At 59.3% G+C, this 111,682-nt stretch carries 109 protein-coding genes, 10 tRNA genes and 6 pseudogenes (1 of these 125 only partly in view); 48 read left to right on the top strand and 77 right to left on the bottom strand.

Features of this window, described 5'->3' with window-relative positions; genetic code table 11:
- Window positions 1-189: hypothetical protein (locus HXW87_RS24150; RefSeq protein WP_239777889.1), on the top strand; the 189-nt coding region annotated here is incomplete at its 5' end.
- 36 nt (window positions 190-225) lie between these two features.
- Entirely contained in the window at window positions 226-1,116 is an 891-nt protein-coding gene (locus HXW87_RS24155) for a LysR family transcriptional regulator (RefSeq protein WP_023103878.1), read from the top strand.
- Between the two features lie 22 nt (window positions 1,117-1,138).
- Here the strand turns inward: HXW87_RS24155 and HXW87_RS24160 are convergent, their stop codons facing one another.
- Complete coding sequence (locus HXW87_RS24160) at window positions 1,139-1,432, bottom strand: helix-turn-helix transcriptional regulator (RefSeq protein WP_009459591.1); 294 nt, start codon at window positions 1,430-1,432, stop codon at window positions 1,139-1,141.
- A gap of 119 nt (window positions 1,433-1,551) precedes the next feature.
- Here HXW87_RS24160 and HXW87_RS24165 point away from each other — a divergent pair, with 119 nt between their 5' ends.
- A complete protein-coding gene (locus HXW87_RS24165) occupies window positions 1,552-2,205 on the top strand; it encodes a substrate-binding domain-containing protein (protein ID WP_023106332.1) in 654 nt (217 codons plus the stop codon).
- Between the two features lie 202 nt (window positions 2,206-2,407).
- Window positions 2,408-3,292: a Dyp-type peroxidase gene (locus tag HXW87_RS24170; RefSeq protein ID WP_009876630.1), complete on the top strand. Its 885-nt coding sequence runs from the start codon at window positions 2,408-2,410 to the stop codon at window positions 3,290-3,292.
- Between the two features lie 37 nt (window positions 3,293-3,329).
- Here HXW87_RS24170 and HXW87_RS24175 read toward each other — a convergent pair whose 3' ends face one another.
- The 11 genes from HXW87_RS24175 to HXW87_RS24225 form a co-directional block, all read right to left on the bottom strand.
- A complete protein-coding gene (locus tag HXW87_RS24175) occupies window positions 3,330-5,273 on the bottom strand; it encodes an integrase arm-type DNA-binding domain-containing protein (protein ID WP_023103875.1) in 1,944 nt (647 codons plus the stop codon).
- 226 nt (window positions 5,274-5,499) lie between these two features.
- A tRNA-Gly gene (locus HXW87_RS24180) sits at window positions 5,500-5,575 on the bottom strand.
- 2 nt (window positions 5,576-5,577) lie between these two features.
- Window positions 5,578-5,653, bottom strand: a tRNA-Glu gene (locus HXW87_RS24185).
- A 55-nt stretch (window positions 5,654-5,708) separates the two neighbouring features.
- Window positions 5,709-5,784: transfer RNA gene (locus HXW87_RS24190), tRNA-Gly, on the bottom strand.
- 2 nt (window positions 5,785-5,786) lie between these two features.
- A tRNA-Glu gene (locus HXW87_RS24195) sits at window positions 5,787-5,862 on the bottom strand.
- Between the two features lie 104 nt (window positions 5,863-5,966).
- Window positions 5,967-6,042 (bottom strand) — tRNA-Gly (locus tag HXW87_RS24200).
- Window positions 6,043-6,044: 2 nt separating this feature from the next.
- A tRNA-Glu gene (locus HXW87_RS24205) sits at window positions 6,045-6,120 on the bottom strand.
- Between the two features lie 104 nt (window positions 6,121-6,224).
- Window positions 6,225-6,300: transfer RNA gene (locus HXW87_RS24210), tRNA-Gly, on the bottom strand.
- 2 nt (window positions 6,301-6,302) lie between these two features.
- Window positions 6,303-6,378, bottom strand: a tRNA-Glu gene (locus HXW87_RS24215).
- A gap of 104 nt (window positions 6,379-6,482) precedes the next feature.
- Window positions 6,483-6,558, bottom strand: a tRNA-Gly gene (locus HXW87_RS24220).
- Window positions 6,559-6,560: 2 nt separating this feature from the next.
- Window positions 6,561-6,636 (bottom strand) — tRNA-Glu (locus HXW87_RS24225).
- Window positions 6,637-7,020: 384 nt separating this feature from the next.
- Between HXW87_RS24225 and HXW87_RS24230 the strand changes: the two genes are divergently transcribed.
- Window positions 7,021-7,779: a hypothetical protein gene (locus HXW87_RS24230; protein WP_174377049.1), complete on the top strand. Its 759-nt coding sequence runs from the start codon at window positions 7,021-7,023 to the stop codon at window positions 7,777-7,779.
- Window positions 7,780-8,318: 539 nt separating this feature from the next.
- On the opposite strand, the gene HXW87_RS24235 is transcribed toward HXW87_RS24230, so the two are convergent.
- The 3 genes from HXW87_RS24235 to HXW87_RS24245 form a co-directional block, all read right to left on the bottom strand.
- A complete protein-coding gene (locus HXW87_RS24235; protein WP_182402025.1) occupies window positions 8,319-10,286 on the bottom strand; it encodes a methyl-accepting chemotaxis protein in 1,968 nt (655 codons plus the stop codon).
- A gap of 108 nt (window positions 10,287-10,394) precedes the next feature.
- Entirely contained in the window at window positions 10,395-11,747 is a 1,353-nt protein-coding gene (locus HXW87_RS24240) for a PLP-dependent aminotransferase family protein (protein WP_239777890.1), read from the bottom strand.
- Window positions 11,748-11,939: 192 nt separating this feature from the next.
- Window positions 11,940-12,701, bottom strand: coding sequence for an SDR family oxidoreductase (locus HXW87_RS24245; protein ID WP_041073750.1), 762 nt, complete (start codon window positions 12,699-12,701; stop codon window positions 11,940-11,942).
- 242 nt (window positions 12,702-12,943) lie between these two features.
- On the opposite strand from HXW87_RS24245, the gene HXW87_RS24250 reads away from it, so the two are divergent.
- Window positions 12,944-13,948: an NADP-dependent oxidoreductase gene (locus HXW87_RS24250; RefSeq protein ID WP_047295721.1), complete on the top strand. Its 1,005-nt coding sequence runs from the start codon at window positions 12,944-12,946 to the stop codon at window positions 13,946-13,948.
- A gap of 131 nt (window positions 13,949-14,079) precedes the next feature.
- Here the strand turns inward: HXW87_RS24250 and pyrF are convergent, their stop codons facing one another.
- Window positions 14,080-14,778 carry an orotidine-5'-phosphate decarboxylase gene (gene pyrF / locus HXW87_RS24255; protein ID WP_047295723.1) on the bottom strand — a complete coding sequence of 233 codons (699 nt, stop codon included), beginning with the start codon at window positions 14,776-14,778 and terminating at the stop codon, window positions 14,080-14,082.
- A gap of 295 nt (window positions 14,779-15,073) precedes the next feature.
- On the opposite strand from pyrF, the gene HXW87_RS24260 reads away from it, so the two are divergent.
- The 3 genes from HXW87_RS24260 (at window position 15,074) to HXW87_RS24270 (ending at window position 17,875) form a co-directional block, all read left to right on the top strand.
- Window positions 15,074-15,823, top strand: coding sequence for a response regulator (locus tag HXW87_RS24260; RefSeq protein WP_041073744.1), 750 nt, complete (start codon window positions 15,074-15,076; stop codon window positions 15,821-15,823).
- The gene (locus HXW87_RS24265) at window positions 15,823-16,872 is read left to right on the top strand and encodes an ATP-binding protein (RefSeq protein ID WP_131671690.1); all 1,050 of its coding nucleotides are present in this window, start codon (window positions 15,823-15,825) and stop codon (window positions 16,870-16,872) included. The genes HXW87_RS24260 and HXW87_RS24265 overlap by 1 nt, the downstream gene beginning before the upstream one ends.
- A gap of 145 nt (window positions 16,873-17,017) precedes the next feature.
- The gene (locus HXW87_RS24270; protein WP_239777891.1) at window positions 17,018-17,875 is read left to right on the top strand and encodes an EF-hand domain-containing protein; all 858 of its coding nucleotides are present in this window, start codon (window positions 17,018-17,020) and stop codon (window positions 17,873-17,875) included.
- Window positions 17,876-18,840: 965 nt separating this feature from the next.
- On the opposite strand, the gene HXW87_RS24275 is transcribed toward HXW87_RS24270, so the two are convergent.
- The 9 genes from HXW87_RS24275 to HXW87_RS24315 all read right to left on the bottom strand — a co-directional run bounded on the left by HXW87_RS24275 (window position 18,841) and on the right by HXW87_RS24315 (window position 26,768).
- Window positions 18,841-19,881, bottom strand: coding sequence for an AI-2E family transporter (locus tag HXW87_RS24275; protein WP_047295744.1), 1,041 nt, complete (start codon window positions 19,879-19,881; stop codon window positions 18,841-18,843).
- Between the two features lie 69 nt (window positions 19,882-19,950).
- Window positions 19,951-20,757 (bottom strand): DUF4892 domain-containing protein, encoded by an 807-nt coding sequence (locus tag HXW87_RS24280; RefSeq protein ID WP_095668573.1) that lies wholly within the window; start codon window positions 20,755-20,757, stop codon window positions 19,951-19,953.
- A gap of 115 nt (window positions 20,758-20,872) precedes the next feature.
- Complete coding sequence (locus HXW87_RS24285; protein WP_131671692.1) at window positions 20,873-21,727, bottom strand: alpha/beta hydrolase; 855 nt, start codon at window positions 21,725-21,727, stop codon at window positions 20,873-20,875.
- On the bottom strand, window positions 21,724-22,530 hold the full coding sequence (locus HXW87_RS24290) for an alpha/beta hydrolase (RefSeq protein WP_239777892.1): 807 nt from the start codon (window positions 22,528-22,530) through the stop codon (window positions 21,724-21,726). Before HXW87_RS24290 ends, HXW87_RS24285 begins: the two co-directional genes overlap by 4 nt.
- A gap of 118 nt (window positions 22,531-22,648) precedes the next feature.
- Complete coding sequence (locus HXW87_RS24295; RefSeq protein ID WP_047295752.1) at window positions 22,649-23,092, bottom strand: hotdog fold thioesterase; 444 nt, start codon at window positions 23,090-23,092, stop codon at window positions 22,649-22,651.
- A 31-nt stretch (window positions 23,093-23,123) separates the two neighbouring features.
- Window positions 23,124-24,779, bottom strand: a complete 1,656-nt coding sequence (locus HXW87_RS24300; protein WP_095668569.1) for an AMP-binding protein — start codon at window positions 24,777-24,779, stop codon at window positions 23,124-23,126.
- A gap of 148 nt (window positions 24,780-24,927) precedes the next feature.
- Entirely contained in the window at window positions 24,928-25,380 is a 453-nt protein-coding gene (gene sixA / locus HXW87_RS24305) for a phosphohistidine phosphatase SixA (protein ID WP_041067483.1), read from the bottom strand.
- The gene (locus HXW87_RS24310) at window positions 25,377-25,724 is read right to left on the bottom strand and encodes a DUF4389 domain-containing protein (protein ID WP_047295758.1); all 348 of its coding nucleotides are present in this window, start codon (window positions 25,722-25,724) and stop codon (window positions 25,377-25,379) included. Before HXW87_RS24310 ends, sixA begins: the two co-directional genes overlap by 4 nt.
- 18 nt (window positions 25,725-25,742) lie before the next feature.
- Window positions 25,743-26,768: an NAD(P)H-dependent glycerol-3-phosphate dehydrogenase gene (locus HXW87_RS24315; RefSeq protein ID WP_047295760.1), complete on the bottom strand. Its 1,026-nt coding sequence runs from the start codon at window positions 26,766-26,768 to the stop codon at window positions 25,743-25,745.
- A gap of 196 nt (window positions 26,769-26,964) precedes the next feature.
- Here HXW87_RS24315 and HXW87_RS24320 point away from each other — a divergent pair, with 196 nt between their 5' ends.
- The 6 genes from HXW87_RS24320 (at window position 26,965) to HXW87_RS24345 (ending at window position 34,492) form a co-directional block, all read left to right on the top strand.
- Window positions 26,965-29,088, top strand: coding sequence for a TonB-dependent receptor (locus HXW87_RS24320; protein WP_239777893.1), 2,124 nt, complete (start codon window positions 26,965-26,967; stop codon window positions 29,086-29,088).
- 1 nt (window position 29,089) lies between these two features.
- Complete coding sequence (locus HXW87_RS24325; RefSeq protein WP_239777894.1) at window positions 29,090-30,022, top strand: ABC transporter substrate-binding protein; 933 nt, start codon at window positions 29,090-29,092, stop codon at window positions 30,020-30,022.
- Window positions 30,019-31,923 carry a response regulator gene (locus HXW87_RS24330; RefSeq protein WP_239777895.1) on the top strand — a complete coding sequence of 635 codons (1,905 nt, stop codon included), beginning with the start codon at window positions 30,019-30,021 and terminating at the stop codon, window positions 31,921-31,923. Before HXW87_RS24325 ends, HXW87_RS24330 begins: the two co-directional genes overlap by 4 nt.
- Window positions 31,924-32,170: 247 nt before the next feature.
- Entirely contained in the window at window positions 32,171-32,686 is a 516-nt protein-coding gene (fabA, locus tag HXW87_RS24335; protein WP_003227150.1) for a 3-hydroxyacyl-[acyl-carrier-protein] dehydratase FabA, read from the top strand.
- Window positions 32,687-32,697: 11 nt separating this feature from the next.
- A complete protein-coding gene (fabB, locus tag HXW87_RS24340) occupies window positions 32,698-33,918 on the top strand; it encodes a beta-ketoacyl-ACP synthase I (RefSeq protein ID WP_003227152.1) in 1,221 nt (406 codons plus the stop codon).
- Window positions 33,919-34,303: 385 nt separating this feature from the next.
- On the top strand, window positions 34,304-34,492 hold the full coding sequence (locus HXW87_RS24345; protein WP_003227153.1) for a hypothetical protein: 189 nt from the start codon (window positions 34,304-34,306) through the stop codon (window positions 34,490-34,492).
- Window positions 34,493-34,630: 138 nt separating this feature from the next.
- On the opposite strand, the gene HXW87_RS24350 is transcribed toward HXW87_RS24345, so the two are convergent.
- The 8 genes from HXW87_RS24350 to HXW87_RS24385 form a co-directional block, all read right to left on the bottom strand.
- Window positions 34,631-35,173: a DUF2058 domain-containing protein gene (locus tag HXW87_RS24350; protein WP_007968960.1), complete on the bottom strand. Its 543-nt coding sequence runs from the start codon at window positions 35,171-35,173 to the stop codon at window positions 34,631-34,633.
- A 26-nt stretch (window positions 35,174-35,199) separates the two neighbouring features.
- A complete protein-coding gene (gene mazG, locus HXW87_RS24355) occupies window positions 35,200-36,033 on the bottom strand; it encodes a nucleoside triphosphate pyrophosphohydrolase (protein WP_239777896.1) in 834 nt (277 codons plus the stop codon).
- A gap of 108 nt (window positions 36,034-36,141) precedes the next feature.
- On the bottom strand, window positions 36,142-38,385 hold the full coding sequence (gene relA / locus HXW87_RS24360; RefSeq protein ID WP_041067509.1) for a GTP diphosphokinase: 2,244 nt from the start codon (window positions 38,383-38,385) through the stop codon (window positions 36,142-36,144).
- A 101-nt stretch (window positions 38,386-38,486) separates the two neighbouring features.
- Entirely contained in the window at window positions 38,487-39,863 is a 1,377-nt protein-coding gene (gene rlmD, locus HXW87_RS24365; RefSeq protein WP_239777897.1) for a 23S rRNA (uracil(1939)-C(5))-methyltransferase RlmD, read from the bottom strand.
- Window positions 39,863-40,765, bottom strand: coding sequence for a cysteine synthase CysM (gene cysM, locus HXW87_RS24370; RefSeq protein ID WP_041067515.1), 903 nt, complete (start codon window positions 40,763-40,765; stop codon window positions 39,863-39,865). Before cysM ends, rlmD begins: the two co-directional genes overlap by 1 nt.
- 109 nt (window positions 40,766-40,874) lie before the next feature.
- The gene (locus tag HXW87_RS24375) at window positions 40,875-41,897 is read right to left on the bottom strand and encodes a PDDEXK nuclease domain-containing protein (protein WP_239777898.1); all 1,023 of its coding nucleotides are present in this window, start codon (window positions 41,895-41,897) and stop codon (window positions 40,875-40,877) included.
- Between the two features lie 182 nt (window positions 41,898-42,079).
- Window positions 42,080-43,504: a sensor histidine kinase gene (locus tag HXW87_RS24380; RefSeq protein ID WP_239777899.1), complete on the bottom strand. Its 1,425-nt coding sequence runs from the start codon at window positions 43,502-43,504 to the stop codon at window positions 42,080-42,082.
- Window positions 43,491-44,213 (bottom strand): response regulator transcription factor, encoded by a 723-nt coding sequence (locus HXW87_RS24385; protein ID WP_041067521.1) that lies wholly within the window; start codon window positions 44,211-44,213, stop codon window positions 43,491-43,493. Before HXW87_RS24385 ends, HXW87_RS24380 begins: the two co-directional genes overlap by 14 nt.
- Before the next feature lie 217 nt (window positions 44,214-44,430).
- Here HXW87_RS24385 and HXW87_RS24390 point away from each other — a divergent pair, with 217 nt between their 5' ends.
- Both HXW87_RS24390 and HXW87_RS24395 read left to right on the top strand, forming a co-directional pair.
- A complete protein-coding gene (locus tag HXW87_RS24390; RefSeq protein ID WP_121187804.1) occupies window positions 44,431-47,184 on the top strand; it encodes a response regulator in 2,754 nt (917 codons plus the stop codon).
- An 83-nt stretch (window positions 47,185-47,267) separates the two neighbouring features.
- Complete coding sequence (locus HXW87_RS24395; RefSeq protein WP_121186698.1) at window positions 47,268-48,257, top strand: 2-hydroxyacid dehydrogenase; 990 nt, start codon at window positions 47,268-47,270, stop codon at window positions 48,255-48,257.
- A 33-nt stretch (window positions 48,258-48,290) separates the two neighbouring features.
- Here the strand turns inward: HXW87_RS24395 and HXW87_RS24400 are convergent, their stop codons facing one another.
- Window positions 48,291-48,734, bottom strand: coding sequence for a hypothetical protein (locus HXW87_RS24400; protein ID WP_239777900.1), 444 nt, complete (start codon window positions 48,732-48,734; stop codon window positions 48,291-48,293).
- A 133-nt stretch (window positions 48,735-48,867) separates the two neighbouring features.
- On the opposite strand from HXW87_RS24400, the gene HXW87_RS24405 reads away from it, so the two are divergent.
- Window positions 48,868-49,302 (top strand): hypothetical protein, encoded by a 435-nt coding sequence (locus tag HXW87_RS24405; RefSeq protein WP_041067531.1) that lies wholly within the window; start codon window positions 48,868-48,870, stop codon window positions 49,300-49,302.
- The gene (locus HXW87_RS24410) at window positions 49,302-49,706 is read left to right on the top strand and encodes an META domain-containing protein (RefSeq protein WP_108183526.1); all 405 of its coding nucleotides are present in this window, start codon (window positions 49,302-49,304) and stop codon (window positions 49,704-49,706) included. The genes HXW87_RS24405 and HXW87_RS24410 overlap by 1 nt, the downstream gene beginning before the upstream one ends.
- A 178-nt stretch (window positions 49,707-49,884) precedes the next feature.
- Here HXW87_RS24410 and HXW87_RS24415 read toward each other — a convergent pair whose 3' ends face one another.
- The gene (locus tag HXW87_RS24415) at window positions 49,885-50,352 is read right to left on the bottom strand and encodes a TlpA disulfide reductase family protein (RefSeq protein ID WP_239777901.1); all 468 of its coding nucleotides are present in this window, start codon (window positions 50,350-50,352) and stop codon (window positions 49,885-49,887) included.
- Window positions 50,353-50,466: 114 nt separating this feature from the next.
- Here HXW87_RS24415 and arsC point away from each other — a divergent pair, with 114 nt between their 5' ends.
- The 3 genes from arsC to HXW87_RS24430 are packed head-to-tail and all read left to right on the top strand — an operon-like array spanning window position 50,467 to window position 51,841.
- On the top strand, window positions 50,467-50,820 hold the full coding sequence (gene arsC, locus HXW87_RS24420; protein WP_047295787.1) for an arsenate reductase (glutaredoxin): 354 nt from the start codon (window positions 50,467-50,469) through the stop codon (window positions 50,818-50,820).
- Window positions 50,817-51,413: an NAD(P)H:quinone oxidoreductase gene (wrbA, locus tag HXW87_RS24425; protein WP_239777902.1), complete on the top strand. Its 597-nt coding sequence runs from the start codon at window positions 50,817-50,819 to the stop codon at window positions 51,411-51,413. The genes arsC and wrbA overlap by 4 nt, the downstream gene beginning before the upstream one ends.
- A 2-nt stretch (window positions 51,414-51,415) precedes the next feature.
- Entirely contained in the window at window positions 51,416-51,841 is a 426-nt protein-coding gene (locus tag HXW87_RS24430; protein WP_239777903.1) for a DUF2069 domain-containing protein, read from the top strand.
- An 87-nt stretch (window positions 51,842-51,928) separates the two neighbouring features.
- Here the strand turns inward: HXW87_RS24430 and HXW87_RS24435 are convergent, their stop codons facing one another.
- The 6 genes and pseudogenes from HXW87_RS24435 to HXW87_RS24460 form a co-directional block, all read right to left on the bottom strand.
- Window positions 51,929-52,603 (bottom strand): DNA-3-methyladenine glycosylase I, encoded by a 675-nt coding sequence (locus HXW87_RS24435; RefSeq protein ID WP_047295793.1) that lies wholly within the window; start codon window positions 52,601-52,603, stop codon window positions 51,929-51,931.
- A 168-nt stretch (window positions 52,604-52,771) separates the two neighbouring features.
- Window positions 52,772-53,473 (bottom strand): annotated as a pseudogene (gene ttcA / locus HXW87_RS24440) (tRNA 2-thiocytidine(32) synthetase TtcA); the annotation flags it as partial.
- A 168-nt stretch (window positions 53,474-53,641) separates the two neighbouring features.
- Window positions 53,642-54,535 carry a tRNA 2-thiocytidine(32) synthetase TtcA gene (gene ttcA, locus HXW87_RS24445; RefSeq protein ID WP_023082599.1) on the bottom strand — a complete coding sequence of 298 codons (894 nt, stop codon included), beginning with the start codon at window positions 54,533-54,535 and terminating at the stop codon, window positions 53,642-53,644.
- Between the two features lie 430 nt (window positions 54,536-54,965).
- Window positions 54,966-55,437, bottom strand: a pseudogene (locus HXW87_RS24450) (VOC family protein).
- A 185-nt stretch (window positions 55,438-55,622) separates the two neighbouring features.
- Window positions 55,623-57,260 carry a hypothetical protein gene (locus tag HXW87_RS24455; protein WP_023083077.1) on the bottom strand — a complete coding sequence of 546 codons (1,638 nt, stop codon included), beginning with the start codon at window positions 57,258-57,260 and terminating at the stop codon, window positions 55,623-55,625.
- A 632-nt stretch (window positions 57,261-57,892) separates the two neighbouring features.
- Complete coding sequence (locus HXW87_RS24460; protein WP_239777904.1) at window positions 57,893-58,663, bottom strand: hypothetical protein; 771 nt, start codon at window positions 58,661-58,663, stop codon at window positions 57,893-57,895.
- 291 nt (window positions 58,664-58,954) lie between these two features.
- Here HXW87_RS24460 and HXW87_RS24465 point away from each other — a divergent pair, with 291 nt between their 5' ends.
- Window positions 58,955-59,575 carry a tyrosine-type recombinase/integrase gene (locus HXW87_RS24465; RefSeq protein ID WP_031668117.1) on the top strand — a complete coding sequence of 207 codons (621 nt, stop codon included), beginning with the start codon at window positions 58,955-58,957 and terminating at the stop codon, window positions 59,573-59,575.
- A 196-nt stretch (window positions 59,576-59,771) separates the two neighbouring features.
- Here the strand turns inward: HXW87_RS24465 and HXW87_RS24470 are convergent, their stop codons facing one another.
- The 4 genes from HXW87_RS24470 to HXW87_RS24485 are packed head-to-tail and all read right to left on the bottom strand — an operon-like array spanning window position 59,772 to window position 63,717.
- Window positions 59,772-60,569 carry an ABC transporter permease gene (locus HXW87_RS24470; protein ID WP_023082602.1) on the bottom strand — a complete coding sequence of 266 codons (798 nt, stop codon included), beginning with the start codon at window positions 60,567-60,569 and terminating at the stop codon, window positions 59,772-59,774.
- A 1-nt stretch (window position 60,570) separates the two neighbouring features.
- On the bottom strand, window positions 60,571-61,437 hold the full coding sequence (locus tag HXW87_RS24475; RefSeq protein WP_023082603.1) for an ABC transporter permease: 867 nt from the start codon (window positions 61,435-61,437) through the stop codon (window positions 60,571-60,573).
- Between the two features lie 2 nt (window positions 61,438-61,439).
- Window positions 61,440-62,540 (bottom strand): ABC transporter ATP-binding protein, encoded by a 1,101-nt coding sequence (locus HXW87_RS24480; protein WP_023082604.1) that lies wholly within the window; start codon window positions 62,538-62,540, stop codon window positions 61,440-61,442.
- A 25-nt stretch (window positions 62,541-62,565) separates the two neighbouring features.
- Entirely contained in the window at window positions 62,566-63,717 is a 1,152-nt protein-coding gene (locus HXW87_RS24485) for a PotD/PotF family extracellular solute-binding protein (protein ID WP_023082605.1), read from the bottom strand.
- A 245-nt stretch (window positions 63,718-63,962) separates the two neighbouring features.
- Between HXW87_RS24485 and fabG the strand changes: the two genes are divergently transcribed.
- Complete coding sequence (gene fabG, locus HXW87_RS24490) at window positions 63,963-64,727, top strand: 3-oxoacyl-ACP reductase FabG (protein ID WP_023082606.1); 765 nt, start codon at window positions 63,963-63,965, stop codon at window positions 64,725-64,727.
- A gap of 123 nt (window positions 64,728-64,850) precedes the next feature.
- Here fabG and HXW87_RS24495 read toward each other — a convergent pair whose 3' ends face one another.
- Window positions 64,851-66,185 carry an aspartate aminotransferase family protein gene (locus HXW87_RS24495; RefSeq protein WP_023082607.1) on the bottom strand — a complete coding sequence of 445 codons (1,335 nt, stop codon included), beginning with the start codon at window positions 66,183-66,185 and terminating at the stop codon, window positions 64,851-64,853.
- Window positions 66,182-67,180: a phosphotransferase gene (locus tag HXW87_RS24500; protein WP_023082608.1), complete on the bottom strand. Its 999-nt coding sequence runs from the start codon at window positions 67,178-67,180 to the stop codon at window positions 66,182-66,184. Before HXW87_RS24500 ends, HXW87_RS24495 begins: the two co-directional genes overlap by 4 nt.
- A gap of 222 nt (window positions 67,181-67,402) precedes the next feature.
- Between HXW87_RS24500 and HXW87_RS24505 the strand changes: the two genes are divergently transcribed.
- Complete coding sequence (locus HXW87_RS24505) at window positions 67,403-68,164, top strand: DeoR/GlpR family DNA-binding transcription regulator (RefSeq protein WP_023082609.1); 762 nt, start codon at window positions 67,403-67,405, stop codon at window positions 68,162-68,164.
- A 111-nt stretch (window positions 68,165-68,275) separates the two neighbouring features.
- Window positions 68,276-69,178, top strand: a complete 903-nt coding sequence (locus tag HXW87_RS24510) for a proline iminopeptidase-family hydrolase (RefSeq protein ID WP_023082610.1) — start codon at window positions 68,276-68,278, stop codon at window positions 69,176-69,178.
- A gap of 130 nt (window positions 69,179-69,308) precedes the next feature.
- Here HXW87_RS24510 and HXW87_RS24515 read toward each other — a convergent pair whose 3' ends face one another.
- From HXW87_RS24515 to phnC, 5 genes are read right to left on the bottom strand one after another with little or no spacing between them, the layout of a single operon-like run.
- Window positions 69,309-70,175 carry a LysR family transcriptional regulator gene (locus HXW87_RS24515; RefSeq protein ID WP_023083078.1) on the bottom strand — a complete coding sequence of 289 codons (867 nt, stop codon included), beginning with the start codon at window positions 70,173-70,175 and terminating at the stop codon, window positions 69,309-69,311.
- A complete protein-coding gene (ptxD, locus tag HXW87_RS24520; protein WP_003152798.1) occupies window positions 70,169-71,179 on the bottom strand; it encodes a phosphonate dehydrogenase PtxD in 1,011 nt (336 codons plus the stop codon). The genes HXW87_RS24515 and ptxD overlap by 7 nt, the downstream gene beginning before the upstream one ends.
- A gap of 8 nt (window positions 71,180-71,187) precedes the next feature.
- Window positions 71,188-72,015: a phosphonate ABC transporter, permease protein PhnE gene (phnE, locus tag HXW87_RS24525; protein ID WP_003298907.1), complete on the bottom strand. Its 828-nt coding sequence runs from the start codon at window positions 72,013-72,015 to the stop codon at window positions 71,188-71,190.
- Between the two features lie 8 nt (window positions 72,016-72,023).
- On the bottom strand, window positions 72,024-72,887 hold the full coding sequence (phnD, locus tag HXW87_RS24530) for a phosphate/phosphite/phosphonate ABC transporter substrate-binding protein (protein ID WP_023083079.1): 864 nt from the start codon (window positions 72,885-72,887) through the stop codon (window positions 72,024-72,026).
- On the bottom strand, window positions 72,884-73,711 hold the full coding sequence (phnC, locus tag HXW87_RS24535; protein ID WP_003117867.1) for a phosphonate ABC transporter ATP-binding protein: 828 nt from the start codon (window positions 73,709-73,711) through the stop codon (window positions 72,884-72,886). The genes phnD and phnC overlap by 4 nt, the downstream gene beginning before the upstream one ends.
- Window positions 73,712-74,305: 594 nt before the next feature.
- Between phnC and HXW87_RS24540 the strand changes: the two genes are divergently transcribed.
- Window positions 74,306-74,689: a VOC family protein gene (locus HXW87_RS24540; RefSeq protein ID WP_228381280.1), complete on the top strand. Its 384-nt coding sequence runs from the start codon at window positions 74,306-74,308 to the stop codon at window positions 74,687-74,689.
- A 423-nt stretch (window positions 74,690-75,112) separates the two neighbouring features.
- Here the strand turns inward: HXW87_RS24540 and HXW87_RS29520 are convergent, their stop codons facing one another.
- The 3 genes from HXW87_RS29520 to HXW87_RS24550 form a co-directional block, all read right to left on the bottom strand.
- On the bottom strand, window positions 75,113-75,241 hold the full coding sequence (locus HXW87_RS29520; RefSeq protein ID WP_255342263.1) for a hypothetical protein: 129 nt from the start codon (window positions 75,239-75,241) through the stop codon (window positions 75,113-75,115).
- Window positions 75,242-75,309: 68 nt separating this feature from the next.
- A complete protein-coding gene (locus HXW87_RS24545; RefSeq protein ID WP_020309260.1) occupies window positions 75,310-75,972 on the bottom strand; it encodes a hypothetical protein in 663 nt (220 codons plus the stop codon).
- A 12-nt stretch (window positions 75,973-75,984) separates the two neighbouring features.
- On the bottom strand, window positions 75,985-76,722 hold the full coding sequence (locus HXW87_RS24550; protein WP_023083080.1) for a HupE/UreJ family protein: 738 nt from the start codon (window positions 76,720-76,722) through the stop codon (window positions 75,985-75,987).
- Between the two features lie 459 nt (window positions 76,723-77,181).
- Between HXW87_RS24550 and HXW87_RS24555 the strand changes: the two are divergent.
- A pseudogene (locus HXW87_RS24555) lies at window positions 77,182-77,616 on the top strand (recombinase family protein); the annotation flags it as partial.
- A gap of 52 nt (window positions 77,617-77,668) precedes the next feature.
- On the opposite strand, the gene merE reads toward HXW87_RS24555, so the two are convergent.
- Genes merE through merT form a run of 6 tightly spaced genes read right to left on the bottom strand, consistent with a single transcriptional unit; the run spans window position 77,669 to window position 80,816 of the window.
- Window positions 77,669-77,905: a broad-spectrum mercury transporter MerE gene (merE, locus tag HXW87_RS24560; protein ID WP_001087809.1), complete on the bottom strand. Its 237-nt coding sequence runs from the start codon at window positions 77,903-77,905 to the stop codon at window positions 77,669-77,671.
- Complete coding sequence (gene merD, locus HXW87_RS24565) at window positions 77,902-78,267, bottom strand: mercury resistance co-regulator MerD (RefSeq protein ID WP_003465059.1); 366 nt, start codon at window positions 78,265-78,267, stop codon at window positions 77,902-77,904. The genes merE and merD overlap by 4 nt, the downstream gene beginning before the upstream one ends.
- A 16-nt stretch (window positions 78,268-78,283) precedes the next feature.
- Window positions 78,284-79,930, bottom strand: coding sequence for a mercury(II) reductase (merA, locus tag HXW87_RS24570; protein WP_000136268.1), 1,647 nt, complete (start codon window positions 79,928-79,930; stop codon window positions 78,284-78,286).
- Complete coding sequence (merF, locus tag HXW87_RS24575; protein WP_023083081.1) at window positions 79,927-80,172, bottom strand: mercury resistance system transport protein MerF; 246 nt, start codon at window positions 80,170-80,172, stop codon at window positions 79,927-79,929. The genes merA and merF overlap by 4 nt, the downstream gene beginning before the upstream one ends.
- Window positions 80,173-80,174: 2 nt before the next feature.
- On the bottom strand, window positions 80,175-80,450 hold the full coding sequence (merP, locus tag HXW87_RS24580) for a mercury resistance system periplasmic binding protein MerP (protein ID WP_000735441.1): 276 nt from the start codon (window positions 80,448-80,450) through the stop codon (window positions 80,175-80,177).
- A gap of 15 nt (window positions 80,451-80,465) precedes the next feature.
- A complete protein-coding gene (gene merT / locus HXW87_RS24585) occupies window positions 80,466-80,816 on the bottom strand; it encodes a mercuric ion transporter MerT (protein ID WP_001294667.1) in 351 nt (116 codons plus the stop codon).
- A gap of 71 nt (window positions 80,817-80,887) precedes the next feature.
- On the opposite strand from merT, the gene merR reads away from it, so the two are divergent.
- From merR to HXW87_RS24620, 7 genes and pseudogenes are all read left to right on the top strand, one after another.
- The gene (gene merR, locus HXW87_RS24590) at window positions 80,888-81,322 is read left to right on the top strand and encodes an Hg(II)-responsive transcriptional regulator (RefSeq protein WP_000429838.1); all 435 of its coding nucleotides are present in this window, start codon (window positions 80,888-80,890) and stop codon (window positions 81,320-81,322) included.
- A gap of 117 nt (window positions 81,323-81,439) precedes the next feature.
- Window positions 81,440-81,658, top strand: a pseudogene (locus HXW87_RS24595) (recombinase family protein); the annotation flags it as partial.
- A gap of 163 nt (window positions 81,659-81,821) precedes the next feature.
- A complete protein-coding gene (locus HXW87_RS24600) occupies window positions 81,822-82,169 on the top strand; it encodes a DUF3703 domain-containing protein (RefSeq protein ID WP_044727165.1) in 348 nt (115 codons plus the stop codon).
- Entirely contained in the window at window positions 82,166-82,675 is a 510-nt protein-coding gene (gene lspA, locus HXW87_RS24605) for a signal peptidase II (protein ID WP_023083083.1), read from the top strand. The genes HXW87_RS24600 and lspA overlap by 4 nt, the downstream gene beginning before the upstream one ends.
- Window positions 82,672-83,418, top strand: coding sequence for an AraC family transcriptional regulator (locus HXW87_RS24610; protein WP_023083084.1), 747 nt, complete (start codon window positions 82,672-82,674; stop codon window positions 83,416-83,418). The genes lspA and HXW87_RS24610 overlap by 4 nt, the downstream gene beginning before the upstream one ends.
- Before the next feature lie 68 nt (window positions 83,419-83,486).
- Window positions 83,487-84,395: a sterol desaturase family protein gene (locus tag HXW87_RS24615; protein WP_023083085.1), complete on the top strand. Its 909-nt coding sequence runs from the start codon at window positions 83,487-83,489 to the stop codon at window positions 84,393-84,395.
- A 21-nt stretch (window positions 84,396-84,416) separates the two neighbouring features.
- Window positions 84,417-85,664, top strand: coding sequence for a cytochrome P450 (locus HXW87_RS24620; RefSeq protein ID WP_023083086.1), 1,248 nt, complete (start codon window positions 84,417-84,419; stop codon window positions 85,662-85,664).
- Window positions 85,665-85,821: 157 nt separating this feature from the next.
- On the opposite strand, the gene HXW87_RS24625 is transcribed toward HXW87_RS24620, so the two are convergent.
- From HXW87_RS24625 to HXW87_RS24655, 7 genes and pseudogenes are all read right to left on the bottom strand, one after another.
- On the bottom strand, window positions 85,822-86,406 hold the full coding sequence (locus tag HXW87_RS24625; RefSeq protein WP_017246245.1) for a protein-disulfide reductase DsbD domain-containing protein: 585 nt from the start codon (window positions 86,404-86,406) through the stop codon (window positions 85,822-85,824).
- Window positions 86,407-86,423: 17 nt separating this feature from the next.
- On the bottom strand, window positions 86,424-87,614 hold the full coding sequence (locus HXW87_RS24630) for a cytochrome c biogenesis protein CcdA (protein ID WP_017246246.1): 1,191 nt from the start codon (window positions 87,612-87,614) through the stop codon (window positions 86,424-86,426).
- A gap of 361 nt (window positions 87,615-87,975) precedes the next feature.
- Window positions 87,976-88,971 carry an IS5-like element ISPsp6 family transposase gene (locus HXW87_RS24635; protein ID WP_003282265.1) on the bottom strand — a complete coding sequence of 332 codons (996 nt, stop codon included), beginning with the start codon at window positions 88,969-88,971 and terminating at the stop codon, window positions 87,976-87,978.
- A gap of 425 nt (window positions 88,972-89,396) precedes the next feature.
- A pseudogene (locus HXW87_RS24640) lies at window positions 89,397-90,051 on the bottom strand (IS5 family transposase); the annotation flags it as partial.
- 100 nt (window positions 90,052-90,151) lie between these two features.
- Window positions 90,152-91,591: an apolipoprotein N-acyltransferase gene (gene lnt, locus HXW87_RS24645; protein ID WP_134438373.1), complete on the bottom strand. Its 1,440-nt coding sequence runs from the start codon at window positions 91,589-91,591 to the stop codon at window positions 90,152-90,154.
- Between the two features lie 294 nt (window positions 91,592-91,885).
- Entirely contained in the window at window positions 91,886-92,644 is a 759-nt protein-coding gene (locus HXW87_RS24650; protein WP_008928738.1) for a ZIP family metal transporter, read from the bottom strand.
- A 141-nt stretch (window positions 92,645-92,785) separates the two neighbouring features.
- Window positions 92,786-93,682 carry a cation transporter gene (locus tag HXW87_RS24655; RefSeq protein ID WP_008928737.1) on the bottom strand — a complete coding sequence of 299 codons (897 nt, stop codon included), beginning with the start codon at window positions 93,680-93,682 and terminating at the stop codon, window positions 92,786-92,788.
- A gap of 98 nt (window positions 93,683-93,780) precedes the next feature.
- Here HXW87_RS24655 and cadR point away from each other — a divergent pair, with 98 nt between their 5' ends.
- From cadR to HXW87_RS24675, 4 genes are all read left to right on the top strand, one after another.
- Window positions 93,781-94,215: a Cd(II)/Pb(II)-responsive transcriptional regulator gene (gene cadR / locus HXW87_RS24660; protein ID WP_008175821.1), complete on the top strand. Its 435-nt coding sequence runs from the start codon at window positions 93,781-93,783 to the stop codon at window positions 94,213-94,215.
- A gap of 262 nt (window positions 94,216-94,477) precedes the next feature.
- Entirely contained in the window at window positions 94,478-94,855 is a 378-nt protein-coding gene (locus tag HXW87_RS29620) for a hypothetical protein (protein WP_306464267.1), read from the top strand.
- Window positions 94,852-95,172 (top strand): hypothetical protein, encoded by a 321-nt coding sequence (locus tag HXW87_RS24670; protein WP_134438374.1) that lies wholly within the window; start codon window positions 94,852-94,854, stop codon window positions 95,170-95,172. The genes HXW87_RS29620 and HXW87_RS24670 overlap by 4 nt, the downstream gene beginning before the upstream one ends.
- Window positions 95,173-95,183: 11 nt before the next feature.
- Window positions 95,184-97,049: a TonB-dependent siderophore receptor gene (locus tag HXW87_RS24675; protein ID WP_239777905.1), complete on the top strand. Its 1,866-nt coding sequence runs from the start codon at window positions 95,184-95,186 to the stop codon at window positions 97,047-97,049.
- A gap of 45 nt (window positions 97,050-97,094) precedes the next feature.
- Here HXW87_RS24675 and HXW87_RS24680 read toward each other — a convergent pair whose 3' ends face one another.
- Both HXW87_RS24680 and HXW87_RS24685 read right to left on the bottom strand, forming a co-directional pair.
- Complete coding sequence (locus HXW87_RS24680; RefSeq protein WP_224742955.1) at window positions 97,095-97,361, bottom strand: hypothetical protein; 267 nt, start codon at window positions 97,359-97,361, stop codon at window positions 97,095-97,097.
- A 115-nt stretch (window positions 97,362-97,476) separates the two neighbouring features.
- Window positions 97,477-98,250 (bottom strand): SOS response-associated peptidase family protein, encoded by a 774-nt coding sequence (locus HXW87_RS24685; RefSeq protein ID WP_134438375.1) that lies wholly within the window; start codon window positions 98,248-98,250, stop codon window positions 97,477-97,479.
- 94 nt (window positions 98,251-98,344) lie between these two features.
- Between HXW87_RS24685 and umuD the strand changes: the two genes are divergently transcribed.
- The 6 genes from umuD to HXW87_RS24715 all read left to right on the top strand — a co-directional run bounded on the left by umuD (window position 98,345) and on the right by HXW87_RS24715 (window position 104,024).
- Window positions 98,345-98,776 carry a translesion error-prone DNA polymerase V autoproteolytic subunit gene (gene umuD, locus HXW87_RS24690; protein ID WP_023082840.1) on the top strand — a complete coding sequence of 144 codons (432 nt, stop codon included), beginning with the start codon at window positions 98,345-98,347 and terminating at the stop codon, window positions 98,774-98,776.
- The gene (locus tag HXW87_RS24695; RefSeq protein WP_071533902.1) at window positions 98,763-98,903 is read left to right on the top strand and encodes a DNA-directed DNA polymerase; all 141 of its coding nucleotides are present in this window, start codon (window positions 98,763-98,765) and stop codon (window positions 98,901-98,903) included. The genes umuD and HXW87_RS24695 overlap by 14 nt, the downstream gene beginning before the upstream one ends.
- Window positions 98,904-99,001: 98 nt before the next feature.
- Window positions 99,002-100,159, top strand: coding sequence for a tyrosine-type recombinase/integrase (locus HXW87_RS24700; RefSeq protein WP_028692960.1), 1,158 nt, complete (start codon window positions 99,002-99,004; stop codon window positions 100,157-100,159).
- A 10-nt stretch (window positions 100,160-100,169) separates the two neighbouring features.
- Window positions 100,170-101,777, top strand: coding sequence for a hypothetical protein (locus tag HXW87_RS24705; protein WP_032904191.1), 1,608 nt, complete (start codon window positions 100,170-100,172; stop codon window positions 101,775-101,777).
- A 98-nt stretch (window positions 101,778-101,875) separates the two neighbouring features.
- Window positions 101,876-103,615, top strand: a complete 1,740-nt coding sequence (locus tag HXW87_RS24710; protein WP_223271185.1) for a tyrosine-type recombinase/integrase — start codon at window positions 101,876-101,878, stop codon at window positions 103,613-103,615.
- Window positions 103,608-104,024 carry a TetR family transcriptional regulator gene (locus HXW87_RS24715; protein WP_079384160.1) on the top strand — a complete coding sequence of 139 codons (417 nt, stop codon included), beginning with the start codon at window positions 103,608-103,610 and terminating at the stop codon, window positions 104,022-104,024. Before HXW87_RS24710 ends, HXW87_RS24715 begins: the two co-directional genes overlap by 8 nt.
- Window positions 104,025-104,113: 89 nt before the next feature.
- Here the strand turns inward: HXW87_RS24715 and HXW87_RS24720 are convergent, their stop codons facing one another.
- The 4 genes from HXW87_RS24720 to HXW87_RS24735 are packed head-to-tail and all read right to left on the bottom strand — an operon-like array spanning window position 104,114 to window position 107,834.
- Entirely contained in the window at window positions 104,114-105,076 is a 963-nt protein-coding gene (locus tag HXW87_RS24720; protein WP_021264366.1) for an SdiA-regulated domain-containing protein, read from the bottom strand.
- Between the two features lie 45 nt (window positions 105,077-105,121).
- Window positions 105,122-105,481: a TraR/DksA C4-type zinc finger protein gene (locus HXW87_RS24725; protein ID WP_021264365.1), complete on the bottom strand. Its 360-nt coding sequence runs from the start codon at window positions 105,479-105,481 to the stop codon at window positions 105,122-105,124.
- Complete coding sequence (locus tag HXW87_RS24730; RefSeq protein WP_239777906.1) at window positions 105,481-106,332, bottom strand: universal stress protein; 852 nt, start codon at window positions 106,330-106,332, stop codon at window positions 105,481-105,483. The genes HXW87_RS24725 and HXW87_RS24730 overlap by 1 nt, the downstream gene beginning before the upstream one ends.
- Window positions 106,333-106,346: 14 nt before the next feature.
- Complete coding sequence (locus tag HXW87_RS24735; protein ID WP_239779184.1) at window positions 106,347-107,834, bottom strand: SulP family inorganic anion transporter; 1,488 nt, start codon at window positions 107,832-107,834, stop codon at window positions 106,347-106,349.
- Window positions 107,835-108,282: 448 nt separating this feature from the next.
- Between HXW87_RS24735 and umuC the strand changes: the two are divergent.
- Window positions 108,283-109,446 (top strand): annotated as a pseudogene (gene umuC / locus HXW87_RS24740) (translesion error-prone DNA polymerase V subunit UmuC); the annotation flags it as partial.
- 142 nt (window positions 109,447-109,588) lie between these two features.
- On the opposite strand, the gene HXW87_RS29625 reads toward umuC, so the two are convergent.
- From HXW87_RS29625 to HXW87_RS24750, 3 genes are all read right to left on the bottom strand, one after another.
- Window positions 109,589-109,831, bottom strand: coding sequence for a hypothetical protein (locus HXW87_RS29625; protein ID WP_041106950.1), 243 nt, complete (start codon window positions 109,829-109,831; stop codon window positions 109,589-109,591).
- A gap of 137 nt (window positions 109,832-109,968) precedes the next feature.
- The gene (locus HXW87_RS24745) at window positions 109,969-110,250 is read right to left on the bottom strand and encodes a hypothetical protein (RefSeq protein WP_041106953.1); all 282 of its coding nucleotides are present in this window, start codon (window positions 110,248-110,250) and stop codon (window positions 109,969-109,971) included.
- Window positions 110,251-110,416: 166 nt separating this feature from the next.
- Window positions 110,417-110,650 (bottom strand): hypothetical protein, encoded by a 234-nt coding sequence (locus tag HXW87_RS24750; protein WP_031653269.1) that lies wholly within the window; start codon window positions 110,648-110,650, stop codon window positions 110,417-110,419.
- Between the two features lie 333 nt (window positions 110,651-110,983).
- On the opposite strand from HXW87_RS24750, the gene HXW87_RS24755 reads away from it, so the two are divergent.
- On the top strand, window positions 110,984-111,634 hold the full coding sequence (locus HXW87_RS24755) for a hypothetical protein (RefSeq protein WP_045428535.1): 651 nt from the start codon (window positions 110,984-110,986) through the stop codon (window positions 111,632-111,634).
- Between the two features lie 6 nt (window positions 111,635-111,640).
- Window positions 111,641-111,682, top strand: the beginning of a protein-coding gene (locus HXW87_RS24760; RefSeq protein WP_031653271.1) for an XRE family transcriptional regulator. 1,113 nt of this gene lie beyond the right edge of the window; the window shows 42 of its 1,155 coding nt (coding positions 1-42); its start codon is at window positions 111,641-111,643; its stop codon lies off the right edge, out of view.

Here is a 111,682-nt window from a genome sequence, read left to right on the forward strand (position 1 = left end):
TTTGGCGACAAGAATCATAAGGCTTTCAGCCGTTTTTGTTTATGCGGTCATGAGAAATCCGGGCTAGTGTTGTGCCTGCCTCGGGCCATCGCACGGTCAACCCAGCCCTGGCTCATTCAGCCAGAAGTTTCCAATGATGTGGCCGAACTCGCCGCCGCCAGAATGGCAGTCACTTCTATAGGGAGATAGCACAGTGTTGGATAAGTCGGAACGGGAGGGTGGCCTATGGAGCTGCGCCATCTTCGCTGCTTCGTAGTTCTTGCTGAGGAGCTACATTTCACGCGGGCGGCTGAGCGCCTGCATATCGAACAACCACCGCTATCACGAGCCATCAAGGAACTTGAGGACGAGTTGGGCGTAGTGCTCTTCGACCGAAACCGACGAGGAACAGTTCTAACGGCGGCGGGCGCGGTCTTCTTGCAAGATGTTCGCCGTCTATTCACAGTGCTGGAACAGGCTCGTGAAAATGCCAAGGCTGTGGCATCGGGCTTGCGCGGTAGCCTGCGCATCGCTGTATCAGATGGGGCTATCGATCCACGGCTGTCGGCATTTCTGGCTCGTTGCCGCGCCGAGGAGCCGGAGATCGAAATACGCTTGTCAGAAGTGCCTCTGGCAGAGCAAGTGCGTGGCTTGCGTTCGGGCGACTTCATGATCGGGTTCGCGCACACGGGCGATGTCGGCGACGGTATCGCTGCCGAACCAATCTGGCACGACCCGCTGGTGATTGCGGTGCCAGCTCGTCACTCATTGCTCACCTACAAGGAGGTGCCACTTCAAGAACTTCAAGGCCATCCACTTGTCCTGTGCGACCCGCAGGTATGCGAGGGCTATTGCCGCGAACTCAAGCGGCTGCTCAACACGTTGGAGCACAAGCTGAATGTTGTCGAGGAAGTGTCCTCGCTGGACATGATGCTCACGTTGGTCGGCGCCGGCTACGGCATCGGCTTCATGACGGCGACCAAGATTCCCATCTCCCAACGGCCGGATGTGGTGATCCGCCCCTTGGCGATGGATTCTGCCGTGATCACCACCTACCTGCTTCGGCCGGACGGCGGCAATTTATCGGCTTCGGTGGAGCGATTTATCGTTCGCCTTCGCGACTCTTCGGACGGTTGACGGAGCCTGGCAGGCTAGACACTCAGGGATCAGTGTCGGCACGCAGATTGCGTTCGGTCGCCGTCATCAGGTCAGCCGCGCTTATTCCAAGTGCCGTAGAAATTTTCAGTATGAGCGGAAGCGTGGGCACGTGCTCACCACGCTCGATCTTACCCATGTGAGAACGCGAAATGCTTGCCCGAGATGCGAACTCGTCTTGCGCGACTCCTTGAGCGACGCGCGCAGCGCGCACGGCCTGTCCGAAGGCTAACGCCGACTCGGATTCATACGTCGATGTGCCAGAAGGACGGCCTGGCTGAATTGTTGATTTCTGCATTAGCAGAAGCGTCAAACAATCTGCCACAATTAACCACGTTAAAGATAACGACGTTAAACTTCACTCTTTCCTGAAACGCTGGTTTGCCTTTCTGGACAGATCGCTTATTGGGGGCCCTCATGCATGACGCCACCAGCCAGTTTTCCCATTTCAGGCTTGCTATCGCGCCCGGAGTGCCATCCTCTTGCCTCACAACGCTTCTTGCCCTACAGCGCGCGGAGGAACCAGAAGTCACCATCACGTTCTTTGAGACCTCAGCCGATGATCTGTTGACGGGCCTTGAGGAAGGCCGCTACGACGCTGGAATGACGCTTCGGAACGCTGGTGCTCCGGCTGTGAAAAGCCAACCGCTCTGGGTGGAGAACGTGGCTGTTGCAGTGCCGCTGGGGTCCCCCTTAGTTGCCCAGGCGAAGATCACGCTTGCCGAGCTTCTGGACTATCCGGTGTTTCGCTGGCCGGCGGAGGCTTGCCTACTGCTGGATCAGCGACTGTCCTTTCTTCCGTTGAGCCAGCAGAGCATTCAGCACGTGACTTCGTTCGAGATGATGGCGCTTTGGGTGACCGCTGGCTACGGAGTGGGGCTCTCCGCGCAATCGCGCATTGAGCGTGCCCATGCGTGGGGGATCACTATGCGACCGCTTTCAGACGGCCCCTACGAGATCGTGACATACCTGCAGCGACCCCACGGACGAGCCAATGTTGTTTCTGAGCGGTTCGAGCACAGGGCAATGCTGGTTGCCAGGGACAGGGCGGCTTGCTCGAATACCCCATAGCCCGCTCTCGCCGAGGCTGCGTGCGGGTAATTGCAGCGGCACGCGCCTGTTAGCGCGCCAGTGATAGCGCTTCCATCTCTGGCAATATGATGAATTAACATGGTCTTTGGAGGCACGAATGGTTGGAAGTGGTTGGGATCGAGTACCAATTGACTCGCAAAGCATCGATGCGCCGCTGTCGCGCGCGGCGGTGTTTCTCACGTTGACGGTCGCCGAGGGCCACGAGGCCCTTCAGGCGGTCGCCGGCGTCTTGGACGGGCTGGACGACCTGATCAAAACGGTGGGCTTCCGCGATCTCAACGGCCGGCTGTCGTGCATCACTGCACTGGGATCGGCGCTATGGGACCGTTTCCAGACCGGGAAGCGCCCGAAGGAACTACGGCCCTTCGTGCCCATCGAGGGTGCCAAGCACACCGCGCCTGCCACGCCCGGCGACCTGTTCTTTCACATCCGTGCCGAACGCGAGGACCTCTGTTTTGAATTCGAGCGCCTGCTGCTGGACCAACTGGGCAGCAGCGTGACGGTGGCCGACGAGGTGGTCGGTTTTCGCTACTTCGACTCCCGCGACCTGCTTGGCTTTGTCGATGGCACGGCCAACCCGACCGGGCACGACATCGGCGCCTCGACGCTGGTCGGCAGTGAAGATCAGGCGTTCGCCGGCGGCAGCTACTTGGTGGTGCAGAAGTATCTGCACCAAATGCAGCCGTGGGCTCGGCTCGCCAAGGACGAGCAAGAGCGGATCATCGGCCGGGAGATCGTCAGCAATGTCGAATTGCCCGACGCGACGAGCGGCCAGAAATCGCACAAGACCCTCGCCACGATCGTGGACGACGACGGCACCGAGCACGACATCCTGCGCGACAACATGCCCTTCGGCCGCCCCGGCCAGGGCGAATATGGCACCTACTTCATCGGCTACTCCAGGCATCTGTGGGTGACGCAGAAGATGCTGGAGCGCATGTTCCTCGGCGATCCGCCAGGCATGCACGACCGCCTGCTCGATTTCTCGACGGCGCACACCGGCGCCGTGTTCTTCGCTCCCGCACCGCGCACGCTGAGCGAACTCGTGGAGGCGGTGCAAGCGTAATGCAGGGGCCGCAAGGCCCCTGCAAGGTTTGAGAGCCCTATGCTCCGTCTAGAACTACTGCGCTATCCACCAGCCGACGAACGCTTTGCCGCACATCCTCGGGGATGGGGTACGGGGCAATGGCCTCGGGCATATCCGCATAGTGCTGGTAGTCGCCCATGATGACCTGGATGATCGCCGGTACGTTGGTCGGCGTGACCGCATCAATGGCCGCGCGGTCCCCCAGGTCAGGGTGCGGCTGGGTCAGCATGCGGTACAGATCCCACGAATCCGCGTGCGGGCACTGGTTCATGAGCACCTGGGCCAGCTTGTGCTTGAGCGGCACCAGTTGCCAATCGGGAACACGCTGCCCCCGATTGCCCAAACTGATGGACAGCAACTTGCCCGCTTTCAGTTCGCGGTTGATCTGGTCCTTGGACTTTCCGGCCAGCTTGCCGAACAGCGGGACCGGCAAGCTGCTTGGAGACTCGTAGATGGTCAGCATTTCCTCGCGCTCGCGCTGGATCGCGGACACTTCCGGCTCTGGGGCATGCGTCGGAGGCGGCGGTACCTGAGACAGCCGCTGGAACGTGATGCCGCCGCTGCTCGGGGTTACGACAATAGGCGTGGCCACGACGGGCGGGACGCCGGGAGGAGTGGGCTCGGCCATCGCGAGGGTCGCATCCACCGCTTCCTCCACTTCTGCCATCGCCGGCGCCCCGTCGATACGGATGGTCAGATGCGCGCTCGCGGCTTCCACTTCGCCCTGTTCGAGCAGGTCGAGCCGATCGGCCCAGTCCTGCATCATCCGACGGCGCGGCTCAACGTACTTGGCGTGGTTGTAGGACGAACTCACCTTGTTGGGGTCGGAATGGGAAAGCTGCGCGTCCACCCAAATCTTCGGGTAGCCAATCTCGTTGAGCGCCGTCGAGATAGTGCCGCGGATGCCGTGGCCGGTCAGGCGCCCCTCATAGCCCATGAGCTGCACGGCCTTGTTGAGGGTGTTCTCGCTGATGCGCTTCTTGAGTTCGCTGCGGTGTGACAGCAAGTACTTCTGCGCCGGCCGCATCACCCCCAGGAGATAGCGCACGATCTCGATGGCCTGCAGGGATAGCGGCACGATATAGGGGGGCACATCCTGCGGCCGCTTCCCTGCCTTGCGCATTTCATCCTGGAGCTGCTTGACGATCTGCGGTGGGATGATCCACAAGCCCCTGTCGAGGTCGAACTGTTCGGGTTCGGCCAATCGCAGTTCGCCGGTGCGCACCCCGGTCAGGAACAGCAGCCGGACGCCAAGCTGGGTCTGCCAGCCACGGGGGTTGTAGAGCCGGAGCTTCTGGAGGAACTCGGGCATCTCGGGCAGGTGCAGGTAGGGATTGTGGGCTACGGGGGGCTTGGGCTCTGCCACCACGTCCAGGTCGGCGGCCGGGTTGACTTCCAACCCCTCGGCAATGACCAGGGCATAGCGGAACAACTGGTTGAACCAGGTGCGGACCTTCTCGGCGGTGGTGAACGCCTTGCGTTTCTCGATCGCCGCCAAGACGCCCAGGAGTTGGGGGCGGCGAATGTCGTAGATCGACATTCTTCCCAGGGTGGGCAACACGTCCTTGTTGAAGATGCGCAGGATCTGCGACAGCGTGCTTTGACGGCCTTCCTTGAGTTCCTTGCGGCGATGCTCGACCCAGGCATCGAAGACGGTCTTGAAGGTGTATTCGCCCGCCAGCTTGGCCGCGTGCCGTTTCTGGTCGCGCTCGACCTGAGGATCGATCCCCCTGGCGAGCAGGGCCTGGGCCTTGTCTCGCTCGATCCGGGCCTCGCGCAGGCTGAGAGCAGGATAGCCGCCCAGGCACAGGCGCTTTTGCTTGCCCAGCCAGTAGTAGCGGAATTGCCATGACTTGCCGCCTGCGGCTGAGACCATCAGGCCCAGGCAGTCGTTGTCGGAGAGGGTGTAGCGTTTTCCGGTGGTCTTCGCCTGCCGGACGGTCAGATCAGAGAGCGCCATTTCGAGACTCCTAAGTAATGACTTAGGCCCTATGCTCGTCATGGTCCCCGCTCAGCCCCAGCAACTATCCGGTAGCCGACCCACCCGTATTCTTGTGCCTTATTTGGTCACTCAAAAACGGTAGCTGTGGGTGGATTTCCGTGGCACTCGCTGGAATGAAAAAAGGAGCCGAAGCTCCTTTTTTCAATGACCTACAGACCCCAGTAGAAGTCTGTGGATCAAAATTTGGAGCGGGAAACGAGACTCGAACTCGCGACCCCGACCTTGGCAAGGTCGTGCTCTACCAACTGAGCTATTCCCGCAATGGCGTCCCCTAGGGGACTCGAACCCCTGTTACCGCCGTGAAAGGGCGGTGTCCTAGGCCACTAGACGAAGGGGACAGGCTACAACTTTCACTAATAAAAACGCCGCTCACTGAGCGGCGCTTTTAGAATTTGGAGCGGGAAACGAGACTCGAACTCGCGACCCCGACCTTGGCAAGGTCGTGCTCTACCAACTGAGCTATTCCCGCAATGGCGTCCCCTAGGGGACTCGAACCCCTGTTACCGCCGTGAAAGGGCGGTGTCCTAGGCCACTAGACGAAGGGGACACGCTACCCGGAACACATGGTGTGTGTTTCGGTGTCCAGAGCCGTCTCCGAAGATCAGGTTCTGGTTTCACTCAGCCCTGCCCGAAAGCAGTGCTGTTTAAAATTGGAGCGGGAAACGAGACTCGAACTCGCGACCCCGACCTTGGCAAGGTCGTGCTCTACCAACTGAGCTATTCCCGCATTGGCGTCCCCTAGGGGACTCGAACCCCTGTTACCGCCGTGAAAGGGCGGTGTCCTAGGCCACTAGACGAAGGGGACACGCTACCCGGAACACATGGTGTGTGTTTCGGTGTCCAGAGCCGTCTCCGAAGATCAGGTTCTGGTTTCACTCAGCCCTGCCCGAAAGCAGTGCTGTTTAAAATTGGAGCGGGAAACGAGACTCGAACTCGCGACCCCGACCTTGGCAAGGTCGTGCTCTACCAACTGAGCTATTCCCGCATTGGCGTCCCCTAGGGGACTCGAACCCCTGTTACCGCCGTGAAAGGGCGGTGTCCTAGGCCACTAGACGAAGGGGACACGCTACCCGGAACACATGGTGTGTGTTTCGGTGTCCAGAGCCGTCTCCGAAGATCAGGTTCTGGTTTCACTCAGCCCTGCCCGAAAGCAGTGCTGTTTAAAATTGGAGCGGGAAACGAGACTCGAACTCGCGACCCCGACCTTGGCAAGGTCGTGCTCTACCAACTGAGCTATTCCCGCATTGGCGTCCCCTAGGGGACTCGAACCCCTGTTACCGCCGTGAAAGGGCGGTGTCCTAGGCCACTAGACGAAGGGGACACACTACAACATTCACTCCCTGCCGCGTTTCGCTGTGTGCTTTACGCTGCAAGTGGCGCGCATTCTATGGATGGTTTGAGAGGTCGTCAACCCCCGAATATAAATTTATTTAAATCAATGACTTCGACCTGCTTTACGAGAGCATTCGGGCTTTTCCGTCGCCCGACGATTGACGCCTATATTCCGCCACTCGCCAAGGCGTTATAGTCCGCAACACGATGATGGCAATCTGCGCACCTTGCGCCAGCATTCATATAAGCAGTGTGCAGCCGATATACACAGAAGCTGCTGAATCAACTCGTCGAGCGGCGCTGGGCGCCCAAGTGCCCAGCCACTACACTCGCATGCGAACCCTATAAAGAGGTCTTACCGGTGACACCACTCATGATCACCCTGCTAGTCGTAGCCGGGATCGCAATTCTGATCGCCATTGGCTACATGAACCATGTGGTGGAAAACAACAAACTGGAGAAGGCCCGCACCAAAGTCGAACTCAACGACCGCCTGCGCCGCTGCGGCGAACTGACTGAAACCTTCCCCGGTCAGTTCATGACGCCGGCACTCAAGCTACTGTTGACGCGTCTGGAACTGAACGTCTGCCAGCGTCTGCTGAACCTGGAAAAAACCAGCGCCACGATCAAGGCACGGATCACTGAACTCAGCGCACTGGTAGCCCAGGGCGAATCGATTCCGGTCAACAACCCGCCGGCACCGATCCTGACCGAAGCCAAAGCCAAGGACGTCCGCTTCCTGCTCGAAGCCCTCCACGGCCAGATCACCCGCGCCGCCCACGACGGCTTCCTGCCACCGAACGAAGCCAAACACTGGATCAAGGAAGTCCGCCACATCCTGGTCCTGCTGCACATCGAGTTCTTCAACAACCTCGGCCAACAATCCCTGCAACAAAACCAGCCAGGCCAGGCCCGCCTCGCCTTCGAACGCGGCGTGCAATACCTGCGCAAACAGCAAGACCCGCAGATGTACTCGGAACAACTGCAATACCTGGAAAAACTGCTGGCCCGCGCCAACGCCCAGGTGATGGACAAAATTGCACCGGTCGAAGGCGAAGTGAACCAGTTGACCGAAGGCCTCAAGGAAGTTGAAGCCGACGCGGACTGGAAGAAGAAAGTGATCTACGACTGAGTGTCGAGAGTTAAGAGAAGCCACCGAGAGGTGGCTTTTTTGTGGGTGGTGGACTGGCTGCGATTGAGGTCATTCAGTTAGGGATTGGTCGGCTGTCAGGCCGCCATCGCTGGCAAGCCAGCTCCCACAAAATCAAGATCAAGATCAAGATCAAGATCAAAAGATCGCAGCCTTCGGCAGCTCCTACACAGGATGAGCGCAAGCTCGGCTGCAGCTCTTGATCTTGCCGTACCGGCCCCGTCGGCAGGCTGAGTGGAGGGGTTTATCCGGGGGTGGGAGCGCAGCGACCGTTCGACGCAGTCGAACACATCGAGAGGAGGTGCAGCGAAGCAAACCGGAGGCGATGCCCCCGGATGAATCCCGGAGCGAAGGAACCCGAGCCACGGCGAGGGCCGTACGTTGGGGCCAAAGACCTTTGCTTCCTTTGGGGCGTTTGCCAAAGGGAGTCGCTGTAAGAGCGAAACCGTCAGCCGCAACACCCAAAAAAACGGATATACACCCAAAACCCCAAGAACCTGGTCGGCCCAGAGGCCGCCAAGTCAAAGCCGAAAATGCCCCACCATCCCCTTGAGTTCCCCCCCCAACCGCGCCAGCTCAACACTCGAAACCGCATTCCCCCGCATCGCCATCGAAGACTGATCCGCACTCGCACGAATACTCGTCACACTGCGATTAATCTCCTCGGCCACCGAACTCTGCTCCTCGGCCGCCGCCGCAATCTGCTGATTCATCTGCTGAATCAACGACACCGCCGCCGCAATACTCCCCAGCGCACTTTCGGTCTGCAGAGCATCACTGACGGCAAGCTTCACCAACTCGCCACTGCTCTGAATTTGCTGCACGGAAGCATGCGCCGCCGACCGCAACGCGCTGACCAGCCGCTCGATCTCCTCCGTCGACTGCTGCGTACGTCGCGCCAACGCACGAACCTCATCGGCCACCACTGCAAAGCCCCTGCCCTGCTCCCCGGCCCGCGCTGCTTCGATCGCCGCGTTGAGCGCCAGCAGGTTGGTCTGCTCGGCAACGCTTTTGATCACATCCAGCACCGTACCGATATTCTGGATCTGCGCACTGAGGCTTTCGATGCTCGAACTGGCCGACGTTGCCGAATCCGCCAGTTGCTCGATCCGCGCCATGCTCTGGCGCACCACCTGCTGCCCGGTCTCGACCTTGCCATCCGCGGTTTGCGCGGCCAGCGCGGCTTCCTCGGCATTGCGCGCCACGTCATGCACGGTGGCGGTCATCTGGTTCATGGCCGTGGCCACCTGCTCGGTCTCTTCCTTCTGACTGTTGACCTCGAGGTTGGTCTGCTCGGTGACCGCCGACAGCGATTGCGCGGAACTGGCCAATTGCTCGATGCCCGCCTGCAATCCGCTGACAATCGTGCTCAACCCGGCCCCCATCTGCTGCATCGCCAACATCAACTGGCCGATTTCATCACGCCGGGTAACCTCGACTTTCGCGCTCAAATCTCCGGCCGCAATCTGCTGGGCGACGCGCATCACAGCGCGCAGCGGCGCGACGATCAACCGGGTAATGACCCACGCGGCAATCAGCCCCACCAATAAGGCCAACGCCGAAGAACCGAGGATCAGCACCGAGTTTTTCTTCAATTCCACCTGCATTGCGCCGTCTTCGGCCACATAGGCCTGGTCGACACGCGACATCACTTGCGCCGCGCGCTGGTGCAACTGTTCATAGACGGTTTTTTCCTGGGCCAGCAGACCGGTGTACTCGGCCAGTTTGTCGTTGAAACCGGCGATGTGCCCGGACACTTCGTTGAGCACCGTCAAATAGCCCTCATCCTTGACCGTAGTCTTCAACTGCTCGGCCTGAGCCTGGGCCTGGGCCGCCTGTTCGATGCTGCCCTTGTCGGCACTGTCGGCATCGCCCTTGCGGCTCTGATCGAGACGAACCCGTGCCTCGTTCATCGCTTGCAGCATCAACCGCGACACCTGACTGACCTGACTGGCCTGTTCGATGAACTGCGCACCATCCTTGCCTTCGCTGTCCTTTAACGTGTACGCGCCATCATCGGCCAGCCCGGCTTGCAGCACGTCCAGGTTATTGGCCACGCTGGACACCGACCAACTGGCCATTTCCAGCGCCAGATCCTTGGCCTGGGTCAGTGAAACGAACTCGTCAAACGCCTTGCGATAGTCGCCCAAGGCTTGCTCGACATCGCTCATCACCGCCCCGTTCGCCGGCGTCTGCGCCTTGAGTTGCGCGGCCTGGGCCAACAGACCGTCGACGCCCTCGTGCACGGCATCAACCGTTTTCGGGTTGCTGTGCAGCGCATAGTCCTGCTCCAGCAACCGCACCTTGAGCAAGGCACTGTTAAGCGACGACATTTGCTTCAAGCCGTCGAAGCGCTGGCTGATGGTCTGCAGGGACCAGACTCCAATGGCAGCCACCAGCGCAGTCAACAGCAGCACCAGTACGAACCCGAGACCCAGTTTCTTTGCCATACCGAGGTTGGCAAAACGTCCTTGCACGGCCGAAATCATTGCGCGTAGTCCCCTGCCAAAGTCTGTTGCCGAAGATTCGCAACGGTCATGGAGCAGCACAAGTCTCTGGCGTCGGAATAATGGCAAAAAGCTACGCACGCGTCGTTTTCAGAACGCTTGAGGTCGATTCACGCCGGTACTGCGAAAAAACTGCCGGGCCCGTGGATCACAGGCATAGGCCACATTGATTCGCTGCCACTGACTGATCTCGCCGCTCGGACTGAAGGCCCCCGCAGGGCTGAGACTGACACCACTGCACTGCGCATGCCTGTGCAAGCGCTCCGGATCACTCAGCGGGGAGCGGGCCCAGATGAACAGGCCGCCACACGGCTTGCCGAAAACCTCCCAGCCTGCGTCCTCCAATGCCTGCAATGCGGCGACGCGGTCGGTATTCAGGCGTTGACGCTGGCGCTGGACCATTTTTCGATAGGCGCCACTGGCCAGCAGGCTCGCCAGCACCGCTTCATTGAAACTCGAGGCTCCCATGCTGCTGATCATCTTGACCCGGGCCAGACGCGCGATCAGTTCTGGCCCGGCGTACACAAACCCGACGCGCAGCGAACTGCTCAGCGTCTTGGAAAAACTGCCGACGTAAATCACCCGTTCATCAAGTGCGGCCAGGCGTACACCGTTGCCATTGTGCAGATCGGCGTAGACATCGTCTTCGATCAGTTGCACATCGTGCGCGTTGCACAATCGCAGGATCTGCTGTGCCACACACGGACTCAGGCAGGAACCGGTGGGATTGTGGTGATGGCTGTTGACGAACATCGCGACGGGCCGGCACTGACGCAACAGTGCCTCCAGCGCCTGAGGGTCAGGCCCGCTTGGCGTACGCCGGACTTCCAGCAGCTGCGCGCCACGCAGGCGCAACAGCTCGAACAGCGGCGCATAGCCCGGGGTTTCGACAACAACGCAGTCCCCGGCCTTAACCAGCGTGCGCACGAGCAGATCCAGCGCCTGGCTGGCACCGGAGGTCGTCAGCACCTGTTCCGCCAGGGCCTGGATGTCGATCAGCCTGAGACGTCTGACGATCTGCGCACGCAGCGCCGCAAACCCCAGCGGGGTGCTGTAATTGAACAGACTCGCCATGTCGGTTCGCGCCACCTGACGGATTGCATAGCTCAGGTCATCGGACTCGCGCCAGCTTTGCGGCAAACCACCCTCACCGAGTTTCAAGCCGCTCTCGGCACGCCCGTATTCAAGCCCGAGCAAAGCGCGACTGTGCGCGGCGACCATGAATCCCGCGCCCTGACGCGGGGCCAGGATACCTTGCGCCACCAGCCGCTCGCAGGCCTCGGTCACACACGACTGGCTGAGCAGATTGGAGCGTGCTATCTGTCTGACGGAGGGCAGTCGCGTGCTCGGCGCCACACCCGTTCGCGAGATCCACTCGGTCATTCCATCAACAATCTGCTGTACGACCGGCACCATTGCCTGTCGGTCAATTCTCAATTCCATGAGCACGCAAACTCCTGTCCGTTTTGCTGGCAGCAGTAAATCACAGCCGCGTCGTTCAGACTGTGCGACAACGCCGTCAAAAACAGCCGTTCTAACCGTTTGATACACATTGTTTAGCGGTTTAAAGAAACGGCAGCCCAAGAATAAGAAAACCCGCGCTCAGGCGGGTTTCTCGGGTCTTGCCATTGGGCTTCAAAAGGCAGTGACGCCGCCATCCACGGCCAGAGAGTGACCGGTGGTGAACGCCGCGCCATCGCTGCACAGATACAGCACGGCACTGGCGATTTCCTCGACCTTGCCAATACGCCCCACCGGGTGCATCGCATTGGCAAACTCGCCCTTTTTCGGATCGGCCTCGTAGGCCCGGCGGAACATGTCAGTGTCGATCACCGCCGGGCACACAGCGTTGACGCGGATTTTCTTCTTCGCGTATTCGATCGCCGCCGATTTGGTCAGGCCAATCACCGCGTGTTTGGACGCCGCATAGATGCTCATCTTCGGTGCCGCGCCAAGCCCTGCCACTGAAGCAGTGTTGACGATCGCCCCGCCGCCCTGGGCCAGCAGCAACGGCAACTGGTACTTCATGCACAGCCAGACGCCCTTGACGTTGACGCCCATGATCGCGTCGAACTCGTCCATCGAGCCATCTGCCAACTTGCCTTGCTCGATTTCGATCCCGGCATTGTTGAAGGCATAGTCGAGACGACCGTAGGTATTGATCACCTCGTCCATCAGATTCTTCACTTCGCTTTCAACGGTAACGTTGCAGCGCACGAAGGTCGCTTCACCACCGGCTGTACGAATCAGCGCCACCGTACCCTCGCCCCCTGCCGCGTCCAGATCGGCCACCACCACTTTCAGGCCTTCGGCGGCGAACGCCTGGGCGGTCGCGCGGCCAATGCCATTGGCCGCGCCAGTGACTACGGCAACCTGACCGGAAAACGTCATGCTCATTGTTATGTCCTCGAAGGAGAGATGCAGGAGGGATTTGCAGACTGACTCGCAGCATAGCCATCACGGCCCGCCCCGCATCAGCACTATCAGAAGGCTGTTTATGCCTTCATGCGTCGCAGTGATAAAACCCGCCGGGCGACTATCACTGCACTGGATCATCGTGCATTCGCCGCATCAGCCCACCTTGCAGCATTGGCCTTGAGGGTCTATCAACAAGACTTCATTCAGTTCGAGTGCCTGCCATGACCAGCCAGACCAATCGCCAGTTCCTGCTCGCCAAACGCCCGGTGGGTGCTGCCACCCGCGAGACCTTCACTTATCAGGAAGTCCCGGTCGGCGAACCTGCGGCAGGGCAGATTCTGGTCAAGAACGAATATCTGTCCCTCGACCCGGCCATGCGTGGCTGGATGAACGAGGGCAAGTCCTACATCCCGCCGGTGGAAATCGGTGAAGTGATGCGCGCTCTGGGCGTCGGCAAAGTCATCGCTTCGAATAACCCGGGCTTTGCCGTCGGCGACTACGTCAACGGCGCCCTCGGCGTGCAGGATTATTTCCTCGGCGAGCCCAGAGGTTTCTACAAGGTCGATCCGAAACTGGCGCCGCTGCCGGTGTATTTGTCTGCACTGGGCATGACCGGCATGACCGCCTACTTCGCGCTGCTCGACGTCGGCGCACCGAAGGCCGGCGACACCGTGGTGCTGTCCGGGGCTGCGGGCGCGGTGGGCAGCATTGCCGGGCAGATCGCCAAGATCAAAGGCTGCCGGGTCGTCGGCATCGCCGGCGGGGCCGACAAGTGCAAGTACCTGATCGATGAACTGGGCTTCGACGGCGCCATCGATTACAAGCACGAAGACGTGCTGGCCGGGCTCAAGCGCGAGTGCCCGAAAGGCGTAGACGTGTATTTCGATAACGTCGGCGGCGAGATCCTCGACGCCGTGCTCAGTCGTCTGGCGCCAAAAGCCCGGGTGGTGATTTGCGGCGCCATCAGCCAGTACAACAACAAGGAAGCGGTCAAAGGCCCGGCCAACTACCTGTCATTGCTGGTCAACCGCGCACGCATGGAGGGCTTTGTGGTGATGGACTACGCCGCGCAATACGCCAGTGCCGCGCAGGAAATGGCCGGCTGGATGGCCAAGGGACAACTCAAAAGCAAGGAAGACATCGTCGAAGGTCTGCAGACCTTTCCAGAGACACTGATGAAATTGTTCAGCGGGGAGAATTTCGGCAAGTTGGTGCTGAAAATCTAAAATAAAAGATCGCAGCCCCTGTAGGAGCTGCCGAAGGCTGCGATCTTTTGATCTTGCCTTTAACAAGCAAAATCAAAAGATCGCAGCCTTCGGCAGCTCCTACAGGTAATGCTAATACCTGCGGAAACTGATCAGGCCAGTTCTGCCACGACCGAGGCCAGGGCCTTGGCCGGATCCGCCGCCTGACTGATCGGACGGCCGATCACCAGGTAATCGGAACCGGCATCCAGTGCCTGACGCGGGGTCAGGATACGGCGCTGATCGTCCTGCGCACTGCCCGCCGGGCGAATCCCCGGGGTCACCAGTTGCAGCGAAGGATGCGCCGACTTCAGTGCGGTGGCTTCCAGCGCCGAGCACACCAGTCCATCCATTCCGGCCTTCTCGGCCAGCGCGGCCAGACGCAGCACCTGCTCCTGCGGCTCGATGTCCAGACCGATACCGGCCAGATCCTCGCGCTCCATGCTGGTCAGCACGGTCACGCCGATCAGCAGCGGTTGCGGGCCGCTGCGCTTGGAGAGCTCTTCACGGCAGGCCGCCATCATGCGCAGGCCACCGGAGCAATGCACGTTGACCATCCACACGCCCATCTCGGCAGCGGCTTTCACAGCCATCGCGGTGGTATTGGGAATATCGTGGAATTTCAGGTCGAGGAACACTTCAAAGCCTTTGTCACGCAGGGTGCCGACGATTTCCGCGGCGCAACTGGTGAACAGTTCCTTGCCCACTTTGACCCGGCACAGTTTCGGGTCCAACTGGTCGGCCAGCTTCAGTGCGGCGTCACGGGTGGGGAAATCCAGGGCGACGATGATAGGAGTCTGGCAGGCGGACATGGATGGGCTCTCAGGCAAGTCGAAATCGGCGCGCATTGTAGCGGAAGCGGCGACGGCGCGGCACCCGATGATCGGTAAATCGTCGCCGCAACCGTGATCAGCATAGCGCTCGCTGCTATTGTGTCGAACCCGATACACAACCGACACGCCGCCAACATGCGCCCGCGCTAGCCTCGCCAGCCGCAACACGTCCTTACATCAGCACTTCCCGCCTCACGACAGGACGCCTATGCTGAAACCACCACCTCGCAGCCCATCTTTGTGGTTGGCGGCCTACTGGCAGATGAACAGCCCCATGCACAACACCCAAACGACAGTGACTGATGAGCAGAAAGACGACAAGCGCTGGAGCATCCGCGCGCTGATCGTCGATGACGATGTGCCGATCCGCGAGCTGATGATCGACTACCTCGCGCGCTTCAACATCCACGCCAGCGGCGTCACCGACGGTGCAGCCATGCGCCAGGCGATGCAGGCCGAACATTTCGACGTGGTGGTGCTCGACCTGATGCTGCCCGGCGAAGACGGCCTGTCGCTGTGCCGCTGGCTGCGTGCCGAATCGGACATCCCGATCCTCATGCTCACCGCCCGCTGCGAACCCACCGATCGCATCATCGGTCTGGAACTGGGCGCCGACGACTACATGGCCAAACCATTCGAGCCACGGGAACTGGTGGCGCGGATCCAGACCATCCTGCGCCGGGTGCGCGATGACCGCACCGAACAGCGGGCCAACATCCGCTTCGACAACTGGCGCCTGAACAGCGTGCTGCGTCAGCTGATTGCCGACGATGGTCTGGTGGTGCCGCTGTCCAATGCCGAATTCCGCCTGCTTTGGGTGTTCATTGAACGCCCGCGTCGGGTACTCAGCCGCGAACAACTGCTGGACGCCGCCCGGGGCCGTTCGATCGAAGCGTTCGACCGCAGCATCGATTTGCTGGTGTCGCGCCTGCGACAAAAACTCGGCGACGACCCGAAAGCCCCGCAGTTGATCAAAACCGTGCGCGGTGAAGGTTACCTGTTCGACGCGCGGGACATCGGCTGATGCGAGGGCGCTTCGACACGCTGTTCGGCCGCCTGTTTGGCATGCTGTTCGTGGCGATCGTCCTGGCGCATCTGCTGGCCTTTGCCTGGTTTCACCACTACGGCCCGCCCCCACCGCCGCCCCCGCCGGAATTTGCCGAGGGGGTCGACGGCCAACATCCGCCGCCGGATCCGCGTTTCGCCCATCGCCCGCCACGTCCGTGGTTCGGCGGACCGCTGGTGCCGCTGACGTTCCAGTTCATCTCGCTGATGATTGCTGCGTGGTACGGCGCCAAACTGCTCAGCCGGCCGATCCAGCGCCTGAGCGACGCCGCCGAACGTCTGAGCGAAAACCTCGACAGCCCACCGCTGGACGAATCCGGCCCGCGTGAGGCACGGCAAGCGGCGCACACCTTCAACCTGATGCAACAACGCATCCGCGAACAGGTGCAACAACGAGCACGCATGCTGGGCGCCGTCTCCCACGACCTGCGCACCCCGCTGTCGCGACTGAAACTGCGCCTGGAACAGATCGACGACGAAAAGCTGCAAGGTCAGATGCGCCAGGACCTCAACGACATGATCGGCATGCTCGACGCCACCCTCACCTACCTGCACGAACAACGCACCAGCGAAGCCCTGCAGTTGATGGATGTGCAGGCGCTGGTCGAATCGTTGTGCGAGAACGCTCAGGATCAAGGCGCAGACGTTGAAGTCAGCGGCCATTGCGCGCCGCTGCAGGTGCAACCGATGGCGCTGCGCTCGTGCATCAATAACCTGATGGACAATGCCCTGCGCTACGCCGGGCAGGCGCGCATCGAACTGCAGGATCAACGCGAACAACTGCTGATCCGCGTGATCGACCACGGCCCGGGCATAGCCGAAGACCAACGCGAAGCGGTGTTCGAACCGTTCTATCGCCTGGAAGGCTCCCGCAACCGCAACTCCGGCGGCGTCGGCCTGGGCATGACCATTGCCCGTGAAGCGGCGCAGCGTTTGGGTGGGCAGTTGAATCTGCAAGAAACACCCGGCGGCGGCCTGACCGCAATCATCCGCCTGCCGCGCGCCTGAGAAGAACACCTGTCCCACAGGGAATTTCTGGTGTTCCCGCCACTGTGTACCACCCGGTACAAAACCCAAATACCCAGGACAACTTGCTCCTTGAGTCTGCACAAGCCGGTACACCGACCGGCTTTACAGTCCAAGGAGTGAGCCCATGATCGGTAGCGTCAGCAACTACACGAGCTATACCAGCACCAGCACCAGCAGCACCGCCACCCAGAACACCCGCAGCCAGCAACTGCAAAAGCAACTGTTCGCAAGACTCGACAGCAATAGCGACGGCGCGGTGGACCAGGACGAACTGAAAAGCGCCCTGTCGCAGAAGTCCGACGACGGTTTGCTGGTCAACCTGAGCAAGCAATTCGGCGACCTGGACAGCGACGCCAGCGGCAGCCTCAGCGCCGAAGAAATGACCGCCATGGCACCCCCTCCGCCGCCCAACGACCAGGCCCCGAACACCGACCTCGCCGACGCCTTGATCAGCGCCCTCGACACCGATGGCGACGGCGCCATCAGCAGCGACGAACTGAGCAACGGCCTCACCAGCGCCGGCAGCAGCGCCGACAGCAACCAGATCTTCTCCGCGCTGGACAAGAACAAGGACGGCACCGTCAGCCAGGACGAACTCACCGCCAGCCTCACCCCGCCACCACCGCCACCGCAGCAAACTTCCAGTGATGAACTGTTCAGCCAACTGGATGCCGATGGCGACGGCAGCATCAGCGCCACCGAACTGAGCAGCGCGCAACAGACCCGCGACAACACCTCAACGACCAGCACCGACGCCAGCGCCGCACTGCTCAAAGCGCTGGACAGCGACAGCAGCGGCGACGTGAGCAGCGACGAACTGAAAGCGGCGCTACAGGCAGGTCGGGAACACCCGCCTGAAGAAAGGACCGCCAGCACCCAGACCACCAGCGAAGCGCTGAACCGGATAATTGCCAACTTGAGCAAGCAGTATTCCCTGGACAATACTGCGCCGGTGGGCAAATACCTGAATGTGGCGACTTGAGTTGATGTAGTGATGTGTGATCGTTTCCATGCAGTGGTGTGGGAACGGTCATTTGAGTACAGCGAGAAGAGAGTGGTTGCCTGAGAGAGCCTCATCGCCAGCAGGCTGGCTCCGACCGTGGGGTTGGGTGTGGTCAGTTGGAGATTGGTCGGCTGTCAGGCCGCCTTCGCTGGCAAGCCAGCTCCCACAGGGGGAATGGGTGCGGTCAGTTGGAGATTGGTCGGCAGTCAGGCCGCCTTCGCGAGCAGGCACGCTCCCACACTGGGAAGGGGTGCGGTCTGTTGGAGAGTGGTCGGCTGTCAGGCCGCCTTCGCTGGCAAGCCAGCTCCCACAGGGGGAATGGGTGCGGTCAGTTGGAGATTGGTCGGCAGTCAGGCCGCCTTCGCGAGCAGGCACGCTCCCACACTGGGAAGGGGTGCGGTCTGTTGGAGAGTGGTCGGCTGTCAGGCCGCCTTCGCTGGCAAGCCAGCTCCCACAGGTGGATTGGGTGCGGTCTGTTGGAAACTGGTCGGCCCATAGGCCGCCTTCGCGAGCAAGCTCGCTCCCACAAAAAAGCAAAGCAGTCCAGGCAGACCGCATGCTTTTCACCACTCAACAGGATGAGCGTTAGCTCGGCTGCAGCTCTTGATCTTGCCGTGCCGGCCCCTTCGGCAGGCTGAGTGGAGGGGTTTATCCGGGGGTGGGAGCGCAGCGACCGTTCGACGCAGTCGAACACATCGAGAGGAGGTGCAGCGAAGCAAACCGGAGGCGATGCCCCCGGATGAATCCCGGAGCGAAGGAACCCGAGCCTAAGCGAGGGCCGTACGCCGGGGCCAAGCGTTTTGGTTACTTTTGGGCGTCTGCAAAAGTGACTCGCCGTAAGGGCGAAACCGCCAGCCGCAACACCCGAAGCAACGGATAAACACCCAAAACCCCAGGAACCTGGTCGGCCCAGAGGCCGCCAAGTCAAACCACCCCAGCCAAATCTAAACCCGAGCCTGACTCTTGCTCCAATCCGTCAACAAACTATAAGCCACCGCCAACAACGTAGGCCCGATAAACAGCCCGATAAACCCAAACGCAATCAACCCGCCAAATACCCCAAGCAACACAATCACCAACGGCAGATTCCCGCCCCGGCTGATCAGATAAGGCTTCAACACATTATCCACGCCACTGATGATGAACGTGCCCCAGATCCCGAGAAACACCGCCATCCCGTACTCGCCCTTCCACGCCAGCCAGGCCGTCGCCGGAATCCACACCAACGGCGGCCCCATTGGAATCAGGCTCAACAGGAACGTCACGATCCCCAACACCAGCGCCCCAGGAACCCCGGCAATCAGGAACCCGATCAACGCCAGAATCGCCTGCGCCGCTGCCGTACCGATCACTCCGTTGACCACTCGCTGCACGGTACCGGCCACCAGCTCGATGTAATACCCGGCCCGCTCGCCAATCAGCCGCTCCAGCAGACCGTGCACAAATGCCGCCAGTCGCGGCCCGTCGCGATAGAAAAAGAACACGAAGACAATGCTCAGGGTCAGCTCGAGGATTCCGCCGCCGATCTGCGCACTGCGCGCCAGCAACCAGTTGCCGACCTGCCCCAGATACGGCTTGATCGACACCATCAGCGCGGCGCCCTGCTGATCGATGCTGTTCCAGACCCCGACCAGCCGCTCGCCGACCAGCGGCACGCTGCCGAGCCAGGCCGGTGCTTCCGGCAGGCCGTCGACCTGTACATCCTTGATGAACGCCGTGGCATCGCGCACGTGATCGGCCAGATTGAACCCCAGCCACACCAGTGGCGCCGCCACCAGCAGCATCCAGCCAAGGGTCAAAATAGCCGCAGCAAGTGATTCGCGGCCATTGAGCCAACGGGTCAACAGACGCATCAGCGGCCAACTGGCGAACGCCAGCACCGCCCCCCAGAACAGCGCCGACCAGAACGGCGCCATCACCCACAGGCTGGCACCAAACAGCACCAGCAGGAGAATCTGCACCAACAGCCGATCATTATTGAGCATGTAAAGTCTCGAAGAAGTCAGTCGGTCAAAGCGTAGGCGAACACGCCCCGCGTGCACGTACGATGCAGCTTATCGCAACAGATCAATGCGCAGGCCAGCGCCGTCGGCGCTTCCCGCCTCCATCCGCGCCGCGCGCACGCCCTGACCGATCAATGCCTGACGCCAGGCCTCGGCCTTCGGCCCGGAAATCGTCACGCGCTGGGTGGTGTCGAGGTTCAAGCCACGGGAAATCAGTCGTAGCCAGGTGTCATCCGGGTCCGCGGTCAGCTTGGGAAAGTCCAGTTCGCCGGTGCTTTTGAGCTGTCGCAACAGCGTCGCCGACGTTGGAAGCAACTCGCCCAACGGCGCGCCCGCTTCGAACTGTTCGACATGCAGGTAGGCTTTGCGATTGCCGCGGGTGATGCTGTAGAGCGCCACCAGGGTGTTGTCCTTCGGTGCAGCCAGACGCAACAGCAGATAGGCCTGTTGCTCGTCGGCACCGTACAGCTTGGCATTGCCGAACACTTCATTGGCCCACAGGCTGCTTTCGCCGCAGTCGCGGGCCTGGCACCAGAACAGCAACTCGGCGTCCTGCTTTTGCAGGGCTTCGCGAGCAGCAGTGAAGGCTTCGGTGGCGGAGTGCTCCGGGGGCAATTCATAGGTGACCGAAGTGGTCTGGCCGCGCGCGGTGACCTGGCCGTCGAAGCGCAACTGGCCGCTGATCTTGCGAATCGAGCCCAGCGGATAGATCCGCTCGAGCTCCACCGGAGGGCGATAGTCGACAATCTGCGCATCGGCCAGGCGCGGCACGATCTGCAGATCCTGGCTGCCTGGCACATCGGCAGCGAAGAGAACGGGACTGAAACAGCACAGCGCCAACAGACTGAGTGACCGCATAGTCAGGCTCATCGGATCGGCATGGCTTGGCGGGTCGGGGTCGCAGCGGTATAGAAATCCATCGTGTTTGTCTCCCATTTCAACCCGCCCAGCCTCGACAGTTGCCCGGTGCAAGTCAAGGAATGGCGAAGAAGCGATTGAAACAGTCTGCGACAAGGTCGGCACCGGACTCATCGTTCAGGTGCAAATGATGCCCGCCCGCCAGCTGTTCCTGGCTAAAGGGTAGACGCTCCAGCAACTCCGGATGCCTGGCCAGCATGCCGTCGGCGGCGACCACCAGTTGCGCCGGACAGGCGATGCGCTGGACGAACGCCATCGCCTGTTCCTGAGTCAGGCGCAACGGCGATGGCAGAGTCAGCCGATTATCAGTGCGCCAGGTATAACCGCCGGGCACCGGCATCAAACCGCGTTGCGCCAGCAGTTCGGCGGCTTCGCGACTGACCGCCACCAGCCCTTTCATCCGCGCTTCGATGGCACGATCGAGGGTGTTGTAGACCGGTTTGCGCTTCTCGCGCAGATCCAGCTGCGCCTGCAGGGCCATGCCCATGCGCTCGGCGGCGTTTTCGCCTTTGTCTGTAGGCGGAATCACCCCATCGATCAGCGCCAGATGGCTGATGCGCTCCGGCAATGAACCGGCCAGCACCAGCGAAACGATGGCACCCATCGAATGCCCGAGCAGGCCAAAGCGTTTCCAGCCCAATTGCTCGGCGACCTGCAGCACATCATGGGCGTAGTCCCACAGCGCATAACCGGCGCCGTTCGGGCGATGTCCGGAATGCCCATGCCCGGCCATGTCCAGGGCAATGATGCGCAGGCCTTTGAGCCTCGGCGCCAGGCGGGCGAAGCTGTTGGCGTTGTCGAGCCAGCCATGCAGGGCGATCACCGGCAGACCGTCCTCGGGGCCGAACAAGTGCGCCGCCAGTTCGATATGCGGCAGGCTCAGGCGCACTTCTTCGAAGGTCGGGCTCATGCGCAGTCCTTCTGTTGGCGGCGCTCCCAACGCGTAAACAGCTCTTTGAGCAGGCGCGCGGTGTCCTGCGGACGTTCGAGCGGGAACATGTGTCCGCCGGGCATGCTCAGGGCTTCGCCCTGGGGCAGGCGCCCGACGAACCGCGTGTGATGACGCATGACCACGCGACTCTTGTGACCACGCACCACGGCCAGCGGCACCTGCAATTGGCGCGTACGGCCCGGGCTGGTGTGCGGCACGCCGCGATAGATGCTGATTTCGGTGGCCGGGTCGAAGCGCAAACGCAACTTGTCGCCGACCGTCTGCAACCCGTGTTGCAGGTAGGCATCGAAGCATTCCGGATCGAAACCGCGAAACAGGGTCTTGCCGGCAAAGTAGGTGCGCGCCGTGTCGAGGTCGGCGAACTCTTCGCGCCGCCCCAACGTACGTCCGGCCGGGGTCAGCCTGTCGATGAAGCCGAAACGCTTGGCCGCGCGGATCACCCATTGGTCAGTGCGGGTCAGCACCGGCGAGTCGAGCATGACCACGCCGCGATACAGCTCTGGGCAGCGCAATGCGGCGTGCAGGTGCAACACGCCGCCAAAGGAATGGCCGACGCCCCACACCGGTTGATTCTGCTGCTGCAAATGGTGGATCAGTTCGTCGACCAGGTTGTACCAGTTGTCGTCCGCCGGGAAACGCGGATCATGGGCATGCTGCTCCAGATGCGCAACCCGGTACTCGGGCGCCAGCGCCGCGAACAACTTGCCATAGGTGCCCGAAGGAAACCCGTTGGCGTGGGCGAAAAAGATCGGTTGCGACATGCAGGTTTATCCATGAGCAGAAACATGCCGCTGATTGTCCGCAAGAGCGCGGCGCTGAGCAATGACCGTAACTGCCAGGAATGATGACAGTCCGGTCATGGCAGTGGCGCATCGGACTTCAACGCACCGGCGGCTGCTCACCCAACGGCACCACCGCCATGGTCAAACGCGAGACGCAACTGGCCTTGCCTTCATCGCTGGTCAGGCGAATGTCCCAGACATGCGTGGTGCGACCGATGTGAATTGGCGAGGCCACTGCGGTCACCCGCCCGCTGCGCAAACCGCGCAGATGGTTGGCATTGATCTCCAGCCCCACGCAATAGAATTTGCTGGCATCGATGCACAGGTAACTGGCCATGGAACCGACGGTTTCCGCCAGCACCACCGAAGCGCCGCCGTGCAGCAGACCATAAGGTTGATGGGTGCGGTGATCGATGACCATGCTCGCCGTCAACGACGCTTCGTCGAAGGACTCAAAGCGGATATCCAGCACTTCGCCGATGGTGTTTTTCTGGATTGCGTTCAACTGCTCGATGTTCGGAGTGGTGCGCCACAAGGTCATCGCAGGCTTCCTTTGTTGTTTTGATCGTCACTCAATCCTGCCACAGCACCGCCTCGCTGCGCGCGCTCCATTCTTCAAACCGCGCGCCATAAGTGTCTTCGATGACGTTGCGCTTGATCTTCAAGGTCGGCGTGAGAAAGCCGTTTTCCACCGCCCAGCTGTCCTTGACCACCACCAGCCGGCGCAGGCGTTCGTGCTTGTCGAGCACGGCGTTGACCTCTTCGAGCAGCTTCTCCAGGCTCGAATGCAGACTCGCCCGCGCCTCCTCCTGATTGACGTTCGACAGCACGCACAAGCCCAGCGGGGCACTCAGGCCATCACCGACGACACAGACCTGTTCGATCCGCGAATGCACCGCCAGCCGGTTTTCAATCGGCGCCGGGGCCACGTATTTGCCCTTGCTGGTCTTGAAGATTTCCTTGAGCCGGCCGGTCAGGCGCAAGCGCCCCTCGGCATCCTGTTCGCCCTTGTCACCAGTACGCAGGAAGCCGTCCTCGGTGAGGGTCTCGGCGGTTTTCTGCGGCTCCTTGAAATAGCCAAGCATGTTCGCCTGACTGCGCACCTGCACCTCACCGGACTCGTCGATTCGCACCTCAACCTCCGGGCACGGCTTGCCGATCCAGCCTTGCTTGTACTGACCCGGCAGGCAGATGTGCGAATAGCCGCAACTCTCGGTCATGCCATACACCTCCAGCACATCGAGGCCGAGTTTCTGATACCAGCCGAGCAGGGTCTGCGGCACCGGTGCCGCACCGGACAGGGCAACGCGCAAGGCATCAAGGCCTAACCCGGCCAACACCTTGTGCCCGACCCGCTTGCCAATGAATGGCAGGCCAAGCAGGAAATCCAGGCGCTTGGCCGGGATCTTGCCGTACACGCCCATCTGGAATTTGGTCCAGATGCGCGGCACCCCGAACATCGCCGTGGGCCGCGCCCGCTGCAGATCGGTGATGAAGGTGTCGAGGCTTTCGGCAAAGAACACGGTTTGCCCGGTATAAATCGCCGCCAGTTCAACGAACATTCGTTCGGCGACATGGCACAGCGGCAGGTACGACAGCAGGCGGTCTTGCTCGTTGAGCCCGAACAGTTGCGTGCCGCGAGTCGTGGCAAAGCCCAGATTGGCAAAACTGTGCATCACGCCTTTGGGCAACCCGGTGGTGCCGGAGGTGTAGATGATGGTCGCCAGTTGTTCGGCCGCCGGGCGTGGATCGTCCTGGATCGGCGAGCTCCCTTGCAGGTCATCCCAACTGAAATCAAACTCGCCGGGCGGATGCAGCGGCAGACTGATGGTTGGCAGATCCGCCGGCACACCGACCGACATGCCCGGCCAATCATCGAGCTTGCCGATGAACGCCAGCACGCTTTCCGAATGTGTCAGGACCTGATTCACCGAGTCTGCCGTGAGGTTGGGATACAGCGGCACCGAGACGTGTCCGGCCATCCAGATCGCCAGATCGGCAATGATCCAGTGCGCGCAGTTTTTCGAGATCAGTGCAATGTGGCTGCCTTGCGGCAATTCCCGTGCGCGCAGCCAGTGCGCGGCGCAACGGGCCTGATGGCCGACGTCGGCCCAGGTCAGCGTCTCGACCTGCCCGCCACCGATGGGCTGCACCAGAAAACGCTGGCGCGGGTGCCGGGCCTCACGCTCGTAGAATACGTCCAGCGGTAAACGGAAGGCGGCAGACATGCGACTCGCTCCTGTTTTTTGGGTCTGGAGCAAGCGTAGTCAACCAAGCAAGTGCTTGGTTGGATTTTTTACCAAAAGAAACAAGATCAAAAGATCGCAGCCTGCGGCAGCTCCACCAGAGACCTGTGCAGGCTGCGATCTTTTGCTTTTAGGGGTGCTTGAGGCTGTTGAGGGTCATCGAGCCTATCAACAACTCAGGACTTTCCAGTTCGGCCAGGCCAGCGGTGCTGACCTTCTCCGGCGGATACCCGGCGCCATGCTGCAGATAGCTCAGCAGGTTGCCCACCAACGGGTTATGGCTGACCAGCAGCACATTGCTCACCGACACCAGCTGATCCGCCACCTTGTCCGGATCGCTCTCCGGCGTCAGCCAATCGACGGTGCGGATCTCCGGCTCGAAACCCAGAGCCTCGCGAACGATCTGCGCAGTCTGTTGTGCGCGCAGATAAGGGCTGGCGTAAATCGCCGTCAGTGGCTGACCGATCAATCGGGCTGCGCTGCTCAAGGCCTCTTGGCGTCCGTGCGCGGTCAGTTCCCGTTCGGAGTCGGGGCACGAGCCATAAGGCACGGCCTCACCGTGACGCAATACCCAGAGTTTCATAGCTTGGGTTCCTCATCGCGGGCCGGATGCGGGGCTGGCGGCACGGCGTGCGGCGTCTCGCCTTCCGGGGCACGCGGGGTCGGCCAGTCGGCGAACGGCCAGGGTTTCTGGTCGCTGTGAAAGCTGCCGAAGCGGCCGATCTGCGCGAGGAACTGGCTCAGACTGTCGCCGAAATTCATCAGGCTGGCGCTCGGCGCGCCGTAAATCAAACGATAGATCAGTTGCACCAGCACCACCGCGCCGAGGATGAACTGCGCCACTTGCCAGACCAGCACGTAGACGATCATCCACAGCACCCGCAGGAGGATGGATTCGTACTTGGCTTCGGTTTTCGGATCGTTCATGGCTCGCTTCCTGTTGAATCAATTGAAACCGCTGGTGGAAATAAAGTCGACGTCGGTTTTCGGCTCGGCCCGCATCAGTAGACCGATCACCTGCTCCAGCGTGCGTCCTTCAAACAGGATCGCATGCAGCCCGGCGACCAGCGGCATGTACACGCCAACCTCCTGGGACTTGGCCTTGAGCACCTTCAGGGTGTTCACGCCTTCAGCGACTTCGCCCAGGCGCGACACGGCTTCATCAAGGCTCAAGCCCTGACCGAGGGCAAACCCGACCTGATAGTTGCGGCTCTTGGGTGACGAGCAGGTCACGATCAAGTCACCGACCCCGGCCAGACCGAGGAAGGTCATCGGATTGGCGCCCTGGTTCACCGCGAACCGGGTCATCTCGGCCAGGGCGCGAGTGATCAGCATGCTCTTGGTGTTCTCGCCCATCTCCAGCGCTACCGCCATGCCGGCAATGATCGCGTAGACGTTTTTCAACGCGCCGCCCAGTTCGACACCGAAACGGTCAGCACTGGCGTAAACGCGGAAGGTGCGACCATGCAACGCAGCCTGTACCGCTTTGCAGAGTTCTTCGTCTTCGCTGGCGACCACCGTGGCGGTCAGCGCGTGCTCGGCGATCTCCCGCGCCAGGTTCGGCCCGGACAGCACGCCGATGCGCGCCTGCGGGGCGATCTCTTCGAGGATCTGGCTCATCAGTTTGAAGGTGTGGGCTTCGATGCCCTTGGTCAGGCTGACCAGCATCTTGCCGCTCAGGCGCTCGGCATGAGCAGCCAGCACCGTGCGCAGGGCGCTCGACGGCAGCGCGACGAAGCACAACTCGCAGGCGTCGAGGGTGGCCTGCAGGTCGGTGACCGCCGTCACCCCCGGCAGGATCTTGATGCCTTTGAGGTAACGCGGATTCTCGCGATTGACCCGGATGGCCTCGGCCTGCTCGGGGTCGCGCATCCACTGCAGGACTTGATGGCCGTTCTCGGCCAAAAGATTGGCCACGGCGGTACCAAAACTTCCGCCTCCCAGGACCGCAATCGGGCGCTGTTCAGTCATATGCAATCCGTTAATCCATACCAGTGGCGATGCCGGCATTATACGGGGCGACCGGAGCGCGGCCAGCCCCTGCGTCAATTACCGGCACTTGTAGGAAGAAGACCAATAAAACCTAGGAAAATGCCAGCATCGTGACTGGAAAAGTCACTGTCCTCGGTTAACATGCGCGCCAATTCTTTGTGATCAAGGCTGTGTCGTGTCTTTTGGCTCTCCCCCTTCACGTTCATCCCTGTTGCTGGCGCTGCTGTTCAGCCCGGTGTTGCAGGCGGACGACCTGTTTGTCGACAGCGAAACGCTGCCGCAGGTGCTGACGGCCACACGCCTGAAACAGACACCGGCGGAAGTGCCGGGGAGCATGACCGTACTCGACAGTGAACTGATCAACGCCAGTGGCGCCCGCGACATCAGTGAGTTGCTGCGGCTGGTGCCGGGAATGATGGTCGGCAACATCAGCGGCAATCAGGCGGCGGTCAACTATCACGGGACCAATGCCAGCGAAGCGCGACGCATGCAGGTGCTGATCGATGGCCGCTCGGTGTACCGCGCGGGCCTGGCCACGGTGGACTGGAGTGATATTCCGGTGGCCATGGAAGACATCGAGCGGATCGAGGTTTTCCGTGGGCCGAACACGGTCAGCTACGGCGCCAACGCGCTGATGGCGGTGGTCAACATCATCACCCGCAACCCGGCAGACAGCCACGGCACACGCCTGAAGTACACCCGTGGCCAGCGCGGCATCAACGATTTCTATGCCAGCCAGGGTACGGGGTGGAATGGCGGCGACTTGCGCCTGTCGCTGTCCGGCCAGGAAGACGATGGCTTCGACAGCGACCGCACCGGCGCCGATTACCGCGACAGCCGCCGTTTGAACCGCTTCAGCCTCGCCGTCAGCCAGACTCTGAGTGACAACCAGAGCCTCGACTGGCAGGTCAATGCCAAGGACGGTACCAACCAGCGGCCTTATACCTACCGCCCGGTGTTCTCGGGGATTACCGCTGCCGGGAACAATTCCGACGTGGTCGCCAAGGATTACGCCGGCTCGGTGCGCTGGAATCTCGACATCAATCCCGAACACAGCCTTTATATACAAGGCTCGGCGCAGCACTGGGATCGCCAGCAAGTGTGGCGCGCCTGCGATGCCGAAGTGTCGTTCAGCCCGCAACTGACACAGCTGTGGCAGCTCAACCCGAACTACACCGAACGGCTGGCGCGCAACATCATCCGCTTCACCGGCCCCGGTCCGGAAGCCGGAACGCCACAGGAAATGGCTCTGGCCAATCAAGTGCTGGATCAATGGCGCAACGGTGCCAGCCAGACCTTGTGTGGCGACATCGACCAAAGCGCCCGCGAGTCGCGCTACGATCTGGAATTGCAGGACACCCTCAGCCTGTCCGACAGCCTGCGACTGGTCAGCGGCCTGAATTATCGTTACGACCGGGCCGACTCCGAGACCTACTTCAACGGCACGCTGGACGACACCACCTGGCGCGCGTTCGGCCAACTGGAGTGGCGCGCCAGTGAACACTGGCTGTTGCAGGGCGGCGCCATGTTTGAAAACACCCAACTGATCGGCAGTTCGCTGACGCCCCGTTTCGCCGTCAACTACCTGATCAACCCACGCCATGGCCTGCGCGCGGTGTACTCGGAGGCGATCCGCTCGCCGGACATGTTCGAGAACAACGTCAACTGGAGCTATCAGGTGAGCAACCTGCGGCCGTCCGCCTATGGCCAGTCTTCGGCGCGCTACTTCGTCAAGACCCGTGGCCCGGGCAATCTCGATCAGGAACACATGCGTTCGCGCGAGTTGGGCTACAACGGCTATTTCGCCGAGTGGGGGCTGGCCGTGGACGTGAAGCTGTTCTACGACGAAATCACCGGAATGATCAGCGAGCCGCTGCGTAACAACCAGTACATCGCCAGCAACGCCAACAGCTCACGCTTTCGCGGCACTGAAACCCAGCTCGACTGGCGCCTGAGCATGATCGACCGCCTGCGCTTCACTTATGCCTACGTCGATGCCGAGGCGAGCAATCCGCTGGATCAGCAATTCACCTCACGCAACAGCGGCTCTGCCGGCTGGCTGCGCGATTGGGGCCATGGCTGGAACAGCGCCCTCTTCTATTACGGCGACAACGCGCTTAACGGCTATCGTTTCGAGCGGGTCGACACGCGCATCGCCAAACGCATCCCGCTGGGCAAGGCGCAACTGCAACTGGCCGGCGTGCTGCAGCAGCGGCTCGACAACCAGCCGACCACTTTCGTCGACAACCAGTACGACGAGCGCCGGGTGCTGTATTTCAGCGCCGAGCTGGAGTTCTAGGGTGCGCTACGCCACGGCAAACAAGACGCCCACCCTTGGCCACTGGCTGGCGGGTGCCTGTCTGTTCTTGACCGCGTGGCTGCACGGCGTGGCGGTGCAAGCCGCCGATATCCTGTTGACCGGCGCCGAAGAAAGCCCCGGGGTGCAAGCCTTCGTCCAGGCCCTGAGCGAGCTGCGCCCCACTGACAACGTGCGGTTTCAACCGCTGGCCAGCCTGCCGGCGCCGGGCAAGTTGCCGGGCAATTTGCGGATGATTCTGCTCGATCTGCCCAGTCTCGACTGGCGCCTGCAGGAGTCCCAGGGGCCGCCGACGCTGGTGTTGCGCATCAGTCGTCTGCAAGCGCGCAAACGCCTGGGTGCCGCACAGCCACCGCACTTGAGTCTGCTGTGGAGCGATCCGCCGCTGGGGCGGCAACTGCAGCTGATTCGGCGGATTCTGCCGCAGGTGCAGCGGGTCGGCGTGCTGTTCGACCAGCACAGCGAATTCCTGCTCAAGGAGCTGCATCAGGCCGCAGCGCCGCTGAATCTGCAAATCGTCAGCCAGCGCTGGGACAACACCCAGGACAGTCGCCCGTTGCAAGGCGTGCTGAGAAACAGCGAGGTGCTGCTGGGCCTCGACGACCCCGACCTGTACAACCCGAAAACCGTAAAAAACCTGTTGCTCAGCAGTTACTCCCGGCAAGTGGCACTGATCGGGCCGAACGTTGCGTTCGTGCGTGCCGGCAGCCTCGCCAGCACTTACAGCGATCAGCCCGACTGGCTGGCGATCCTTGACGGGTTGCTGGACCGTCCCCCGGCAACATGGCCGCGCGCGCTCTACTCCGATCGCTTCAAGGTCTCAAGTAATGCGCAGGTCGCTCGTTCCCTGGGTATCGAGCCAATCGATGAAGCGTCTGTCGCCCGCCAGTTGGCTGAAGGAGAAAGCCACCCATGAATCTGCGTCGCCGCTGGGACATCAACACCCGCACGCAATTGATCAGCCTCGGCCCGGCCCTGCTGCTTACGCTGCTGCTGATCAGTTTCTTTACCTTCGTGCGGATTCAGGATTTGCGGCAGGAGCTCAATCACACCGGGCAACTGATCGCCAACCAACTGGCGCCCGCCACCGAGTACGGAGTGATTTCCGGCAACAACGAAGTGCTGGAAAGCCTGCTCAAAGCGACCCTGGCGACACCAAACGTGCGTTTTCTGGAAGTACAGGACAGCGCCAACCGGATCCTGGCCTACGTAGAACAGGCCGCCGACGCGCACAACCGCCCGCATCAGGTCGAAGTGTTCCAGGCCCCGGTGCGCCTGCAACGGATCGCCCTCAACAGCGATTTTTTCCACGACGCCAAAGCCAGCAACAACGTGACCAGCGAGGACTATCTGGGCCGGGTGATCGTCGGTCTGTCCAACGATGCCTTCAGTCAGCGTCAGCAGGAAATTCTGTTCAAGGCCGGGATTCTGGCGTTGTTCGCCCTGCTCTTCACGTTTGTGCTGGCGCGGCGTCTGGCCGGCAGCCTGTCGGCGCCGATCCGCGATATCGGCAACGCGGTCAAGGCGATTCAGCAAGGCGACTACAAGACTCCGCTGCCGATTGTCGATGACACGGAACTGGGCGCCCTGTCGCAGCACATCAACAACCTCGCCCAGGCACTGGAACAGGCCAGCCGCGAACAGCATCAGGCGATGGCGCAACTGATCCAGACCCGCGAGGAAGCGGAAAAGGCCAACAACGCCAAATCCGATTTCCTGGCGATGATGAGCCACGAACTGCGTACGCCCATGAATGGTGTGCTGGGCATGTTGCAGTTGCTGGAAACCACGGACATGACCGAGGAGCAGATCGAGTACGCGGCGCTCGCTTCGGAGTCGACCGAACATCTGCTGAAAGTCATCAACGACATCCTCGACTTCTCGCGGATCGAACGTTCGGAGCTGGAGCTTGAGCACATTCCATTCAACCTGGCCGACCTGATCGGCGCTTGCGCCCAGTCGTTCCAGCACAGCGCGGTGCAGCGCGGCCTGGCCCTGAACCTGCGGATCCCCGAGGACATGCGCGACATGCAGGTGCAAGGTGACCCGACGCGGATCCGGCAGATTCTGGTTAACCTGGTGGGCAATGCCTTGAAGTTCACCGAGCTTGGCCGGGTCAGTATCGAAGCGCAATGGCAGTCGCTGGATCACGAACTGCTGTGGTTCACCTGTTCGGTGCGTGACAGCGGCATCGGCATCTCCTCGGAAAGTCTGGAGTTGATGTTCAACGCCTTCCAGCAGGCTGACAGTTCGATTTCCCGGCGCTATGGCGGCACCGGCCTCGGCCTGCCGATCGCCCGCACCCTGGCCGAACGCATGGGCGGGACGTTGCGCGCGCAAAGTGAAGAAGGCCTGGGCTCGGTGTTCACCCTGGAAATCCCGCTGGCCTTATATAAGCAGACATTGCCGCCGCTGGCGGCACCGCGCGCGGCCAATGGCAACGGGCATGGCGAGGGGCGCCATGTGTTGCTGGTGGAGGACAATCCGGTCAACCAGACCGTGATCGAGGCGATGCTGCGCAGCCTTGGCTTCACCGTCAGCGTCGCCACCGATGGCGCGCAGGCGGTACGCAGCGCTGAGGGCAATGAGTTCGAAGTGATTCTGATGGACTGCCGGCTACCGATCATCGACGGCTATGAGGCGACCCGGCAGATTCGCCAACTGCCTGGACGCGGCGAGGTGCCGATCATCGCCCTGACCGCCAACGCGCTACAGGGCGACCGCGAAACCTGCCTGTCGGCGGGCATGAACGATTACCTGGCGAAGCCGTTCAAACGCAATGACCTACAACAGATTCTGCAGCGCTGGGTGCAGTAGTGACGGTTTTTCGACCATCTGCGACTGGCGTGAAAAGCGAAAGTGCGGCAGTCTTAGGCACCCGAACGAGCCTCAAAAGAGGCTTGAATAAAAATTTCAGTGCACAAGTGTACATTCATGTCCTTGGTGCTGTGACTTTCACCACAACGCAATAGTCTATGAGTAGGCTGCCGGTACGAGGCATGAACGCGTCGATCGGCCGGGAAGATTTGCCCCACCTGCCGCATGGGATTATTGAGGAGCTCGCATGACCAAACAAAACGCCTTTACTCGGGAAGACCTGCTGCGCTGCAGTCGCGGTGAGCTGTTCGGCCCAGGTAACGCGCAACTGCCCGCCCCGAACATGCTGATGGTGGATCGCATCACCCTGATCAGCGAAGAAGGCGGCAAGTACGGCAAAGGTGAATTGGTCGCCGAGCTGGATATCAACCCTGACCTGTGGTTCTTCGCGTGCCACTTCGAAGGCGATCCGGTGATGCCGGGCTGCCTCGGTCTGGACGCCATGTGGCAACTGGTCGGCTTCTTCCTGGGCTGGCAAGGCCTGCCGGGCCGTGGCCGTGCGCTGGGTTCGGGCGAAGTGAAATTCTTCGGCCAGGTCCTGCCGACCGCCAAGAAAGTCACCTACAACATTCATATCAAACGCGTCCTCAAGGGCAAGCTGAACCTGGCCATCGCCGACGGTTCGGTGACTGTCGACGGTCGCGAAATCTACACCGCCGAAGGCCTTCGCGTCGGCGTGTTCACCTCCACTGACAACTTCTAAGGGTTATTCGCATGCGCCGCGTCGTTATCACTGGTCTGGGCATTGTTTCGTGCCTGGGCAATGACAAAGAAACCGTCTCCGCTAACCTGCGTGCAAGCCGCCCTGGCATCCGGTTCAACCCGGAATATGCTGAAATGGGTCTGCGTAGCCAGGTTTCCGGCTCCATCGACCTCAACCTTGAAGAACTGATCGATCGCAAGATCTATCGTTTCGTCGGCCACGCAGCGGCTTACGCCTACCTGGCCATGAAAGACGCCATTGCTGACTCCGGCCTGACCGAAGAGCAAGTGTCCAACCCACGTACCGGCCTGATCGCCGGCTCGGGCGGCGCGTCGACCCTGAACCAGATGGAAGCGCTGGACATCCTGCGCGAGAAAGGCGTTAAACGCGTTGGCCCATACCGTGTAACGCGGACCATGAGCAGCACCGTTTCCGCATGCCTGGCCACGCCGTTCAAGATCAAGGGCCTGAACTACTCCATCGCGTCTGCCTGCGCCACCAGTGCTCACTGCATCGGTACCGCCATGGAACAGATCCAGATGGGCAAGCAGGACATCGTCTTCGCCGGTGGCGGTGAAGAAGAGCACTGGAGCCAGTCGTTCCTGTTCGACGCGATGGGCGCCCTGTCCAGCAAGCGCAACGACACCCCGGAACAAGCTTCCCGCGCCTACGACGCCGACCGTGACGGTTTCGTCATCGCTGGCGGTGGCGGCATGGTCGTGGTTGAAGAGCTGGAACATGCGCTGGCCCGTGGCGCCAAGATCTACGCCGAAATCGTTGGCTACGGCGCAACGTCCGACGGCTACGACATGGTTGCCCCAAGCGGCGAAGGCGCGATCCGCTGCATGCAGATGGCAATGTCCACCGTCGACACCCCGATCGACTACCTGAACACCCACGGCACTTCGACTCCGGTCGGCGACGTCGCGGAAATGAAAGGTGTGCGCGAAGTGTTCGGCGACAAGGCGCCTGCGATCAGCTCGACCAAGAGCCTGTCCGGTCACTCCCTGGGCGCCGCTGGCGTTCACGAAGCGATCTACTGCATGCTGATGATGGAAGGCAACTTCATCGCCGGCTCCGCCAACATCGACGAGCTGGACCCTGAAGTGGCCGATCTGCCGGTGCTGACCAAGACCCGCGAGAACGCCACCATCAACACCGTGATGAGCAACAGCTTCGGCTTCGGTGGCACCAACGCCACCCTCGTGCTGAAGCGCTGGGAAGGCAAGTAATTTCCTTCTGCTGAGCCGCACATAAAAACGCCCCGACTGGTTCGGGGCGTTTTTTTTGGCCTGCAGAAATGACTGAGTAATGCATAAGCCCTGTAGGAGCTGCCGAAGGCTGCGATCTTTTGATCTTGTCTTTTAAAAATCAAAGTCAAAAGATCGCAGCCTGCGGCAGCTCCTACAGAGGACATCAGTACCTTCCAAGATGAAACTTCTGTCATGCAACTTCCCGCCCTGCGACCGAATGTCGCGGATTTAGCGGGCTGCAGCACTGTTGCAAAAACCGCAACAACACCTTGCGCAAATCAAGCGTTTACTTAGCAGGCTAACAAATTCTATAACAGAGGCCTGCACACGCCTTGCTGCAGATAACAGAGATTGGAGCTAGCAGATGACCGTAAAAGTAACTGAACGCGACGATTCACACATGTCCCATGAAGGCGTAGCCGCCGGCGTACGGATCTGGGATGTGCATCAACAAGACTTGCTGGTCGGCATGTTCCACAACGAGATCGATGCCCATAACTACAAGGCCGAACTTGAACTGCAGGAACAGCAGCGGGATCTGAAATCCGCTTAGGCGATATTGAACCTGTGGCGAGGGAGCTTGCTCCCGCTGGACTGCGCAGCAGGCCCTGCTTTAAAACAAGGGCCGCTCCGCGCCCCGGCGGGAGCAAGCTCCCTCGCCACAGTTTGTCGTTATTACAGCTTTATCGGTTTACCACATCAGGTCATCAGGGATCTGATAGGCCGCGTACGGATCGTCCTCGGCATTGACCTCTTCGGTCTGCACGTTGAGCTGCACGATACGCTGCGGGTCGCGCTCCTGGATCTTCAGGGCCGCTTCACGGGGGATCACTTCGTAACCGCCGGCATGGTGCACGATGGCCAGCGAACCGCTGCTGAGTTTGTTGCGCATCAGCGTGTTGACCGAGATGCGCTTGACCTTCTTGTCGTCAACGAAGTTGTAGTAGTCCTCGGTGGTCAGCTTGGGCAGACGCGAGACTTCGATCAACTGCTTGACCTGCGCGGCACGGGCCTTGGCCTCGGCCTTTTCCTGCTGCTGACGGTTCAGCTCCTGGTCGCGTTTGACCTTCTCGGCCATGGCTTCCTGAGCGGCGCGCTGCTGCGAATCATCCAGTTCGGCCTGACCTTTGTGGGCCAGGCGCTGTTGCTTCTGCTTGTCTTTGCTGACCTGCTTGGCCTGCTTTTGGTTGACCAGGCCTGCTTTGAGCAACTGGTCGCGAAGGGAAAGGCTCATTAATGCTTACTCACTTGGGCAACGGCTCAGCCGCAGCTGGGCAGATTCTTTTCCTGGCGTTTGGCTTCACCCCACAGGGCGTCCAACTCTTCGAGGGTGCAATCTTCCATGGGACGACGGGTGTCGCGCAATGCCTGTTCGATAAAACGGAAACGTCGTTCGAACTTGGCGTTGGCGCCACGCAGCGCAGTTTCCGGATCGACCTTCAGATGCCGGGCCAGATTGACCACGGAAAACAGCAGATCGCCGATCTCGTCGGCCACCGCTTGGGGATCATTTTCGGACATGGCCTCGAGCACTTCATCGAGTTCTTCGCGCACCTTGTCCAGTACCGGCAGGGCATCCGACCAGTCGAACCCGACCTGTCCGGCACGTTTTTGCAACTTGGCCGAACGCGACAGCGCCGGCAATGCGGCGGGCACATCATCGAGCAGTGACAGCTGCTCGGGCGCGGCAGATTTCTCGGCACGTTCTTCGGCCTTGATCTCTTCCCAGCGCTGCTTGACCTGTTCTTCGCTCAGGCGCGGCACATCCAGCGGCGCATACAGATCGCCGGTGGGGAAGACGTGTGGGTGACGGCGGATCAGCTTGCGGGTGATGCTGTCGACCACCCCGGCGAATTCGAAGCGCCCTTCTTCCCGGGCCAGCTGGCTGTAATAGACCACCTGAAACAATAGATCGCCCAGCTCGCCCTGCAAATGATCGAAGTCACCGCGCTCGATGGCGTCAGCCACTTCGTAGGCTTCTTCGAGGGTGTGCGGAACGATGGTTGCGTAGGTTTGCTTGATGTCCCACGGGCAACCGTACTGCGGGTCGCGCAGACGGTTCATCAGGTGGAGCAGGTCTTCAAGGCTGTACATACAAAATCTCACTCAACCGTGTAGGAGCTGCCAAAGGCTGCGATCTTTTGATTTTGATTTTCAAGATCAAAGGATCGCAGCCTTCGGCAGCTCCTACAGGGGACCGCGTTATGGGGTACGGTTACGCCGCGTTTCGATGATGTTCGGCAACTGCGAAATCCGCCCCAGCAAACGCCCCAGCGCATCCAGCCCCGGAATCTCGATGGTCAGCGACATCAGCGCGGTGTTGTCTTCCTTGTTCGAGCGGGTGTTGACCGCCAGCACGTTGATCCGCTCGTTGAGCAGCACCTGCGAGACGTCACGCAGCAGACCGGAACGGTCGTAGGCGCGGATGACAATGTCCACCGGATAGGTGAGCACCGGCACCGGACCCCAGCTGACCTGGATGATCCGCTCAGGCTCGCGCCCGGCCAGTTGCAACACCGAGGCGCAGTCCTGACGGTGGATGCTCACGCCGCGGCCCTGGGTGATGTAACCGACAATCGCATCGCCCGGCAGCGGCTGGCAGCAGCCAGCCATTTGCGTCATCAGGTTGCCGACGCCCTGAATCTGAATGTCGCCGCGCTTGCCGGGCTTGTAACCGGTCGCCTTGCGCGGAATCAGCTCCAGCTGTTCGTTGCCGCGTTCCGGCTCGACCAGTTGCTGCGCCAGGTTCACCAGTTGCGCCAGACGCAGGTCGCCGGCACCGAGGGCGGCGAACATGTCTTCGGCGGTTTTCATGTTGGCCTTTTCGGCCAGCTTGTCGAAATCCACCGCCGGCAGACCGAGGCGATTGAGTTCGCGCTCGATCAGGGTTTTACCCGCCGCGACGTTCTGGTCACGGGCCTGCAACTTGAACCAGTGAACGATCTTCGCTCGCGCCCGGGAGGTGGTGACATAGCCCAGGTTCGGGTTCAGCCAGTCGCGGCTTGGCGTACCGTGCTTGCTGGTGATGATCTCGACCTGTTCACCGGTCTGCAGGCTGTAGTTGAGCGGCACGATCCGCCCATTGATCTTCGCGCCACGGCAGTTGTGACCGATCTCGGTGTGCACGCGGTAGGCGAAGTCCAGCGGCGTCGCGCCTTTCGGCAAGTCGATGGCGTGGCCGTCCGGGGTGAAGATGTAGACCCGATCCGGTTCGATATCGACTCGCAGCTGTTCGGCCAGACCACCGATATCACCCAGCTCTTCATGCCACTCGAGGACCTGACGCAGCCAGGAGATTTTCTCTTCGTAGTGATTGGAGCCGGATTTGACGTCGGTGCCCTTGTAGCGCCAGTGCGCGCACACGCCCAGCTCGGCCTCCTCGTGCATGGCGTGGGTACGAATCTGCACCTCAAGCACCTTGCCCTCCGGACCGATCACCGCCGTGTGCAGCGAGCGGTAGCCGTTCTCTTTCGGGTTGGCGATGTAGTCGTCGAACTCTTTCGGGATGTGCCGCCACAGGGTGTGGACGATGCCGAGCGCGGTGTAGCAGTCGCGCATTTCCGGCACCAGCACGCGCACCGCGCGCACGTCGTAGATCTGGCTGAACTCCAGACCCTTGCGCTGCATTTTGCGCCAGATCGAATAGATGTGCTTGGCCCGGCCGCTGATGTCGGCGTCGACGCCGGTGGCCTGCAATTCATCCTTGAGCTGGGTCATCACATCGCTGATGAAGCGCTCACGGTCCAGCCGCCGCTCGTGGAGCAGCTTGGCGATCTGTTTGTATTGATCGGGTTCGAGGTAACGGAAGGACAAGTCCTCCAGTTCCCACTTGATATGGCCGATGCCGAGTCGGTGCGCGAGCGGCGCATAGATGTCGAAGACTTCCCGGGCGACACGGTTACGCTTCTCGTCGTCGGCGGTTTTCACTGCGCGAATGGCGCAGGTACGTTCGGCCAGTTTGATCAGCGCGACGCGAACGTCGTCGACCATCGCCACCAGCATCTTGCGCAGGTTTTCCACCTGGCCCTGGGTGCCCATCACCATCGACTGGCGCGGGCTGAGGCTGGCACTGATCGCCGCCATGCGCTGCACGCCGTCGATCAGCTTGGCCACCACCGGACCGAAACGCTGGCTGACGGCCGCGAGTTCAATCTGGCCTTCACGCACGCCGCGGTACAGCACCGCCGCGACCAGCGAATCCTGGTCGAGCTTGAGGTCGGCGAGGATCTCGGCGATCTCCAGGCCCGTACTGAAACTGCCGCTGCCCTCGGCCCACAGGTTCTTCTTGGCATTGGACTGCTGTTCGGCCTCGCGAGCGAACTCGCAGGCTTCTTTCAAGGCTTCGCGATCCAGTGCCATGTCGACACTGACCGCGTGATCGAGCCAAGCCTCGAGATTGATACTGCCGTCGGTGTTGATCGGCTGGTGTGCTCTCACCTGTACCATGCTGCTTTACCTTCCCTACGACGCAGATTCAATGCGTCAAATCGCTGATCCCTAATGCCCGTTTGCGCTCGCGGGGCTGAAGCGAGCGCTGCGCGGACAGATCAGACGGATTCAGACGAGCCATCCTGGCTCGCTTCAAATAACGCCATGGCCTCGACATGCGCCGTCTGAGGAAACATATCGAGAATCCCGGCACGTTTTAACCGGTAGCCCTGCTTGATCAATTCGACCGTATCGCGCGCCAGAGTTGCAGGGTTGCACGACACATAAACCAACCGCTCGGCACCCAGGGTCGCGAGCTTGCGCACCACCTCGAAAGCACCGTCACGCGGTGGGTCCAAGAGTACCGCAGAAAAGCCGTTTCCGATCCATTCGACATCGGTCAAAGGCTGGGATAAATCGGCTTGAAAAAACTTTGTGTTATGCAAATTGTTGCTAGCGGCATTCGCAGCGGCGCGGTCGACCATGGTCTGCACGCCCTCCACCGCCACCACTTCGCGCACGCTTTTGGCCAATGGCAAGGCGAAGTTGCCCAGGCCGCAGAACAGGTCGAGCACGCGCTCGTCACCGGTCGGCTTCAGCCAGTCCAGTGCCTGCGCCACCATCGCCTCGTTGACCCCGGCGTTGACCTGGATGAAATCCCCCGGCCGCCAGGCCAGATCCAGATCCCATTGTTCCAGGCGATAACCCAGCGACTGCGTGGCATCCACCGGTTGCGGCTCGCCGTCGCCATGCAGCCACAGTTGCGCGTCATGGAACTGGCAGAATTCCTTGAGGATCGTCAGGTCGGTTTCAGACAACGGCGCCATGTGTCGCAACAACACCGCCAGCGAAGAACCACTGAACAACTCGACGTGCCCCAGCGCTTGCGGTTTGCTCAAACGACGGAGCATCTCCGGCAAACGGGTCATGATCGGTTGCAAGGGCTGTACCAGCACCGGGCATTCGTTGATACCGACGATGTCCTGACTGCCGGCGGCGCGAAAACCGACTTCGAGCTGCTTGGCTTTCATGTCCCAACGCACGGCGATCCGCGCGCGGCGGCGATAGCCGAATTCCGCTCCGGTCAGCGGCGCCGCCCATTCGTCAGGCGCGACCCCGGCAACCTTCGACAGCTGCTCGGCGAGCATGCGCTGTTTCAGGGCAAGCTGTTCGGCGTGGGGCAAATGCTGCACGCTGCAGCCACCGCAACGGCCGACGTGCTGACAGGCAGCCGGGCGACGCAGTTCACTGGCCTTGAACACGCGCTCGGTGCGCGCTTCGACCACTTTGCCGTGGGTACCGAGCACCCGCGCCTCGACTTCTTCACCGGCGAGGGCGCCGAGGACGAACCAGGTTTTGCCTTCGAAAAACGCGATGCCGCGACCGTCATTGGCCAGGCGCTCGATGCTCAGGCGCTGCTTTTTGCCAGTCGGGATTTGCGCGGCCTTGCTGCCGCCGGTGGGCTGGAAGCGCAGGCCTCTCTCGTGCCTGGCCATCAGTTGGCCGCGTCGAAAATGCCGGTCGACAGATAACGGTCGCCACGGTCGCAGATGATCGCGACGATCACCGCGTTTTCAACTTCTTTGGACAGGCGCAGCATCGCTGCCACCGCACCGCCCGAGGACACGCCACAGAAGATGCCTTCTTCGCGGGCCAGACGCCGGGTGACGTCCTCGGCTTCGCTTTGCGCCATGTCGACGATGCGGTCAACGCGGTCGGCCTGATAGATCTTCGGCAGGTACTCCTGCGGCCAGCGACGGATGCCGGGAATGGCCGAGCCTTCCATCGGCTGCAGCCCGATGATCTGCACGCTGTCGCTCTGCTCTTTCAAGTAGCGCGAGACGCCCATGATGGTGCCCGTGGTGCCCATCGAACTGACGAAATGGGTGATGGTGCCCTGGGTCTGACGCCAGATTTCCGGGCCAGTGGTGGTGTAGTGCGCTTCAGGATTGTCGCCGTTGGCGAACTGATCGAGCACCTTGCCACGGCCTTCGGCTTCCATCCGCTGGGCAAGATCGCGCGCGCCTTCCATGCCTTCTTCCTGGCTGACCAGAATCAGCTCGGCACCGTATGCGGTCATCGCCGCTTTACGCTCGGCACTGGAGTTGTCCGGCATGATCAGGATCATCTTGTAACCCTTGATCGCGGCAGCCATGGCCAGCGCGATGCCGGTGTTGCCCGAAGTCGCTTCGATCAATGTATCGCCAGCGTGAATCTGCCCGCGCAATTCGGCGCGAGTGATCATCGACAACGCCGGACGGTCCTTGACCGAACCCGCCGGGTTATTCCCTTCAAGCTTGAGCAAAAGGGTGTTGCTGGTAGCACCGGGCAGGCGCTGCAAACGCACCAGCGGCGTGTTGCCGACGCAATCGGCGATGGTTGGGTACTGCAGGGTCATGGCGTATTCGCAATCCAGACGTGCGGGGGCGCCTATCATACCGGCAAACGTTCGCAGGCCATATCACGCAAAGTGCGGTGCTTATGGTTTCTGGGAATAAGCAGATGGCTCAGCCTTCTTCATCCCCTGCGACATTCATGGCATAGAACTCGTGCAATTTGGCTTGCAGCAATTGTTTGTCTGGCAACTGCACCTGATATTCCGCGATCAATGCTGCAGACAAGCTGCGGTTGAGGGCGTACTCGACGACCTCGTCCTCCTTGCTGGCGCACAGCAATACGCCGATGGCCGGATTCTCGTGAGGCTTGCGAACGCCGCGATCCAGCGCTTCAAGGTAGAAATTCAGCTTGCCCAGATATTCAGGCTCAAAACGTCCGACCTTGAGCTCGATGGCGACAAGACAGTTGAGCCCACGATGGAAGAACAGCAGATCAAGGGCGAAATCACGGCCGCCAACTTGTACCGGATACTCCGAACCGACGAAGCAGAAATCGCGCCCCAACTCGATCAGAAATTCCTTCAGTCGCCCCAGCAAACCTCGATGCAGATCGGTTTCGGCGTGCACGCCGGGAAGGTCGAGAAACTCGACCATGTAGGCGTCACGGAAGATTTCGAGTGCGGCGGGATGAGTCTGTTTGAGGACAGCAGAAACCTTTGCGGGCTGGGTGATGCTGCGTTCGAAAAGCGCAGCCTTGAGCTGGCGTTCGAGTTCGCGCTTTGACCACTTTTCCTGAATAGCCATGCGGACGTAGAACTCGCGTTCTTCTGGACGTTTGCTTTGGCTGAAAATGATCAAATTGTGAGACCAAGACAATTGTCGCACCAGTGGTGCGACTTTTTCTTCAGCGTGATAAGTCTCGTAGAACTGGCACATGCGGAACAAGTTCGAACGGGTAAACCCACGCAGCCCTGGCTGCGTTCGAGCCAGATGTTCGGCCAGTTGCCTAACCACCGCATCGCCCCACTCAGCGCGAGCGATCTTGCGGCTGATGTAACCCCCCACCTGCCAGTACAACTCGATCAGTTGAGTATTTACTGCTTGCACGGCTTGCTGCCTGGCGCTCTGAATCAGCGCCAGTACTTCATTGAATCGGTTATCGGAGGCATTGCCGGGGATGTCAGTTGCAGTCATGACCAGTTCCTTGAGGACGAGCGGAGCCCCGAGAGTAAATGGTCAAGGACGGGTTAAAACGTCGATAAAGTCCTTTAGGAAAGGTCGTACAAAAATACGCGACCCCTCCCGCACGGGCTGACAGCGGTGAAGCGAAACTCCCCATCGCGAGCAGGCTCACTCCTACAGATGGCGTTTGCTATTCACACAATCTGCGGACGACCGACATCCACTGTGGGGGCGAGCTTGCTCGCGATAGCATCAGTCGATGCGACATCAACGTCAGCCACCAGGCGCAAATTCAGGCGCAACCCCGCCCCGGTATTCTCCGCCCACACCATCCCGCCCTGACGCTGCACCGCATTCCTGGCAATGCTCAGCCCCAACCCAAACCCGCCATCCCCCGGGCGTGAGCCGTCGAGGCGGGTGAACGGCGAGAAGATCCGTTGCAGATCCCCCTCGGCCACCCCGCCGCCCTGATCCTCCAGCCACAAATGCCAATAATCATCGTCACGCCGTCCATCAAGGCGCACGATGCCGCCCTCGGGCGAATGGCGGATGGCATTGCGCAGAATATTTTCCAGCGCCTGCGCCAAAGTATTGAGGTTGCCGCGCACCCAGCACGACGCCGGCACCGCGCACTGCAATTGCAGGCTCGGCCAGCCGCTTTCATAACAGGCGTTGTCGGTGAGCATTTCCCACAGCGCCTGGATCTGGATCGCTTCGTCCGCCAAGGGCGCGCGTTCGGTGTCGAGCCAGGCCAGTTGCAAAGTGTCTTCGACCAGCCGCTGCATGCCGTCGACTTCACGGCCGATGCGCTCGCGCAGTTGGCGCAGATCCTGTTCGCTTTCACTGGCCACCCGCAGCCGGCTCAGCGGCGTACGCAATTCATGGGACAGGTCGCGCAGCAGCTGCTGTTGCAGGGCGACGGTGGATTGCAGGCGTTCGGACATTGAGTCGAAGGCCCGCGCCAGCTCGCCGAGTTCGTCCGGGCGCTGGGTGATGCCGCTCGACAGACGCACATGCAATTGGTCGGCACGCCAGGCGTTGGCCTGCTCACGCAAGTTATTCAACGGCACTACCAGCAAGCGATACAGGCCAATGCACAGCAATAAGGTGAACAGCCCCGGAATCACGCCGTTGGTGATCACCCGCCAGAGCACCCGGTATTTCCCCGGCAGGAAACGCTCGGGCAACTCAATCACCAGACTGCCGGCGGACGGGTCCTTCGGAAACGGCACGCGCAGCCACGGCCGGCCCTTTTTGTGGATCGGCCAGTCGAGGCCGCGCAAAAAGGTCAGGTGCTGGATTTCCTGTTCATTCAGCGGCTCGCTGCTCAACGATTGCAGATTGCGGTCGATCACCCCGACCCAGGCCGCCTCGCGCAACTCCATACTCTGCAACCAGTTATCGACACCGTCGCGCTCACCGTGCTGCCACGCCCGCTCGGCCTCGCCGGCATAACGGCTGAGGGTGCCGCGCGCCTCGTCGGAGAGGAACTGATTGCGCTCCTCCATGTAACGCCCCCACGACCAGCTCAGCCAGATCATCAGCAGACAGAACGCCACCAGCAGACACGCCAGTTTCCAGAACAGCGAATGCCGCCCCGGCAAGTCAGAGACTTTCATCGGGCGCACTCAGCACATAACCCTTGCCCCATACCGTGCGCACTTCTCGTTCGGTGTAGCCGATGGCCTTGAGTTTGCGGCGGATCTGGCTGATGTGCATGTCGAGGCTGCGGTCGTGGGCCGCATAGCCGCGTTGCAGCACGTGCTGATACAGGAAGGCCTTGCTCAGCACTTCTTCATCGTTGCGATTGAGGGTTTCCAGCAAACGGTATTCGCTGCGGGTCAAACCGGCAGCTTGCGCGTTATAGAAGACCTCGCACTGTTCTTCGTCGAAACGCAGCGCGCCGTGAATCGCCGCCGGTGCAATGGCTGCCGGGCGCCGATCCAGCGCCACCCGGCGCAGGATCGCCTCGATCCGCACATGCAGCTCGGCCATGCTGAACGGCTTGGGCAGGTAATCATCGGCGCCCAGACGAAAGCCGCTGATGCGATCGGCCTCGGCGCCCAGCGCCGACATCAGCAGCACCGGCGTCGAATGGCTCTGGCGCAACTGCGTCAGCACCTTCAGGCCATCGAGCCCCGGCAACAGAATGTCCATCAGCACCACGTCGAACGGCTGATGGCGGGCGATGTTCAGCCCTTCCTGCCCGTTCTGGCACCAGGTCACCGCAAAGCCGCTCCGGCCCAGGTGTTCGTGAACATAGGCACCGAGCACCGGGTCGTCCTCGATGGCAAGAATGCGTGGCAGGTCGGTGGAAACAGGAGTCATGAGTATCTGCAAATAATTCTCAGTTGGCCGATTATTCAAGATTGCCCGCCATCGGGCAACCCAAGCTCGACCGGCCGGACAAACGCGCCTCGCCCCGCCGACCGATGGCGAGATGATTTTTCCGAAGATTGCCTGCCTGCAAATCGCTACACTGCGCCAATGTCGCGTGCCGGACGCACGTGCGAGTCAACAGTTCAGCGGGATGCAGGAGATGGGTGTGCTCAAGAAACTGGGAATCAAAGGTCGCGTATTGTTGCTGACCCTGTTGCCCACCAGCCTGATGGCGTTGGTGCTCGGTGGCTATTTCACCTGGATGCAGCAGTCCGATTTGCAGACCCAACTGATGCAGCGCGGTGAAATGATCGCCGAACAACTGGCGCCACTGGTAGCGCCCGCCATGGGCCACGGCAACACCGATCTGCTCGAACGCATCGCCACCCAATCGCTGGAACAGCCTGACGTGCGCGCCGTCACCTTCCTCGCCCCAGATCGCACACCGCTGGCGCACGCCGGACCGACCATGCTCAATCAGGCGCCCAGTGGCGACAGTGCACAACTGCAACGGCGCAGCGGCAATGACGCCACACGTTATCTGATGCCGGTGTTCGGCAAGCATCGCAACCTCGCCGGCGACGTGATCCCGCAAGAATCCGAGCGCCTGCTCGGCTGGGTCGAACTGGAGCTGTCGCACAACGGCATGCTGCTGCGCGGTTATCGCAGTCTGTTTGCCAGTCTGCTGCTGATCGCCGCGGGCCTCGCCGGCGCGGCCCTGCTCGCCTTGCGCATGGGCCGCACCATCAACCGCCCGTTGAGCCAGATCAAACACGCCGTTGCGCAACTCAAAGACGGTCATCTGGAAACCCGCCTGCCACCACTCGGCAGTCAGGAACTGGACGAGTTGGCCTCGGGCATCAACCGCATGGCCGGGACCCTGCAGAACGCGCGCGAAGAACTGCAGCACAGCGTCGATCAGGCCACCGAAGACGTGCGGCAGAACCTGGAAACCATCGAGATCCAGAACATCGAACTGGACCTGGCGCGCAAAGAAGCGCTGGAGGCGAGCCGGATCAAATCCGAGTTCCTCGCCAACATGAGCCACGAAATCCGTACGCCACTCAACGGCATTCTCGGCTTCACGCATCTGTTGCAGAAAAGCGAGCTGACCCCGCGCCAGCTCGACTATCTGGGTACCATCGAAAAGTCCGCCGACAGCCTGCTCGGGATCATCAACGAGATCCTCGACTTCTCGAAGATCGAGGCCGGCAAACTGGTGCTCGATCATATCCCGTTCAACCTGCGCGACCTGTTGCAGGACACCCTGACGATTCTGGCGCCGGCGGCGCACGCCAAGCAGTTGGAGCTGGTGAGCCTGGTCTATCGCGACACGCCGCTGTCGCTGGTCGGTGACCCGCTGCGGCTGAAACAGATCCTCACCAACCTGGTCAGCAACGCGATCAAGTTCACCCGCGAAGGCACCATCGTCGCGCGCGCCATGCTTGAGGAAGAACACGAGGACAGCGTGCAACTGCGCATCAGCATTCAGGACACCGGCATCGGCCTGTCGAGTCAGGATGTGCGCGCGTTGTTTCAGGCGTTCAGTCAGGCCGACAACTCGCTGTCGCGCCAGCCCGGCGGCACCGGTCTGGGTCTGGTGATTTCCAAGCGCCTGATCGAACAGATGGGCGGCGAAATCGGCGTCGACAGCACCCCAGGCGAAGGCTCGGAGTTCTGGATCAGCCTGAGCCTGCCGAAAACCCGCGACGACACCGAAGATTTGCCGGCCCCACCGCTGCTCGGACGCCGCGTGGCAGTGCTGGAAAATCACGAACTGGCGCGCCAGGCCTTGCAGCATCAACTGGAAGACTGTGGCCTCGATGTCACGCCATTCAATACGCTGGAGAGCCTGACCAACGGGGTCACCGGCGCGCACCAGACCGATCAGGCGATCGATCTTGCGGTGCTCGGCATCACCAGCAACGACATGCTCCCGGAGCGCCTGAACCAGCACATCTGGGATCTCGAACACCTCGGTTGCAAAGTGCTGGTGTTGTGCCCGACCACCGAACAGACGCTGTTCCATCTCTCGGTGCCCAACCCGCACAGTCAGCTCCAGGCCAAACCGGCCTGCACGCGCAAATTGCGTCGGGCGCTGGCGGATCTGGCCAACCCGCGCCAGCCGCGCAGTGAGCCGGGCGAACCGCTGTCGAGCCGTGCTCCGAAAGTGCTGTGCGTCGATGACAATCCGGCCAACCTGTTGCTGGTGCAGACCCTGCTCGAAGACATGGGCGCCAAGGTGCTGGCCGTGGAAAGCGGCTATGCGGCGGTCAAGGCAGTGCAGAGCGAATCCTTCGATCTGGTGCTGATGGACGTGCAGATGCCGGGCATGGACGGACGCCAGACCACCGAAACCATCCGCCAGTGGGAAAGCGAACGGCATTGCACACCGCTGCCGATCGTCGCCCTCACCGCCCACGCCATGGCCAACGAAAAACGCGCCTTGCTGCAAAGCGGCATGGACGACTACCTGACCAAACCGATCAGCGAGCGGCAACTGGCGCAAGTGGTGCTGAAATGGACGGGGCTGGCCTTGCGCAATCAAGGCGCGGAGCGCGCCAGCGAGAGTGCGACGGGCAGCAACGAACTGCCCGTGATCGACCACGAAGAAGGCTTGCGCCTGGCCGCTGGCAAGGCCGATCTGGCGGCGGACATGCTGGCGATGCTGCTCGCCTCGCTGGAAGCCGACCGCGAAGCGATTCGCGCCGCCAGTGAAGCCCGCGATCAGAATGCACTGATCGAGCGTGTGCATCGCTTGCACGGCGCGACTCGGTATTGTGGCGTACCGCAATTGCGCGCGGCCTGCCAGCGCAGTGAAACCCTGCTCAAACAGGGCGATCCGAAAGCACCGGCGGCGTTGGAGGAATTGGAGCGGGCGATCAATCGCCTCGCGACCCAGGCCAGAATCAGCGCCTGACCCATGGCAATACCGGCGGTGGCAACCGCCGATAAAGTGGGGGTGGTCAACATTGACTCGCCACCCCGCTCCAGGAGGAATACATGCGCACGCTCGTTTTCAGCAGCCAGACCTACGACCGCGACAGTTTCCTCGCCGTCGATTGCCCGGGCGGGATAGAACTGCACTTTCAGCAGGCCCGGCTCAGTCTCGACACCGCCGCCCTGGCCGAGCACCACGAGGTGGTCTGCGCCTTCATCAATGACGATCTCAGTGCGCCAGTGCTGGAGCGTCTGGCGGCCGGGGGCACGCGCCTGATCGCCCTGCGTTCGGCGGGCTACAACCATGTCGATCTGCTCGCGGCGAAACGCCTCGGGTTGGCCGTGGTACGGGTGCCGGCCTATTCGCCACATGCGGTGGCCGAACATGCGGTGGCGCTGATTCTGGCGCTCAACCGGCGCCTGCACCGCGCCTACAACCGCACCCGCGAAGGCGATTTCACCCTGCACGGCCTGACCGGTTTCGATCTGGTGGGCAAAACGGTCGGCATCGTTGGCACCGGGCAGATCGGCGCGACGTTCGCGAAAATCATGCACGGTTTCGGTTGTCAGTTGCTGGCCTACGATCCGTATCCAAATCCGGAGGTTGTGGCTTTGGGCGCGCAGTATCTGAGCCTGCCGGAGCTGCTCGCACAGTCGCGGATCATCAGCCTGCATTGCCCGCTCAATGCGCAAAGCAAACACTTGATCAACCGTGAGTCACTGGCCCATCTGCAACCGGGGGCGATGCTGATCAACACCGGGCGCGGCGGCCTGGTGGACACACCGGCGTTGATCGATGCACTGAAGGACGGCCAATTGGGCTATCTGGGACTGGATGTGTATGAGGAAGAGGCGCAGCTGTTTTTTGAGGATCGCAGCGACTTGCCGCTGCAGGACGACGTGCTGGCGCGGTTACTGACGTTTCCGAACGTGATCATCACTGCGCATCAGGCGTTCCTGACCCATGAAGCCTTGGGTGCGATTGCCGCGACCACCCTGCACAACATCGCGACCTGGGCCGCAGGCACGCCGCAGAACCAGGTCGAAGGTTGAAGGTTGAAGGTTGAAGGCTGAAGGCTTGCCGGTTTATTTCGGCGACAGCGAAGAAGCGAGGATCAGCAACGCCAGCCAGCCGAACCCGAAAAAGCGCTGTTTCATCGAGTGGCCGTTGCGCAGCAGGAACCAGACAAAGACCATCGGCAACAGAAACACCATGATCTTCAACCAGCCTTCCACCGGACGCGAACCATCAGCGTTGGCCTGAGGCTGCGGCGCGGGCTCGGGCTGCCGACGGCGCCGGCCGACAGCGGCCGGTGTCACTTTCGGCGCCGGCTCCGGAGCTGGCGGCGGAACAAAGGCGTCGGGCACGGATTTGTTGCGCGGCAGGCTGCCGAATGAAATCGTCGCGGCTGCCGTCGCCTGCGGCGGGTTGTGGTCATGCTGCTCCGCCATCGGAGCGCCACAATGAATGCACGCCTTGGCTTCGGAGCTGATGCTCCGCTTGCATTCATAACATTCGATCAGCGCCATGTTCCGTTCCCTCAGATTGAAGGGCGGCAGTTTGCCATGAGCGCCAGCCGATTTGAACCGGATCGAAGGTCGCACGCGTACGCCATCCTGCAATCAAGCCCGTGCTAGCATGTCGCGCAGATTTGGAGGACCCATGGTCGAACACGATTTCCGCTACACCCTGATGAACCCGCAACACACCCTCACCGAATGCCGCGCCCTCGTACCGGGCCGCTATCAGGTCACCGGCAATGGTGGCTCGATCCGCAACGGTGATGTCCTGTTGGTCACGCTCAAAGGCAGCAAGGACTTGTCCATGCGCCTGACCGTCGACACCGTGCGCCACCTGATCAATCCGCCGGGCCAATGGACCGCGATGACCACCGGCCCGGTATTCGGCGAACTGGCGATCCACACCTGGCAGGTCAACTGCGACAGCTGCGCCAAAGAGCTGAACTTCGAGTTCGCCGTGGACGCCAAGCTGGGCAAGAGCGCCGAGAAGCCGGCCGCCACCGCACGCATCGCCGAGCTGGGCTGGAAAGCCGTTGGCGACAAGCACTTGTGCCCGAAATGCCAGGAGCCTGCGTGATGAAACGCCTCGCCCTGCCGCTGTTGGTCGGTGCCGGTCTGGTGGGCTGCGCCGCAGAGCCTGTGCAATTGCAGCAGAACCGCAGCTACATTCTGGAGTGGATCGGCGAGCGGCCCTTGATGGATTACAGCCACCTGACCGTGACCCTCGGCGACGATGGTCGTGCTTACGGCAACGGCGGCTGCAACCACTGGTTCGCGCCGTACACCCTCGAAGGCGACAAGCTGAGCTTCGGCCCGATCGGCAAGACCCGCAAACTCTGCGCCCCGGCGCTGATGGAGCAGGAACAACGCTTCCTGCAGGCCCTGCAAGGCGTTGAGCGCTGGGACATCTCACCGATCGAGCAGATGCGCTTCTGGCCGGCGCAAGGCAAGCCGTTGCGTTGGTGGCTGGAAGAGGGTTAACCCCCTCCTGCTGCTGAGACTACCCTGTGGTGAGGGGATTTATCCCCGATGGGGCGCGGAGCGCCCCCCCTTCGGAGGGTCAGGGTAAACCGAGCTCTCGGGTTTCAGGGCTGCTGCGCAGCCCATCGGGGCGGTGCGACGTTTCGCTAAATCCCCTCACCACAAAACCTCACTTGCCCTACTTTGTCGCCTGCAACGCCTCCAGCTTCGCCATCACCCCCGCCGCCGTCTGCTCACCCATCAACTGCTCACGCACCTTGCCCTTGTTGTCGATGATGTAGGTCACCGGCAAGGCCTCACTGCGCGGCAGGTCGAACAGGTCGGCCGGATCCTGCGCCAGCACGGTGAATTTGATGCCGAGTTTCTCGCTGGCGCTCTTCAGGTCTTCACCCTGGACGTTGTCGAAGTTCACCCCGAACACACCGACATTCTTGCTCTTGAGTTCGTCCGCCAAATGATTGAGCTCCGGGATTTCAGTGCGGCACGGGCCACACCATTCGGCCCAGTAGTTGAGCACTACCCATTGCTTGTCCAGGCGCTCGGACGCCACTTTCTGACCACTCTGGTCAATGCCGTAGTCGTTGCCGCAGCCCCCCAGCATCAACGCCCCGATTATCGTCAATGCCGCTGCCAATCGCCGTGTCATGTCATGTTCCCTGGTCAAAAATTGAAGGCGCCTGCGACCCGTTGCCTCTGAAGGTTCTGGATTGCGCGCTGCACAGTTAGAATAGCCGCCACTTTACGCCAGAAGCGACCTGCCATGACCGATCTGACGCTTTATCACAATCCGCGCTGCTCGAAATCCCGCGGCGCGCTGGAACTTCTTGAGGCCCGTGGCCTGACCCCGAACGTGGTGCGTTACCTCGAAACCCCGCTGAATGCGGTGCAAATCAAGGCACTGCTCGGCAAGCTCGGGATCAGCGCGCGTCAGTTGCTGCGCACCGGAGAAGATGAATACAAAATGCTTCAGCTGGCTGACGAAAGCCTCAGCGAAGCGCAATTGATCGACGCCATCGCCCAGCACCCAAAACTGATGGAGCGGCCAATTCTTGAAGTCGGCAACAAGGCCGTGATCGGTCGTCCGCCGGAAAATGTGCTGGAGCTGTTGCCGTGAGCGCGCCCTATATTCTGGTGCTGTATTACAGCCGCAACGGCGCGACCAATGAGATGGCGCGGCAGATTGCGCGCGGTGTCGAACAGGCGGGTCTCGAAGCGCGCTTGCGTACGGTGCCAGCCATTTCCACCGAATGCGAAGCCGTGTTGCCGGACATCCCGGATGAAGGCGCGTTGTATGCCACGCTCGATGACCTGAAGAATTGCGCGGGTCTGGCGCTGGGCAGCCCGACGCGCTTCGGCAACATGGCCGCACCGCTGAAGTATTTCCTCGATGGCACCAGCAATCTGTGGCTGACCGGTGCACTGGTCGGCAAACCCGCTGGCGTGTTCACCTCCACCGCCAGCCTGCACGGCGGCCAGGAAACCACTTTGTTGTCGATGATGCTGCCGTTGTTGCACCACGGCATGCTGATCACCGGCCTGCCGTACAGCGAGTCGGCGCTGCTGGAAACCCAGGGCGGCGGTACGCCGTATGGCGCCAGTCATCACGCCGGGGCCGATGGCAAAAAAGGTCTGGATCCGCACGAGATGGCGCTGTGCCGTGCCCTCGGCCTGCGTCTGGCCAAGACTGCGCAAAAACTGGAGGGCTGAGGGTGGCGAAGAAGCCGAAAGTCCTGCCCTCTGTCGAGTGGCTCGAACCCCGCGTCAAGGCGATGCGGGTCGTCAGCCTGCTGTGCTTCTTCGGCCTCGCCGGGCTGCTCGCCGTTTACTACCTGGTGTTTGCCGACCTGCATGGCGCCCGACCGTGGGTGATTCTGCTGGTCGAGCTGATCCCGTGGCTGATCCTCGCGCCGGGGATGCTGATGGGCAACGCACGTGCGCACTCGTGGATGTGCTTTGTGGTGAATCTGTATTTCATCAAAGGCGCACTGGCGGCCTATGACCCGAACCGGCAGCTGTTTGGCGTGCTGGAGATGGTCGCGAGCCTGGCGCTGTTCTGCTCGGCGCTGCTGTATGTGCGGTGGCGGTATCAGTTGAATCGCAAGCTGGCTGGCGAGGGCGAGATTTCCTTAGCCTGATGAAAAAGATCGCAGCCTTCGGCAGCTCCTACAGGGGGAACGCATTCCAAATGCAGGTGCTGCCGAAGGCTGCGATCTTTTAGCGATTCAATGATTGACGGTGTACGCCAGCATCATCGAAATCTGGCTCATCGGCCGCCCGCCACTCTGTTCATGCCACTGATTGAACGCGTTCTGCACAATCGCCAGATCACGCAGGCTGGTCGGCACCTTGTCGACGATCTTCTGCGCATTCAGCGCCGCGACCACGTCATAGCTCGGCACGAAGGTGTCCTTGCCGACCATGCGCAGGAAGCGCGGTGCCGACAGCCCACCTAACTGACTTCCGTGTTTTTTCAGGTAAGTCCACAGACCGACGATATCGGTCACCGGCCAGTCGGCGATCAGCGCGCCGAAACTGCCCTTCTCCTGCTCGACATCGAGAATGAACTGCGCATTGCGCGGCACGCTCTTGAGCTTGCCCAGGTGACGGATGATCCGCGCGTCCTGCATCAGGCGTTCAAGATGTTCGGCGCTCATCAGCACGACTTTTTCCGGGTCGAACTTGAAGAACACCTCTTCGAAAGCCGGCCACTTGGCGTCCACCAGGCTGTGCTTGAGGCCGGCGCGAAAGACGCGCAAGGCCATGGTCGAGAGGTAGCGGTCGTCGCTGATTTTGCGCAATTGCGCGGGGGGCTTGGGAACGGGCAGATGGGCTTCCAGTTCAGCCGCCGAACCGAAGCGGTTCAGACAGTATTCGTGCAGCCACTTGTAATCGCGCATGCCCTCTCCTATTGAATGAAACGAAAAACCCCATGTGGGGGCAGGCCCTGTGGTGAGGGGATTTATCCCCGATGGGCTGCGCAGCAGCCCCAGCTTTTCTGGGGGCGCTTCGCGCCCCATCGGGGATAAATCCCCTCACCACAGGGCTCGCTCCCACAGGGAAGGGGTTTACAGATTGACGACGTTAACGAAGCGCGAAGCCGCGGTCTCGTCGATCTTCAGGCTGGTGAAGTCGAACAGGTTGCGGTCGGCCAGTTGCGACGGCACGACGTTCTGCAGACTGCGGAAGATGCTTTCAGTGCGGCCCGGAGTCTTGCGCTCCCAGTCCTGAAGCATTTCCTTGACCACCTGACGCTGCAGGTTTTCCTGCGAACCGCAGAGGTTGCACGGGATGATCGGGAATTCCTTGAAGTCCGAGTAGGCCTGGATGTCTTTCTCGTTGCAGTAGGCCAGCGGACGGATCACCACGTTGCGCCCGTCGTCGGCGCGCAGCTTTGGCGGCATCGCCTTGAGGGTGCCGTTGAAGAACATGTTGAGGAAGAAGGTCTCGACGATGTCATCGCGATGGTGACCGAGGGCCATTTTGGTCGCGCCGATTTCGTCGGCAAAGGTGTACAGCGTGCCGCGACGCAGGCGCGAGCAAAGCGAGCAGGTGGTTTTGCCTTCGGGAATCAATTCCTTGACCACCGAGTAGGTGTCTTTCTCGACGATGTGGTACTCGACGCCCAGCTCTTTCAGGTAGGCCGGCAGCACGTGCTCGGGAAAGCCCGGCTGCTTCTGGTCCATGTTCACCGCGACGATCTCGAACTTGATCGGTGCAACCTTCTGCAGGTGCAGCAGCACGTCGAGCATGGTGTAGCTGTCCTTTCCTTATAGCTTAAGAAAACATAACTGGACAGCATCAGAATAATCGCAACTTGTTGATTTTAAATGAATTAAATAGAAAGCTGGCTTTACAGAAAAATGCGAAAAAGTAAATTTTGCGTCTTCTTGGCCTCTAAACACCCTCTCCCCCCCCCGAAAAATCACCTTGAACCTTTACAAAATCCGAACGACATCAATCCGGCCTTCAACGCTGGATGATGAAACCTCGGCTGCTTCGAATTCGTAGGGCGGTCGGGCATCCGACCTATCAATGGATAGATCTATAAAATTGAAGAGACTACGATCAGCTAACTGGGATGGACTTACGTTTTGTAAGCTGTGAAAGATGTTTTCTACGCAGCCAGGATTTACCGAATCCCACTCCGCAATCATCGACTTGATTTTTTTCCTCTGCAAATTCTCTTGCGAGCCGCAGAGATTGCACGGAATGATTGGATATGCGCTATCGGCAGCGACCTTTGCTATATCTTTCTCGCGACAGTAGGCGAGCGGCCGGATAACTATATTTCTCTTGTCATCGCTAAGAAGCTTAGGAGGCATCCCTTTCATTTGCGCCTGGAAGAACATGTTCAGAAACAAAGTTTCAACCATGTCATCCATATGATGACCGAGTGCCAATTTAGTAGCCCCAATTTCCTCAGCAAAACTATAAAGCGTGCCCCTTCTGAGTCTAGAGCAAAGAGAACAAGTAGTCTTACCCTCCGGGATCTTACTCTTGACAACGGAATAAGTATCCTTGTCAATTATATAGTAATCAATCCCTTTAGCCTCGAAAAACTCAGGCAAGATATGCTCCGGAAAGCCAGGTTGCTTCTGATCAAGATTAACCGCCACAACACTGAATTTTATTTGCGCAACTCTCTGCAAGTGCAGCAAAGCGTCAAGCATAACGAATGAATCTTTGCCACCACTTACGCAGGCCATAATTTTGTCGCCATCTTCGATCATTGCATAATCTACAACAGCCTTGCCCACATTGCCGCGCAGCTTTTTACGACGAAGTTCCGCAGCTTTATTAATCTGAGATGCTTGTTCGCCCATCATCATAAACACTAGCTTCCAATTAAAATATTTACAAACCCAATTTACTATAAAAATATCGCCCACCTTGCAACATCCCGCACCACTTGCGAAGGATTGAGATAGTTAGACACTACCAAAATCGGACACAGGAACAATCCGAAGCAAAGCACAGCACAGCATTTAGGCCACGTATTTAATATACGACATACACTCTTAAGTAAATCTATAAGGCCGTATCATCTGCCGAGTTTGACGCCAGCTATATCATAACAAGATTATGCCTGCGTTTTATAGAAGCTCCTGACCAACGATTGCATTTAGCTTGACCGAGTCGCAGCAGAGGTGGATCACAGCACGGAACTCTGCGAGTCACGCGGAGGGGCCGCAGCAGCCTCAGAATCGCATGTGGTGTCAGGCAGGCTCAGTCATTGGGGCTGGATTCAGACGTTGAAGATCAAGCCTTCAGCGCAGCCTCGATCGCGGCAAAGTCGATCTTCGTCATGCCATCAATGGCCTCGAACGAACGCGTTGTTGCCGCTCGATCAGGGCTGGGTATTGCAGCCGTCAGAATATGCAGGGAGATCTACCACGAAACACCCACTCGTCCCTGTACCAGCCATACGCGCTCACCTGGCCCCATTGTTAATGATCGTGTTCACAAGTGGTCCGTCTCAGCCTGATCATCGGTCGCGACCTGGAACGAAAAGGCTCTTTGTACTGGAACACCGGACCGTCGCTCAGGCCAAGGCAGGACATGCGCGCTACCCTGAACTCGACCGCGAACACATCGCCCTGTTTGCCGGCTGGATAGTCGCCCGGAGCGTGGCGGACGGCCACCACCACTCAGTCAGAAAAGTCTCTGCATAGAAAGAAGAAGTCTCCCCTTTGATTACAACAAAACGGCAGTAGCTGATTGCGGTGACGATTCGAAGCTTCCACTCATCTAGGTCTCAGTGGTCCACGATGGTTCGGCTGTTGCCAGTCACGACGGGCCGGATTTAATCCATAGCTGCCGGTGGCGACAGGCCGAAACCGGCCAGAAACTGCTGGTCACGCCAAGGCTGGGCCGGTTTCGCTGAGGCTCGAAAGCATCTATGAAACTGGGGGCTATTCACTCGCCCCAATACTTGGCGTCGTAAAGGTTCTTCATGCGATGTGTTTCAACGTGTCGTTGATAAATCGTATGGCCAGGGAGGCTGAAAACTTTTTGTTCCTCAGTGATCTCAATCTCGGATTTTATCTTTGCAATAAATGCTTCAATTTGTTCTGGTAGTTCAGTTAAAACATTGCAGCAAGGCAATACGTTTTTAAGAAGATTGCAGTTTATTGGGGTTATTTTGTTGCTTTCTAGTAATTGCCAGCTAAAAGTGCTTCCGAAACTGGAATTTGTTAAAACTGCGCGAATATGATTGATTTGCGCCGAATCATCCAAGCTGGGAAAAGATTTTTTGAATAAACTAGTTTTCTCTTTGGGTTCGAGTTTATCAAATCGTTTGGTCTGCTCAACTGCTTCCCGAATTCTATCGTCCAAACGTCGCACCATGCGAGCTGACTCAGGGTATAAAGTGGCTTTTGCCTGGACGGTCATCACGGTATTGGATTTATTGCAAAAAACCAATAAATCAATCTCGCCCCCAGTAAAGTCACATTCTAAATAAGTATAAAAGCCATTGCTTTCGAAATGCCTTTGAGCCCTTCTCAAGAGTTCAGGTTCGAAAAAGTGAGATATCAATCCGTCATAGTTGTATTTAGTATTTTTATCATCATCTATTAGTATGGAGATCAAAAGATTTCTCGTGCCCAGTAGGGTTGGAACTAAGGCCGGGCAGAAGTATACGTCATCCGAAATGCTCCAGAATGGCGGCATGAATTTTAAGCTTAGGCTGCCATTTTTTCCCTCGCCGCAGAAGAAAAACTCAGAAAATTTATCGTAGTCTGACTCAGCCACCCCGGTGAGCTTTTGAACTAGAAATTTCAGCTCGGCGGCACCCAGCCTGGCCATGCCAAGGCCTTGTAAATGATGATCTCCATCCCCTGAGTCTTTAAGTTCATTGACTTCCAGGTATTTGTAAACTATGAACGTGATGTCATTATAGATTTGCCCTATGCAGATAAAAGCATTCCTGATTTTTTTAAAGGCATCGGCAGAAGAAAATCCAATCTGCGTATAGAAATCAGGTGGAATAATATCTGCTTCAATGAATGCATTTTCAGATGCTTTGTACTGCTCGGAAATGTAATCAAAATAAAATGTGGGATTTACGGGCTTGTTGGTTTTTAGCCGATTAACAACGCTCTTGAGCCAAGGTCTAGAATCGTGAGCTTGGTTTGAAATAACTGGTAGAGATAAATGCGTTACAATGATGTCATTGATTTCATGTTTGAGTGTAATTTCATCAGCGTAGTCGATCGTTGACTTTTCGCTGCTTTCGCGAGTGAATCTATATATTTTGCTACGAATAAATGGGATGACTATATTGAGGTTTGCGCAAGCGAATAAATTTTTAAAGTCATCAGGGTTTAGCTTGCGCAAAAAATCATCGCATGATTCAGGGCTTTGAGGACTAAAGTCGTTCATGCGCTCAAATACAAATGTATACGGAATTGCGAAGCTATGAGGTGCTTGCTTTTCTTGAATGAATTGGAAGGTGGCAACCTGGCAGAAATGATTGTAAACATGGAGAAAAGGTTGTCGAAGAATTGGGTTGTCATCAAACAGCTTGTCGATCTGTGGTTCGAGGATTTTCATTTACAAGCCCGGCTATCAAAATTTGAAAATAGAAAAAGCAACCCGTCGCATCAGGGTTTTTTATCGATTTTATAGGGTGGAAGAGCGATATTATCTCATGATTTGCCAAGGTGGGTGGAGTGAGATAAACAGAAAGTCAAGTTTGGTCTGAGGTATATGTTGTTTTCTTAGCCCCAAGACAATCTCTGCAGGCCTTGCCTGAAAGTTTTGGTTTGGTAACTGAATCGCTAAAGGTTCTATAGACACAATTGAGCGGCTGCTACTGGCCGATTCTGTTGAAAAAGTCGGCTTCTGAGAGAGCTGCTTATCAGTAGCTCAAAAAACGCTCGATTTCGGCATTGCTACGTAAAAACTAAGGCAGCTCTGTCTTCTGAGCGCACCAGATTTCAACGTCGCTCGCGCTCTTTTATGGGCAAAAAACGCGAGGGGACTTTTTCAACAGAATCGGCCGAAAGCCGTGTTTCACAACGGTAACTACCGGCCAGAAGCGGTCACACTATGGAGGCAGCTCAACACTGTACAGGGAGCTGAAGCGTGGCTTCTGGAGTCCGAGAAGGCATTACAGAAGCAGCTTCGCGATAGCGCCAAAAATATTCCGGCACTATTCGGAATCTCCATTCGCCGAAGCATCCTCAGAGAGCAGGCGTTGGAGCACCCTGTATGTATGCCTGGATGTCTTGGATAACCCTTTCTCGACGCGGGGTATCGTGCATCAATTGCTCGACCATCTTGATGGCTAGCTGTCCTGAACTGAGCATATGGTTCACCTTCACGCGTGACCCAGACAAAGGAATCCCTTTTTTTACGACTGTCTCATCAGCAGACGCTCGCAGCTTGGCGCGCGACAACTGTGGAAGCATTTTGGCTAAAACGCCGGGGGCCTTGGCGCTAAGCAATGTGACTGCCAGCACATCCGTAACGTGGTCGTATTCAGAGAAAGACTTAAGCTGGAGGCTCGTCGCATTTAGCACGGCTCGCCCCCCATCATTAAAGAGACTCTCGTAAATCACCTCCGTTTCTTTATCTACTACTCCGGCTTTTACCTCTGATGAATATCCATAGTAAAAGGCAAAAGGAAGGCGCTTCTGAAGGCTCAGATTTTCTACGGCTTTCATCGAATGGCAGGCAGCGACAATAACTGTCAGCTCACCCCCTGTCCGCTGAGTGACGCTATCCAAGCTGTCCAACAACTCATCCCAGCCAATAAACTCCCCGGACGGCGTTCCAAGACCCTTCTCGGAGTGGCCGTGAGCATCAATGAATATGATTGGTCGAATGCCAAGCTCACACGCGCCTGTGATTTCCTCGAAGCATTCTGCAAATTTGGTTGCAGAGCCCGCCTCGAATCGATGGGCGAAATTCTTGTTGTATTCAAATCGCTCAGGATCGCGCGCGAGAAGCAAATCGTGCAGTTCTCTCAGTCGAGAGAGACCGGTTTACAGATCCCGCTCGCTTAAACAGTCGATGATGAAAATGGCGTTTCCGGGCGAGAACGCGCTGCGTCTGAGGGTAAATTTCGTCGGATCCATGAATCGCCCCTAGTTGTGTGGACATTCTTTGGCCTCGTAGCGGCGGGGGCTACATGAGCATACGCCCTTGCCTTGCGAAGTAGTCAACTTGTGGCTGCCTTTGGCCGGTTAGCGGCCACTGCTCTGGCTAGCCATGCTTGTCCTTCCACACGTGGAGGACTTGCCATGGACATCATTGCTACCTGCAGCCGTCAGCCCTGGAACAAAGGAAAATTGGTCGGGCAGAAAACCCCGCTCCGACAGAGAGATATCTGGGCCATCCGAGTAAGGCTTCAAATTGCAGAACGAACCCGGGATCTGGCTCTGTTCGATCTGGCCATCGACAGCAAGCTTCGAGCCTGCGACTTAACCAAGCTCCGTGTGTGCGACGTTGCTCATGGCGAGCATGTGTCATCACGAGCAATGGTTATGCAGCAGAAAACGAAGCGACCAGTGCAGTTCGAGATTACTGAGCAAACACGGTCTGCTCTCGCAGCCTGGATACACCAAGCACAACTCCGTAGCCAGGACTGCCTTTTCCCGAGCAGGCTGCATACCTCAGATCATCTATCCACTCGTCAATATGCTCGTATCGTCAAAGGCTGGGTAAAAGCCATTGGCCTTGATCCAGCCATGTATGGCACTCACACAATGAGACGTACGAAGGCATCGCTGATCTATCGCAGGACGAAGAACCTACGGGCGGTTCAACTTCTGCTCGGCCATACGAAGCTGGAGAGCACCGTTCGATATCTTGGGATTGAGGTCGATGACGCTCTGGAAATGGCGGAGCAGACCGAAGTCTGACCATATATTGCGACGGTCGAAGTCAGGCCGTCGCTAACCGGCCAAGACCGGCCAATGATGCGCCGATAAACGTGCCGAATCAGTCAGAATACTGCGCCTGCGCCCCGGTGAAGCCGGCGCGCCAAGTTTGAGGTAGGTTCAAGACTGCACCAATGCTTCCGCAGCCCATTTGCGCCGATAAAGCCAAAGGCGATCTCTACTTTCGTCGGCGAAGCGTCGTGATGATTACCCCGCCCAGCAGCAATAGCGCCGCCGCAGCCAGGGTGCTCATAGTGCCTAGCGCAGGCACCATCGGGGTATAACCGGCGACCATCTTCGAGTACAACCACTTGGGCACGGTCGAGTCGGCCCCGGAGGTGTACAGCGACAGCGGGAAGTTACCCCAGGACAGCAGGAAGGCGAACAGTGCCCCCGACCAGATCCCCGGCCACAGCAGCGGCAGGGTGATTTCGCGGAATATGAACAGCTTGCCGGCGCCCAGATCGCTGGCAGCCTCCTCCAGGCTCGGGTCATAGTTGTAGACCTGGATGGCGATGACCAAGGTCACCACCGGCACGATCCACACTAGATGGGCGATCACCGCGGTCTTCCAGCTCGGACTGAGGCCCAGCGCGTTCATCCACAGCAGCAGGGCCAGGCCCAGCACAGTCTGCGGAAAGAAGATCGGCAGCAGCAGCAGCTTCTGGTACAGCTTGCGGCCCTTCCAGTCGTAGCGGGCGAAGGCCAGCGCGCCGAAGAAGGCCAGCACTACCGAAATCAGCGTCACTAGCAGGGCGATCTTCAGCGAGTTGTGCACGAGGATCTGCACCTCAAACGAATCGACCGTGCGCTGCCACCAGCTCAGCGAGTATTCCCGTACCGGGAACAGGAAGTAGCGACTCATCGACAGCCCGGCCAGCGCACTGCAGATGATCGGCAAGTAGATGGCCACGAGTACGAAGCCCGTCCAGCAGCACACCAGAAAGTCGGAACGGATTTGTGCCTGATTTCTCATCTCAACGTTTCCCTAACACTCGATCAAGGTCCAGGCGCGTCAGCACGAAGAGCGTCAGACTGCCGATAATCAGCACCAGCAGTACCGCCAGCGCGGCGCCTAGCGGCCAGTTCTGCGCGTAGGTGAAGGCCACCTCGATGTCGTGAACCACAGTGATCACCGACTGCCCGCCGAGAATCCTTGCCTCTGCCACCGCGCCCACGGCGAGCACGAAGGTCAGCAACATACCGATGAGGATGCCCGGCATCGCCAGCGGCAGCTCGACCTCGCGCCAGACCATCAGCCGGCCGGCGCCCAAATCCTTCGCCGCATCCACCAGATCCCGCGGCACCATGGCCAGCCCTAGGGTGATGGGGAACAGCATGAAGGGCAGGTACACATAGACCATGCCGAACAAAGTCAGTCCCGGGCTGTAGAGCACATCGGGCGCGCGGCCCAGATCGAACGCCTTAAGCACGCCGTCGAGCACGCCGTTCTTAATGAAGAACTGCACCCAGCCGTAGAGCCGCACGTTCTCCGAGACGAACAGAGGGAACACGAACAGCACGCTGATCAGCGGGGCGAAGCGGCCAAACACCCGGTTGAGCCCGTAGGCGATGGGATAGGCGATGACCGCTAGCATCGCCACGCAGAGCGCGGCCAGCACCAGCGACCAGACGAACGAGCGCCACACCGTGTTGGACGGATTCAGCACGGCGGCGAAGTTATCCAAGGTGAAGGTGCGGAACACCTCGAAGCTTTTCGGCTCGGCGAAGGCGAAGGCCACCACTGTCACCAGCGGGGCGAGAAAGCCCAGCAGCAGAAAGATCACCAGCGGACTGGCGTAGCGGGCGCCGGTGGATAGGCCGCGCCCCGAAACAGCATCCATGGTCAGGCTCCTGCAATGATGGCGTTCGCCGCGTTCCAGCCGATGAGCACCTGCTCGTCACGGGCCCGGTCGCGGGTAAAGGTGCGCGGATTTTCCAGCAGCACGCTGCGGTCGCCGCAGCGGATCTGGTATTGCATGCGCGAGCCGAGCGAGTACTCGTTGAACACCGTGCCGCGGATGACGTTGTCGAATTCGTCCTCCGAACCGGCGAACTGCATGTATTCCGGGCGCACCACCACGGTGGCGGCCGTCGCGCCCTGCAGCTCGGCCGGCAGGTCGAGGCGGAGCGGACGGTCGAGGCCGGCGCTGTACCAGCCCCGCCCGGCTACCAGGCTGACCGGGAATTTGTTGACCTCGCCAAAGAATTCGGCGACGAACTCGTCGGCCGGGTGCGCGTAGATCTCCTCCGGCGACCCTACCTGAATGATCTGCCCCGATCGCATCACGGCGATGCGATCGGACATCACCATCGCCTCTTCCAGCGAGTGGGTGATGTAGATGAAGGTCTTACCGCTTTCCCGGTGCAGATCCTTCAGCTCCTTCTCCAGCACCTTCTTCAGCTTGTAGTCCAGCGCCGAGAGCGGCTCATCGAACAGCAGTACGTCCGGGTCGTAGGCGAAGGCGCGGGCCAGCGCCACCCGCTGACGCTCGCCGCCGGAGCACTTCATGACGTTCTTGTCGTAGTAGTTCTCCGGCAGCCGCAGCATCCGCAGCAGTCCCAGCGCCCGGGCCCTGCGCTCAGCCTTCGGCACCTTCTTCACCTTCAATGGAAACTCGATGTTTTCCCCCACCGTCTTGTGGGGAAACAGCGCAAGGGACTGGAACACCAGACAAGTAGGCCGGCGCTGAGCGGGCAGGTTGTTGATCGCCTCCCCGCGCAGGGTGATGTTGCCGCTGCTGGGGGCCTCCATGCCCGCCAGCATACGCAGCATCGTGGTCTTGCCGGAACCGGACGGCCCGACGATCGTCAGGAACTCACCTTCCAGTACATCCAGCGAGATGTTCTTCACCGCCGTGAAATCACCGAACTTCTTCTGCACATCCACCAGTTGCAGCACCGGTAGTGGCTGTTTCGCGACGTTGTCGATTGTCGAGCTGTTCATTGATGCCTGCCCTGACCGAACCATATCAACGCATCCGCTTTGCCGCGGAGATCATTTCCAGAGCCTGGTCGAACTCCGGCACGATGTCGTAGGCCACGCAGCGCTCCATTTCCTCCCCCAGGCTGTCCCACTGGATAGCGGCGAGCTCGTCCTTGGTGAACAGCTTGAAGCACTCTGGATTGCCCATCTGGCTGACCGGGTTGAAGGTGCCCTCGGCGAAAGCCACGCGATGGGCGATCTCCGGCTCCTGCACGTACTTGAGGAAGTCGTTGGCCAGCGGAGAGAGGTTGGGGTTGTTCACCAGCGAGGTGATCTCCACCCAGGACACGCCCCCCTTGCCATCCACCGGACCGCGCAGAGGGGTGATGCCGCGGATTTCCGGGAAGCCGTCGGCCCGCGCCGGCGAGCAGCTGTAGGTGCCGCCGGTCATGTACAAGTCGATTTCGCCGGAGATCATTGCCTGATTGAGGCTGGAAGCGTCGCCGATCATCTTCGCGCCCTTGAATACCGCATTGGCGGTTTCCTGGAACTTCGCCATCTGCGCCGGCGTGTGCTCGATGAAGGGGTTGATCCCGGCCACCAGGAATATGTCGAAGACGTTCCAGTCATCCGACTCCTGGATGCCGTACTTGCCGCTCAGGGCCTTATCGTTGAACAGGTCCCAGCCGGTGTCCTCGGCCGTCGCGCGGCTGATCCGGTCGGTATTGACCACGTAGTTGAACGGACCGAAACGCTGTGCCATACCCAGCAGCTCGTTGCCGTCGGCGCTCATCGCCCACTGATACGGCGGCTTGAACTGGGGCAGCATGTCCTCGAAATAGGGCTCGAACTCGGCCCGCGGCAGCGGCTTGATCAGGCCCTCGGGCAACATCACCTTGCGCGCCCAGGGGTTGTTCACGTTGATCAGGTCCCAGACGTTGGTCTCGCCGGCGCGCAGCCGGTTGATCATGGTCGGGTCGTTGGTCAGGGACTCGGCGCGCACATTGGCACCGGTCGAACGGCGGAACGGATCGAGCACCTGTGCCGAGTTGTAACCCTCCCAGCAAAGGATGTTCAGCTCCTTCTCCCGCGCAGCAAAGGCGCTGGAGCTCATCAGCAACGAGCCGCCACCGAGGGCTGCCGCACCGGCGCCCATCCCCATCAGCTTCAACAGTTCCCTTCTCGATACGCCCTTCATGATTCGTCCTCGCCTGTCTTGAAGTGAAAGAAACGAGGGCGAGTAAAAACCAGATACGAGGCGAGTTCAACATTTTTTTGGCAAGCACCAACATGATGCGAGGCGCCCCAAAATGGGAGGCTCAGCGCCCTCCCGCTGGGCTAACCTCGGCTGTATAACCCATTTTTAGAAGGTGAATGCCTGGTCCGCATATTGCAAATTGGACCACAGGAGGCGTTGCAGGCCGTCCTTAACAGGAGATAGAAATGTTTGAATCACTACAAAAAAAGACGGTAATCGTCACGGGCGCTAGCCGGGGCATCGGCCGCGGCATCGCCCGTCGCTTCGGCGAGGCCGGGCTGAATGTGCTGGTGGTGTCACGCTCGCTGGGCGACGCCCGCAAGGTGGCCGAGGAAATTGGCCCGCAGGCCTCGGGCTTCGCCGCTGACGTCAGCCAGCAGGCCGACTGCCAGGCGATGGTCGATACGGCCGTCGAGCGCTACGGATCGGTGGACGTGCTGGCCGCCAACGCCGGGATCTTCCCCTCGGCCCGCATTGCCGAGATGACGGTAGAGGATTTCGACCATGTGATCCACACCAACCTGCGCAGCGCCTTTCTCTGCACCCGCGCGGTCACACCGGTGATGGAAAAGCAGGGCTTCGGCAGGATCATCCTCACCTCCTCGATCACCGGACCGATCACCGGCTTCCCAGGCTGGTCCCACTACGGCGCCAGCAAGGCCGGCCAGCTGGGCTTCATGCGCACCGCGGCGATCGAACTGGCCCGCGCCGGCATCACCGTCAACGCGGTGATGCCGGGCAACATCGCCACCGAGGGGCTGGAAGGCATGGGCGAGGAATACGCTGCAAAAATGGCCGCCTCGATCCCCTCCGGCCGGCTGGGCAAGGTCGAGGACATCGCCAACGCCGTGCTCTTTTTCGCCAGCCGCGAGGCCGGATTTATCACCGGGCAGACCATTGTCGTCGACGGCGGCCAAGTCCTGCCGGAATCCTCCGAGGCGCTGGGGTGAAACGAGGCAGTTGAAACTGAAAACGGCGGACCCGGTCCGCCTTTTTCATGCCCTGGACTCCACAGTCGGAGCCGGATTCCGGTTCACGGCCAAGACCGTCCCCCAGGAGCCCGCTGGCCCGGGTCACCCCTGGCGCAGCACCTCCTGCAGGGTGGTCAGGAACTGATCGGCATTGGCCTCGCTGAAGCATAGCGCCGGGCGGATCTTCAGTACGTTGCCATAGGCGCCGGCGGCACCGATCAACACGCCCCGCTCCTTCATCGCATTGATGACGAACCCCGCCAGGGCGGCATCCGGCGTGGCGTTTTTGCTGACGAACTCCAGGCCGATGAACAGCCCGGCCCCACGCACGTCGCCAATCCGCGCATCGCTCAGCCCCATCTGCTTCAGGCCGTCGCGCAAGTAGCGGCCGACCCTGTCGGCATTGGCGATAAGCCCCTCCCGTTCCAGGGTGTCCAGCACCGCCTGGCCGGCCGCCGCCGCCACCGGGTTGCCGGCGAACGTGTTGAAGTAGCCTGTCTCGGCGCAAAAGCCGTCGAGCAGCTCCGGCCGGGTCACCACGCCGCCCATGGGAAAGCCGTTTCCCATGGGCTTGCCGAGGGTCACCACATCCGGATCGACGCCGTGGCGCTGGAAGCACCAGTGCCCCTGGCCGGTCCGGCCGAAGCCCGGCTGCACCTCGTCGGCGATGAACAGCCCGCCGGCGCGATGCACCGCCTCCACCGCCTTGACCAGAAAGCCCGGTGGATCGGCAAACACGCCATCGCTGGAAAAGATGGTGTCGACCACCAATCCGGCAAAGCGGATGTCATTGCGCTGGAGGTCGGCAATGGCCTGCTCCAGATGCGAAGCGAATACCTCGCCAACTTTCTCCCCCGGCGCCAGGCGGAAGCTGTCTGGTGCCGGAATAGTGCGGATATGTGGCGGCAGCTCGCGCCCCTTGCGGTAAGACGAGGGGGAAATTTCCATCACCGCGCTAGTGTTGCCGTGGTAGGCCGTCTCGGTCACCACGAAACCGCTGCCGCCTGTCGCAGAGCGGGCGATGCGCATGGCGATGTCGTTGGCCTCGCTGCCGGTGCAGGTCAGCAGCAGGTTCGATAGCGACGGGGGAAAGGTACCGAGCAGGGTTTCGGCGTAGTCCGTCAGGTTCTCGTAGAGATAGCGCGTGTTGGTATTCAGCCGGGCGGCCTGCTCGCTGATGGCCTCCACCACCGCCGGATGGCAATGCCCGAGCACCGGGACATTGTTGTAAACATCCAGATAGGGCCTGCCCGCGGTGTCGTACATGAACACCCCCTCGGCTCGGGCGATCTCCAAAGGCTGCTCGTAGAACAGCACCGAGGAGGCGCCAAAACAGCGCCGGCGCTTCTCAACCAGCGTACCCAGCCGGCCGCCCAGCGCGCTGGCGCGGCCAGCGTCGAAGCGGTTTAGGGCAAGGATTTGTTTGGGTTCGGTCATGGGATGTCCCCGCTGTGGGTGTCAAGATAGCGTTGAGCCAGGGCCACCGTGCCCCGGGTGTAGTCCTCGCCCATGGACTGCGCGGTAGGCGTTTCCGCATGGCTGGCGACCCAGGCGGTCAGCTGCATGCGGCGCAACATGAGAAACATCGGAATGGCTCGCTCGTCCTCCTCGGAGAGCGGCGCCACGCTGCGATAGCCTTCGAGCCAGGCAGCGAGAAACTCGCCCACCCGCGGGTCTTCCTCGAGAAAGCTGAGGCAGGCGGCAAAGTCGTAAACAAACCAGCTAAAGCCACAGTCGTCGAAATCGATCACCGTGAGCCGCTCACCATCCACCAGCAGGTTGGCCAGGCGCATGTCGCAGTGCACCAGCCCAAACCGCTCCGGCGCCATGCCGTAAGCTTCAGTCTGCCCGCGCAACAGCGCCTGGGTGCGCTCGAGTACCTCGCGCCCTTCCGCGGTCAGTCCCAACGCATTGCGCCAATCGCCCCAGTACGCCTGTTCGCCAATGATGGTGTCGAAGTTCCAGACCTTGCGCGTAAAGCCTTGGGGCTGAGGCCAGCACAGGCTGTGCTGGTGCAGGCGCGCATTGGTCTGGCCGAGGACCCGGTACCAGCTGATCAGCTGCGAGCCTGGCTCCGGCTCACTGCCCGGCACCCACTCGAAGGCCGTTACATGACGAAGGGTCTGGCCATCGACGAAACAGCTCAGGGCCCGTCCATCAACCGTGGCTACCGGCGCCGATGTGCTGACCAGCCCCGATTCCCGCAGCGCCCGGATCCAAGCCAATTCCGATTCGATTTCGGCGAGACTGTGGTACTCCGGGCGCTGCACCCGCAGTACCAGTCGCCGACCGGCCACATCCTCGGCAAGGTAGGTGGCATTCTCGGAAATGGTCAGAAGCTTCAGCGCAGCGTCCGGCGCCATCTCCCATTCAGGAAGCAGGACGCGCAGCCCGGCCTCCAGTCTTTCGAGAAAATCCGATTGATAAAGCATTGTCGCCCCTCTTGGAGTGATGCGAGAAGTACAACATTTTGCAGAGATAACCACAAATTTATTTTAGTGTTTACCACATTAAAATGTCGCACTACCTTCAATTAATCCAGCCTTTTAGGAGTTAGCGTGGTCTGCGCCAAAAGACTGCATTACCATGTCCGCTTCACCATTTTGTGGCATTCACCACATCCCGGCCGATGTCGACAAGGAACCAAGCGCGTAATGTCCAGAGCCAAGACCGCCCGCCAGGCTGAGATTCTCGCCGAGCTCAACAACACCCCCAGCCTGCGCATCGCCGACCTGGCTAGGCTGCATGGCGTATCCAGTGAAACCATACGCCGAGACCTCGACGAGCTAACCCGTAGCGGCCACCTGAACCGTACCTATGGCGGCGCGGTGCGGGCCATCACCAGTGAGCCCTCGGTCACTGAACGTCACCGACTGTTCGGCCCCGAGCGCGAACGGATCGCCCGGGTGGCGGTGGAGCTGATGAAGGACGCGCGCATTCTGATGATCGGCTCCGGTTCAACCACCTTGCATGTGGCTCGCCGCATCGCGACGGCGATGAAGGACATCACCGTGATCACCCATTCCTTCGGGGTTGCCACGGTACTGTCGATCAACCCGACCATTCGGGTCATCGTTGTGCCGGGGGACTATCACGCAACCGAAGGCGCCATGGTCGGCGCCCACACGGTGGCCTTTCTCAACGGCCTGACTGCCGATTTCGCCGTCCTCGGCGCCAGCGGCCTGTCCGCCGAAGGTCCGACCGACGCGCTGATCGACTGCGGGGTGGTCTACAGCACCATGCTGCAGCGCTCGGGTAGCACGCTGGTGGTGGCCGATCATTCGAAGTTCGACGCGACCTTCCCGGCTCGTTATGCCAGCTGGCAGCAGGTGGATCACCTGGTCACCGACGAGCAGCCGACCGGCAAGCTCGCCAGCGCCCTGAGCCAGCACAAAGTCATTGTGCGACGCGAGTAGCCGCCAGGGCGTGGAAGCGGGCGCGAAACTTGCTTTGCTCCCTTCGCAGGCCGCTCGAGCCCCCGCCCGGGGAAGTGCCCGATGAGTCGCGGCCTCCGTACGGAGACGACCATGCTGGAAAAATTCGAGATACCAGAACTGCAACCTGACTTGGTACAGCGGGTTCAGGTGGATGGCCACGAGGTGGCGGCCTACAGCTACGGCAGTGGCGACGAGGTCCTGCTGTGCCTCAACGGCGGGCCTGGCCTGCCCTGCGACTACCTGCGCGACGCCCACGCCTGGCTGAAGGACCGAGGCCTGCGCATCGTCGCCTTCGATCAGCTCGGCACCGGCAAGGCGGACCGCCCGGAAGACCCAGCGCTGTGGACCATAGCCCGCTACGTAGAGGAAGTGGAAACCGTACGCAAGGCCCTCGGCCTCGGCCGGGTGCACCTGCTCGGGCATTCATGGGGTGGCTGGCTCTCCATCGAATACAGCATCCATTACCCGCAGGCGGTGAAGACGCTGATTCTGGAGAACACCGTTGCGGACATTCCGCACCTGTCCCAAGAGCTCGGCCGGCTGCGCGCGGCACTTGGCAGCGAAACCGTGGCGATGATGCAGCGCCACGAAGCGAAGGGGACCACCGATCACCCCGAGTACCAAGCCGCGGTCACCCTGCTGAACTACCGTCACGTGTGCCGCCTCGAGGAATGGCCGGCCCCGGTGAAGCGTTCGCTGGACGACTGGAACATGGGCCCCTACCAAACCATGCAGGGACCGAACGAGTTCCTTTACATCGGCAACCTGCGCGACTGGAACCGACTAAAGGAAATGGGCGAGTTCCGCATGCCTATCCTCATCACTACCGGCCAGCACGACGAACTCACCCCCGCCTGCGCCCTGCGCATGAAACTGGCCGCGCCCCATGCGGAAGTGCATGTATTCCCCAATAGCAGTCATATGCCATTTTATGAAGAGCCGGCGGCTTATTTTCCAGCCTTGCTCTCATTTCTGAGGCGTCATTTTAGTTGAGCACTAGCCTTAAGGCGAAGACTGAAGGCGCTGCTGAGCCGCCAGTTCAACGAGGCCCCGCCCGGCCGCTCCAAGGAATTCGCCACAAGCGGCCAGTCGTAACAGGCTGAAATCGACCCGGAGCTGCCGGTCACGACAGGCAACAATCGGCCAATAAGTGCCGCACAAATCCCGGCGGGTGCAGATTTCCGGGCGGTTTGCGCCAGATCAGTTGGAGACGCTTTTCAAGCCCCGGGATGGGAAGAGCTACCAGCGCGCCACTGCGAACTTCGTCTTGTACTGCGGAAGCCATCACCAACGACACGCCGAGTCCCGCCCTGACTGCTTGTTTGACTGCCTCGGTGCTGCCTAGCTGCATACCGCTGCGAGGCACGCCCAGCTCGCCAAAGTATTCGGTCAGAAGCCGTCCGGTACCGCTACCCGGTTCACCTCCCAGCATCGGCAGGTCCACCAGACGATCGCGTTCTATGCACCCTGCTTCAGCCAGCGGATGGTCGGGGCTGACGATAAGTACCAGCGGCTCGACCCGCCAGAGGCGGTGTTCGAAGTCGGGGTGAGGTAGCCACCATTCCATGATCGCGGCGTCGAGCTGGCCCGCCAGTAGCTGGTCGGCCACATCCGGGTTGGCGGCGATGCGCAGATCCACCTCGCCCCTCTCATTTGCGGTCGTCAGATAGCTGCGCACGAATGGCTGGAGAAGGTAGGTGCCGATGTTGGAGCTGGCCCCGACGCGCTCACTATTTCCATGCAGGGCTTCTAGCGCCCGGGCGTGCATGTCGAGCAAGGCGGTCGCATGCGGCATGAAGGCCAGCGCACGTGTGGTAGGCTGGCAGCCGCTACGACTGCGCTGCACCAGCGTTACGCCGACCTGCTCTTCAAGCTTCTGCAAGTGCTGCGACACCGTCGGCTGGGCCAGCCCCAACGCCCTCGCCGCGCTCTGAAAACTGCCTGTTTGAACGATCGCTACCAGGCTCTTCAGCCAGACCGGATTCAACATGCGGCAGGCTCGGCCTGGGGCAGACGGTTCGCAGCGTTGATTGGGCGCGCACCTGCCAACGCCTGGATGATGCTCTGCGCTGCACAACGTTCAATCTCCAGGCGCACCGCGCGCACTGCCGACCCTATGTGCGGAGTGAAGAGCGTATTCGGATGCGCGAGCAGCGCAGGATCGATCAGCCGCGGCCGGTCCGCGCGAGCCCAGTCTTCCATTTCGAATACATCCGCCGCATACCCGCCGAGCTGGCCTCGCTCAAGCGCCGCGAGCACGGCGGCTTCATCCACTACCGAACCACGACAGGGGTTTACAAGCAGAGCGCCCGGCCGTACGAGGGCAAGCAGCTCGGCGTTGACCAGATGCTCAGTATCGGCATTCAAGGGAAGCGCCAGCAGGATGAAGTCCGAGCTGGCGAAGAGTTCGCTGCACGCCACCTGGCGCAGGCCGAGCCGTTGCTCGGTTTGTGTATCCAGAGCCTTCGCCTCGTGGTACTGCAGGGTCGCGCCCCATCCCTGCAAGCGCTCAGCCATGGCCTGTCCGATGGCGCCCATGCCAAGGATGCCGACCGTCGCGTTATCCAGCCCCGTGCCGTAGAACTGTGGTTGCCAGCCCTGGAACTCGCCAGAGCGGACGAACGCATCTGCTGCGCGCAGATGCCGCCCCAGCCCCACCGCCAGTCCGATCGCCAGCTCGGCAGTCGGGACCGTCAACAGATCAGGCACGAAGGTCAACCAGACCCCGCGGGCAGTACAGGCGTCCACATCGAAATTGTCGAAGCCCTTGAGCGCGCAGCCGACCACACGCAGCTCGGGGCAGGCTTGGAGAAATTCTGCATCGACCCGATCGGGCATGAACGCCATCATCGCCTGAGCATCGCGGCAGCGGCGCAGAATTTCCTCGCGCGTCAGCGTGCTGTCGCTCTGGTTGGTCATCAGCTCGCAATGTGGCGCCAGCAGTTGCAGGATCTCATCGTGTACTCGGTGAGTTATAACGAGTTTCGGCAGCATGGTTTGTCCTATTTGAAACGTTTGCGCAGCACGCCACTGAAGGCGTCTACTAGCGTGACCATGGCCAGGATGACCAGCAGGATTGCTGCAACCTCCTGGTACTGCATGATGCGCAGCGAGCCCATGAGTTCGAAGCCGATACCGCCGGCGCCAACCATGCCCATCACGGTGGAGGCGCGAAAGTTGTATTCCCAGCGGTAGATCGCCACGTCGGCGAACTGTGGAGTCACCTGTGGCAAAACCGCGTGCAGCAGCACTTGCATCGGCGTAGCCCCCGCCGCCCGAGCGGCTTCCACCGGCGCTTCGTCGACGTGCTCGATGGCCTCGGCGAAGAACTTGCCGACCATGCCGATCGAATGCAGACCCAGGGCAAGCACGCCCGGCAAGGCGCCGAACCCTACGGCTGCAACGAAGATGATGCCCATGATCAGCTCCGGCACCGACCGCAGGGCATTGAGCAGCACCCGGGCAACACCGAACACAAGGGGGTGCGGCGCCGTATTGCGCGCTGCAACGAAGGCCACCACCAGCGAGAACACCACTGCGATGGCCGTGCCGGCGATGCTCATCGCCAGCGTGTCGATCAACGGGCGAATCCAGCTTCGATAGCCCGAAAAGTCTGGCGGCATGGCCTCGCCTGCCAGGGTCGCGATGGAGGGCAGCCCGTTCAGCAGCGTGGTGGCATCGAGCAGCCCCACGTACCAGCAGGCCAACAGCACCACTCCGAGTACAATTGCCACCTGCCCCAGCTGGCGCCACCAACCGAGGCCGAAGCCTCGAAGGATGTGCTCGCGTTGCTCTGCAGGCAGCGCCTGCACGTCATGATGAGTAGACATATCGGTGCTCACATCGTGGCGAAGTCGAGGCCGAGCAGCGATCCCATGTTGCGAATCACATCGTAGTCGGCGTCGGTGATTGGCGCGAAGGCCTCGGCTTTGAAGTTGCGCAGCACTTCGGGATCGTCGATACCGACGAATACATCCCGCACCTTGGTTTTCAGCTCGGGGCTCAGGTTCGAGCGCATCGCCCAGGGGTATTGGGGATATTCGCCGCTGTAACCAAGTACTTTCACCTTGCTCGGATCGATTAGGCCACGTTCGGCTACTTGATTGAAAATTACCTCCGACAGCCCACCCGCATCGGCGTTTCCGTTCGCCACGTTGACGGCAACGGCGTCATGCGTGCCCACAAAATGTTGTTCGTAGTCCTGCCCACCCGTCAGCTCGGCCGTCTCAAGAAGCACGGTTTTGGGAATCAGATGGCTGGACGTCGATGCCCGGTCACCATAGGCCATCTTCTTGCCCTTAAGGTCGGCATACTCATTCGCGCCTGACGCCACATTGGCGATAATCACTGAGCGATAGGTCGGCTTGCCGTCGATGACCATGGCAGCGAAGGGCTCGATGTCGCTTTTGCTTTTGGCCATGACGTAGGACAGCGGACCGAAATACGCCAGGTCGATACGGCCAAAGCGCATCGCCTCAATCATCGAGGAATAGTCGGTGGTTACGATCAGCTGCACCTTCTTGTCCAGATGCTCTTCCAGATAATCCTTCAGCGGCTGGTTTCGCTTGATCAACTCCGAGGCGTTTTCGTCCGGCAGCAGCGCAACCTTTAGCACATCCGGATCGGCATCGGCCGCTACGGCGGACAGACTTGAAACAGCGGACAGCAAACAGGTCAATAAGAGAGCGGATAAGCGTTTCATCGGGACATCTCCAGTGAAGGTGCGAGCATGACAGGGGTTTCAGCCGGAGCAGTTGCTGGCTGAGTCGTAGAGCGGCCTGCATAGATGCGCTCAAGCTGCGCATCGGTGAGTTCCGAGGGCGCGGCATCGAAAACGATCTGAGAATCGGCCAGCCCGACGACGCGATCGGCGAAGCGGCGGGCATATTCGAGTTGATGCAGCGAAACGATGGCGGTGATGCCGTCTTCCTTGCAGATGTCGCGCAGCAGTCCGAGAACACGGACCGAAGTGGCCGGGTCGAGACTGGCTACCGGCTCATCGGCAAGAATGATCGCGGGCTGTTGCGCTAGCGCACGCGCGATGCCTACCCGCTGCTGCTGGCCACCGGACAGTTTGTCCACCCGGCTTAGCGCCTTGTCTGCCAGACCGACCCGAGCGAGGCAACTGAGCGCAATCTCCTGATCGGCACGCGGCAGAGGAAACAGCGAGCGGAGCGTGTTGTGAAAGGCCAGCCGACCGGTAAGCACATTAGCCAGTGCGCTTTGACGTTCGATTAGCTGGTGGTGCTGAAAGATCATGGCGGTACGCCGACGATGCTGACGCAAGGCCGAGCCGCTGCCGAGCTCACCGAGCTCGCTGGTGACACTGCCGCGAGTGGGCGTGACGAGTCGATTGAGGCTACGGAGCAAGGTCGACTTGCCTGCGCCCGAGAGACCAAGCAGCACGGTGAACTCACCACGCCGAAATGCAATCGAGGTATCGCGTAGGGCTGTCACGCCGCCTGGGTAGACGACGCTCAACCGGTCGACCCGCAGCACGGCGTCCTGTATCGGATGGGGCGTCATTTGATCACCTTTCGCAATATTGCTGGCCGCACAATTGCGGTTCGCGATGCAAAGGGTAGAAATTCCTTGTTAACGCACTGCTTCTAAATGATGACATTTCGATGAATGCTTCGAATCTGCCGTAGCGGGGCGGCAAGCGAAGCCGTGGAAGAACGGGCGCAACGTAGCGTCTTTCTTCACGCGGGATACAGGAGGCTTTGATTGATACTGCTGCGGATTCGCTACAGTAACGTTGGGCCAGAACGTAATGCCATCCAAGCAAGAGAGCGCACACTAGCGGACTATAGGAGACATTCTACTCTTGCCCGTCGATTGACCCAGGCCGTTATGTGGCTGGTCGAAACCTTCAGGTGCCGCCCAACTAGATGTCTGTTGTCGCGCCCAGCTTAATGCTAGCGCAAGCCGCTTATTCTTCTAGCAACGCCGCGCTAGTCTTGAATGATGTTTCCTCAGTAGACTGATCATGCGCGGTATCTGCTTCGATGCCTTGAAGAGAACGCCTTCGGCTAAATGTCATATGACCAGCGCTTTTTACACTTCGGTTATTACTCCTTTTTTCAGCGAGATTGGGAGGGAAGGATGATTGCATATACAATGGTCGGAACGACCGATCTGAACCGTTCAGCGCGTTTCTACGAACCTATATTCTCAGCAATGGGGTTGGAAATTTCGTGGAGGGACGAGCGATCGGTTGCTTGGGGAGTTCCGGGCAACCGGACCCCCACCTTTCACGCTTGTCTTCCTTATAACCAAGAGGAAGCATGCCCCGGCAATGGAACCATGACGGCGTTACTCACGGAGAGCCCAGCGCTAATAGGGCGACTCTTTGAACTCGCGCTTGAGAACGGAGGTACTGACGAAGGCTCTCCTGGCCCCAGACCTGAGTACGGAACGGGATTCTACGCAGCCTATGTTCGTGATCCTGACGGCAACAAGTTGGCCTTTGTCTATTTCGACGATAACCAGTGTGGCGGTTAGCGTTACCACTAAGTCTTGGTCGCCTCTATATAGATGAATCATTTATATGAACAAGCGACCAAACAAACATGTATTAGCTACTCAAGATAGCAATCCGATATATCCTGCACTTAGTGACCAAATCGTCTTAGCTCCTTTTGACCCCTTCGGCGATATTCGCTGGCATGCCCCGGCTGGCGTCACCCCGGTAAATCTCATGCCGTTTCTGGTTCGGGGTCGACTCGGAACGCTTCGTTAGCTGAACGATGCCACTTGATACGCTACCGGCCAGTACGAGGAGTTACAGTACTAGACGACCGCTTTCGGCCAAAAGCAGCCACTTAACAGATCTTAGATATGATGTGGCCGGCGCCTAAAACTTACCAATTGTTACGTGCAAGCGATTAGCGAGTCATTGCACGTAACAAGACAACTTTCCGCCTCTTAGTCGTGAGAATGACCGTGACTTTCGACTTCAGCTTGCGTCTCCGGCTCGCTGCCGCCACATGCCGACAGCAGACCTAGTAAACAAACCAGCAGCAGGGAGCGGCTCAGCGTAATTGAATTCGTCATGATGTATTCCTTCAATATCGATCAGGGATGTAAAAGCCCCGGCGCCCATGACGCTGGGGCTATTTCTCTTAGATAACGCGTTTGACGCTCAGGTACTCACCCTTGGTCTTGAGCGTAATCGTCACGTCACGGTTGCTACGGTTTCGCCAGAACCAGCCGTGGGTGCCGTCGAAAATGGCAGTGAATTCGCCTTTATCACCTTTGACCTGCTTGGCCTTGCTGTAGCTGTGGTAATAGCCCTTCGGGCCGTTATAGGGCTCGCCATGGGTGTCGTGATTGACCGGAACGCCATCGGTTGCCCACTCGTAGCTGACCGTGGCCTTGTCCAGCATCTCCAGCTTAATTTCACTGGCCTCGCCCGGCTTCAGCGTGACAGTCACTTCATCGGACTTCAGGGCGGGCTGCGGCTCTGCAACCGGCTCAGCCACAGTTGCTGCCGCAACTTGCTCCTGAGGCGCCACCTGACTAGACGCGGGGGCTTGTACGACCGGGGCCGCTGCTGGCGGGACAGCTGCATCCGCAGCCGCTTCTTCGGCGAGAATTTCTTTCATTTCACCCATCTGAGTCAGGCCAAGTACACGGCCGACGCCCGTGGGGTCGATGGCATATTCAGAAGGCATCACTACGGTGACCAGTAACGCTGCGGCAACACCCACGGCGATCACAGTGGAGCGCAGCAGCTGGCGGCTGGTTGGCAATTCACACTGGGTTGGAAGCTTGGTATTGAACATGCTGAGAATTCCTTACTGAGAGACGATCAGGCCGGTGAGCTGGTAACCCATCAAGAGGAAACCGGCGCTCATCATGGCGACGTTAGCGGTGTAGGCATGGCGCCAGAAGCTGGCGGTTCGTCGCCAGTAGCCCATGACGATCAAAATGGCGCTCAGCGCCAGTAGCTGGCCAATTTCGACTCCGACGTTGAAGGCGATTAGGTTGGCGACCAGGCCATCCGCGGAGATCTCGTACTCCTGGATTTTGGTTGCCAGGCCGAAGCCATGCAGCAAACCGAAAATCAACGTGGCCGCTTTGGTGTTCGGCTGGTGGCCGAACCAGCGCTGGAAGGCGCCCAGGTTATCCAGGGCCTTGTACACCACCGAGAAACCGATGATGGCGTCGATCACATAGGAGCTGATGGTGATTTCCGCCAATACACCGAGCAGCAGCGTCACGGTGTGGCCCACGGCGAACAGGGTGACGTAGAGCCCCACGTCTTTCAGGCGGTAGAGAAAGAAGATCACCCCAAAGAGAAACAACAGATGGTCGTAGCCGGTGATCATGTGCTTGGCGCCCATGTAGATGAACGGCAGCACCATCACCCCGGAGCTTTCCTGGATAAAGCCCTTGTCGCCCTCGGCAACAGCGTGGGCCAGCGCGTCAGGCATGCCGAGAAATAGCAATGCGGTGAACAAGAGCAGCAGTATTAGCGAGCGGTTTGGGCGCGCGGAAAATGCGCCCATATCGCACATGGATAGCGAATGCATAGTTGAGTCCTACGTGACAGTGGTATTGGCCGCATAGCGGCCGTTGTCAGAGTGCGAATCTTGGGCGTGGTGGCCGCTCGATCAGGAAGATCGGACTGGGAGGGATGACGTAGCGCGTGGCTTCTATCGGCTGCGGACGCTCTGGCAGCGTACTGACGGTGAGAAGCGTACTCAGGTATGGCGTTTCGTGCACGTGGTCGGCGGTAAGCGTGGAGTGGTAGTGATCCGCGCATCTGGCACAGACCGAAATACCCGTGCTTTGGGAATGAGCATGAGCATGGTCCCCGCCGTTCCACCCACCTTGGCTCACCCCAGGGCCAAGTGCGGCGCTATGCCCGGCCCATGCCATTAGCATGACGAGGGCAAGGACAAACGTTAACTGAGCGCTGACCGGTTTACTGAGCATGATGTGTCTTCGATTGCAGATTCGGCTGGCCGCCCGACGACAACGGCCGGTTTACACTGGTCGTGTGGAAACTGGATCGGCTCGGACGCGACCTGCGACATCTCATCAACACCGTGCACGACCTGACTGGGCGCGGCATCGGCTTGAAGGTATTAACCGGGCACGGCGCGGCCATCGACACCACGACCGCCGCCGGCAAGCTGGTCTTTGGCATCTTCGCCGCCCTGGCCGAGTTCGAGCGCGAGTTGATCGCGGAGCGCACGATTGCCGGCCTAGCCTCGGCCCGCGCGCGCGGGCGGAAAGGCGGCCGGCCGTTCAAGATGACCGCCGCCAAGCTGCGGCTGGCGATGGCGGCAATGGGTCAGCCAGAGACCAAGGTCGGCGACCTGTGCCAGGAACTTGGCGTCACGCGGCAGACCCTGTATCGGCATGTTTCACCCAAGGGTGAGCTACGTCCAGATGGCGAGAAGCTACTCAGCCGAATTTGATGCCGGCATGAGGCAACGTAGCGACAGCGTGGTTTGTCTCAATGGGAAGCGCTCATGATCGATCTTTGAAGGCCCGCAGCAGTCGTGTCACAGACAGGACGAACAAACCGGTCAGCGTGAGGGCTGCGATACCCCAGTACTCTCCGATGAACGCGCCGGCCGTCGTGCCGGCCAGCACAATGGCGAGAATCGGCAAATGGCAGGGACAGGTGAGCACGGCCAGCGCGCCCCACAGGTAGCCGGTGATCGGTTTGTGCGTCTCGGACGGCAAGCGCTCGGGGCTGTTCATGGCAGACTCTCCGCGTGCTGTGCCGGCTCGGTCGGCATGGTGGCCAACTGCACCTCCAGATCGGCCAACGCTTCGCGCCGACGCTCGACGAACTGGCGCAGAACGGCAAGCTGCGCGGCCGCTTCATCGCCGTCCGCAGCATCCAGCGCCCGGCACAGCCGCGCCAGCGCGTCCAGGCCGATGCCCGCCTCGAAGGCCGCCCGCACGAAGCACAGCCGTTGCAAGGCGGCATCATCGAACAGGCCATAGCCGCCCGGGGTGCACGCCACCGGACGCAGCAATCCGCGCAGCAGGTAGTCGCGCACGATATGCACGCTCACCCCGGCATCAAGGGCCAGCCGGGACACGGTGTAGGCGCTCATTGAAAACCTCCTTTTTTTATCCAGCGCAGCAGGAAAGCTGCTTCACGTCCTTGTTGAAGGTCTGCGCCGCAAGCTTCAACCCCTCGACCATTGTCAGGTAGGGGAACAACTGGTCGGCCAGTTCCTGCACCGTCATGCGGTTGCGGATGGCGAGCACCGCCGTCTGGATCAGTTCGCCCGCTTCCGGGGCCACCGCCTGCACGCCGATGAGCCGTCCGCTACCTTCCTCGATGACCAGCTTGATGAAGCCGCGTGTGTCGAAGTTGGCAAGCGCTCGCGGAACGTTGTCGAGTGTCAGCGTGCGACTGTCGGTCTCGATGCCATCGTGGTGCGCTTCCGCCTCGCTGTAGCCCACGGTGGCGACTTGCGGGTCGGTGAACACCACTGCCGGCATCGCGGTCAGATTGAGGGCTGCGTCGCCGCCGGTCATGTTGATCGCGGCACGGGTGCCGGCGGCCGCTGCCACGTAGACGAACTGCGGCTGGTCGGTGCAGTCGCCGGCCGCGTAGATGTTCGGGTTGCTCGTGCGCATGCCTTGGTCGATAACGATGGCCCCTTGCGCATTGACAGTGACCCCCGCCGCGTCCAGCGCGAGGCTGCGCGTATTCGGTGCCCGACCGGTGGCAACCAGCAACTTGTCAGCGCGCAATTCACCGTGTCCGGTGGTCAGCACGAATTCGCCGTTCACATGGGCGACCTGGCTGGCTTGCGTGTGCTCCAGCACCTCGATGCCCTCGGCGCGGAAAGCGGCTGTCACGGCCTCGCCGATGGCCGGGTCTTCCCGGAAGAACAAGGTGCTGCGTGCCAGGATCGTGACCTGGCTGCCGAGCCGGGCAAAGGCTTGCGCCAGTTCCAACGCCACCACCGACGAACCGATCACGGCCAGGCGTGCGGGAATGGTGTCGCTGACAAGCGCTTCGGTGGAAGTCCAGTAGGGTGACTCTTTCAGGCCCGGAATCGGCGGCACGGCCGGACTGGCACCGGTGGCGACCAGGCAGCGGTCGAACGTTACCTCGCGCTCGCCACCCTCGTTCAAACGGACGACCAGGCTCTGGTCGTCCTTGAAACGCGCTTCACCGTGCAAAACGGTGATGGCTGGATTGCCGTCCAGGATGCCTTCGTATTTGGCGTGCCGCAGTTCATCGACACGGGCCTGCTGCTGGGCCAGCAGTTTGCTGCGGTCAATCGCAGGCACAGTTGCCGCAATACCGCCGTCGAACGGACTTTCCCGGCGCAGATGGGCAATATGGGCAGCGCGGATCATGATCTTGGACGGCACACAGCCGATATTGACGCAGGTGCCGCCGATGGTGCCGCGTTCGATCAGCGTGACCGTCGCGCCTTGCTCGACGGCCTTCAGCGCCGCCGCCATCGCGGCCCCGCCGCTGCCAATGATGGCGATATGCAAACCGGCGCCCTCAAGTGCATCACGGATTTTTGGTTCATCTTTGAAATCACCAACCCGGATCGAGCCTTGATAACCCAATGCGGCGATGGCGGCCAGCAGTTGGTTGTGGCTCACGGCGGTGTCTGCCATGACTTGCGCGCGGCTTTCTGGATAGGACACCACAGCGGCATTCACGCCGGGAATCTTTTCCAAAGCATCTTTGACATGGGTGGCGCAGGATGTGCAGGTCATGCCATTCACGGTGATTTCGGTCATTTTTTTACTCCATTGAATTTCGGGGTGCAGCAGGCATCGGCTTGGCGTTTTCGTTGGATGGCGTAGATGGTCAAGCCGATGAAAATCGCCAGCGCAGGCAGCAGCACATAGTCCAGATAGCCGGTCAGCGCGGACAAGCTGACCACACCGAGCAAAATGACCAGAACAGGGGTGAAGCAACACAGCGCCACGAGGGTTGTGCCAATGATGCTGACCCGCAGCAGTGTCTTCGGGTCTTTCATGATCAGTTCTTGACTGATGATGGGTAGCCCGCATCCTCGGTAGCCTTGGTCAGTTTCTGCACGCTGGTCTTGGCATCATCGAAGGTGACCACCGCTTCGCGCGTCTCGAAGGTCACGTCAACTTTACTGACGCCATCGACCTTGGAAATCGCCTTCTTGACAGTGATCGGACAGGCCGAGCAGGTCATGCCCGGTACGGACAGCGTAACGGTCTGGGTGGCGGCCCACACGGGGGCAACAACGGCAGCGAGGGCAAGGGCGGAAAGCAGCTTTTTCATGGTGAACTCCTGTGATCAATAGAAAAATGGCACGACGTAGGGAAATCCGAGCGCGACCAAAACCAGCACGGCCACGCCCCAGAAAATGAGCTTGTAAGTAGCTCGCACTTGGGGAATCGCGCAAACCTCACCCGGTTTGCAGGCGGCTGACGGCCGGTAGATGCGCCGCCAGGCGAAGAACAACGCCACCAGCGCCACGCCGATAAAGATGGGGCGATAGGGTTCCAACACCGTCAAGTTGCCGATCCAAGCGCCGCTGAACCCCAAGGCGATCAGAACCAGCGGCCCGAGGCAGCAAGCCGAGGCGAGGATGGCGGCCAGCCCGCCAGTGAAGAGCGCGCCGCGCCCGTTTTGAGGTTCAGACATACGTTTGTCCTTTCGAATCTGAATTGGATAGCTTAAGCTTACTTCCGTAGTTATGTACGGAGTCAAGCGATATGGAAAACAATTTGGAGAACCTGACCATTGGCGTTTTCGCCAGGACGGCCGGGGTCAATGTGGAGACCATCCGGTTCTATCAGCGCAAGGGCTTGCTCCCGGAACCGGACAAGCCTTACGGCAGCATTCGCCGCTATGGCGAGACGGATGTAACGCGGGTGCGCTTCGTGAAATCAGCCCAGCGGTTGGGCTTCAGCCTGGATGAGATCGCCGAGCTGCTGCGGCTGGAGGATGGCACCCATTGCGAGGAAGCCAGCAGCCTGGCCGAGCACAAGCTCAAGGACGTGCGCGAGAGGATGGCTGACCTGGCGCGCATGGAGGCCGTGCTGTCTGATTTGGTGTGCGCCTGCCATGCGCGGAAGGGGAACGTTTCCTGCCCGCTGATTGCGTCACTGCAAGGGAAGAAAGAACCGCGCAGTGCGGACGCGGTGTAGCCCGAGGGAACTACGCCTTAGCGTGCTTTATTTTCCGTTTTCTGAGGCGACTCCAACGTCAGAAAAGACCGTGCGGTCGACTTTTGATATTTCGTGCTGTCGCCTTCTGAAAGTGACAAACGGGCCAAGGAGAACATCGAGCGCTACTGCCTGGAACCCTACGGCATGAAACGGCTGGAGTCGGGCCACTACGAGTTGGCCATTTCGTATCGAAGCGACGACGAGCTGGACAAGACCGTGCACGACCTGCTGACCGAGATCAGCCAGGAAGCCGACATGCGCAACTGCTTCATCGAGGCGGATGCCTGGGAAGAAGGCACCGAGCGCAGGTGGTAGGGCTTACGTTGGTTTTTGGTTCCATTGCTCCCCAAACCCCACAAACCTCTTTCGTAATCCGGCATAAAGTCATTTTTGCGTCGTCTTGAATCGCCCATAGCGCTTGACCCTATAGCAGCTATAGGGTGTTCACTCGGGCATCTACTGCGTAAGTGAGATCCAGATGAATACCGCTCTCAGCATTGCCATTGATGAGGCCTTCTTCCAGGCTAGGAAAGCACTTAATGAAGAGGCGCCAACCGAGGCTTTCTCCTGGCTGGAGCGAGCCCACATATTGAGCCAGCGAATGCCTATTCTTCATGCTCAGAGCCATTGGCTGATGCTGAGGGCCGGCTGGCAGTTGCGCGACTTACGAAAGGTGCTCAGCCAAGTACCGCGAATCATGGCGGCCCTGCTGTTCTCGAAGATCTGGGTGCCGCTCGGAAACAGCGGGCGCGCCAGGGTCAGTGCTTTTGCGCCGATGCCTATTTCACCGGAGCTGCAGCGACTTCTTCAAGGAGAAATGCAATGAGGTCGTCTCCTAGATCACCTCTTGTTGCTCCTGGGTTCTGGTGGATGCTATCGCTAGCCATTGCCTCGGCCGACCTAGCGTTGAAAAGCGCAATTACGGGTTCGCTCCCGGTCGGCACCGTGATTCCTCTCACCCCGTTCTTCAACCTGGTTCACTTCTGGAATACCGGTGCAGCGTTCAGCTTCCTGGCTGACGCGGGTGGTTGGCAGCGTTACTTCTTCATTGTCATAGCTTTGGTCGTTTCGATCGTGCTGGCTCTGATATTGCGTAAACGCAGAGCCAAAAGCGAAGCCCTAGGCTATAGCCTTATCTTGGGCGGGGCAGTTGGGAATCTGATTGATCGCGCATTTCGAGGCCATGTAATCGACTACCTGGATTTTTACTGGCTGTCCTGGCATTGGCCTGCGTTTAACCTGGCGGATATTGCTATCGTCGGTGGCGCCGCCATGTTGATCCTGAGCAGTTTGCTAAGCCCAAATGCGGAAGCCGGCCGAGTCAACGAATGAAAGGCTCGCTCTCAACGGATACCGTACGCTGGGCAGGCCAGGCCTGGATAGGGCCCGGCATCGGCATCTTTCATGGCCGTGCCGGCCACCAGGAGTGGCACCACCATCAGGCGCATCAGATTTCAGTGGGCCTCGATTCACCTGTATCGGTTGAAACCCCGTTGGGCATTCAAACAGGGGCTGCCATCTTCATCGCCGCGGGCCTGAAACACCGGATCAGTGCTGGTCGAGTGCTGTCGATCTATCTGGATGCACTATCCGATGAAGCCCCAACTATGCGGGGTACCGAAGAAGCAAGGGTAGTCGTGATCGCCCCGGCGGACGTAGTAGCGATTATCGATATGCTGCGCGAGACAGGACATACCGCTCTCCAGGTTAGGACGGGGGTGCGCCAGGCACTGCGGCTACCCGATCCACCGATTCCAGATCCTCGCTTGACAAAGGTGATTGAAGCGCTGCATAGAGGCCAAATGAGGCGCGAAGAAATGGCCGCGTTGGTGCATTTATCCCCTACACGGTTTTCCCATTGGTTCGTGGAACAGACAGGCTTGCCGCTGCGCAGCTATGCGAAATGGTTACGTCTCACACAAGCCCTACAGCACCTAGCCAAAGGGGGTCTACTCACTGAAGCGGCCCATGAGGCGGGCTTTTCTGACTCGGCACATTTCTCCCGGACATTCCGGGCACTGCTGGGCATCGATCCTTCCTCCGCCCTGGCTGAAGTCGATCTTCAGGGGTCGTAGCTCTTTCGTTCAAGCCGAAAGCGGACCTTCCCACATACAGTCATGGCTCCCTACTCAGGAGCTGAGCGATGTCTATTCCCTTGCGATTCGCCATACGGTGGCTGAGCTATCCACTTGTGTTTGGCGGCTGTGCCTCCTTCATGATTTGGGCGCTGTATGCAGGTATACCGTATTGGCCCACCACACCCATAGTCGCCGCGGCGGGGCTGCTACTCATTGCTGGCTTGGAGCGCATCCAGCCTTTTCGGCGAGCCTGGCTGGAAGATCATCAGGACACCCTGACGGATCTGCTGCACATGCTGGTGAACCTGTCTGTCATTCAATTTACTGCAGAATTTCTGGCTAAGTTAGGCGATGCGGTACCGGCTTCGGTTCGGCTCTTTCCGATCGAGAGCCCATTGTGGCTGCAATTGCTACTAGTCGCCGCCGTGCTCGACTTGAGCCTGTATGTGATGCACCGCATCAGCCACCGGGTGCATTGGCTGTGGCGCTTTCACATGATCCATCACAGCGCTGAGCGGCTCTACTGGATGAACGGAGAACGTCGACATCCTCTGCATGCGGCGTTGATGGCCGGGCCGGGGCTGGTGGTTTTGCTCATATCTGGAGCTCCGTCTGCCGTAGTCGCAACGTGGTTTGGGATCCTAACCGTCCATCTGGCCTTTCAGCATTCGAACCTGGACTACAGCGTGGGTTGGCTGCGGCATGTGCTAGGGGTTGCTGAGGTCCATCGTTGGCACCATAAGCGCGACTTCGAAGACGCTCAGGTCAACTTCGGTGAGTTTTCAACTGTGTGGGATCAGATGTTTGGAACCTTCTACGACAGCGCCGGGAAGCTGGGCGAGGCTGAGGTTGGATTGCATGAAAAGGACTACCCCAGAAATTATTTCGGGCAATTTATTGATCCTGTTCATCCAACATCTGCTTACCCGGCCGGTCACAATTCTTCAGAGCAGGATGAAATCCGCAACACGTAGCTAGAACGGGTGGAGTCAGCAATGCCAAACATACCGCGTGACACCGGATTGGACAGTACTTGGGCCTTTTTGCGAGATCCCTACCGATTTATCTCCACGCGCAGTAAGTTTCATCAATCGCCTGTGTTTCAAACTCGCTTGATATTACAGAAAACTCTGTGCCTAACAGGTGCCGAAGCTGCTCGCTTGATTTGCGACCCTGACCGATTCGTTCGCCAGAACGCTGCGCCCAAGCGACTGCAAAAAACCTTATTCGGACAAGACGGTGTCCAAGGTTTGGACGGTGATGCGCATCGTCACCGAAAGGCCCTCTTCATGGGAGTGCTCACACCCGCGAACGTGCAGGAACTAGCAGAGTTGAGCGAGGTTCGTTGGAGGGAGTATGCGCGAACTTGGCGTCCCGGTGAGTCAATCGTCCTCTACGAGATTGCTCGCGAAATTCTATGCCGCACCGTATGCGACTGGGCCGGTGCTCCAATCGCTGAAAGAGATGTTCAACAATGGACTCAAGATCTTGCAGCTCTCTATGAGCACGCCGGCGCGATCGGTCTGCAGCACTGGCAGGCACGGAAGGCACGTCGCCGATTGGAGCAATGGGCGGCAGAGCTCGTCGAGTCCACTCGCGCCGCTCCCCCTACACCCGAGCAATCGCCTCTCGAACGCATCGCCCATTACAAGGACCAGCACGGACAGCCGTTGGATCTACATACCGCATCAGTGGAACTACTAAATCTGCTGCGGCCGACGGTAGCCGTCTCTGTATTCATAACCTTTGCAGCGCTAGCGCTGCACAAGCACCCGTTCTGTCTGAGAAACCTGCAGTCGGGAGATGAAAGAGATATAGGTTGCTTTGTGCAGGAAGTGCGGCGTTTCTACCCCTTCTTCCCAGCGATCAGCGCTCGCGTGAAAGAAGATTTTCTATGGGAAGGATTTGCCTTTGGCAGGGGCACCTTAGTCCTGCTGGACTTATACGGAACCAATCACGATTCCCAGCTCTGGGAGGAGGCAGATCGTTTCAAGCCTGAGCGCTTTCGATCCAACTCTCCGTCGCCATACTGCTTCATCCCACAAGGACCAGGCGACCCGCATGTTAACCATCGCTGTCCAGGTGAAGGCGTCGCCGTCGCATTGATGAGCGTTGCTGTTCGCTTCCTGGCTCGCTCGCTCCAATATGAGGTTCCCGAACAGGATCTATCAATCACCTGGGACCGATTGCCGGCACTGCCCCGAAGCCACTTCGTCATGCGGAATGCGCGAATCACAATGTAAGTTTGGTGTTTAACGAAGCGAGTCTCGCCCATCTCAAGATATGAACGGTGGGGCATGGCGTTGAGCTGCCCAGCGCAACCACGGCAATCGGGGAATACTCAGAATAAGCTGTTCACAGTCATTCCCCAATTGAGTCATTTCCGAGGGCCGTTCTGACTTATTGTCGCTTGGTATCGTCCAGATTCAGCGCAACGGGCAGGTCAGTCGGTGCCAGACAAATGCCCTCGTCACTGCAGGCCTGCACCCGTACAATCATTTCGAGCCTGCCTACCTTTTCCAGCACGGCGGTCTGTTTTTCGTCGGGCCGCAGCCGAATACTTGCACCGTCGTCATACACCTCTAGGGCGGTGTCACTCAGCACAATGTCACTGACCCGGCCGCGCGGGTACTGCGTCGGGATTATAAGCGCCTGGCCGTTGACTGAAGAGCTGACGACGGTGGGAATCAGGAATTCCATGGAGGCCGGATTTGCATTCACATGCCAGCCCGGTTGAATGTTCAGTGTTAAAACGAAATCACCCGTCTTTCCCGCCATTGCTGCGGCGCCTCCCGCAACAGTGAGGCGGACCTTATCAGCGGAATTTGCCAACCCTGCTCGGGTCGGCACCGGGACTTCAAGACCGGCACGTTCAGTCTGGGCAGCGTCGAGGTTGTTTCCGTTGGTGTCGATCAACATGAACGCAGCGATCGCGATCGCAAAAACCACTACTCCAGCTAGCAATCCTTTTTGTCGAATCACCATGATTGGGTCTCCAGTATCTAAGGTTGTGGGTTTCCGGTGCGATTGATAGCTTCGACCAAGCTGTCGGTGTCAAAAAGCCCCGTGAAACGGGCGATAACGGTGTCGTCACGGTCAACAACCACTGCGAAGGGTAAGGCCTGCCCGCCGGTCGCAGTTAATAGCGCATCTTTTTCTGGGTTGCTCGCTGTCACGTCAACTTGTATGGGCACCATCTTGGTGCGCCGCACGGCTTCGGCCACAGCGGCCTCCTGGTAGACCGTGCGCTCAAGTATCTTGCAGTTGATGCACCAGTCGGCGGTGAACTCCAGCAAATAGGGTGTGCCCTGGGCTTTTGTCTCCGTCAGTAGTTTTGCGGAGTAGGGTTGCCAGACGAGTTCGTCTTCGCTGTTGCCCAGCGGGGATGCGAATTCCACAGTCATCGCAAGGGCAAGGCCTGCCGCCGTTGTGGTGATCACACGCACGGTACCATTACCCTGGACGAAACGGCGGGCACCCCAGGCCAGCACCAGGGCCAGCCAAGACCACCATAGCCAGGTATAAACCGCTTTGGGCACCAGGCTCGCGCTGAAAAAGACGGCTGCGGCCAGCAAGACCAACGCGAGCACTTCTCTAATGACCAGGGTCCAGGGCCCCGCCTTGGGCAACCGGCTCAGCCAATCGGGTTTGAGCATCAATGCTGCGTAGGGCAGCGACAACCCCAGCCCGATACTGCCGAATATCCCCATACTTACCGGCGTCGGCTGGGTAACGGCAAAGGCTAGGACTCCACCAAGGAAAGGACCGGCGCAGGGTGCGGCCAAAACCGCACTCAATAACCCAGATACGAATGCTTCAAAGTAGCGCCGGCCATGGACCGAGGCGGCGAACGCCGGGATCGGGATGGGCAAATCCAGCCAGGTGACCACCGCAAACCCGACCATCAAGGCAACAAGGACACCAACGAACACCGCAGACTGAAACAAAGTGCCCCAGCTCCACTGCAGAAGTGCGGTCAGTCCGCCCAACGTCAGGAAAAACGCGAGCGTTCCTGCGGTGAACGCCAATGCCGCCAGCACGCGGTGCGATCGTTGGCTGCCCGCCTCTCGTAAGATGGTCCGGACCTTAATGGGAATTGCAGGCAAAACGCAGGGCGTCAGGTTGAGCAGCAAACCTGCCACTATCGCCATTAAGAGCTGGCCGGCGATGAGTAAAGAGGGAATTTGATCCATCACTCAGCTATTCCCAGCCCCTTCCCACCCTTCCTGGCCGGAACGTCCGGTCTGACCCCGCCATTGGCTGCTTGCATACTTAAACAGCAGATTTTTTGAGTGCTCATATCTCTTCTCCATATAGACCCCGTCCTTTGAGTTATTGGCAAACGTCAGCTATCGGTAACGATTATCGCATCGGCTTCAGGCATCGCGAAGAGCTGAGATGACATTAAGGAGACGCTGAACAATTAGCCAATTCTCACCGTCCCCCCTTTTTCAACCCGGTTTTTTCAACCTACCGGCCTTATTCTGCGTTTCTTGGGCCGATTTCTACCCTGATTTTGCTGATTAGCGGGCCAGCCCCGCCTTTCGGACGGACTTATCCCGCCGTCCGTTGCAAATACCGCTTGGCCAGTACCAGATTGGCCAACCCAAACAGACTGAACAACTGCGCCGTATTCTTTTCCAGTCCACGGTAGCGAACCTTACGATGATTGAAGCGCACCTTGATCACCTGGAAGGGATGCTCGACCTTGGCACGCAGCTGCGCCTTGGCGTATTCGACTTTGCGCTTGACTCGGTACAGCACGCTGTCTTTGCCGTGATGTTTGTAACTGCTTGGCCGTGCTGCAATCGACCAGACAACGTCCCGTTCAGCATGCTCCGGTCGCTTGGCCGCACCAGTGTATCCAGCGTCACCCGAAACATAGGTTTCGGCGCCGTGCAGCAACTGATCGACCTGGGTGACATCCGCCACGTTGGCGGCAGTCCCTACCACGCTGTGCACGAGTCCCGATGTGGCGTCGACACCAACGTGGGCCTTCATCCCGAAGTGCCATTGATTGCCTTTCTTGGCCTGATGCATCTCAGGATCACGCTTACCTTCTCGGTTCTTGACCGAGGGCGGCGCGGCGATCAGGGTAGCGTCGACGATAGTGCCTTCCTTGAGCAGCAGACCCCGGCTGGCCAGATGCTGGTTAATCGTTTCAAACAGCACCCGCGTTAGCTGATGGGTTTCCAGCAAGCGGCGAAATCGCAACAAGGTAGTGGCATCCGGTGCCGACTCACGGCCCAGGTCGATGCCGATGAAACCACGAATGGCCTGGCTGTCGTAGACGGCATCTTCGGTACCTTCATCGGAGAGACCGAAACACTGCTGCACGACATACATGCGCAGCATGCGCGACAACCCAATCGCAGGGCGTCCACGCTTGCCTGTGGTGTCGCTATAGAACGGCGCCACTTGCGCCTCCACTTGTGCCCAGGGCACCAGCTGTTCAAGGTCAGCCAGGAAGCGATCTCGGCGAGTCTGCTTTTTCTTGCCGGTATATTCGAGTTCGGAGAAGGTCTTCTGCACGCGCGTAACAAAGCTCATGGAGGGGGCTGGTTGAGGGGGCTCAGTGTGCCAAGGGTGGGGGCGGCTGGCTATTTATGCAGTGTCTCCTTAAAGAATTTTACACAGGCGAGGCAGATGCTTGGTTAGTGCCACTCTGGGTATGCTAAAAACCTAGCGGCTTACCATTTTCATACGACTAGCCAACAACTAAATATAAGTCTGTTCACGCTGAGGCCCACAATCGCTCAATGAGCAGCTGCACGCACCGAGCCTACTGGTCCTCTCAAGAATAAGTAATGGCCTATAAACAATCCCCTAGGGATGGTCTGAAGTAGCCATGTATTTCTGGCTGACTTCAGCTTCCGCCGATTTTGAAAGCGGAAAATCGACCAAAAATGATCAGATCACCGCTCATTTCTGTGTTTTTAGCCGCCGCGAGCACCTCGCGGCGGCCATTCCCCGCATTACAGGCGCACCTCTCCCGCGTTGGTCAGTAACCGTCGGCGCGCCTTCCACAGATTCGACAGCGCGAACAGCGTGACCAACTGAGCGGTGTTCTTCACCAGCCCGCGGAACCGCACCTTGGTATAGCCAAACTGCCGCTTGATCACGCGGAACGGGTGCTCGACCTTGGCGCGTACTTGGGGCTTTGGCCTTCTCGATCTTGCGCTTGGCTTTGTATAGCGCGCTGCGCTTATCGAGCTTCTTGTAGGTGATGCGGCGTGCCGCAACCTGCCAGATCACCTGACGCCCCTCATGCTCGGGACGCTTCTCAACGCCGGTGTAACCAGCGTCGGCGCAAACCACATTCTCGTCGCCGTGCAGCAGCTTATCGACCTGGGTGACATCCGCCACGTTGGCCGCCGTGCCCACCACGCTGTGCACCAAGCCCGATTCGTCATCCACGCCGATGTGCGCCTTCATGCCGAAGTAGTATTGCTGGCCTTTCTTGGTCTGGTGCATCTCCGGGTCGCGCTTGCCGTCCTTGTTCTTGGTTGAACTCGGCGCGTTGATCAGTGTGGCATCGACGATAGTGCCTTGGCGCAGCGACAGGCCGTGGTCACCCAGGTGGCCGTTGATCACAGCCAGGATGCCGGCAGCCAGCTCATGTTTCTCCAGCCCGGCTTTGGAGCTTTTTCCTGCGAGCCAATGCCATATGTAGACAAATCCCTTCCTTCTCACCCGATACAGAGTCTGCTCGCTGTGAGAATGGCAAGCGTTATGTATCCAACCGATGATACTGCCGAATTCGACGGAGCAGGAGCAGGCCGAGTCCGAGTGCGGTCAGGCCAAGGACAGGCCAATCCCGCCAGCGCACATAAGGGGGCGCGCCAGTTCGCGGTGTCACTTCGGCGCTGAGGGTGGCCACTTCGAACTGCGGAGCACGCTTGAGCACTTTGCCCTCATGATTGATGGCTGCTGTGATACCGGTGTTCGTGGCTCGAAGAAGGTCACGTCCGGTTTCGATGGCACGCATGCGTGCCATCTGGAAATGCTGGAGGGGGCCGAGCGAGCTGCCGAACCAGGCATCGTTGCTGACATTCACCAGTAACTGCGCTTCGGGCAGAAGCTCAGTGACTTCGGCACCAAAGACCGCCTCGTAGCAGATGAGTGCCCCTACGGGCACCCCTGCTGCATTCAGGACGTGCGCTTCCCGTCCCGGTGTGAAGTCGGACATGGGCGCCCCGAGCACGTCGAGGGCCGACCCCAAAAGATCCCGAAACGGAACATATTCACCGAAGGGCACCAGGTGGCGTTTGTAGTAGAAGCCTGAGGGATCGGAGAGGCTTACCACGGCGTTGTAGGTACGGCCCTCCGCCTCGCGTACCGGGACGCCAATCATTAACGATGTGCCTGCCTGATCGGCTAACGCCTCAAGCTCAGCAAGATATGCTTTGGCCTGGTCATGCCACATCGGGATTGCCGCTTCTGGCCAGATCACGATATCGGCTCCGAGATGCTGCGCGGTAAGCGCCTGATAGCGCTCAAGTGTGATGTCCCGGTATCTCGGGTCCCATTTCTTGTCTTGCGCGATGTTTCCTTGCAAGAGGACGACATCGATCGGGTCAGCGGCTGGCTGCGTCCATTCACGATCCAGCAGTTGCAAGCCGGCGAGGGTAGCGACTAACACGGCACCGACTACCGCAGCACGGCGCAGGCTTGGCCCCTGGACAACCCAGGCAAGCCCGCCAGCGAGAAGTGCCACCAGTAAACTCACGCCAAGCACGCCAAAGACGGGAGCGATAGTGGCAAGTGTGGTGTCGGTCTGGCTGTAGCCAATGAAGAGCCAGGGAAAGCCGGTCAAGAACCAGGTGCGCATCCATTCACTCAACACCCATGCCGCAGGTAGCCCTAGCCAGAGTGCCATTGCATCCATCTCAGGGCGCAGGCAGCGCACGAGGTACGCGACGCCCCATGGAAAGAGGGCGAGCAGCGAGACAAAGGCCGCCGTGACTAACACCGCCACCACGGGGCCATTGCCGTACTGGCTAATGCTGATAAAGACCCAGGAGACACCCACGCCGAAGTAGCCAAGGCCAAAGAGGTAGGCCGACCACAGCGCCTGACGCCTTGAAGACTGCGCGGTCAGGACAAAAAATGTTGCCAGAGCGATCACCGCAAGCCATGCCCAGCCCACAGGGGCAAAGGCAAGCGGCATGGCGCCTCCAGCAAGTAGAGCCATCCCCCCTGTCAGAAGCGGCTTATAGCGCACGCCCGTGTATAGGCTAGAGGGTAGCGCGCACTTATCACCCAATGCTCTCTCGCCTCCGAATCCAGGATCAACCCTGTGGCTCATGCTTTCTTGCTCCGCTTAATCAAGCTGCGTCAATTCATTCGGCCGGCTGGCCAGGGTGGCAAAGTGAATGTTTCTGGACTCGACTAGGTGCGCCGTAAGCTGGGAGCTGCTTCGTATTCGGCCAGCACGACAGTGGCTGTGTTGGGGAGCAGTACGTTAGCTTTGCGATACCACCCCTTCCAAGCCCGCTGATACCAGAACGAACAGGACGAAGCCGCCTATGAAAGCCAGCGGTGAGATGTGCGTATCGTCACCGCTCTCGTGAGCCTCGGAGACCATATCTTCGATGGCAGCGACCGTGAGAAGGCCTGCCGTGAACGTCAGTGCCGCTAGCTTAAATGCCTCCGGCTGGTTCCTGAGTACGAAGTAAGCAAAGACGGCTGCCGAGAGCACAGGAATCGCGAAGGAAGCAGAGAGCAGTATCCGCTTGCTACGAGGGATTCCTTTATCTTTCATGGTGGCGATCGTCGCAAAGCCCTCAGGAACATCGGCGAGAACCTGACCCGCCGCCAGGATTATCGCGACCGACGGTGAGACCGCCGACCCCGCCCCGATCAGGAGGCCATCGCTGAACAGGTCGATGGATACGGCGATATAGATCATCCAGACACTCGTCTGACCGCCTTCTCCCTGCTGGCCTTGTCGCTTCTGGAGACTCTCAACGAGCTTCTCGATACCTACGTAAGCAATGCCGCCCAGCGCGAAAGCGAGGGCGATTACCCAGGCTGAGAGGTTCTCTAGCACGCGCGGCATGATTTCAACCGCCACCACCGCAATGACGAGGCCGGCAGCGCCGTGAAGGGCGTAATTGAGACGGCGCCCGGTAGTTCGGGAGGCCTCCGCAGCGAGCCCACCACTAAAATTGCCTAAGGCGGGCAACAGCGCCAGGCCGAGTACCAGCCAGATACTATCCATCATCTTCCTTGGTTGATTCCTAGATACGCTACCTTGCTGGCTCCGAGCCTTCGCGCTATATGCTGTCGTTCAGGCCTAGCGCGCTTGTACAGCCACTTCGATCAAGTGTCCCAGGCATCGATAGCTGCGTACCGTGCAGCCTCACCCCTTGAGCGCCAGGATGCGCCGAGCGCCGTTGAGGACGATCAGGCCCACGATGGTACCGATAATCAGGTCGGGGTAGCTGGACCCCGTCCAGGCGACCAAGGCACCGGCGGCGATGACGCCCATGTTGATCACCACATCATTGGCCGAGAATATCCAGCTTGCCTTCATATGCGCGCCGCCTTCGCGGTGCTTGGATATCAACAGCAGGCAACCGGTATTGGCGATCAACGCGACGAAGGCGATCGCCATCATCATCAGCGATTCAGGCTCACTACCGAAAACAAAGCGTCGCACCACCTCGACGAGTACGCCGATAGCCAAAATCAGTTGCAGTACCCCTGCCAGATGCGCGGCACGTACCTGCATTTTCGCACTGCGCCCTACGGCATAGAGAGCCAGGCCATAGACGGCTGCATCGGCAAACATATCCAGGGAATCAGCGATCAGGCCGGTAGACTGGGCGATCAGGCCAGCAGTCATTTCCACCACGAACATGATCGCATTGATACCGAGCAACACGCGCAGAGTGCCTGACTCCTGCGTAGCAGAGACTGCCGAGCTCTCAGCGGCCTTGATCGTCTCTGGGTCGGCAATGACGGTTTCCTGAAGAGAGGCGCCTAGCCCCAAGGTCGCCAGTTTCGCGGTAATGGGCTCAGCCTCGCCGTCATGCACGACCTCCAATCGGCGGTTCGACAAGTCGAAGGACAGCGTTCGAATCTCATCAAAGCCGTTCAGCGCCAAGCGGATCATCCGTTCTTCTGAGGGACAATCCATCTTCGGCACAGCATACACGCTGACCCATTCCCCTGACGCTTCGGAGGAGACCGGCATATCGGTATCCGCTGCAGGCGTTGCATCGCAGCTACATGGGCCACCACAGGCTTTACTCACGATACGGCTCCAGTTAACCAACATAGATTGCTAGTATTAAAAACTATATAGCTACTATAAGGTCAATGGGACAGATGATCCGTTGAGGAGTAAGCCTGATGCGCATTGGTCAGTTAGCCCAGATAGCGGGTATCGACACGCAGACGATCCGCTTCTATGAGCAGCAGGGCCTGTTGCCGCCGCCAGAACGGCAGGAGAATGGTTACCGTGTCTATACCGAGAAGCATGGCGAGTGGCTTGCCTTTATCCGCCGCTGCCGAATTCTGGACCTGTCACTGACAGAGATTCGCGAGCTACAGAGCTATCAGGACGACCCTCGCCAGCCCTGTACCGCCGTCAACGCCATGCTCGATGACCACATCTCTCATGTGCGGTCGCAGATAACTGCTCTGCAAGCGCTTGAGCAACAACTCGTTTCACTGAGGGCGAGTTGCAACGAGGGTCGGGAGATCAATGCCTGCGGCATCCTGACGGGGATCAGCGAGGAGAGCAAACAACAGCTGTATAGGGCTAGCTCAGGCCGTAAGGACTGAGCAGAGACATGCCGGACCTTGCAGTGACATTGTGAATGCATGGTGTGTTGATCGCGAAGCCTCACTGCGTATCTCGGCATGCGAACCTGGGCGTTGCTGCAAACTTGCAGGGGCCGTGAAGAAGAGTCGTCATCAACCAGGTAATCCGCTGAGCTGATGGTTGGTTCCGTCATCATGATATGAGCCAATCAACCAAAAAATCCGGATACCCGCCAGGTCAAGCAAGCCGCGCCGCTCCAGATTCGGCGGCTGGTCGAGCTCGATGACTGGTTGGCTGCAGCGATCGCTGCGGCGCATGCCCGGGGCGATGGAGCGGCAGCGCTTCGCCACCAACGGGACCGAGCGCTGGTGCTGCTCGGATTCTGGCGTGGCTTTCGCGGCGATGAACTGCTGCGGCTGCTGGCGAACTCACGAGCGCACCGCGCTGGCCAGCGCGTCGCCGGAAGCTCTATGCGCCCATCTGCCTCTACTGGAAAACCAGGTCAGCAACGTCTGGTCGATGGGTAAGGATGGCCGCTCCTACTGGCCCATCAAGCGCCAGGCCGCCACGGCGGATCGCATTGCCAACCACAAGGGACGCAATCCGCAAGAGCGCGCCTCCCTGAAAAAGCGTCTGCTGCGCAAGTGGATGAGCAAATGAACCTGTCCACCATCGAGGCGCTGGCTATCGCTTGGGCGCGAATCGCTGAAGAAGCAGAACTCCCAGCCGGCTACGAGGGCACGGCGACGCCAGAGGCGCATCGGGCCTGCGAGGTGATCCAGGAGCGGATTCGAGAGCACGTCGTCGCCACCAATGACATGCGGCTGTTCGGCCTGCTGCACCTGCTTGGGCAGGCGTCGCTGCGCATGGAGCAAGCGCTGTGGCCGGAAGAATATGCGCGGATGACCCGCGAGGTCGAGGAAGCTCTCCGAGAGGCCGACGACCCCAACGCCAAGTCGTACAGGCTCACGAACTGAAGAAGGCCAGCGTGCGTGGCCTGGATGACGCGCTGGCGCGGGTCCCAGGGGTGAAGATCCTCGACGAGACCGGTGCCGGGGTACTGCCGCAACTGTCCGTGCGCGGGCTTTCGGAAAGTCGCAGCGGCCGCGTCCAAGCGCTCGCCGATGGCATCCCGCTGGCCCTGGCGCCCTATGGCCAGACCAGCCTGTCGCTGTTTCCGCAGACCCTGGCGACGGTCGATCGCATCGACATCGTGCGTGGCGGCGCGTCCGTGCAGTACGGACCGAACAACGTCGGCGGCGTGATCAACTTCATCAGCCGGCCAATTCCGGATAAGTGGGAAACCACCCTGCAGGAGCGTGTCACCTTCGCGCCCGGCGGGCGCCAGCTGTACGACAGCTACCTGGGCACCGGTGGGCGCCTGACCGACAACTTCGGCCTGCAGCTGGACGTCAACACCATCAGTGGCGAGTACGGTCGCGAGCATTCTGAGACCGATGTGCAGAACTACCGCCTGCGCGGCCAGTGGGATATCGATGACAGCCGCAGCCTGAGTTTCGGCGTGCAGCGCTACATCGCCGACATGGACCTGGCCGGCGCCCTCAGCGTGGCCGACTACAAGGACGACCCGCGGCAGTCGACCCGCAAGCTCGATCGTTTCGAAGGCGACAGCGACCGCGTCTGGGGCACCTATACTCAATACCTCGGCGCCATGGGCCCGTTCGACGACGTGGAATTCAGCTGGACCAACTTCGCCCAGCACAGCTATCGCAACTTTGTTGTCGGGCTGCCCTTCGCGCCGGATGCCACGCCGACCACCCTGCAGGATGCTCCCCGCGACTTCCGTGTCTGGGGCAGCGAGCCGCGCCTGAGCCTCGGCATCGACGGTGATGGCGTCAGCCAGACCTGGCTGCTTGGCGCCCGCCTGGTCAAGGAAAACGTCGACTTCGATGTCGACCGTCTGAACCTGAATACCGGCGCCACAAGCGTGGTGCGCGACTGGGTATTCGATACCAAGGGCCAGGCCGCCTATGTGAGCAACGAAATCAAGCTGCTCGACGACCGCCTGACCCTCACCCCCGGCGTGCGCTATGAGCACGCCAAGATGGAGTACGCCGACGGCGTCAGCGGCATCGAGCGCAAGACCGTGGCCGAAGAGTGGCTGCCCGGTCTGAGCATCGGCTACCAGGCCAGCGACGACTGGTTCGTCTACGCCAACGCGCAGCGCTCGCTGCGGGTGCCTCAGGTGTTCCAGATCGTCAGGGATGGCGTGGTGCAGGCGGAAATCTCGCGCAACTACGAGACCGGCGTGCGCTTCACCCCACAGGACAACCTGCGCATCGACTTCGGCCTGTACCGCATCGACTTCGACGACCAGATCGTGTTCGCCAACAGCCGCTTCCAGAATCTCGGCAGCACCCGCCACCAGGGGATCGAGACCGAGGTGTTCTGGACGCCGGCCGCGCTGCCAACCCTCGACCTGCACGCCGGCTACGCCTACCTCGATGCCGAGCTGCGCACCGGCGACTTCAAGGGCAACGAGGTGCCGTACAGCTCCAAGCACCAGTTCACCGTCGATGGTCGTTACCGCTTCGCCGAGTTCTGGACCTACAGCCTGGATGGCCTCTACGTCAGCAGCGCCTATACCGACGACGCCAACAGCGCCGAGGAGAATGCCAGCGCCTCAGTAGGCGAGCTGCCCGCCTACTGGATCTGGAACACCGCCATCGAGCGCGAGTTCAAGCTGCAGGACGACAGCGTGCTGACCGCCTCGGCCGGCATCAGCAACCTGTTCGACCGCCAGTACTACTTCCGCGGCATCGACACCAGTCCCGAGGGACGCCAGCCAGCACCGGGCCGTACCCTGACACTGGGGGTGAACTACCGCTTCTGATCGCCTAGTCGTCCTGCCTCATCCCCTGGCGTCACGCCAGGGGCCTCATTTCACGCGCCCGGCTGCAACGTCGGTACCGTATTCGAAGCCATCAGCCTCACTCCGAACGCCACCAGCACGCCACCCTGTCAGCCGATCCAGCGCCCTAGTCAGTCCACGCCGGCGCAGCAGTCTGCCGAGCGGAATGGTTGCGGCGATCAGGATGGCGAACCCGCCCAGGGTCAGTAATACGTGAAGGCCTGAGAGGAACGAGTACGCCGCCACATCCGCACCGGGCGGAACGAACTGGGGCACAAAGGTGACGTAGAACACACCGGCCTCGGGGTATTCAGACGGACAACTGTCGCGCGCCGATACCCTGGCGATCTGCCAACCAACGCCGATTCGAGAGCCACTTCGGGCTCAAGCGAAACAGGGACAGATTTATTTATTGGGCTGACTGTCCGCTTGTGGCCGCTTCCCGCCAGTCGCAGCTGACTGGCGCATCTCGCCTCCGGTCGATCAGAGCCTGTCGGGTGGGGCCAATTAGCGCTGCCCCGGTGTTTTTCACGTTACCCACCGCCTTGCTGACCTGGTACCACTCGAATGCCTCGGACTGCAGGCCCAGTTCCTGCACTATCTGCTCGGCACGCTGCGAAGTTGTGTTTGGGTCTATCCACTCTCGGGCCAAGTCCGCTGGTAGTACCACTGGCCGGCGATCATGGATATCCAACATGCCACCTTGGGCGTCGGCGGTGATGATCACGAACCCATCGTCTTCGCGAATCTCGCTGCCGGCGTGGGGGAGCTGGCCGATGGCGGCGAAGAACATCGGCTCGCCGCTGCGCAGGCGGATGAAGTAGGGTTGCTTGTGCTTCGGATCGGTCTCGTCCTTCACCCATTCATACCAGCCGTCAGCTGCGACCAGCGCGCGGTACGGCCATATCTGCTTGAAGAACTTGCCGCTCGCCACCGTCTCGGCGCGGGCGTTGATCGGTGCTGGCATCTTTCCCTTCATCGCCCAGTGCGGTGCCCACCCCCATCTCACCGCGGCGATCGTCAGGCCCCCTCCCTCCGCGTGCAGCAGTTGCACGTTGGTCTGTGGTGCCACGTTATAGCGCTCGATCGGCAGGTTGTCGTAGCCGCCGATCACCTCCTGCTCGCTGTTCAGCTCCCGCAGGTAATCCGCCATCCCCTGATACTGCGCAAATCGTCCGCACATGACCGTCCGCTCGTCATCGCCTTTCTCATTCTGATTGTAGGTGGGTTGGTTTGTTTTATACTGTATATAAATACAGCATTATTGCGGGTGCACTATGTCCTGCACGATCCTTGGGCCACTGAGCAGCAGCTCCGTGTGCCTGCCTTTGTATTCCTTCCGCGTCCCGGCCGGGTTTCCCTCGCCGGCGCAGGATCACATCGAAGCCGAGATATCCCTCGACGAGCTTCTCGACCTCCGCGCGCCGCATATGTATCTGGTGCGCATCAGCGGCGACAGCATGATCAACGCAGGGATGTTTGATGGCGACCTGGCTATCGTGAATCGGGCGATGGAGGGGCGGCCTGGCCTGATTGTCATCGCTGCGCTCAACGGCGATGCCTTGGTGAAGCGTTTGGCCAAGGAAGGCGAACAGATCGTTCTGCGGGCGGAGAACCAGGCCTACGCGCCGCGCTACGTACTCGAGGGGGATGAGCTACTGATCTGGGGCGTGGTCACCCACAGCGTGCGCTGCCATGCCCCAGGCTGAGTCGGCAATTGCCCTGATCGACTGCAACTCGTTCTACGCCAGTTGCGAGCGGGTGTTTCGCCCGGACCTGCTGCGTACGCCTATCGTCGTGCTGTCGAACAACGATCTGAGGGGTGGGAATCGTTAGTAAATCCTGTAGAGTCCGCGCCACCTTCTGAACCCCTCTGGAACAGCAGTTTCCAGGCTTCATAAGGCAATCCATTGGAAGTGTTTTAGGGCAGCGGCATGAGGCTGGTATTCGCAACAAAAGACCTAGCATTAGCAGGTCGATCCTTTGAAGGCTTTCCGTTGCTGATTGGGTCAGAGGGATGGCCAGTCGAGCCAGCTCAATCCTTCCTTTGGCACACGCTTATCGAGTCAGGTGAGGCCCTAAGCGATTTGACTTGGGAAGCCTATGGACGGCGTCTGTACGATTACTTTGCCTTCCTGGAAGCCAATGGATTGGGCTGGGACGAGGAAAGCCCGGCTCACGGTCTGAGTGCTCTGTCGAGGTACAGGGATTGGTCGAGCGGAGAATTAGCACTTGATCCCGGCACGGTGAACAATCGTCTGGCCTTGATCGTGAGGTTCTACCGATGGGCTAAGCAGCGCAACCTGATAACTGTGCTGCCCTTCGGTGAGAAAAGGGTAAGAGTTGCCCAACATTCCGGTCTTCTCAGTCATATCGCTCTGCCCGGAGCCGAGAGCACGAAAGTTTCGGTGATGGTTCGCGACCGAAAGCGCTTGACCAAATTCCTGACCAAGGATCAAGTCAAGGTATGCCTTGCCCTGGATACCGATCCAAGCCACCAGATATTGTTCCACCTCATGGTGCGTACCGGCCTTCGCTCCTGTGAAGCGAGGTCTTTTCCTCTCAAATATGTGTTCAACCCCAGGTTGAAGAAGGGACTGCGCCCAAGGCAAATGATCAGTGTTGCTCTTGATCCTTCAGACATGCATATCAAGTACGACCGGCCTAGAACTATCGACGTGCCATGGTCGTTGATGGAGAGCATGTGGTCTTACTCCCTTCACCAACGAGAGGTTCGTAAGTCCAATGGTGATGGACGTGTTACCGCGCTGCTGCTGACTAATGAAGGCAGGCATTATTCAAAAGATTCCGTAGTGGACGTTATGAAGTCCTATGAAAGAAAGTGCGGTTTCTATGTTCGGGCCCACATGCTACGCCACACCTATGGGACTTATACCTTGCTTGCTCTTCGAAAAAGCAAAGAGTTTGAAGGTGAGCCATTGTTGTATGTCCGAGATAGGCTGGGGCATTCAGATGTGCAAACAACTATGATCTATTTGCATCTCATAAACCAGCTTGAAGCCCAATCCGTCCTTGCTCACGAGGACGAAATTGACATGATGTTTATGACTGATTCGGTTTCGCGTATTTGAGGTAGCACCATTGGCTCGGCAAAAAAGCTACAAGGCGGTTATGCGGTCGGTTACAAAAGGATTCGAGGCTGTCGAAGATGATATCAAGATTGACCTGCCGAGAAACCCGAGAAACCACAGGCAACTCGATCATACGAAATATTTAGGCTTGGGCTTCGACGCTTGGGCAATTCAAAGTCTTCACGTTATCAAAGCTTTGCTACAAGGAGGAAACTTCTCAGTGACGACCTTGATTGGTTACTCTACGAACGGGCTGAGATTTTTTATAAATTTCTTGAGTGGAGGTTCGGTCAAGTCGCCACCTGCAACGCCAAACAGTCTTACCAAAAGCCACTTGGATCGATACGTCTCTTGGCTGAGGCTAAAATACCCTAACGGCTCGACAGCCAAGAATTACTATACTAGCTTCAAGTCGTTAGTTGTTGTTTTGGCTGAATATGGATTTATTGAAGTTAATCTTGACGATCTTTTGCCCCTCAATCCATTTCCTAATAATTCGCAGAGCACTAAAGATGCAGATCCGCTCACCTTGGGTGAAATGCAAAGGCTGATTGGCGCTTTGAAGTCAGATCTTATTGCCATCCATAAGGGTACATTCCTTGGAAATGGCGCGGAGGCGATGGCTGTATTGCTACTAATTACTGCGGCAAGGTCTGGAATCAATACTACGCCGCTCTTGGAGATGAAAAGGGATGCCCTACAGCCTCACCCATTTATTCCTAATCTCAGGTTGATTACTACCGTCAAACGTCGAGGTAAAGGCGCACAGAGCAAAACAATCCGTCAGACTAATCTGCTAGATGAGTACAGTGCTATTCCCCTGGATGGGGTGGCAGTCCTCAATAAGGCGCTGGAGATTTCTAAGCCACTCGTAGCACTGGCACCTGATGAAATATCTTCATGTGTGTGGTTATATCGCTCGGGCCAGCCTGGCCGCTCGAACGACATCGTTACCCTTACACCCGGTGCTTTATATGTCACGGCAAAAAGCATTTGTGAGCGTCATGCGCTTCAGGATGATCAAGGCAATCGGCTAAATGTCACGCTTAGTCGGCTGCGAAAGACTATGGAAAGCCGTTTGTGGAAACTGAGCGGTGGCGACATTATAGAAGTTTCCTCCGTTATGGGTCATACCCCTGGTGTCGCCGATAATCACTATTTGAAAATCAACGATGAGATCAAGGTCGACGGGGCGACATTTGTTGGGGAGGCTTTTCCGGACAAACTACGTGGCATAAACGTTATACCAACCCCACCAGGCGGCTGCAAAGATAGCCTTTACGGTAGTCTGGCACCAAAGGATGGCGTCAATCATTGTTCTGAATTCATCCACTGCCTCGGTTGCCCTAGCTATGCAATTGTAGGCACCTTGGAGGACTTATACCGGCTGTTCAGCTACCAACAATTCTTGTATGCAGAAGTCGAATACTTTCTCACGGACGAGTGGGGCGCATGGCGCAAGCGTCAGTTTGACTATATTCGATTGATAGATGATTTCACCCAGAAGTTTGATCTTGCATTGGTTTCGCAAGCAAGGGCTCAGGCTGAGTCATCTCCGCACTTGTTCTGGGCTAAAAAAATCGAGTTCATGAAGAAAAAATTGGGCGGCGAAATTTGAGCATAAGAACCACGAATGCGGTGTTAAAGGCATATGATGTCCTCATCGCACAGCCAGTTTCAGCGAATGGTCTAAGTCCCGCAGAGCGGGATGCAATCGTGATCAGCGCTATCGTTAATGAAGATGGAGAAACCTTCGTTCTTAGCAGGTTTGGCGATGCACAGTGGGATCTTCGCCCGTTTTTTGATCAGGCCAATATTGCTCATTCTTATAAATTCATCAACTGGGATATGGGCATGCCTCGGGCGCTTATTGATGACTGCAAAGCTGTTGCTTATGCTTGGTTTAAAAGAGGAATGCCTAGATCCAAACCTCCTATCGCACGGGGCATTACTACTTTCGCCGTCGTCAGCGTGATGCCTTTTGTTCGCTGGTTAAACAATCTAGGAGTTTCAAGCTTTGCAGATGTCCGTCCGATCCATGTCAGCAATTACGTTCATCATTGCAAATATGAATTGAAGTTAAGGCCTCTCCCGCTGTATGGGCGATTACGGGTTATTGATTTTCTTTGGGTGTTTTCTGTCGACACGATGTTTCCCATTCAGAGTTATCCTTGGGGTAATTCGACATTGTGGCGGATTTGTGGGGTCGCGAATGTAAAAGGGTTGGGTGCTGCCACTAAAAACGTCGGGCGAACAGATATCATTCCTCATGATGAACAATCTAGGATTTTCAACTATTGCGAAAGCATTGTCCGGGAGATGAAGGCCGAATTGGCAGTCAATGGTATTGGATATCATCCTAGTGATGAACGGATGGCAATTCGTTGCAGAGATGCTGTTCTGTATATAGTTTCAATCACTAGCGGCATGCGCAATGACGAGGCAATTGGAATTGAGGTTGGCGCTTGGCGCAAAGAGTTAAGAAATGGAATTAATTTTTGCTGGGTGACCACAGTCGAGCACAAGACAGGTAAAGGCCAAGTCGAATATCTTGTGCCAGAACTAACGATTGAAGCTTTAAGTCTTTTGGCAAAATATTCAGCACCCATCAGAAAAGAGCTGGATGAAGAGATTAGACAGCTTGCAAGCAATCGGGATTTTTCGTATTCAACTGAACATCTCCTTAGGCTCGAAAAAGCCCGAAAAGACGCGAATAAACTATTTTTGGGACGAAACACACAAGGAGGGAAAGTTCAGGAAAGCCATCATGTTGAGGCTCTCAGCGGGCAAGCATCCAATGCTGCGTTTGACCGTATAGCTAAAGCCGCTGGAAGCGATTGGCCGTTGAGGACGCATCAATGCAGGCGAACATATGCAAGATGCTTTGTAGAATCCCGTATGGGCCGCACTTCATTGATCTACCTCAAATGGCAGTTCAAACACAGCAGCATGAGTATGACCCAACTCTATGCATCCAATCCGCAGCAAGACCTGACTCTCTTTGATGAGATCTTCCAGCAGATGACAGAGTTTAAAATTGACCTGATCGAATCATGGCTCGATGATCAGCCACTGGCAGGGGGCGCTGGCGAAAAGATTGTGGAATTGCGGGCAATTCCAATCAAGGATAGAGCTGCTTTGCTTGCCCAGACCGCCCCACATGCCAACATTCGTGCGACTGGACACGGCTGGTGCATCGCCACAGAGCGGGGCTGCGGAGGTGCTGGTCTATACGAAGCCACACGGTGTCCAGGGTGCAAAAATTCGGTGATCGATGAAGTCTTCGCCAGCACTTGGCAGGACATCTACATTCAACAGCGAGAGCTGATAAAAATTGAGGATGCAGGCCCGGCTGTTAGGCAGCGCGCAGAACGCGACTTGCAGGTTGCACTAGATGTAATTACCAGCCTTGGCCTTTCTCCAGTTGAGGAAATGGAGGAGGCGGCAAATGACTAGACAGGCGGTGGGCCCTGACTCTCCTATTCGCTCCAGGTCGAAGACACTCGCCGCGCTCAACAAGGTCGTCGACGATCTCATTGCTGGTGACGGAAAGCTTTCCATCACATCCGTTGCCCGTGCCGCAGGTGTGACTCCGGGACTCATCCATAACACTTACCCAAGCATAGCGGAAAGGATTCGCAACATCGTTGGCAAGTCGGTGCGAGCCCAGCGAGACTCTAAGCATCAAGCGTTGATGAGCGAGAAAGAAAAGAACAGGGTGCTCCGTGCAGAGAATGATCAGCTTTTAGCGGAGGTAGCTCGGCTGGCTTCGGTTAACCAGCGACTAATATTCGAGATGATTCAGCTGAAGGCGGTTGCCAACGGTAAGGTCACCGCACTCCCTCTGAAACCAGGGCCCAACTAGGCCCTGATGGGGAACCCGCAGAATTCGTAAAAATCGTACGCTAACAGTTCAAGCGTCCCGGCCACGCCTGACTGTAGCTTGTTGACTGGTCAATCTGTCTCGCGGGTAAAGCGATAGAACAAGTTCGGCTCGCTGACCACGTACAAATACCCTTCATCGTCGATGGTTACGCCTTCGGCTTGGGGTATGCCTTTCAGCAAACCAGCAAACCCCCTCGCCAAGGAGCGGAAACTCACCACCGTGCCCTCATCGGTCATTTCAATCAGCAGTTTCGACTCGTCGCTGAGCAATATCAGATGACCGCTCTGTTGATCGAAGACGACCGAAGACAAGTCAGTGGCAAATACCTTGTCTTTTACTAAGCTGGACAGGTCGCGGACGTGCAGGGAAAAACCTCCTGTCAGACTGGCACGAAGGCCGCTCACCTCAAGCAATTGGCGAGGGTCACGCTCCTTGGTCACAAACAGGCGGTCACCTTCCAGGTCGTAGGCGAGCCCTTCAAGGCCTTTGTTGCCCTCTTTGCCAAGTGCCAAGGTCAGAGCTGGATACTGGTTTCGGCTCAATGAGCGGTCAGAAGAAAGCTTGCCGTTTTCGTCGATGGGGACATCCACGATAACCAGGCTCTGCCGACGCTCCTCGGCAATTACCAATTGACCGTTGCCGGCATAAGACACCGCTTCCACATCGTGGAAGCCATCCAGGCTGTAACGTCGCTCCACGTCACCGTCACGGCTTAGGGCCAGCAGTTCGTTCGGGCCATTGGTAACCGCCCACAGCAGTTTTAGATCAGGGTCGAAGGTCAGGCCCGAAAGGTTATTGTCCACACCGGGAACCGGCCTAGCATCCAGTTCAACCCGATAGCCAGGCAGCCAAACAGAACGTTCCTGCCAATCGTCTGTGTGCCAGTGGGTCTTGATCCAGAAGTACAGACGATCATCAAGGTGATGAGTACGTACTTGGAATACGGTGAGCAACACAAGGCACAGAAGCGCCCACATCCAAACACTTACTTTCCGTGTTCTGCCCAGCCAGTTTTTAGCCATCAAATACATTAGAAGTCTCGTTAAATGGGACTGACGCCACCAGCCGTGATGGTTTCAACCCGACTCGGTGCGGCTGGCACAGGTGACGCAAAACGGCGTGGCCGGATCGAATTCCAAGCGGCCCGAGGCGATCAACTCGCCGCATTGGTTACACCAGCCATACTCACCCTCGTGCCAACGCTTGAGGGCCAGTTGGAGGCGGACGCGTTCATGCTGCGCCCGACTGCGGATGGCATCGTTCATTGCTTGCTGCTGGAGTGCATCCATCCTCGACAAACGCCCTACCTTGCTTTGATCCAGCTCTACCGATTGCGAGCGAGACTCAGCGTCTTCCAGCAATCGATCCAGCTCGGCAGCCCGCTGTTCCAGCAGGGTCTTGAAATGGGCAAGATCGAGGGCGTCCTCCAAGGCCATTAGCGCAGCAGTAACAGCGGACTGGTTGTGGTGCGGAGCATGCTGGTCGTGGTGCTACCGACCAGGAATTGCCGGATACGGGAATGGCCATAGGCCCCCATCACCAGCAGATCGATGCCATGCTCTTTCTGATAGGCGTGCAAGGTAGGCTCTATCTCGCCGTTCAGGGTCTCGGCGCGAACAGTGAATCCGACGTTGAGCAGCACTTTCTGCGCCCAGTCCAGCTGCGCGGACGATTCGTCGTTCACTGGCCCAACCATCACCAGGTGGATCGGCAGCCCCTTCAGCAGGGGGCTGGCCGCCAGCATCTCCACACCCTTGCGGGTAGTAGCGCTGCCATCGAAGGCCAGCATCGCGCTCTCGGGCTTTTGGAAGTTGGCCGGGGTGACCAGGATTGGCCGGTGCATGATACGAATCACGCTCTCCAGCTGGCTTCCGACATGCTGACTCAGACCGCCGCTAGACTCGCCTTGGCGACCGATGACCAATAGGCGCGTTTCGCTTTCCAGCTCTTGCAGGTTTTCCAGCAGATCGCCATGACGTTGCTTGGACTCCGGCGCGGTCACACCATCCGTCATGGCCCGCTCTTTCGCGGCCGTTAACATGATCCGCCCCTGCTCCAGGGCCAACTTACCGCGCTGTTCATCCAGGGAAGCAAGCTCATCGAGCAGATGCTCGCGGCTGCCAAGGCCGATATTGCCACTCAAGTCGGCCGCAACTGGGTACTGGCGCTGATCCAGCACATGCAAGAAGGTCAGCGGGGCTTCCAGGCTCAGACTGGCCCAGGCTGCGTAGTCGCACACAGCTGGAGCCGAGGTGGAACCGTCGATACAGGCAATTACTTGGGTCATCGTTGTTCTCCTTCTCAGTGGCCCATGAGTTGATCAATGGCGTCGGGTTTATCGTGAACTCCGAATCGATCCACGATAGTGGCGCTCGCTTCGTTGAGACCTAACACTTCAACTTCGGTGCCTTCGCGGCGGAACTTGATAACCACCTTGTCCAGGGCAGCAACTGCGGTGATATCCCAGAAGTGGGCGCGATTCAGGTCGATGGTTACCTTGTTCAGGGCTTCTTTGAAGTCGAAGGCCGCGACGAACTTGTCTGCCGAGCTGAAGAACACCTGGCCAGTGACGTTATAGCTACGATGCTCGCCGGATTCGTCCAGCGAAGAACTGATCGCCATGTAATGGCCAACCTTGTTGGCGAAGAACATCGCGGCCAGCAGCACGCCGGCCAAGACGCCGAAGGCCAGGTTGTGGGTGGCCACCACGACCACCACGGTGACGACCATGACAATGTTGGTCGACAGTGGGTGCTTCTTCAGGTTGCGCAGCGAATCCCAACTGAAGGTGCCGATGGACACCATGATCATCACTGCCACCAGCGCAGCCATCGGGATCTGCTTCAGCCAGTCGCCGAGGAATACCACCATCAGTAGCAGGAATACGCCTGCGGCCAGGGAGGACAGACGAGAACGACCGCCGGATTTAACGTTGATGATCGACTGACCAATCATCGCGCAACCTGCCATACCGCCGATTAGGCCCGAAGCAATGTTGGCCACGCCTTGACCCTTGCACTCGCGGTTCTTGTCACTGGAGGTGTCGGTCAGGTCGTCGACAATAGTCGCGGTCATCATCGACTCCAGCAGACCGACCACGGCCAGCGCTGCCGAGTAAGGGAAGATGATGGCCAACGTCTCGAACGTCAGCGGCACGTCAGGCCAGAGAAAGATTGGCAGCGTATCCGGCAGTTCCCCCATATCACCGACCGTGCGGATATCCAGCCCAACCGACATGGCGACTGCGGTCAGCACGATGATGCACACCAGTGGCGATGGGATGAGCTTGCCGATCCTGGGGATATAGGGAAATAGGTAGATGATGCCGAGGCCTGCGGCTGTCATGGCGTAGACGTGCCAGGTGACATTGGTCAGCTCGGGCAGCTGAGCCATGAAAATCAGGATCGCCAGTGCATTGACGAAGCCGGTCACCACCGAGCGCGAAACGAAGCGCATCAGCGAGCCGAGCTTCAGGTAGCCAGCACCAATTTGCAACACGCCACACAGCAGCGTGGCGGCCAGCAGATATTCAAGACCATGGTTCTTGACCAGGGTCACCATCAGCAGTGCCATGGCCCCTGTCGCGGCTGAAATCATGCCTGGGCGGCCACCGACAAAGGCGATCACCACGGCGATACAGAATGAGGCGTAGAGACCAACTTTGGGGTCGACGCCCGCAATGATAGAGAAAGCGATGGCTTCAGGGATCAGCGCAAGTGCGACGACGATCCCCGCGAGCACGTCGCCACGGACGTTGGAAAACCACGTTTGTTTGAGTGTTTGTAGCATCAGAATATCCAAAGCAATGCACCGCACGCATGCCAGGAAAATGGCGAGCGCGTCGATACGAATTCAAATTGTGAGGATTATTTTGCTGTGCGCTTTGGGTGTAAGAACCGGGCATACAGCAGTACGCAGCAGCCAGCGAAACTGGCGGAGGCGAGGTTGTTGCGAGGGGGCGTAGCGCTAAGGCGGCGTAGGCTGCCAGTAGAGCGTTTGGAGTACAGTCATGCTGGTGTTCCTGTAGCTCAAGGGGTATGCGGAGCCAAAAGTATACAGTGAAGCTATCGTCGATTGCGATCCGCCGCCCTGCTTTGCGAAGCCACGTCTGAAATAGGCTTAGTCGAGGAGTATCGCCATCAGGAACGAAGGAAAATAATCAAAAAAATGTTAGGGAGTTAATTTGCTTATAAATCAATATCTTACACTCAACTAACTGTTAGGGTCATTCAGATACAACGACGGCTGCGTGATCGCCCGCTCGGCCGAGGCCAAGGCGCTGGGCATCAAGATGGGTGAGCCGTATTTTCAGATCAGGCAAAAGCTTCGGCAGCACGGCATTTTTGCGTTCTCCAGCAACTACGCGCTTTATGGCGACATGAGTCAGCGGGTGATGACCATTCTCGAGGGGATGGCTCCGGTGCTTGAGGTGTACAGCATTGATGAAGCGTTCGCCGACCTGACCGGTATGCCTGGCAGTTTGGAGAGGTTGGGGCGGGAGATGCGTGCACGGGTGCTGCGCTGCACTGGCATCCCGGTGGGGGTGGGCATTGCCCAGACCAAGACCTTGGCCAAGCTGGCCAATCGTGCGGCGAAGCTATGGCAACGGCAGACCGGTGGGGTCGTGGACATCCGAAAGCCCGAAAAGCGCAACAGGCTCCTGCAGGTGATGGATGTCAGCGAGGTCTGGGGCATCGGCCGGCAGATGACCGCCCACCTGGCCGACATGAACATTCGTACTGCCTGGGATCTTGCCCAGGCTGACGCCTGGACACTGCGCAGCAAGTTCTCGGTAGTGGTGGAGAAGACGGCCCGTGAGCTGCGTGGCACATCCTGCCTGGCGCTCGAGGAGCAAGTACCGCCGAAGCAAGAGATCTGCTGCAGCCGGATGTTCGGCAAGCGTTTACATGAACTGCCGCCGATCCGCGAAGCGGTCGCCTCCTACACCGCTCGGGCTTGTGAAAAGCTGCGCGCGCAGCACTCCCTGTGCAAGAAGGTACGGATCAGCATTCGTACTGGCATGTTCAACCCGGACGAGCCGAAGTTCACCAAGGGCATTATCTGTGAGTTGCCCTATCCGACCGACGATACCCGACTGATAACCAAAGCCGCCTCCGCGGGGCTGGAACTGATCTTCCGGGCCGGCTTTGCATTCAGTAAGGCGGAGATCCTGTTGCTCGATCTGCGCCAGCGTGGCGAGTTCACTGATGACCTGTTCGTCGCGACACCGCCGATGGCTGCCGAGCGGGTGATGGGGGTGATGGATGCGATCAATGCACGATGGGGGCGTGGAACGATGCGACCTGCAGGGGTGCCGGCGAAACCGGACTGGGGCATGCGTCGGGAGATGATGAGCCCGAGCTATACGACGCGGATTGATCAGTTATGGACGGTAACGTAAGGGCTTGAGGCGGCTTACCCTGGAAGAGACAGGTGCCGGCCAAGAGCTGCCCGAGTGCGAACTGACTCGATCTAGTTGACTCAAGCGTTCACTGCCCCAGAGCAATCAGCGAGGCGTGGACTGACTGACGGCTGTTGCGGCTCTATGATGAAACCTGCCTGATATCCAACACGACCCAGACCTCATACCCTTTCTCCCGTGCTGCTTTCTCGGCCTCGAGTTGGGCAGCGAGAGTACTGATGGAACGGGAGCGGTGCTCGAAGCGGAATGGCGAACCACCGTTCTTACGCACGCTCAATTCAACGAGTGTGACGGTAGAGTGCTGTTTGGGTATGGGCTGCTTCGATTTCGAAGGCGCGAGGTCTAGGCCAAGCGCGCGCCGCATCTCGACTTCAGTGAGTTTTGCGTCAGTCAAGCGAGATCCCTAGAGCGATTGCCGGTGACGCCATTGTACCGAGAAGTCGTGCAGACATGGCCTGAGTTCGATGCTGGCGAGCCAATAACCTCATCTCTGCGATATGGCTACGAATCACCAAAGTAGTCATCGCGGGCGACTAGTCCGAATGGGCGCTCCTCGCAGGGCTGCTCATCGCTGAACAGATTCTGCGTGCGGCGCTCCTGCTTCAAAAACGCTAGTGCCGCGAAAAAGCAGCTTTCGCATAGATTGACTCGATAGCGTTCGCCATCATGCCCTGCGCCATAGCCCCAGAGCGCCTGAAGCGTCCCGAACTGCTCGCCGTACCCCGGCACCCTCGTACTGGTAGCGCATACATCGCAAATGGTGTCTTTATGGCTCTCTGTCACCGGGCAGACCTCATCTTCGTATTAAAAAGAGTAACCGAGGGCACTGCGCAACGGAGCGCCTTTTGCCAGTTTTCCAGCCCCGCTGCGTTAGCTCAAGCATGGTCTGGTGTGCCATGACGGCGGTGGATATGGCAGGTCTTCGACAGATGCGGTTGGCGGTGGTTCGTCATGGTTGTCCGCTGCACGTTTCTTGCGTTGCGGGCGGCGACCACTCCATTCCCTCTTCGAGGATCGGATGGCTTTCACTAACGACGATCAACGGTTTGTTCCGATTCTCCAGCGCGAACATGGCGATGGAGCCTTCGACGTCCACCGCCGGCACCTCCCCCTGTGGGTCAAGCCTGCCAACCCAGACATATTGCCGGGTCTCCAAACATGCGAGGTAATACGAAATACCCATGCTTCCTCCGAATTTGAATCAAGTCTATTACTGTGCCAATCCGGAACGGGAGGCGGTACTGCCGCAAACATCAAATGTTATCGCCAGTGCATTTTTAACCCAGGTGCCGACGCTATTCTGCCCTAACCCAGCAGTCTGAAAGCGAAATTCTACAACTCGCTTGGTGCTCGAAACTGGGTCAATGAAATTCCGGCATGTGGGTGGAAAATGCACAGGCGGCAACACGCATGCTGCAACGTCCTCTCGGTCTCCCTCCGCGACGTGTGCTTCTTGTTTTTTTACCTCATTTGAGGAAGAATAACCGGAAGTCACCGTTGTGTTAGGAGTCCTCAGATGCAGGCTTGCCAGGTATTCAGTGATCAGGATGAAATCGCCGCCCGTCTTGAACAGTTGAGTCTGGAGCGCGAGCCACTGCGTGAGGCTATCAATCAAGCTCACCTACAGCGGGTTCGCCTGACTCCTAACCATCCCAGCATTTTTCCCGGCCTTGAAATGTGGGGCTGGTTGGTAGGAGCGGTGCGCGATCAGCTGCGCCCACTAGGGTGGGTCGCGCATGAACAGTCGAACTACCCTCTTACCGTTCACTCGGCGCTCAATCTCGCGATTGCTGTCGCATCGGGAGATAGCTATGTTGGAAATCTGCTGGGGATGCCGAGCAGCCGATCCAGGAAGGGTAAAAATACAGTTGATGCTGTTGAGCGGAACTGCCAGTTCGACATGTTTGATGACTTGCTGCCCGATCCGGAGGAGCTGCCTGAATCAGGCCCTCATGAGACCTGGATCCTGCTCCACCACACCGACACGGTGAAGAAGGAAATCCGCATCGAGCTCTCACGTCCATCGGGAATGGGTAAAGGCGGCAAGATCAATTTCTGGTCTGAACGCATCATGCTTGGCACCCTTGCTCTTGATGATGATTTCTTTGAGGTTACCTCCCCAGGCGGTCCGGATATCGACATCGAAATTCGCCGTAAAAGCTCGTGATAGATCATGTTTAATCCACAACGATTTGCGCTCGCCCGTCGCCGGCGA

This window comes from Pseudomonas sp. Y5-11, from assembly GCF_022368695.1.
GTDB classification, from domain to species: Bacteria; Pseudomonadota; Gammaproteobacteria; order Pseudomonadales; family Pseudomonadaceae; genus Aquipseudomonas; species Aquipseudomonas parakoreensis.

Excerpts from the sequence above, each read along its gene's own strand:
- HXW87_RS24155 (WP_023103878.1), top strand. The coding sequence starts at position 226 with ATGGAGCTGCGCCATCTTCGCTGCTTCGTAGTTCTTGCTGAGGAGCTA.
- HXW87_RS24160 (WP_009459591.1), bottom strand. The coding sequence starts at position 1,432 with ATGCAGAAATCAACAATTCAGCCAGGCCGTCCTTCTGGCACATCGACG.
- HXW87_RS24165 (WP_023106332.1), top strand. The coding sequence starts at position 1,552 with ATGCATGACGCCACCAGCCAGTTTTCCCATTTCAGGCTTGCTATCGCG.
- HXW87_RS24175 (WP_023103875.1), bottom strand. The coding sequence starts at position 5,273 with ATGGCGCTCTCTGATCTGACCGTCCGGCAGGCGAAGACCACCGGAAAA.
- HXW87_RS24230 (WP_174377049.1), top strand. The coding sequence starts at position 7,021 with ATGATCACCCTGCTAGTCGTAGCCGGGATCGCAATTCTGATCGCCATT.
- HXW87_RS24235 (WP_182402025.1), bottom strand. The coding sequence starts at position 10,286 with ATGATTTCGGCCGTGCAAGGACGTTTTGCCAACCTCGGTATGGCAAAG.
- HXW87_RS24240 (WP_239777890.1), bottom strand. The coding sequence starts at position 11,747 with ATGGAATTGAGAATTGACCGACAGGCAATGGTGCCGGTCGTACAGCAG.
- HXW87_RS24245 (WP_041073750.1), bottom strand. The coding sequence starts at position 12,701 with ATGAGCATGACGTTTTCCGGTCAGGTTGCCGTAGTCACTGGCGCGGCC.
- HXW87_RS24250 (WP_047295721.1), top strand. The coding sequence starts at position 12,944 with ATGACCAGCCAGACCAATCGCCAGTTCCTGCTCGCCAAACGCCCGGTG.
- pyrF (WP_047295723.1), bottom strand. The coding sequence starts at position 14,778 with ATGTCCGCCTGCCAGACTCCTATCATCGTCGCCCTGGATTTCCCCACC.
- HXW87_RS24260 (WP_041073744.1), top strand. The coding sequence starts at position 15,074 with ATGCACAACACCCAAACGACAGTGACTGATGAGCAGAAAGACGACAAG.
- HXW87_RS24265 (WP_131671690.1), top strand. The coding sequence starts at position 15,823 with ATGCGAGGGCGCTTCGACACGCTGTTCGGCCGCCTGTTTGGCATGCTG.
- HXW87_RS24270 (WP_239777891.1), top strand. The coding sequence starts at position 17,018 with ATGATCGGTAGCGTCAGCAACTACACGAGCTATACCAGCACCAGCACC.
- HXW87_RS24275 (WP_047295744.1), bottom strand. The coding sequence starts at position 19,881 with ATGCTCAATAATGATCGGCTGTTGGTGCAGATTCTCCTGCTGGTGCTG.
- HXW87_RS24280 (WP_095668573.1), bottom strand. The coding sequence starts at position 20,757 with ATGCGGTCACTCAGTCTGTTGGCGCTGTGCTGTTTCAGTCCCGTTCTC.
- HXW87_RS24285 (WP_131671692.1), bottom strand. The coding sequence starts at position 21,727 with ATGAGCCCGACCTTCGAAGAAGTGCGCCTGAGCCTGCCGCATATCGAA.
- HXW87_RS24290 (WP_239777892.1), bottom strand. The coding sequence starts at position 22,530 with ATGTCGCAACCGATCTTTTTCGCCCACGCCAACGGGTTTCCTTCGGGC.
- HXW87_RS24295 (WP_047295752.1), bottom strand. The coding sequence starts at position 23,092 with ATGACCTTGTGGCGCACCACTCCGAACATCGAGCAGTTGAACGCAATC.
- HXW87_RS24300 (WP_095668569.1), bottom strand. The coding sequence starts at position 24,779 with ATGTCTGCCGCCTTCCGTTTACCGCTGGACGTATTCTACGAGCGTGAG.
- sixA (WP_041067483.1), bottom strand. The coding sequence starts at position 25,380 with ATGAAACTCTGGGTATTGCGTCACGGTGAGGCCGTGCCTTATGGCTCG.
- HXW87_RS24310 (WP_047295758.1), bottom strand. The coding sequence starts at position 25,724 with ATGAACGATCCGAAAACCGAAGCCAAGTACGAATCCATCCTCCTGCGG.
- HXW87_RS24315 (WP_047295760.1), bottom strand. The coding sequence starts at position 26,768 with ATGACTGAACAGCGCCCGATTGCGGTCCTGGGAGGCGGAAGTTTTGGT.
- HXW87_RS24330 (WP_239777895.1), top strand. The coding sequence starts at position 30,019 with ATGAATCTGCGTCGCCGCTGGGACATCAACACCCGCACGCAATTGATC.
- fabA (WP_003227150.1), top strand. The coding sequence starts at position 32,171 with ATGACCAAACAAAACGCCTTTACTCGGGAAGACCTGCTGCGCTGCAGT.
- fabB (WP_003227152.1), top strand. The coding sequence starts at position 32,698 with ATGCGCCGCGTCGTTATCACTGGTCTGGGCATTGTTTCGTGCCTGGGC.
- HXW87_RS24345 (WP_003227153.1), top strand. The coding sequence starts at position 34,304 with ATGACCGTAAAAGTAACTGAACGCGACGATTCACACATGTCCCATGAA.
- HXW87_RS24350 (WP_007968960.1), bottom strand. The coding sequence starts at position 35,173 with ATGAGCCTTTCCCTTCGCGACCAGTTGCTCAAAGCAGGCCTGGTCAAC.
- mazG (WP_239777896.1), bottom strand. The coding sequence starts at position 36,033 with ATGTACAGCCTTGAAGACCTGCTCCACCTGATGAACCGTCTGCGCGAC.
- relA (WP_041067509.1), bottom strand. The coding sequence starts at position 38,385 with ATGGTACAGGTGAGAGCACACCAGCCGATCAACACCGACGGCAGTATC.
- rlmD (WP_239777897.1), bottom strand. The coding sequence starts at position 39,863 with ATGGCCAGGCACGAGAGAGGCCTGCGCTTCCAGCCCACCGGCGGCAGC.
- cysM (WP_041067515.1), bottom strand. The coding sequence starts at position 40,765 with ATGACCCTGCAGTACCCAACCATCGCCGATTGCGTCGGCAACACGCCG.
- HXW87_RS24375 (WP_239777898.1), bottom strand. The coding sequence starts at position 41,897 with ATGACTGCAACTGACATCCCCGGCAATGCCTCCGATAACCGATTCAAT.
- HXW87_RS24380 (WP_239777899.1), bottom strand. The coding sequence starts at position 43,504 with ATGAAAGTCTCTGACTTGCCGGGGCGGCATTCGCTGTTCTGGAAACTG.
- HXW87_RS24385 (WP_041067521.1), bottom strand. The coding sequence starts at position 44,213 with ATGACTCCTGTTTCCACCGACCTGCCACGCATTCTTGCCATCGAGGAC.
- HXW87_RS24395 (WP_121186698.1), top strand. The coding sequence starts at position 47,268 with ATGCGCACGCTCGTTTTCAGCAGCCAGACCTACGACCGCGACAGTTTC.
- HXW87_RS24400 (WP_239777900.1), bottom strand. The coding sequence starts at position 48,734 with ATGGCGCTGATCGAATGTTATGAATGCAAGCGGAGCATCAGCTCCGAA.
- HXW87_RS24405 (WP_041067531.1), top strand. The coding sequence starts at position 48,868 with ATGGTCGAACACGATTTCCGCTACACCCTGATGAACCCGCAACACACC.
- HXW87_RS24410 (WP_108183526.1), top strand. The coding sequence starts at position 49,302 with ATGAAACGCCTCGCCCTGCCGCTGTTGGTCGGTGCCGGTCTGGTGGGC.
- HXW87_RS24415 (WP_239777901.1), bottom strand. The coding sequence starts at position 50,352 with ATGACACGGCGATTGGCAGCGGCATTGACGATAATCGGGGCGTTGATG.
- arsC (WP_047295787.1), top strand. The coding sequence starts at position 50,467 with ATGACCGATCTGACGCTTTATCACAATCCGCGCTGCTCGAAATCCCGC.
- HXW87_RS24435 (WP_047295793.1), bottom strand. The coding sequence starts at position 52,603 with ATGCGCGATTACAAGTGGCTGCACGAATACTGTCTGAACCGCTTCGGT.
- ttcA (WP_023082599.1), bottom strand. The coding sequence starts at position 54,535 with ATGATGATGGGCGAACAAGCATCTCAGATTAATAAAGCTGCGGAACTT.
- HXW87_RS24455 (WP_023083077.1), bottom strand. The coding sequence starts at position 57,260 with ATGAAAATCCTCGAACCACAGATCGACAAGCTGTTTGATGACAACCCA.
- HXW87_RS24465 (WP_031668117.1), top strand. The coding sequence starts at position 58,955 with ATGGACATCATTGCTACCTGCAGCCGTCAGCCCTGGAACAAAGGAAAA.
- HXW87_RS24470 (WP_023082602.1), bottom strand. The coding sequence starts at position 60,569 with ATGAGAAATCAGGCACAAATCCGTTCCGACTTTCTGGTGTGCTGCTGG.
- HXW87_RS24475 (WP_023082603.1), bottom strand. The coding sequence starts at position 61,437 with ATGGATGCTGTTTCGGGGCGCGGCCTATCCACCGGCGCCCGCTACGCC.
- HXW87_RS24480 (WP_023082604.1), bottom strand. The coding sequence starts at position 62,540 with ATGAACAGCTCGACAATCGACAACGTCGCGAAACAGCCACTACCGGTG.
- HXW87_RS24485 (WP_023082605.1), bottom strand. The coding sequence starts at position 63,717 with ATGAAGGGCGTATCGAGAAGGGAACTGTTGAAGCTGATGGGGATGGGC.
- fabG (WP_023082606.1), top strand. The coding sequence starts at position 63,963 with ATGTTTGAATCACTACAAAAAAAGACGGTAATCGTCACGGGCGCTAGC.
- HXW87_RS24495 (WP_023082607.1), bottom strand. The coding sequence starts at position 66,185 with ATGACCGAACCCAAACAAATCCTTGCCCTAAACCGCTTCGACGCTGGC.
- HXW87_RS24500 (WP_023082608.1), bottom strand. The coding sequence starts at position 67,180 with ATGCTTTATCAATCGGATTTTCTCGAAAGACTGGAGGCCGGGCTGCGC.
- HXW87_RS24505 (WP_023082609.1), top strand. The coding sequence starts at position 67,403 with ATGTCCAGAGCCAAGACCGCCCGCCAGGCTGAGATTCTCGCCGAGCTC.
- HXW87_RS24510 (WP_023082610.1), top strand. The coding sequence starts at position 68,276 with ATGCTGGAAAAATTCGAGATACCAGAACTGCAACCTGACTTGGTACAG.
- HXW87_RS24515 (WP_023083078.1), bottom strand. The coding sequence starts at position 70,175 with ATGTTGAATCCGGTCTGGCTGAAGAGCCTGGTAGCGATCGTTCAAACA.
- ptxD (WP_003152798.1), bottom strand. The coding sequence starts at position 71,179 with ATGCTGCCGAAACTCGTTATAACTCACCGAGTACACGATGAGATCCTG.
- phnE (WP_003298907.1), bottom strand. The coding sequence starts at position 72,015 with ATGTCTACTCATCATGACGTGCAGGCGCTGCCTGCAGAGCAACGCGAG.
- phnD (WP_023083079.1), bottom strand. The coding sequence starts at position 72,887 with ATGAAACGCTTATCCGCTCTCTTATTGACCTGTTTGCTGTCCGCTGTT.
- phnC (WP_003117867.1), bottom strand. The coding sequence starts at position 73,711 with ATGACGCCCCATCCGATACAGGACGCCGTGCTGCGGGTCGACCGGTTG.
- HXW87_RS24540 (WP_228381280.1), top strand. The coding sequence starts at position 74,306 with ATGGTCGGAACGACCGATCTGAACCGTTCAGCGCGTTTCTACGAACCT.
- HXW87_RS29520 (WP_255342263.1), bottom strand. The coding sequence starts at position 75,241 with ATGACGAATTCAATTACGCTGAGCCGCTCCCTGCTGCTGGTTTGTTTA.
- HXW87_RS24545 (WP_020309260.1), bottom strand. The coding sequence starts at position 75,972 with ATGTTCAATACCAAGCTTCCAACCCAGTGTGAATTGCCAACCAGCCGC.
- HXW87_RS24550 (WP_023083080.1), bottom strand. The coding sequence starts at position 76,722 with ATGCATTCGCTATCCATGTGCGATATGGGCGCATTTTCCGCGCGCCCA.
- merE (WP_001087809.1), bottom strand. The coding sequence starts at position 77,905 with ATGAACAGCCCCGAGCGCTTGCCGTCCGAGACGCACAAACCGATCACC.
- merD (WP_003465059.1), bottom strand. The coding sequence starts at position 78,267 with ATGAGCGCCTACACCGTGTCCCGGCTGGCCCTTGATGCCGGGGTGAGC.
- merA (WP_000136268.1), bottom strand. The coding sequence starts at position 79,930 with ATGACCGAAATCACCGTGAATGGCATGACCTGCACATCCTGCGCCACC.
- merF (WP_023083081.1), bottom strand. The coding sequence starts at position 80,172 with ATGAAAGACCCGAAGACACTGCTGCGGGTCAGCATCATTGGCACAACC.
- merP (WP_000735441.1), bottom strand. The coding sequence starts at position 80,450 with ATGAAAAAGCTGCTTTCCGCCCTTGCCCTCGCTGCCGTTGTTGCCCCC.
- merT (WP_001294667.1), bottom strand. The coding sequence starts at position 80,816 with ATGTCTGAACCTCAAAACGGGCGCGGCGCGCTCTTCACTGGCGGGCTG.
- merR (WP_000429838.1), top strand. The coding sequence starts at position 80,888 with ATGGAAAACAATTTGGAGAACCTGACCATTGGCGTTTTCGCCAGGACG.
- HXW87_RS24600 (WP_044727165.1), top strand. The coding sequence starts at position 81,822 with ATGAATACCGCTCTCAGCATTGCCATTGATGAGGCCTTCTTCCAGGCT.
- lspA (WP_023083083.1), top strand. The coding sequence starts at position 82,166 with ATGAGGTCGTCTCCTAGATCACCTCTTGTTGCTCCTGGGTTCTGGTGG.
- HXW87_RS24610 (WP_023083084.1), top strand. The coding sequence starts at position 82,672 with ATGAAAGGCTCGCTCTCAACGGATACCGTACGCTGGGCAGGCCAGGCC.
- HXW87_RS24615 (WP_023083085.1), top strand. The coding sequence starts at position 83,487 with ATGTCTATTCCCTTGCGATTCGCCATACGGTGGCTGAGCTATCCACTT.
- HXW87_RS24620 (WP_023083086.1), top strand. The coding sequence starts at position 84,417 with ATGCCAAACATACCGCGTGACACCGGATTGGACAGTACTTGGGCCTTT.
- HXW87_RS24625 (WP_017246245.1), bottom strand. The coding sequence starts at position 86,406 with ATGGTGATTCGACAAAAAGGATTGCTAGCTGGAGTAGTGGTTTTTGCG.
- HXW87_RS24630 (WP_017246246.1), bottom strand. The coding sequence starts at position 87,614 with ATGGATCAAATTCCCTCTTTACTCATCGCCGGCCAGCTCTTAATGGCG.
- HXW87_RS24635 (WP_003282265.1), bottom strand. The coding sequence starts at position 88,971 with ATGAGCTTTGTTACGCGCGTGCAGAAGACCTTCTCCGAACTCGAATAT.
- lnt (WP_134438373.1), bottom strand. The coding sequence starts at position 91,591 with ATGCCGCTTGCCTTTGCCCCTGTGGGCTGGGCATGGCTTGCGGTGATC.
- HXW87_RS24650 (WP_008928738.1), bottom strand. The coding sequence starts at position 92,644 with ATGGATAGTATCTGGCTGGTACTCGGCCTGGCGCTGTTGCCCGCCTTA.
- cadR (WP_008175821.1), top strand. The coding sequence starts at position 93,781 with ATGCGCATTGGTCAGTTAGCCCAGATAGCGGGTATCGACACGCAGACG.
- HXW87_RS29620 (WP_306464267.1), top strand. The coding sequence starts at position 94,478 with ATGACTGGTTGGCTGCAGCGATCGCTGCGGCGCATGCCCGGGGCGATG.
- HXW87_RS24670 (WP_134438374.1), top strand. The coding sequence starts at position 94,852 with ATGAACCTGTCCACCATCGAGGCGCTGGCTATCGCTTGGGCGCGAATC.
- HXW87_RS24685 (WP_134438375.1), bottom strand. The coding sequence starts at position 98,250 with ATGTGCGGACGATTTGCGCAGTATCAGGGGATGGCGGATTACCTGCGG.
- umuD (WP_023082840.1), top strand. The coding sequence starts at position 98,345 with ATGTCCTGCACGATCCTTGGGCCACTGAGCAGCAGCTCCGTGTGCCTG.
- HXW87_RS24695 (WP_071533902.1), top strand. The coding sequence starts at position 98,763 with ATGCCCCAGGCTGAGTCGGCAATTGCCCTGATCGACTGCAACTCGTTC.
- HXW87_RS24700 (WP_028692960.1), top strand. The coding sequence starts at position 99,002 with ATGAGGCTGGTATTCGCAACAAAAGACCTAGCATTAGCAGGTCGATCC.
- HXW87_RS24715 (WP_079384160.1), top strand. The coding sequence starts at position 103,608 with ATGACTAGACAGGCGGTGGGCCCTGACTCTCCTATTCGCTCCAGGTCG.
- HXW87_RS24720 (WP_021264366.1), bottom strand. The coding sequence starts at position 105,076 with ATGTATTTGATGGCTAAAAACTGGCTGGGCAGAACACGGAAAGTAAGT.
- HXW87_RS24725 (WP_021264365.1), bottom strand. The coding sequence starts at position 105,481 with ATGGCCTTGGAGGACGCCCTCGATCTTGCCCATTTCAAGACCCTGCTG.
- HXW87_RS24730 (WP_239777906.1), bottom strand. The coding sequence starts at position 106,332 with ATGACCCAAGTAATTGCCTGTATCGACGGTTCCACCTCGGCTCCAGCT.
- HXW87_RS24735 (WP_239779184.1), bottom strand. The coding sequence starts at position 107,834 with ATGCTACAAACACTCAAACAAACGTGGTTTTCCAACGTCCGTGGCGAC.
- HXW87_RS29625 (WP_041106950.1), bottom strand. The coding sequence starts at position 109,831 with ATGCGGCGCGCGCTTGGCCTAGACCTCGCGCCTTCGAAATCGAAGCAG.
- HXW87_RS24750 (WP_031653269.1), bottom strand. The coding sequence starts at position 110,650 with ATGGGTATTTCGTATTACCTCGCATGTTTGGAGACCCGGCAATATGTC.
- HXW87_RS24755 (WP_045428535.1), top strand. The coding sequence starts at position 110,984 with ATGCAGGCTTGCCAGGTATTCAGTGATCAGGATGAAATCGCCGCCCGT.